Raw genomic sequence first — 112,694 nt, 5'->3', positions numbered from 1 at the left:
ACCGCCGGCGCCGGCATCCCCTCAGGGACCGGAGCCCCCACGGGATGCGATCGCTCCGACCACAACTACCCCACCCTGGTAGCCCACGAACTCGGCATCGAAACAGCCGACTTCCACGACATGAGCTGCACCGGCGCCACCGTCGAGGACCTCACCGCACCCCAGACCACCGGCCACGGCACCAACCCCGCCCAGTTCTCCGCCCTCACCACCCACACCGCCCTCGTCACCCTCGGCATCGGCGGCAACGACATCGGCTTCAGCGAACTGATCACACAGTGCGCCAAATCCGGCATCCTCTACTTCGCCACCGGCAGCGGCAAGTACACCGGCAACCACGCCCCCTGCCGCAGCCAGTACGTCGACGGCACCACGGACGCCGTCCGGCAGAAGATCAACACCGTGGGCGACCGGCTCGCTGACGCCCTGGCCGAGGTCGAACGCCGTGCGCCGCGGGCACGCGTCTACGTGGTCGGGTACCCGGCGATCCTGCCCGCCACGGCCGGCGACTGCGGCCGCGACATGGGCCTCGCACCCGGCGACGTCGCCTTCCTCCACCAGGAGCAGCAGCGGCTCAACGCCACCCTGCGGCAACGCGCCGAAGCCGCAGGTGTCGGGTATGTCGACACCTACGCCCCGTCGAACGGTCACGACGCGTGTTCCGCGCGTGAGACCCGCTGGGTCGAACCCCTCGTGCCGCTCGCCCCCGCCGCGCCCGTCCACCCCAACGCACGCGGCGAACGCGGTATGGCCGACGCCGTCATCAACACCATCAACGCGAGCAAAGGGTCCTGAGGCCAGAGGGTTCCAAGGCCGAAGGGCCCCGAGGCCGAGGGGCCTGAGGAGCCCCCGAGGCCTACGCGCCGCTCGCGTCGAGCATGTCCTCGCGCTCGACGATCTTCACGCGTTCCCGTCCCTGCGGTTCGCCCAGCGCCTTCTCCGCGGCGTCCAGGCGGTACCAGCCCTCCCAGGTGGTGAAGCGGACGTCCCGCTCGCCGAGGAACATGTCCACGGCCTCCGGGTCGGGCGAGCCGGGCGTGTGCAGACGTCCGTTCGCGTGGTCGTCGAGCAGGCTGGCGACGGTCTCGTTGGCGTCGCCCTTGGTGTGGCCGATCAGACCCACGGGGCCGCGTCGGATCCAGCCGGTGACGTACGTCGACTGCAAGTGCTCGCCGGTCTCCTCGATCACCCGGCCGCCCTGGTCCGGGACCGTTCCCGACTCGGCGTCCCAGGGGAGCTTGGGCAGTTCGTCGGACAGGTAGCCCACGGCGCGGTAGACCGCACCGAGGTCCCAGTCCTTGTACTCGCCGGTTCCCTTGACGTTGCCGGTGCCGTCGAGGGCGGTGCGCTCGGTGCGCAGGCCCACGACCTGGCCGTTCTCGCCGAGGATCTCGGTCGGGGACTCGAAGAAGTGCAGGAACAGCTTGTGCGGGCGGTCACCGGTGTCGCGGATGGCCCAGTTCTCCAGGGTCTTGGCGACCATGTCGGCCTGCTTGTTGCCGCGCCGGGTCGCGATCGAGCCCTCGTCGTAGTCGATGTCCTCGGGGTCGACGATGACCTCGATGTTCGGGGAGTGGTCCAGTTCCCGCAGCTCCATCGGGCTGAACTTCGCCTGCGCCGGACCGCGGCGGCCGAAGACGTGGACTTCCAGGGCCTTGTTGGCCTTGAGGCCGTCGTGGACGTTCTGCGGGATCTCGGTCGGCAGCAGTTCGTCGGCGGTCTTGGCGAGGATGCGGGCGACGTCGAGCGCGACGTTGCCGACGCCGAGGACGGCGACCTTCTCCGCTTCGAGCGGCCAGGTCCGCGCCACGTCCGGGTGGCCGTCGTACCAGGAGACGAAGTCCGCTGCACCGTAGGAGCCGTCGAGGCCGATGCCGGGTATGTCGAGGGCCCGGTCGGCCGTCGCCCCCGTGGAGAAGATCACGGCGTCGTAGAAGGTGCGCAGGTCGTCGAGGTTGATGTCCCCGGGGTAGTCGACATTGCCGAAGAGACGTATCTGGGGCTTGTCGAGCACCTGGTGCAGGGCCGTGATGATGCCCTTGATCCGCGGGTGGTCGGGGGCCACGCCGTAACGGATCAGACCGAAGGGGGCCGGCATCCGTTCGAAGAGGTCGATGGACACACCGGGCTCGACCGCAACTGCGGACTTCAGCAGCGCGTCGGCAGCGTAGATCCCGGCGGGGCCGGCTCCGACAATGGCTACCCGCAGAGGGCGAGGCATGATCAGGTTCCCTTCGAACGGTGGCAGGGTGGCTCGCCGGGAAGCCTAAACTAAGGCAAACCTTAGTCAGTAGCCGGGTTGGATCTATGACCTCATAAGCCGATCTTATGACTCGTCGCCGGGGAGCACAGGCCTCGGAATCGGGGGCAAAATAGGCTATGTGGATGTCCGGCGTGTGTCAGTGGACCGCCTCGTGGAGCAGCCGTCGGGCCGCGGACTGGTGGCCATCCCACTCGCGCTGATCGTAGTGATCACGGTGGTGGACCTCCACTCCCCGACCGATGTCCACCTGGGTCCGTTGCTGGTCATCGCCCCCGCCCTCACCGCCTCCCTGGCCGGGCCACGGCTGACTGCGGCCGTGGGGGTGCTGGCCGTGGCCGCCCAGATCTTCATCGCGGTGTTCCACGGCGGGCTGACCACCTCCAACCACGTCGCGCAGATCATCGCCCTGACCGTGCTCTCCGCGCTGGTGGTCTTCGTCTGCCATGTACGTGAGCGGCGTGCTCGGGAGCTGAGCCGGGCACGGTCGGTGGCCGAGACGGCTCAGCGGGTCCTGCTGCGGCCGCCGCCCCGCCGGATCGGGCCCTTGCGCGTGGCCTGGCTGTATCTGGCCGCCGAGGACGAGACGCAGATAGGCGGCGACCTGTTCGCGGTCTCCCGCGCCGCCCAGCCCTCCACGCGGGTGATCATCGGGGACGTGCGCGGCAAGGGTCTGGCCTCCATCGGTGAGGCCTCGGTGGTGCTCGGCTCGTTCCGGGAGGGCGCTCACCGGTACGCCACCCTGCCCGAGCTCACGGCCGCACTGGAGGTCAGCGTGTGCCGCGACCTGGAGGACGTGGCCGACACCGAGCACGACCCGGGCGAGCACTTCATCACCGCGCTCGTGCTCGACATCCCCGACGAGGCGCCGGACGCCTGGATGATCACCTGCGGTCATCCACCACCCATCCTGCTGCGCAACCGGGAGGTCACGGTCCTGCACCCGCGCCACCCCCTCCCCCCGCTGGGCATGTGCGAGCTGCCCGCCGCGAGCCACCGACCCGACCCGTTCACCTTCGAAACCGGTGACATCCTCCTGCTCTACACCGACGGCGTCATCGAAGCCCGCTCACCGTCGGGCGTCTTCTACCCGCTCCTCGAGCGGATCGCCTCCTTTCCCGTCTCCAGCCCCGACGCCCTGCTGCGGCACATCCACGACGACCTCCTCTCGCATGTCGGCGACCACCCCGGCGACGACGCCGCCCTCCTGGTCATCGAACGCACCGCCTCCCACCACCCGCATCGACCGCATTTCGCCACCCGTCCCGTCGACGGTCACCACCGGCGTCATCCCACCGGATCGCCCCCGTCGACGGAACGCTGACCTCACTCCCGGGCCATGTCCGACTCCGCCGCGCTCGCCGCGGAATCGGCATCGTCGACGAGTTTCCGCAGGTGACCGAGGTCCGCGGAGGAGGTGGGTGCGGGCTGCCGAGTGGTCTGCGTGCCCTGTGGCGTCTGCGTGCTCTGTGCGCTCCCGCCATGGCCGCATCCGGCCAGGAACAGCAGGGCGGCCAGTACGGCCGGCACGGTGTGACGCGCGCGCATCAGTTCGTACGACCGTTGTCGTGGGCGCCGCACCACTTCTCGACGTCGGCCAGGTCCTTCTGGCGGGTCTCCAGGGTGGGGACCAGGGAGCGCCGGGCGGTGAGCCGGTCGTTCAGGTAGGTCTCGATCTGGGTGTGCCCCGCGGACTTGGCGTTCGCCACCCGCTGCTCGAGACGGGCGATGGAGCCACGCTGGGAAGCGTCCGCGCGCAGCCGGGTGAGGATCCGATCGATCCGCCGGTCGATCTTCGGCGCGCGCTTGCAGAGCGCCGCCGCGCCGTCGCCCGTGGGGGTGCCGGACGGCGCGGGAGTCGCGGCGTCGGCGGTAGCGGCGCCGGCGGCGCCGAACAGCGATCCGGCGGCGACCAACGAGACGACCGAGATCACGGTCTTCCTGGTGCTTGGCATGACGAACTCCTCCGCGTTCACGGGCGACTGCCCTGTCGCCGGGAAAGCTAGGAGCCGTCTTTGTGGAATTCTTGTGGCCGGTCGGCGGCCGTGATCATCCAGTTGCGCGGGAGCGGAAGCGTGGCCCCCGTGTCCCCGGTGCCGTCGCTCAGCGGCAGGGTGACCTCGACGCGGGTACCCGGACCCGTGGGCCGGTCCAGTACCCGGATCCCACCTCGGTGCAGGGCGATCTGCTGGGCGACCAGGGTCAGTCCGAGGCCGGAGCCGGGGCTGTCCGGTCGGCGGCGGAAGCGTTCGAAGACCTCGGTGCGCAGCGCGGGCGGGATGCCAGGGCCCCGGTCTTCGACGACCAGGAGCGCCTCGGCGCCGCTCGCGCGCAAGGTCACCTCGACCTGTGGGGGCTGCCCGTCCGTGTGACCGTGGACCAGGGCGTTGACGAGCAGGTTGTCCACCAGGCTCCGCAGTCCCGCCTCCCAGCCGTGTACGCGCAGCCCCGCCGCGCAGTGGCCGGCCACCCGCGCGTGCGGATGGCGTCGCCGCTGCTCCTCCGTGCTCGCTTCGACGAGGTCGGCGAGGTCGACCGGGCCGAAGGCGTCCGCCTCGACGAGGTCTGCGCGGCCGAGGTCGCGCAGCATGACGAGGACTCCGAGGAGGCGTGCGTGTTCGCGGCTCAGGTCGTGCAGCACTTCGTCGCGGTCGGGTCCGGCGAGCTCCGGATGCTCGGTGAGGATCTCCAGGTTGGTCTGCATGCTCATCAGCGGGGTGCGCAGTTCGTGCGAGGCCGCCGAGGCGAAGGAGCGGGCGGTGGCCAGTGCCTCGGCGGTCCTGAGTGCCTGCTCGTCGTAGCGTGCCAGGACGGTCTGCAGGGTGTGTGCGAGGTCGTCGACCTCGGCGATCCGCGTCGGGCTGTGGTCCAGGCGAGTGGAACTGGAGCGGGGGTCGAGGCCGCTCGCCCGGCGTTGCAGACGGCGCAGCGGCGCGCTCGCCCGGGTGGCGACGGCCCAGGCGAGCAGCCCGGACAGCGGTGCGGCGAGCAGGGCGACGGTCACCGCGCGCCGTCGGACCAGGCGCACCTGGGTGTCGGCGGCGGTGTCCGACGCGAACAGCCACAGGGTGCCGCGCACGCCGGGGCGCGCCCCGGTCACCCGGGTCGACAGGATCCGCCAGCTCCTGCCGTCGGCACGGAGGGTGACCGGCACGGGCGCCCTGGCGGGCAGCGCCACGTCCGCCGCCGGTTGCGGGCCGCCGGTGAAGGTCTCCTCGGGGCCGATCAGCCGTACGCCCACGTCCAGGGCCGAGGTGAACACCCGGCGCTCGCGGGCCTGCTCCACCGCCGCCGACCGGTCGGCGGCGCTCGCGCGCAGCAGCCCCCGGGCATCCTTGGCGACGGCCACCGCGCGCTCACGCAGATGCGTGTCCTGCTGATCGTGCAGATCCGCGGCGACCAGCCGCAGCAGCAGCCAGCCGGTGGCCAGTACCAGTACGGGCACGGTGGCGCCCACGGCCAGGGCGATCCGCGTGGACAGTCTCACGGCCGCTCCTGCGGGTCGTCGTCGCGCAGGACGAAGCCCACGCCTCGTACGGTGTGGATGATCCGGGAGTGCCCCGACGTCTCCAGTTTGCGGCGCAGATAGCTGACGAAGGTGTCCACCGCGTCGGTGCGCACCTCGAAGTCGTAGCCCCATACGCGATCGAGGAGCTGGTCCCGGCTGAGCACGATGCCTGCGTTGCGGGCGAGGAAGTGGAGGAGTTCGAACTCGCGGCGGGTCAGTTCCACCGGCCGCCCGTCGAGGCTCACCCTGCGGGCGGCGGGATCCAGGAGCAGCCCGCCGGCCCGTACGGTGCCGCTGTCCCGCGGCGGCCGGCGCCGCAGCAGTGCCTCCAGCCGCAGGACCAGCTCCTGCAGGGCGAAGGGCTTGACGAGGTAGTCGTCGCCGCCCGCCTGCAGGCCCGCGATCCGGTCGGCGGTCTCGTCGAGTGCGGAGAGCATCAGCACGGGTACGTCGTTGTCCTCGTCCCGCAGCGCCCTGCACACCTCGATGCCGTTGAGGTCGGGCATCGAGATGTCCAGCACGATCACATCCGGCGGCGTCCGCCGGGCCACCGCCAGGGCCGGCCGGCCCCCGTCGGCGAGATCCACGGCGAATCCACCGAGCCTCAGGCCCCGCTCCAGCGAGCGGCGGATCGCCGCGTCGTCGTCCACGACCAGGACACGGCCGCGCTGCCCACTCATCACCACTGTCCCTCCCCGCCACACCCGGCGTCCTGCCGGGGCCCGCCGCCGCCCATCGTGCATCAGCCGCGACGGTCCCGGCCCCGAGGGGTGGACCAAGGGTTCGGTGAGAACCGTCCGGACCGGCCCCGGTCGGCGCGGGCCAGGCGGAGCGTGGCGGTTGCGCGGCGCCTGACCCGACGGTTGCATACGACTGTGTCGTCGATGGCCGACCCCGCACACAGCCAACGACCCGCCGAACCGGGCCTCCGTGCGGCCGGGCCCGCCAGGGCCGGACTTCTACGACGTCCGTGGAGGAGCGATGGGTGTGGACACGAGCGCGCGGGTCGGCCACGGGAAACGGTGGGCGGCCAGGGGCGCGCTGATCGCGGCGGCGCTGGCGGTGCTGCTGCCGCTCGGTTACGGAGGCGTGGACGGCGTACTGCTGCTCCTGGCCGCGCTCCTCGGCGTGGCCGTCACGGCGGCGGCGCTGTGGTGGGCGCTGACCCGGCGCGGCCCGCTCCGCTGGGTGGCGGCCGTGCTGGCGGCCGTCGTGCCCGGCGCCGTGCTCACCCTGTTCGCCGTGGCCGGGCTGCTCTGGGCCGTTCCCGTGTCCCTGGCACTGTGGACCGTGGCGGTCTGGAGCGGCCGGTACGCCCTGCGGAGCGACCGGACGCGCGCCCCGCGCCCGAAGGAACGCAGGGCACCGCCGCCGCGGCGCCCCTTCCTCCTCATGAATCCGCACTCCGGCGGTGGCAAGGTGGCGAAGTTCGGACTGCGGGAGAAGGCGGAGCGGCTCGGCGCACAGGTCGTGCTCCTCGACCCTGACGAGCACCAGGACGTCACCGCGCTGGCCCGGGCCGCCGTCGCGGACGGCGCGGATCTGCTGGGTGTCGCCGGCGGTGACGGTACCCAGGCGCTGGTCGCGGCCGTCGCCGCCGAACACGGTCTGCCGTTCCTGGTGGTCTGCGCCGGCACCCGCAATCACTTCGCGATGGACCTCGGCCTCGACCGCGACGACCCGGCGACCTGCCTGGACGCCCTCACCGACGGCGTCGAACTCCGCGTGGACCTCGGCTTCGCCGGCGGCCACCCGTTCGTCAACAACGCCTCTTTCGGCGCGTACGCGGCGGTCGTGCAGAGTCCCGCGTACCGCGACGACAAGATCGGCACCATCCTGGACCTCCTGCCCGACCTGCTCACCCGTCAGCGCGGGCCGCGACTGACCGCTCGCGCCGCGGACACGACGCTCGACGCCCCGCAGGCCGTACTGGTGAGCAACAACCCCTACCGCACCAACGATCCGGCCGGTCTCGGCCGCCGCGAACGGCTCGACTCCGGGCTGCTCGGTGTCCTCGGCATCACGGTGGACAGCGCGGCCGAGGCCGCCGCGCTCGTACTGGACCCCGCGCCGGACGGACTCGCGGTCCTGACCACCCGTGAGGTGGTCATCGACGCCGACCGCGCGGAGATCGAGGCCGGCATCGACGGCGAGGCCCTGGTCCTGCCCACCCCGGTGCACTGCCGCGTCGAACCCGGCGCCCTGCGCGTCCGCGTCCCCAAGGAACGGCCCGGTGTGCCGGAGGCCCAACCCCCCTTGGACTGGCGCCGGTTGCGCACGCTCGCGGCGACCATGGGGCGCACGGCGGTCGTACGACATCCTGGTCGTGGCCGGAACACGTAGACGAAGGTCACAATTACATATCGGACAGTTCGCGCTCCAATCTTCACACCAGGCACACAAATTGGCTAAGTTGGCGGTAGGCCGCACGACTCCCTCCGGCGAACCTCGCCGGGTCGCGCGACCTCCGCCGAATCCGGTGCCTCCGTGGCAACCGGAACCTGGACCCAACCGACCTTGGGGTGAATCGGCCCAACTGCCCGATCGGGCAAGGGCTGTAGGGCAGCCTTCCTGAATCTTCCGCCCGAACCCGACAGCCGACCCGGTAGGCGGAGTACGGAAGGAGTACGGCTCCCATGGCGCCGGAACGAACCCCGCGCCCTGGAGGCAACAGCCTCCCTGGCATGCCTGACTCCGCACGCGCGGCGGCCGCCCTCAGTAGCGCGGACGGTCCGAGCCGCGAGGAGGTGCAGCAGCGGATCAGCTCCCTCTACGACCAGGCCGAGAACGCCGTCGGGTTCGTCAACGGGACCCGCGCGATGACCACGGGGAGCCGAAGCCGCGTCAACCCGGCAGCGGAAGGCGCGCGCAGGCGCCGCGACCCCGCCCTCGACGACATCACCAGAACCTGGTTCGACGCGGCGCGCGCGCAGCTGGGTCCGTCCGCGCCTGCCAGGCTGCCGGCCGACCGGATGTCGAAGCCCCCCGCCGAGGCGCGGCCCGCGGGCCCGCCGAAGCGGCCGGAGGACGGACTCACCGACCGTGGGCGGGAGTTGACCGCCCGCCCTGTTCTTGAGTTGACGGCGGGCCCCTCCGCCGAGGCGGCCGCCGGGCCCGTGGCCGAGTTGACGGCCAGGGCCGTCGCCGCACTGCCGGCCGCGCCGGAGCCTGCGCCGCAACCCGCGCTGGAGGCCGCCACGGCCCTGCTGCCCGCGCTGCCCGCCGGGCCGGGGCAGTCCTCGTTGAAGACGTCCAAGGAGAAGATCCAGCGCAAGCTGGCGCTGGCCCGTGATCTGGTGTCCCAGCACGCCGCGCGCTGGAACCCCGGGCCCGCGGCGATCGAGTCACGTCCGGCCGAGGCCGTCTGGCCCACCCCGGAGGATCAGGCTCGCCGGCAGGCCGCGGAGGAGTGGCAGCGACAGCAGTCGACCGCACTCGGCCCGGACATGTCCTTCGGCACCGGGATGCCGCTCGGTGCGGGCATGTCCATGGGTGCGGGGATGCCGTTCGGTGCCGACATGTCCCTCGGCACGGGGATGCCGCTGGCCGCGGGCATGCCGCCCGGCGCGGACATGTCCCTCGGCGGAGGCGTACCGCTGGCCACGGACATGACCATGGGTGCGGGGATGCCTCTCGCTGCCGACATGTCCCTCGGCACGGGAATGCCCCTGGCCGCGGGTGTGCCCGTAGGCACCGGTGTCTCCACCGGTTCCGTCAACACGGCCGTCGGCGCCGCGGAGTCGGCGTACGGCGGGAAGGCCGCCAAGGCCCTCGCCTTCACCCGCGAGCAGATCGGCAAGCCGTGCGTCTGGGGCGCGACCGGACCGGACTCGTACGACTCCGCCAGCCTCGTCCAGGCCGCCTGGAGGGCCGCCGGGGTCGCGCTCCCGCGTACCGTGCACGGGCAGGCGACCGCCGGTGCGGCGATTCCCCTGACCGACATCCAGTTCGGCGACCTGATCTTCTTCTACGACAACGTCAGCCACGTCGGCTTCTACACCGGCAACGGCATGATGATCCACGCCCCCAGCCCGGGTGCCTCGATACGCGAAGAGTCCCTCTTCTTCGCCGGACAGAAGGCGATTCACAGCGCGCTGCGCCCGGCGTGACGGACGCAGCGACATCTCCGGCACCTCAAAGCACACATAAGGCACTGGAGCGGTCAAAGTTCCGCAAGAGGGGATGTATGTGATCCACGCGGGCCTCGCCGCCCGACCGGCCACCCGCGCTGACCATACTGGGAGGCCACGCCGCCTCCCACCGCAAAGTGACTCATGCCCAAGCCCTCCACCGCCCGCGCCACCGCCCCGGAAACCGTCTGGCTGGCCGGCGGGCGCCACGTCGGGCCCGCCCCGCAGGAGATCCTCAGGGAGAACCTGCGGAGGCTGAAGGCCGACGAGACGATCCACGACTACCTGGACGCAGAGAACTCCTCGGACTCCGAAGGACATGTCTTCGAGGCGCGCTGGCTGGTCGACGACGCCGTCACGGTGCGCGCACGGCTCACGACGGACGGACGCGAACACGCCGCCGAGGGAACCCGCTGGACGCTGGTGGCCGAGGCGGAACGGCCCTGGGACCTCGCGTGGCCCTCTCCCGCGACCATGTTCTGGCCCGAGGGACACGAGGTCGCCTGGGACCACGACATCGTGGCCGGGCTCCGCCTGCGGGACATCAACCCGCTGCCGCAGGAGGACAAGGCACTGCGCCGCCTGCTCAAGGAGGCCGCGCAGCACAGCTGGAGCATCAACGTCGTCATCCACGAGGCGATGACCACCGACGAACGCGGTCGCCTCCCGCTGGCCCGGCTGCTCCCGCCCGGTCTGCGTCACCGCGTCGTGGAACACCGCGCCGCACCCGAGCAGTTCCAGGCGGTCAACTGGGCGCTGTACGACCTGGGCGTACGGGTGCCGCGCGGTGGCGCCGTGATCCTGCCCGGTTCCCCCGCCCGGCCCGGGTACGACGAGCAGGACTGCACCGTACGCAGTGTGTTCCTCGACGGCTCGGAGCCGACGGAGCTCCTGGAGAAGGTCGTACGGTACGCGGCGCTGCCCCGGCCGCTGCCGGAAACGGCAAAGGACGCCCTCACCGGCCTCCGGGAGGACTGGAAGCTGCTGACGCTGGAGGAGGCGCGGGCGCTGGTGGCTGTCTACGCCGAGGCACTTGACACCATGACGAAGTCGCGCGACCAGTACCGCGAGGCGACCGAACTCGCGCATGCGGCGCTGGCCGAGCTCCGGGACCTCCGGACGACGGCGTCCGGTGCGCACGAGACGTCCGCCGGTCAGGAGGGCAACCCGCTGCACCAGCTGACGCGGACGTTCCAGCGGGTCGCGGGCACCGTACGGGCACGGCGCGCGGCCCGCGACGACGGCCCGGACCGGGCCACCGGCGGGGGCACCGACACTGGAACAGGCACCGGCACCGGCACCGGCACGCCCGAGAACGGGCCCGGCAAGGGCGAGTGATCGCTACCGGAAACCGGCGCCGACCCGAGGCCACCCTCTGAAACCAGCGTGTCGCGGCGTGCCCGCTCGCGTCACGCGCCTCGCCAGAGATTGGCGAACGCCGCGTTCTCGATGGACCGGCGCTGGCGTACCGCTTCCAGTTCCATGACCGCGTCGTTGACGGCGGCCAGCACGGTCGTCACCGCGTCGTCGGTCACGACCGGTACGTCCGCGCCCTGCTCGGCCGGAATCCCGACGGCCGCCGCGAGAGAGACGAGGACGGGCTCGTCGGCGGCCCAGCGGTGCAGGGCCCGGCGCCGGGCGGGCGAGTCGACCACGACCATCCGGACGGCCCCGAAAAGCAGCCGGCGTTGGCGTTGCCGGGTCAGCTGACCGTCCGCCTCGAGGGCGGCGAGATGGACCGCTGCCAGGCCGCGCCCCCTGCGCCACAGCCAGTCCTCGACCGGTTCGTAGGGCACCTGACGTACGAGTGAGGACACGGCCTCGGCCAGGAGGCGGTCCTCCGTCGTCGGCTCCGGGGCCGGCACGAGGCGGTCGCCGTCCAGGTGGACGGCGTCAGCGGCGAGGAGGTCGATCACCTCGGCTCCGGCGAGTGCGAGGGACAGGTCGCCCTGGCCCACGGGGCGGTCCGGGTCCACGTCCATGGCGGTGATCAAGAGGTCCCTGGCCGTGGTCATAGATGGCTCCCCCACACAGTCTCCGGAGGGGCAAGCCTACGATCTTCGGCGGGGAAAGCCTACGAACCTCCACCGCTCGGCGCGGGTGCGCGCGGAGCGGAGCAGGGGGCCCGTCGCTCCATGCGACGGGCCCCCTGCTCCGCGTAAGCCGTGCGCCCCACGGGGGCGGCCGGGCATCAACCGGCTGGGCATCAACCGGCTGCGTATCAACCCGCCGGGCATCAGCCGCGGAAGATGTCCTTGGTCTTCTCCTTCGCCTGACGCGCGTCACCCTTGGCCTTCTCCACACGCCCCTCGGCCGTCATCCGCTCGTTGCCCACGGCACGACCCGTGGTCTCCTTGATCTTGCCCTTGGCCTGCTCGGCCTTGGCCTTGGCTTTCTGGTCGCGAGCCATGGAACTCACCTCTCGGTGCTCTCGGATCAGGTGCTCACTGACCCGTGTGACCCTGGGCAGGTCTTGTAAACATGCATGGTCCATGGAGTTCGTGGAGTTCGTGGGGTCCATGGAGATCGCGCACCGCACAGGAGCTACAGCCGCCGGAGCACCGCCCCGGCCATGGCCGCCTCGCCCTTGGCGTTGGGGTGTGCGGGGGCGGCGGGTGAAGCGGGCTGCAGCGGCTCGATCCACCGGTCGGCGGGTGCCTTGCACATGTCGTGTCCGACCGTTGGTCTGTATGTGTCGACGTATTCGGCACGGCTGAACAGGGCCACCGTGCGCATCATCAGGTTGAGCCGCTTCCCGACGTCACGCAGGTAGGCGAAGTCCTTGGCGGCGAACGGGACGGACGGATAGCAGCCGCTGCCGTCGTCGGGCAGGAGGTCCGGGTAGCCGACCACGAGCACGCGGGCGTGCGGGGCCCTGTCGTGCACGGCGCGCAGCACCCGCGCGATCTTGGGAGCCGTCTCGATGATGTTCCGAGTCAGCTGGTCGAAGCCCGAGGAGTTGTAGTACTGCTGGCAGGGGTTGCCCGACGGGTCCTTGGAACTCAGCGCGGCACAGGTACCGATGATGGAGCCGAAGCCGATGTCGTTGCCGCCTATCTGCACGGTCACCAGATCCGTGGAGCGCTCGACGGCGTTCAGCTGGGGTCCGTTGGTTCCCTGCGCCTTCCACATGTTGTCGGTCGTCGCACCGGCGCAGCTCACGTCCGTGAACGTTCTGGTCGGCCGCCGCGTCGCGACGAGCGAGGGGTAGTTCTGGTCGGAGCGGGCACAGTTGGCGTCCACCTGACGAGGGATCAGGGGTCCGGAGGTGTACGAGTCACCGAGCGCCACATAGTCGGCTCCCCGGTGGGAGTGCGGTCCGCTCGCGACGGCGGGAGACGCGGAGGCGACGCCGAGGAGCAGGACACCACTCCCGAGGGCGGCTCCCAGCGCGGAGGCGTGCCGTCGTCTTCGGGTGACGTCGCCCCGGACCACGTGATGGTTCATCATCTCTCCTCCGTCGACACTGACGCAGCGTTGCTTGCAGGCTCAACATCGCTTGTATACCGGCCGGTAGGTCGCTGGAGAAGAGATCTGTCACATATGCGGGAAACCCCGCCTCCCGAGTACCGGAGACGGGGCCTCACAGCGCACCCGCCGCGGTACGGCGAGGGGTGTCAGGTCATGTGTCGTCAGGCGATGGTTCCGCCGCCGTCGACGTACACGGTGGTGCCCGTCGCGTAGGCGTTGCCGGTGACGAAGAGCACCGCCTGGGCGACGTCGGCCGCTTCCCCCACGCGCCCCACGGGCAGTCGTTGCGTCGCCGCCTCGTACATCCGCTCGCGGGCGGTGACGTCCATCCCCTCCCAGAGCGGGGTCCGCAGCAGCCCCGGCGAGACGGCGTTGACGCGCAACGGCGCGTACTCCAGGGCCAGGCCGCGCACGAGGGCCTCGAGGGCCGCGTTGATGGCGCTCTGCAGGGCCGAGGCCCGGCCCGGCCGCTGGGAGAGGTACCCGGCGAGCAGTGTCAGCGACCCGGAGGGCCGGACGCGGACGGACCGGGCGATGCGGTACGCGCCCCAGAACTTGCTGTCCATGGCGGCGTACGCGTCGGCCAGCGGCAGGGCGTCGACCCGCCCCATGGGGGTCTCCCCCGCCGAGACGACGACGTGGTCGAACTCCCCGGCGGTGGCGGCGAACTTCTCCACCTCCTCCTCGGAACGGATGTCCAGGGTCTGCCCGTTCACCGCCCCGCCGCCGGACGCGGTGAGCCCGCCGAGCACCGCGAGGGCCGCGTCGAGCCGCTGCGGGCTGCGCGAGGCGATGACGGTGTCGGCGCCCTGCGCGACGAACTCCCGGGCGGCGGCGAGGCCGACACCGGAGGTGCCGCCGACGACCAGGACGCGCTGATCTGCGTATGCGCTCATGACTGGTTCTGCTCCTGTACGTGGAGGGGGCGGGGCCGGTCAGGCCGCGGAACGACCGCTGTGGTCCTCGGACCGGGTCCGGGCGAAGCTCGGGCGGTCCAGCTCGGTGATCTGGACGGAGATGTCGCAGGCCGTCTCGCGCAGGGTCGCCTCGAAGGCGTCGGCGAGCACGGTCAAGGCGGCCTCGCTCACCGCCGTCCTGGCCTCCGGGGACTTGCCGCCGAACGTCCGTACGTCGAGGTTGACGAACGACTGCTCGCGGGCGCCGTCCCCGATGAAGTACTGGTCCATGCGGACGGCACGGCTCTTGAAGTCCTGGATGCGGAAGCCTCCGACGGAGGCCAGTTCGGTGTGCAGCTTTCCGAAGAGGGCGACCGGGTCTATGCGCTCCCGGACGTTGCCGGAGTATTCGAGCACGAGGTGAGGCATGGAACGGGGACTCCTTGGGGTAGGGCGACCGGGCGGCGGCCGTCAGCGCGCGTCGGCGGTCTTCAGAGAGGGCTCGGGCTCGGACCCGGCCTTGGACACGGCGGCCGCCGGGGCCGTCGCGGTGGTCGCCTGGCGCCTGGGCAGGCCGACCGCGCTGAGCACCGCGCTGATCGCGAGGGCCACCACGGCGCAGAGCAGGGCCGCGCGCAGGCCGGACAGGAAGTGCTCGGAGGCGGCCTGGCCGACGAGCAGACCCATCACCGCGACCCCGATGAGGCCGCCCAGCTGACGCGAGGCGTTGAGCACGCCGGAGGCGATACCGGCGTTGGCCGGGTCCACGGAACCGAGCATGGCGTTGGTCATGGAGGGGACGACCAGGCCGATGCCGAATCCGGCGACGACGAACTGCGCGGTCATCTGCGCGTACGCCCCGGAGCCGACGACGGGGACCGTGGCCAGGTAGCCGAGGACGGCGAGGGTGTTGCCTGTGATCAGTACGGTCCGGGCGCCGTAGCGCTTGACCAGCGGACCGCACGACAGGTTCGCGATCATGATGGCGGCCGTCATGGGGAGGAACGCGAGTCCGGCACCGATGGGCGAGTAGTCCCAGACCTGCTGGAAGAAGAGGCTGAAGACGAAGATCAGGCCGTAGAAGGCGAAGTTCAGCAGCACTCCGATGAGGGACGTGGAACTGAACGCCCGTCGGCCGAACAGGTGGAGGGGCAGCATCGGGTCGCCACTGCGGCGCTCCACCGCGAGAAAGCCGACCAACGCGACCAGGAAGACGGCCAGGCAGGTCAGGACGGTGACCGAGGTCCAGCCCTGCGCGTTGGCCTCCACGATCGCTCCGGTGAACGCGCCCAGGCCGACGACGGCGAGCAGCTGACCGGGGAGGTCCAGCGAGCGGCGGACCGAGGCGTCGCGCACGGGGGCGGGCCGGGCGTGGGCCCGCACGAGCACGATGCCGACGGCGGCGATGGGGACGTTGACGTAGAAGATCGAGCGCCAGCCGAGCGAGTCCACCAGCAGGCCGCCCACGACCGGGCCGAGCGCGAGGGCGAGTCCGCCGGCCGCGGCCCAGAGGCTCACGGCGCGGGTGCGTTCCGCCGGGTCGGGGAAGTTGGTGTTCACGATCGACAGCGAGGACGGCACGATCATCGCGGCGCCGACGCCCTGGACCACACGGGCGGTGATGAGGGCGACCAACGAGGGGGCGGCGCCGCAGGCCAGGGACGTCACGGCGAACAGGGCGAAGCCCGCCATGAAGATCTGCTTGGGGTCGTAACGGTCGCCCATGGCACCGGCGGTCAGGAGGAAGGCCGCGAAGGTGAGCGTGTAGCCGTTGATCACCCACTCAAGACCGGACAGACTGCCGCCGAAGTCCGCGCCGAGCGCCTTGGTGGCGACGTTCACGACGCTGACGTCCAGGATGACGACCACGAAACCGAGGCAGGCCGCGAACAGCGTCAGTCCCGGCCGGGTCTTGTGGGGTTGGGTCTGAGGCACGGTTTTCCTTCCGTCGTGCCGGAGGGCGGTGGGGGGCCGGAGCCGGGCGATACGCAGCGGGCTCCGGTAGACTGTTCGTCTACAAGCGAACAGTCCGAGTGTACGCAGATCATCGAACACTCTGCAATCCGTGTACGGCACGCCTCACGGACCAAGCGAGTCGGGACGGAGCAACCAGCCATGACGGCACAGAGCCGAGAGTCGACGACACCGGGCGGGCGGGCGACCGTGGAGAGCCGACAGCCGACGGCAGCCTCGAGTCACCGGACGCCACCGATCCACACTCCCCCGGGCGAGGTACAGCTGGAGGCGGCGCTGCTCGCCCTCGCCGACCCGGTCCGCCAGACCCTGGTACGGGAGTTGGCCGGGGCCGCCGACTGGGAACGGTCGTGCGGCAGCTTCGACGTGCCGGTCACCAAAGCGACCCTCAGCCGCCACTTCGCCGTACTGCGCGAGGCCGGCCTCCTGGAGCAGCGCGACGCCGGACCCAAGAGACTCAACCGGCTGCGCCGCGCCGAGTTCGACGAGCGCTTCCCCGGCCTCCTCGCCCTGGTCCTGCGCGCCGAGGACACCCAGGAGACCAAGGACACCGGGAACAAGGCCTGAGCACCTCATCGGGAGGCCCCCGCCGACAGACCCCGTGCCGCGGCGGCGGGGCGTAGCACGCGCTCGCGCAGTGCCTTCGCCACGGCGCGCACCGTGTCCGGGTCGGTGCTGGGGGTACCGAAGGCGAGTGCCGTCGTGAACGCCCCGCCGAGGGTGCCGAGATGGAGGACCACCCCGTAGTTGGCGCCCACGCGGTTGACCACGGTGCGATAGCCGGTGACCCGCGCGGTGTGCGGGCCGAGCGTCGGGTCGACGACACCGACGTTGGTGATGCAGATCCCGGCGGCCGACCGGGCGGCGGCAGTCTCCTCCACCGCCCGCCGGATCACCGCGTGGTCCCGGAGGGGCGGGCGCCACGCGGAGTCCGCCCGCGCCAGCGCCGCGGCGTAGTCACGGGCTTCGTCGGCCGGATCGCCCCGGCCGACCCGCACGGGAACGTTCAGGACGTTGATGAAACAGCCCACGTCCGGCAGTTCGGCGCTCTCCTCGTATCGTCGCCGCAGCGACACGGCCGTGCACAGATTCACCACCGAACGGCCCGTGGCCTCGGCGTACGATTCGGCCAGCGCGACCGCGAAGAACTGATTGACCGTCACCTCCCTTTTCCTGCACCAGGACTTGAGGGCCAGGCTCTCCTCCCGGGTGAACGCCAGCGGGACGAAGTCCGCGGCCCGCTCGTCCCACGGCCGGTGCGCCTCGAACGGCAGGGGACCGGGCCGCGGCACGGACTCCCGTACCGGGGCCTCCGGCGACGCGGGCGGACGGTACGTCAACGCGTCGCCGTTGGGCGGCAGGGTCCGGACGTCATGAACGCTCACCCCCTCGGTCGCGGCGAACAGCGCGTCCAGCAGAGCGCGGACCACGGCACCGGTGGAGTGGCCGTCCGAGATCGCGTGGTTGCGGGTGAAGTAGAGGTGCGACACCCCCGCGCCCGGGTCGCGGACGAGGCGCAGCCGCCACAGTGGACCACCGGTCTCCAGCACGTCGTTGAGCTCCCGGCGCAGTACGTCGTCGGGCGAGTCCGGCGCGCCCAGCGGGTCGTGCCGGATCTGTCCGGGCCGGGGTCCGGGGCCGGTGGCGAACCACAGGCCGTCGGGCCGCTCCTCGATGCGCAACGACAGCAGCGGCAGCTCGGCGGCCCACCGCTCGGCGCCCCGCCGGAAGCGCTCGGGGTCGAGGTCGCCGCGCACCGTGACATGGGTGGTGACCTGCGTGGTGCCGTGCATCAGCGCGTGGGTGCGGGCGAACGCCGCCTCGACGTCACTGAGTCGGCGCAGCGGGGTCACGGCGTCAGTCCTGTCCGGGGCGACGCGTCCACACCAGCGGGTGGGACAGCCGCACACCGTGGCTCGCGACGTCGATGGTGACCCGGTCGCCGTCCCGGGTCCGGAACCCGGCGTGGAAGCTGCTGCGGTCGGCGCCGATGTAGACGTAGTGCACCCGGCCGGGGCGGTGCAGGGCCTCGTAGGAGAAGAGGCGCGACATCATTGTGGGCAGGTCGTAGTGGAGGGCGTCGACGCCGGTGGTGAACGGGCCCTTCCAGGCCGGTGCCCCGCCACGCTCGACGGTGACCTCGCCCGTCACCGAGCGCGGCGGTTCACCGAGGTGCAGCCAGGGGGACACCCCGGCATCGCACAGCTTCGCGTACGACAGGTGTCCGGCGTGCTGTTTGAAGCGGCCTATGTCGGTGACGTCGTTGCCGAAGGTGTAGCCGGCGTAGCGGGGCGTGCCTCGTTCGTCGCCCACGTAGAGGAGGACCACCTCGGCCTCCTCGCACACGGCCACGGCGTCGCCGGGTACGGACAGCGCCTCGCCCGGCACCTTCAGGACGTCCCCGAGCCCCTTGACGAACCAGTTGGGCTGGTCCGGGACCTCGGCGCCGACCTTCACGTTGTGCGTCATCATGAAGCCGCTGACCAGCGCGTCCCCCACGTGCGCGGGCAGCAGCGGCGGCAGCAGCCGCGCCCGGTGACGTTCCGCGGCCGGTACGTCGACGGCCGCCCGGCCCAGGGTGAGCAGCGCGGCGGTGTCCGCCTCCTCGCCGACCGCCGCGGTGAGCAGCGCGGCGAGGGTGTCACCGGCCAGGGGAAACAGGCGCAGGGGCGCTCCGGCCTCCGGCACGCCCAGTCCGAAGTGCCGCTCGTCGTCGTAGATGCATTCGAAGACCACCGTCATGGTGGGTGCCTCCTGGGAAGTCGCGGGCTGGGAAGGCGGTGGCCCGCCCGGTCCGGGCGGGCCGGTCCGGTCACTCCATGAGGATCTCGACGAGGACGGGCTTGCCGTGCTCCTTGATGTGGGCGACCGCCTCGCGCACGGTCGGCGCGACGGCGTCGACGCGCTCCACCCGCGGCAGGGTGTGGACACCGAACGACTGGGCCAGAGTCACGAAGTCGACGGGCCGGTCGTAGAAACTGGTGGCGATGTGCGCGCGGTCGATGTCCCGGTCGCGGTTGCCCGCGATGCGCTCGGCGTGCTGGGTGGAGTTCAGATAGAGGCGGTTGTTCATGACGATCACCAGGAGCGGCACGTCGTAGGCGGCGAGAGTCCACAGCGCGCTGGGCGTGTAGAGGAAGTCGCCGTCAGCCTGCAGGTCGACGCAGAGCGTGTCGTCGCTCTGGTGGGCGAGCGCCGCGCCGATCGACGCGCCGAGGCCGTAGCCGAGGCCACCGCCGCCGTTGAGGCCCAGGTAACTGCCGGGTCGCTCCAACGGCCAGAGCTTCTTCACCCAGCCGTCGATGGTGAGGCTGCCGGTGTTGGTGAGGATCCACTCCTCGTCGCGGACCGCACGGTGGATCTCGTCGACGGCCGCGGACACGTGGATACGGTCGCGGCCCTTCGCCTCCTCGGCCTGGCGCGCCCAGTCGGCGCGGGCTTCGGTGTGCAGATCGGCGAGGGCCTTGACGCGCTGTTCGCGGCGCTCGGTGAACGCGGGCGCCGCGAACGGACCGGCCGGGTCCTCGACGACCGTACGCAGCGCGGCCACCGAGTCCGCGGTGTCGGCTGCGACGGCGCGGGTGACCGGCACGAACTGCTGGTAGTCGGCGGCCCATTTGCTGGTGAGCAGTTCGTTGAAGCCGAGGGTGACGATGTCGGCGCCGTTCGCGGGCGCTCCCTGGTCGCTGAGCGTGAGGAAGGAGCCGAGGGCGCCGACCAGGTCCTGCACCTCGAGGGCGAGGACGAGGTCGGCGTCGGACAGGAGCGTGCCCGAGGTGTGGCTGACGTTGAGCTGGTGGGTGTTGGGGAAGTTGAGCCGGTTGCCGCGGTCGACGACGGCCAGGCCCAGTGCGTCGGCGAGCGCGACCAGCTGCGCGACGGTCCCGGGGTCACGGCCCGAGAAGTCGACGACCAGGACCGGGAGTCGGGCGGCGAGCAGCCGCCCGGTCAGGTCGTCGAGGTCGGCGCCGTTCAGCGCGGGCAGCCGGGCGGCCTCGGTGGCCCGCGCGGGGAGCAGCCGTACGCCGTCCTCGAGCGGCTGCTCCTGCACGTCGAAGTCGAGCGCCACGAACACCGGCGCCTGCATCGGGGTGTTCATCAGCTTGAAGGCGCGGTAGAGGGACTCGACGGTGGCCCGCTGGCCGATGGGCTGGTCGCACCACTTCACGTAGTCCTTGACGACGGACTCGATGTTCTGCGAGGTGTGGATCCAGTCGATCCACGGGCGGCGCTTGCCGGCGTCGACGGGGCCGTTGCCACCGAGTACGAACAGCGGTACGCGGTCGCACCAGGCGTTGAAGACGGCCATCGAGGCGTGCAGCAGACCGACGTTGGCGTGCACGAACACACCCATGTGCCGGCCGCTCGCCTTGTGGTAGCCGTGCGCCACGGCCACGGCGATCTCCTCGTGGCAGGTCATGACGATCTCGGGGGCGATCTCGGCGTTGTCCGCGTGGACGAGGGAGTCGTGCACGCCGCGGAAGGACGCGCCGGGGTTGAAGGCGACCTTGTCGATGCCCTGCTGGTGCAGGAACTCCACCACCAGGTCGGAGAAGTAGGACGTCGTCATGCGTGTTCCTTCGTACGGGGCGCGGGAGCGGGGACGGGCCGCCAGGACGTGTCGCCCTCGGTGCGGCGCAGCACGGCCCAGGGTTCGGCGTGTTCGTTGACATCGAGGCCGAAGCCGGGCCCGGGGGCCGGGGTGATGGTGTTGGTGGTACGGCACACCGCCGGGGGCGGTGAGACGACCGGTTCGGGGAAGAAGCGGTCGGACTGGCCGGCCTCCACGGTGAACGCGTCGCCGTGTGCGAAGGCGAGGGCGCGGCCGGCGTTGATGAGCGGTCCGACCTCGGCGACCTGGACGCCGATCTGGAAGCCGAGGCCTGCGCGCCGGGCCAGCTCGATCACCTGCGCGGCGGTCACCGGGCCGCCGTTCTTCGCCACGCGGACGTTGAAGGCGTCGCAGGCCCCGGACTCGACGGCGGTGCGGGCGTCGTCGAGGGTGCACACCGACTCGTCGAGCAGGATGCGTAGACCGGTGCGGGCCCGCAGCCGGGCGAGTTCCGCCCAGGACCCCTTGGCCAGGGGCTCTTCGACGAGGTCGGCTCCGGCGTCGCGCAGCGCGGCCAGCTGCCCGTGGGCCTCGTCCGGGGTCCAGCTCATGTTGGCGTCGACCATGACGGGGACGGTGTCGCCGAGGCGGGCGCGGATCGCGGTGACCGTGCGCAGGTCGCGGGCGATGTCGTCGGCCGCCTTGACCTTGACGAAGTGGAAGGGACCGCGGGTGTCGAGGAACTCATCGACGTCGAGGCTGAGGTCGAGTACCTGGGAGACGGGCAGCGCGGGGCGGCGCGCGGCGGGTGCCCCTTCGGTGGGCACCAGTTCCGCCCCGCCCAGGCCCAGCCGCCTGCCCAGCAGGTCGAGCAGCGCGGTCTCCAGGAGGCAGAGCAGATTGCCGCCGCCCGCCAGGCCGAAGGTTCCTGCGACTCCAGCGTGACGCAGCCGGGCGAGGAGCGCGGCCGGTTCGGTCGAGCGGACCCGCGCGAAGATCTCGTCCAGCGGCACATGGCGAAGGGCGCCGGTCACGGTCTCGGTGGTCTCCCCGGTGACGTACGCCCTGGGGGCGCACTCCCCCAGGCCGCACGCTCCGTCGACGTCCAGGCGCAGCAGGAGGCTGTCGGAGGTGGAGCGGCGTTTGGCGGGGTGGTCGAAGGAGACCGCCATCGGCACCTCGACCCGGTACAGGACGGCCTCTGCGGCGTCAGGCATGGCGGTCCAGCCCTTGGAGGAGGGTGAACGTGGACGCCCAGTCGACGAGCCGGGCCCGTACGTCGGTGTAGAAGAGGTAGTGCTTGTCGGTGGCGAACTGGAGCAGGGCGCCGTGGCTCCCGGTCATCCCGAGGAAGGTGCGCCGCGCGTCGTCGAGGTCGATGATCGGGTCGCTGATGCCGGACACGAAGGCCGCCGGAACCGCGGGCAGCGCCCGCTCGGGCCGCATGTACAGCCGCTCCAGGTCGAGCAGCACGCTCCGGGAGCGCCGGGTCAGTTCGCGTACCGCCAGGTCGTCGTGGTCGATGAAGTGCCGGTGGCGCGCCTCGTCCGTGAAGTCCTGGGCCCTGAGCCCGGCGTCCCACGGCTCCTGGCTGGTCTCGGCCGCCAGGGTCCGCAGCTGCTCGTCGTCGAGGGTGGCGTGCAGTTTGCCCAGCCATGCCGAGCAGAAGACGGCCGCGTCGTAGCGGATGGTGAAGTCCGGGTGGTGCATGAGCGCCGCCATGAAGGAGCCGCCCAGGCAGTGCCCGAAGAGCGACAGCGGCACGCTCTCGCCGACCGCCTCCCGTACGTGCTCCAGCGCGCCCATGTAGTCGCGGATCACTGTGTCGACCCCGGGCAGGTCGTGCCGTGTGCCGCCGCTGATGCCGCTGCCGCGCCGGTCGAGGACGTAGAAGGCGATGTCGTTGTCGGCGAACTGGGGCCCGACCTCCCACAGCCAGCCGGCGTGCGACTGCAGTCCGTGGAAGTAGAAGACGGCGCCCTTCACCTGTCCGCGCGGCCGCCACAGGTGCAGCGCCAGTTCGGCGCCCTCGACGGGGATGCCCACGATCTCGCGGCGGATGTTCTGCGGCGGCCTCTTGGTCTCGATCACGTCCGAACTCCCTTGTCAGCGGCTGGATATGCGGCCGGATATGGCGGCGACGAAGTCGATGTCCTGCTGGAACGGCTTGTACTTGTACTGGGTGGCGTTGCCCGCCTGGCGGCGGCTTTCGATGTGGGCGGTGATGGCGTCGTGGGGCACGGTGACGGCCTCCAGCGCGCCGAGCCGCCCGCTGTCCCGCTTGGACGCGTACTCGATGTTGATCTCGTGCAATGCGCTGTCGACGTCGGCCGACAGGGCCTCGTCCAGTCGCGGTGACGGCTCGGGGGCCTCGGCGACGACGATGTAGTACGGGGGCTCCGCCCACCGCGGTCCGCACATGTAGAGCCCGGTGCCGAGGCCGCTGGCCGCGAGACCCCGCCGGATGGCCTCGGTGACCTGGGACTCGGTGATCTTCTCGCCGGTGAAGGAGTGGAAGATGCCGTCACGGTGGACGAAGTGGACCCACGGGGTGCCGTCCACGATCCGGTCGACGCGGTAGATGTCGCCCGTCCACAGGCGGTAGAGGCCGTTGCCCTGCGTCATGATGAGGTGGTAGTCGCGGCCGGGTTCCACCTCGTCGAACAACAGCGTGTGAACCGGCTCGCCGCTGTCGACGAGTTCACCCAGGGGCACGTCGGCGGGTACGAACTCGAAGTACGCCTGCCCCACGGCCAGCGGCTGACTGTGCGGCGAGTCGTCCACCGGGATGGTGGTGACCCCCTCCGTGCCGCAGCTCATGAACGGCATCTTGTCGACGCCGGGGAAGACCGCGTCCAGCTTGGCCGCGTACAGCCCGGCGGAGGCGGAGAGCCAGCAGGTGTAGAGGGTGAGGGAGGGCCACACGTCCTTGAGGCTGAAGTCCGGCTTGCGCAGGACGTCTTCGAGATGCCGGGCGGCCCGCTCGTCGGGTTCGGCGTACGGCCTGCCCTCCAGCGTTCCCTCGCGCAGGTCGCGCACCAGGTCCGTGCCGTGCGCGGCCAGCAGGTCCCGCAAGGAGATCAGGGTGCTCGGGTTGATCGCCGAGATGTAGTGCAGGTCCCTGCCGACGAGGTGCCGGATGCGGTGGTACATGCGGCCCTCGTGGGCGCTGGGGACGGCCGGGCCGAACCACGGCGACTCGTACCACGGCGGATTCCAGTCGCGACTGTTGATCTGCGGGTGCCGGTTGCTGACGGCCTGGTGCCCGATCCCATGCACGAAGTCGAAGACGTCCTCACGGACGGTCTGGGTGTCGAGCGTCGCGTACGGGTGGTCGAGCAGCTCCGGGTGGTACTCCAGGTATGTGCCCCACATCGCCTTCATGGCGGGGATGCGGTAGGTGAGGAGCCAGTGCAGGGTGTAGGGCACCAGCTTGGGGACTCCGGTGGTCCCGCTGGTCTTGAGCCAGCGCAGCACCGGACTGCAGGTCAGGGTTCCGCCCTTGGTACGGGTCTCGCGCTCGATCTCCGGTACGAAGTCGTCGTAGCGCATGATGGGCAGCACCGAGCGGAAGAGGCCGGGGTCGGCGGCGACGGCGTCGTAACCCCGCTCCCGCCAGTGGACCGAACCCGCGCTCATGTCGATGACGTCGGCGAGGACGCGCTGTTGTGCGACACCGGGTTGCTTCAGATCGGACAGCAACGCGTCCCGGGCCTGCCGGCACTCGTCCGCGAAGGGAGCGCGGCGGTCGTTCCAGTGTTTCTGCCAGTGCGGTATGTCCACGGCTGCTCCTGAGGATCTGTTTCTGGCTCTGGGCTCTGCTGCGGGAAAAGGAGAGAGCGGCACGTCGCAGGACGGCTCTCGAGAACCTGGCCGGGAGGAGTCAGCGGTCGATGTAGGCCATCATTCGCTCGTTGTAACGAGGGCCGGCGACCAGATCGGCGCGTACGGCGTCGTCGATCTCGGCGAGCGTGTCCACGCCGAGCGCCACCGTGGCGGAGCGGGTGTTCTCCTCCAGGTACGTACGCCGCTTGGTGCCCGGGATGGGGACGATGTCGTCGCCCTGGTGCAGCGCCCAGGCGATGGCGAGCTGGGCCGGGGTGAGGCCGTGGCGCTCCGCGACCTCCCGGATCTTCGCGGCGATCGCCATGTTCTGGTCGTAGTTGACGCCCTGCAGACGCGGGTCGTGGTGCCGGAAGTCGTCGTCCGGGTAGTCCTCGGCGCGCTGTACGCCACCGGTCAGGAAGCCCCGGCCGAGCGGGCAGAAGCCGACGAGGCCGATGCCGAGTTCCCGCAGGAGCGGCAGGACCCCGTCCTCCAGGTTCCGCTCCCAGACCGAGAACTCGCTCTGCACGACGGACAGCGGGTGGACGGCGTGGGCGCGACGGATGGTCTTCTCGCCGGCCTCGCACAGTCCCAGATAGCGGACCTTGCCCTGCCGTACGAGGTCGGCCATGGTGCCGACGACATCCTCGATCGGCACCTTCGGGTCGACGCGGTGCTGGTAGAGCACGTCGATGTAGTCGGTTCCGAGGCGCTTCAAGGAGGCCTCGACGACCTCGACGATGTGCTCGGGACGGCTGTCGGCCTCGGCCGTCGTGCCGTCCTTCAGCTTCATCGGGAAGCCGAACTTCGTGGCGATGAGGGCCTGTTCACGGCGGCCCGCGAGGGCGCGGCCGAGCAGCACCTCGTTGTCGTGAGGACCGTAGGCCTCGGCGGTGTCGAAGAGGGTGTAGCCCAGTTCCAGTGCCCGGTGGACGGTGGCGACCGACTCACGGTCGTCCGTGGCGCCGTACCACTGGCTCATGCCCATGCAGCCGAGGCCGAGCTCTGAGACCTCCAGCCCCTGACGGCCCAGCTTCCTGGTGGTGAGCATGCCTGCTCCTTCGCACTCGGTGGTGGGGATCGCGTCGCAACTGAAGCACATAGATGTACTGGAGTTCAATAGTCGACTCCAGGTCACCGGAATCCCTCGGGGAGAACCGATGGAAGCACGGACGCCTCGTGCGCAAAGGCACCGTCAAAATCCGCTCATGTGGCGTTTGTTACACAGGATCCCTCTGCCATGACCCGCCCTTAACGACACCTTCATCAAAAGGACTTCGGATCAAGTTTGTTCTTCGGTATAGATTTGGACTACTGACTCGTCAGGAAGGCGCGGATGTGAACACAGTCGAACCGATCGCGATCATCGGCATGGGATGCAGGTTCCCCGGGGCACCAGGGGTGGAGGAGTTCTGGAAACTGCTGGAGAGCAACACCGATGCCGTCGTACCGGTGCCGCGGGCCAGGTTCGACGTCGCCGCCTGGTACGACCCACGGCCCGGCACGCCCGACCGGCTGATCTCCCGTCATGGCGGCTTCCTGGATGGCGTGTTCGACTTCGACGCCGCCTTCTTCGGGATATCGCCGCGTGAGGCACGCACCATGGACCCGCAGCAGCGCCTGCTCCTGCACGTCGTGTGGGAGGCGTTCGAAGACGCCGGCATCCCACCCTCCACGGTCCGCGGCAGCGGCACCGGGGTGTTCGTCGGACAGGCGACCGCCGAATACGGCGACGCGACGGGGCCCTCGGCCACGGCGGACGTGCGCGCCATCGCGGGCAGCAGGCTGCGCGCCGTCACCGCCGGCCGCGTCTCCCACGCCTTCGACCTGCGCGGGCCCAGCCTGGTGCTGGACACCGCCTGCTCGTCCTCCCTGGTCGCCCTGCACAGCGCACGCCAGAGCCTGCTCACCGGCGAGTGCGAACTGGCCGTCGCCGCCGGGGTCAACACGATCCTCACGCCCACCGACGCGGTCGCCTACTCCCAGGGGCGGATGCTCGCGCCGGACGGCCGGTGCAAGTTCGGCGACAGCTCCGCGAACGGCTTCGTGCGCAGCGAGGGCGTGGGCACAGTCCTGCTCAAGCGGCTGTCCGACGCCCTCACGGACGGCGATCCGGTGCACGCACTGCTGCTGGGCAGCGCCGTGACCAACGACGGCGACGGCAGCGGCCTGCTCCTGCAGCCCGCGGTGTCCGGGCAGGTGGCGATGGTCCGCTCCGCGTGGCGCAGCGCCGGGGTGAGCGGGTCCCAGGTGGACTACGTGGAGGCGCACGGCACCGGGACGACCGTCGGTGACGGGGTGGAACTGCGGGCGCTGGCCGAAGCGTTGGGGGCCGAGGACAATGCCGGGGCACCACTGCTGGTGGGCTCGGTGAAGACCAACATCGGCCATGCCGAGGCCGCCGCCGGCATCGCGGGCCTCATCAAGACGGTGCTCGTGGCCAAGCACCGCACGGTGCCCGCCTCGCTCCACCTGACGTCACCCCACCCCCAGCTCACGGAGCCCGGCTTCCCCATCACGGTGGCGGACCGCAACACGCCACTGCGCCCCAGGGGCGACCGCGCGGTGCTCGGAGTGAGTTCGTTCGGCCTGTCGGGGACCAACGCGCACGCGGTGATAGGCGAGTACGTCCCCGCAGCGGCACCGCTCCCGGACACCGGCACACCGCGGTCGGCCGAGGACGCGGGCCCGCACCTGCTCGTCCTCAGCGCCCGCACCCCCACGGCCCTGCGCCGGCTGGCCGCCCGCCACGCCGGGCATCTGGGGCCGGACGGGCCCGGCCGCGGCCACCGGCTGCGCGACATCTGCCGCTCGGCTGCGACGGGCCGGGACGCACACCCCTTCCGTCTGTGGGCCGTCGGCCACTCGCACGACGCCCTGGCCGACGTACTGCGCGCCCTGGCGGCGGATCAGCCCACGCCCGACGGCGGGATGCACGAGGCGGGCTTCGACGGTCCGCGCGAGGTCGCCTTCGTCTTTTCCGGGCAGGGTTCGCAGTGGCGCGGCATGGGCCGGGAACTGCTGCGGACCTCCGACGCCTTCCGCGCGGCACTGACGGAGTGCGACGCGGCGGTGCGCGAGGAGCTCGGCTGGTCGGTCGTGGACCTGCTGCTGGACGACGGTGCGGAGCTCGCCGACGTGGTCGAGAAGGTGCAGCCCGCCTTGTGGGCCGTGGAGGTCGCACTCGCGGCCCACTGGCGCGGCATGGGGGTGGAACCGGATCTGGTCGTCGGACACAGCATGGGAGAGGCCGTGGCCGCGTGCGTGGCCGGTGCCCTGTCCGTGCGGGACGCGGCGCGGGTGATCTGCCGCCGCAGCAGCCTGATGCAGCGCCTCGCGGGCCGCGGCGCGATGCTCGCCACGGAGCTGTCGCCCACCGCGGCGCACGAGCTCGTCGCCGCGTATGGCGACGACGTGTGCGTGGCGGTGGAGAACTCGCCCAGCGCCACCGTGCTGGCCGGCGACGCCGTCGTACTGGACAAGATCGCCGGCGAGTTGGAGCGGCGCGACGTCCTGTGCCGCAGGGTCAAGGTCAACGTCGCCTCCCACTCCCCTCTCATGGACGAGATACGCGACGACCTGCTGGCACGGCTGGCGGACGTGGAGCCGGCGGCGTCGCGGACGGAGATGGTCTCCACCGTCCGGTGCGCTTCCGTGCGGGGCGCCGACCTAGACGCGGGCTACTGGGTGGACAATCTGCGCCGTCCGGTGCGCTTCGCCGAAACCGTGCGGCAGCTCGCCGAGACCCGGGACGTGATCTTCGTTGAGGTCAGCCCGCATCCGTTGCTGGCCCAGGCGATCGACGACGTGCAGAGCGCGGCCGGCGTGGCGCCGAAGGTGGTGACCACGCTGGTCCGGCTGCAGAGCGAGGCGACGGCGACCGCCCGTGCGATGGGCCGGGCGTTCGCCCTCGGCGCCCGGGTCGACTGGCGGCGCTGGTACGGCGACGACAACCGCCGAATACCGCTGCCTTTGTACACGTGGGATGCGGAGGACCACCGCGTCGAGAGTGTCCCGTCGACGGCTCCGGTGCGGTTGTACGAACGTCAGGTCCGGCTGTCGCGGCTGGGCGTCGCGGACCTGGACACGGGTGTGTCGGTGCGCGGACTGTCCCCCGTGCCGCCCGCGGTGTTTCTGCAGGCTGTTGCCGAGGCGGTGCGCGACCTGGTCGGCGAAGGACCGGTCGAGCTGCTCGACACCCGCATCGGTGCCGGGCTGCCGCTCCTGTCCGACGCTCCGCGGACCACCGTGCGGATCCGGTTGGATCGATCGGCCGGGGCGACGGACCCGCAGGCCAGGGAGAAGCAACCCCTCGCAGGAGAGGGGGAGTTCACCTTCGCGGTCGAGGTGGTCTCCGAGGAGTCCGGCGCGTCCGCCCTGTGCGTGGCGGGAACCGCACGGGCGGCGGCGACACCGGCCCACGCCTCCGGGCTCGCCCCGCTGGACGGCGCGCTGACCCGGTGCGGCGAGTACGTGCCTGGCGCCGAGTTCTACCGGCGGGCGGAGGCCCGCGGGTACTCCGTCGCTCCGGCGCTGCGCACCGTACGGCAGGTGTGGCGGCGGGAGGGCGAGGCGGTGGCGCGGTTGCACGCGCCCTCGGGTGCGGTGAGCGGCGCTCTGGAGGCCGGTCTGCTGGCCATGCTGGGAGCCTGGCCGCACTCCACGGCGGCGGACGACCCGACGCGGGCCCATCTGCCCCTTTCCTTCGCCCGCGTCCTGCTGGCCGACGCACCCGGCGGCGAGTACTGGAGCACGGCCCGCTCGGCCCCCGAAGCCGACCGGGACCGTACGCGCTGCGATGTCCTGCTCACCGCGCCGGACGGGCGCGTGCTCGCCGAGTTCGAGGGCATCTCGATGGTCCGGCCGCCGGGTCGCTCCGACGCGGGGCACCACGCATCCGACGCGATGACGGCTGCCGTCGCGGCGCTTCCTCCCGTCGAGCGGGCTCCCCTGCCGAAACCGGGGGCCGGCCGGTCGCACGCCTCCCGTCCGCCCGCGGAGCGCCTCTTCATCCATACCGCGACGATGCTCGGCACCACCGTCGACCGGGTCGATCCACGGCGGTCACTGCGCGACCTGGGCCTCGACTCGCTGATGGCGACCCAGCTCAGGCGCATCCTGCACCGGGAACTCGGGGTGGATCTCCCGACCAGCCGTCTGCTGGGCAACGAGAGCGCCGCCGCCATAGCGGCCGACCTCCGCGAGGAAGCGGCGCCCGAGCCTCAGAGCCACTGAGGCCCGCCCAGGGGCGACCAGGTCGCCCTCAGCCGGAGCGGTCGTACCGCGCTGCACGCGGTGCGACCGCTCCGGCGTTCAACCCGTCACGTACCGCACCTAGAACCGCAATGCATTAATGGACTACGGTATACCGATACGGTCGCCGTGGACCCGGTCTCTTGGCACGACGGTAGGGATGCCCGTCGTCGACTCCGAAGGTTCGCGAAGACGTCCGGTCGGAGCCGAGAGAAAGAGAGAGCCGATGACGGTTGAGAATTCCCAGCCCGTACGTCCCCCCGGCCGGCGGGAACGGAGCAGGCAGCGCATGCACGACCGCCTGTACACGGCAGCTCTGGAGCTCTTCGCCGAGCAGGGGTACGAACGCACGACGATCGACCAGATCGCGGAACGCGCCGATGTCGCCCGGGGAACGTTCTTCAATCACTTCCAGCGCAAGGAAGACGTCGTCACGACGTGGGCGGAGCAGCGCCAGGACGACCTGCGGGCCTTCATGGACAAGTCGCTCTCGCACAAGGACGACGACGCCACCGTCCAGTTGGAGCGGTGCATGGCCGCCCTGGCCGATTTCAACGAAGCCGAGCCGGACCTCACCCGGGTGATGCTGACCGCCTGGGTCAGATCGGGCCAGCCCCTCCTCGAGGAGCCCGACTACGCGGGGCACGTCTTCACCCGGGTCATCACGATGGGGCAAACCCGCGGGGACATCGCCCGCGACATCGACCCGGTGGTGGCGGGCAACATGCTGCGCGACGCCTACCTGGGGCTTCTCTACCGCTGGACGCAGGCCGCCGACGGCAGGGCCCCCCTGCACGTCGAACTGCGCGCCCTCCTGCGGATCACGCTCACCGGTGTCCTCTCCTGGACCCGCACCTCGAACGCACCCCTCCGGGACCGCTGACGGCACCGGCCGCAACGAGCGAACCCCGCCTCCGGTATCCGGGGGCGGGGTTCTGTGGAGCGCCGGGCAGGCCTTGCACCTGCATCTCCCCGCAGGAAGCGGGGCGTCTTTCCTTGGACCACCAACGCGAGGCCTGCCGCCGAGACTTCCGGCGGTCTGCTCAAGATCAATCATAGCGCATTCCAAGCCGCCGCCGGCGCACGCGTCAGACGGCCGACGGCCGGGCGTACTGGAGCAGGTGGTCGGCCAGCAGGTGCAGAACCGCTTGGCTGTGGTCGCTGTTGCGGTCGACGAGCCAGGTCATGTTCAGGCCGTCGATCACCGAGTGCACGTATCGCGCGAGGATCGGCACGGGCTGCGTCCACTCGATCCCGGCGTTGTCCGCGGCCAGTTCGAGCAGGGAGGCGAAGGCGGCCAGGAAGATCTCGTACTGTCTCCGGGCGATGTTCTCGAAGCCGGGATTGCGCAGCGCGTACTGGGTGAGCTCGTAACTGATCTGATGCTCGCCGGGGTTGGCCTCGAACCCCTTCCAGAACGCGTGCAGGCTGTCGAGGACGCTGTCGCGGATGTCCCTGTGCGGCGCGAACAGGCCCCGGACCTCGGCGACGTAGCGCTCGGTGAGGGTCTCGGTGACGCGTTCGAGGAGCTGCGCCCTGGAGTCGAAGCAGTAGTGGAAGGCCCCGAGGGTCATACCGGCCTCGTTGACGATCGCACGGGTGGTGGCCTTGGCCACGCCGTCACGCGTCATGACCCGGATCGCGGCCTCGAGGAGCTCGGCCCTCCGGTCGCTCGCCGCCATACGGGACACACGATCTCCCCTCTTCACCTGCGGGTTCGTCCGCCAGGATAGCCAGACCCTCGGGCCACGCGTCGGCTCGGAGTTCGGATCCGCGGAGAAGTAAGTCAAGCGTCCAAGACTCTTGACTTACTTCTACGCGGTGAGCGACCGTAGCGGAACCCGACGCCTGGCACGAGCCCCCTCAGGAGGCGGAAGTGCGACCGCAAGCCACTGTCGTTCTGGACGGATTCGGCACACTGGAGTCCCTGCGCTGGCACGACGGCGCGCTGTGGTTCTGCGACTTCGCCCACGGGACGGTGCACCGCTGGGACACCCGCGGGGAGCCGGAGACCGTGCTGGAGGTCCCCGGCCGGGCCGGCGGCCTCGGCTGGCTGCCCGACGGACGGATGCTGGTCGTCTCGATGGACGGACGCCGCGTCCACCGCCAGGAACCGGACGGCTCCCTGGTCGTGCACGCGGACCTCGGGGACATCGCCGGCGGCCCGGTCAACGACATGCTCGTCGACGAGCAGGGGCGCGCCTACGTGGGCAATTTCGGCTTCGACTACCACGGCTTCGTCCGACAGCGGCCCAACGCCATGCTCTACGCACCGCCGGGCCCGCCCAGGGCGCCGCTCGCCTGCCTGTCACCGGAGGGCGAACTGCTGGGCCTGAGCGAGCCGTTGGTGTTCCCCAACGGCTGCTTCCTCATCGACGAGGGCCGGACCCTGCTGGTCGCCGAGACACTGGCGATGCGGCTCACCGCGCTGCCCGTCCTGCCGGACGGACGGCTCGGCCCGCCACGCCCCTGGGCTCCGCTGGTCCCGGCCTGGCTGTGGAAGTCCCTCAACAGTCCCGGGCCGCGCGGCCGGATCACCCGGCGGGTCTCGTCCCTGCTGGACCACCAGGCGATCGCCGACCGCTCCGACACCCCCATCGCCCCGGACGGCATCGCGCCGGGCAAGGACGGCACGGCCTGGGTCGCCAACGCGCTGCGCGGCGAGTGCGTCCGGGTCGGCCCCGGGGGCACGATCCTGGACCGCGTCGCCACCAGCCAACGTACGCTCAGCTGCCTGGTCGCGGGCCCGCGCGGCGACACCCTGTACGCCGCCACCGTCCCCACCGACGACCCGGAGCGCGCGGCACAGCTCGACGGCGCACGGCTGGAGGCGTACGTCCTGCCGTCCTGACCGCGGACGCACGGGCCGCCCCGACAGTCGGCCCGCCCCCTCCGCTCGCGGACACGCGCCCTCCGTCCACGGGGCCACCCCCCGCCCGCCTCCTGGGAGTTCACATGCACGGACACCGAAAGGGCGACGGCGCCCACCACACTTCGTACCGCGCCCACGAGGACACTTCGTACGGCGACGACGACACCTCGTACGGCAGCGGCGGCGCTTGTCAGGGCAGGCCTCGATGAGCGTCGTCCTGGTGACCGGCGCGGCCAGTGGCATCGGCGCCGCCACCGCGCGCGAGGCGGTGCGCCGCGGTCACCGGGTCGCCCTCGCCGACATCGACCTGACCGGTGCCACCCGCCTCGCCGACCGACTCGGCCCCGCCGCCTGCGCGATCCCCCTCGACATCCGTGACGGGGACGCCTGGGAGGAGGCCTTCGACGCCGTCGCGTCCCGGCTCGGCCCCGTCGGGGTTCTCGTCAACAACGCCGGGATCATCCATACCGGATACGCACGCCAGTTGTCCCTGGAACAGCACCGCCACATGGTCGAGGTCAACCTGCTCGGGCCGATGACCGGGACGCTGACCGCGCTGCCCCGGATGCGCGCCCAGGGGCACGGGCACATCATCACGGTCTGCAGCATGACCTCGTTCCTGCCGCTGTCCGGTTACACCACCTACGGCGCGACCAAGCACGGGCTGCGCGCCTTCCACCACAGCGTGGCGATCGAGGAACGGGGCGGGCCGGTGACGTTCAGCATCATCCACCCGCCCGGCACTCGGACGCCGATGCTGGAGCAGGAGATGGCCGACCCCAGCGCGGTGATCACCTTCGCCGAGAAGCCCCTCACCCCCGAGAAGGTCGCCTCGGTCATCGTCGACGCGATCGTGAAGAAGCCGGTCGAAGTCGTCCACCCCGCCGTCGGCGGACGCGTTCAGCGGGTCGCCGGGGTGTTCCCCCGGCTGATGCGCTTCGTGATCCCCAGGGTGGCGGCCATGGCGGAACGCCGCAGCAGGAGCATCGCCCCGGCCACGGCCGTGGTGCGCGAGCGAGGAGACAACAACCGATGACCACCGACACCGCCACCACGCCGGCCCGGTCCGCCCCCGCGGAACAGGGGCGCTTCGACCGGTTGCGGACGGCGACCGCGGGCCTGGAGCCGCCCTTCGGCGTCATCGATCTGGACGCCTTCGACGCCAACGCCGTCGACCTCGAACGCCGCGCGGGCGGCAAACCGATACGGCTCGCGAGCAAGTCGCTGCGCTCGCGCGCCCTCATCCGCCGGGCTCTCGCCCGCCCCGGCTTCCAGGGCATCCTCGGCTTCACGCTGCCCGAAGCCCTGTGGCTGGCCGAGGAGTTCGAGGACATCGTCGTCGGCTACCCCACCACCGACGCCACCGCGCTGCGCCGGCTGGCCGCCGACGACCAGCTCGCCTCCCGGATCACCCTGATGGTGGACTCCGTCGAGCACCTCGACCTCGTGGACGCGGCGACCGGCCCCCGGCAGACCCGCGTCCGGGTCTGCCTGGAGCTGGACGCCGCCCTGCGCCTGGCGGGCGGCCGTCTCCACCTCGGGCCGCGCAGGTCCCCGGTGCACACGCCGCGGGAGGCGGCCGCGTTCGCGCGCGAGGTCGCGGCCCGTCCGGGCTTCGAACTGACCGGGATCATGGGGTACGAGGGCCAGGTCGCCGGCCTCGGAGACAACCAGCCCGGTTCGCTGCTCAAGCGGGCCGTCGTGCGCGCGATGCAGCGTTCCTCCGTCGAGGAACTGCGCCACCGACGGGAGGCCGCGGTCGCCGCCGTACGTGCCGTCACCCCGCTGCGGTTCGTCAACGGCGGCGGCACCGGCAGCCTGGAGACCACCACGCGGGAGGACGCCGTGACCGAGCTCGCGGCGGGCTCCGGCCTGTACGGTCCCGGGCTCTTCGACTTCTACCGGTCCTTCCGGCCCGCCCCCGCCGCGTACTTCGTGCTGCCCGTCGTACGCCGCCCCTCCCCGAAGATCGCGACGCTCCTGGGCGGCGGATGGATCGCGTCAGGGCCGCCCGGCAAGGACCGGCTGCCCACCCTGGCCTGGCCCCCCGGCCTGCGCGTCACCGCCACCGAAGCGGCGGGCGAGGTGCAGACCCCGCTGCTCGGCAAGCCCGCGCAGGTCCTGCGCATCGGAGACCGGGTGTGGCTGCGGCACGCCAAGGCCGGTGAACTGTGCGAGCGGGTCGGCGAACTCCACCTGGTCAGCGGCGGCGAGGTGGTCGACACCGTACCGACGTACCGGGGCGAGGGCCGGCACTTCCTGTGACGGCCCGTCCTCCGGTCAAGGTGACACCATGACCCGCGTCGCCGACCGAACCGTCCTGATCGTCGGTGCCTCCTCGGGCATCGGCGCGGAGGTGGCACGCCGACTCGCGCACCACGGCAACCGGCTGGTCATCACGGCGCGGCGGGCCCCCGAACTCGCCTCCGTGGCCCAGGAGATCCGAGCCGCGGGCAGCGCCTGTCTGGACATCGCCGCCGACGCCCTGGACCCGGGGGCGGCCTCCGCCGTGGTGGCCGCGTGCGTCGCGGAGTACGGATCCGTCGACATCGCGCTCCTCAACGCCGGCCAGGGACCGGACATGTCCATGGACCAGGTCACCGTCGCCGACGTCGCACGGATCACGGCCCTGAACTACGACGTCGTCGTCCACTACCTCGTCCCGCTGATCGCACAGATGAAGACCCAGCGCGACGGAGGCCTGATCGCCCACACCAACTCACTGGCCGGCCTGATGGGCATCCCCCGCCAGGGCCCCTACTCCGCCGCGAAGGCCGCTGCCCGCACCCTCATCGACACCGCACGCGTCGAACTCGCGCCCCACGGCGTCCGGTTCACCAGCATCCACCCGGGCTTCGTCGCAACCGACCGCGTCGGCGCCGACGGTCTCCCCAAGCCCTTCCAGGTCAGCCAGAACCGGGCGGCACGACACGTCGTACGCGCCCTGGAAAGGGAACCGGCACAGGCGTACTTCCCCTGGACCACGACCGCCCTGGTCCGCACCCTGCGCGCTCTCCCCACACCGCTCTCCGCCCTGATACTCCGAAAACTGGCCTCGCTCTAGGGGCTGGAGTGGCTCCAGGGTTCGATGACGAGGCGTTCCACGAGGCCGCCGCGGAGCGTGAACCGGTAGCGCAGGTCGACGGTTCCGCCGGGGAAGTCGCCTTCGAGGTGGTGCGTGGCGGTGCAGTAGCTCGCGTCGGGACGGCTGGGACGGCTGAGGGGGATGCCGCCGAGGGAGTCCATGAGCCGGGCCAGTGCCGCGTCCTGGGAGATGCCGGCGTCGTGGGCGATCCTGGCGACGAGGTTGTCGGCCGTGGTGGTCTGGACGAAGCCGGGCGAGACGGTGTTGACGCGGACGCCGTGCGGGGCGACCTCGTTGGCGAGGCCCTTGCTGTAGGTGGTCAGGGCGGCGGTGTAGGCGAGGGTTCCGTTCCACAGCGGCATGCGGCGCTGGATCGATGCGCCATGCACGAGGGCGCCCTTTCCGGCCACGATCATGCCGGGCAGCAGTCCGCGGTACAGGCGGACGGCGGCCGGCAGGTTGACGTTCAGTTCCCTGGCCCAGTCGTCCTCGCCGAGTGCCGCGAAGCCCCCGGCGGGCGCCTCGGAGCCGCCGAGGGTGTTGACCAGGATGTCGACACCTCCGAGCCGGGCCTCCACCTCACCGACCACCCGTGCGGCGCCGTCGGCCGTGGACGGGTCGGCGGCGATGAACATCTTCTCCTCGACCTCGTCGGGACCGAGGCGGGCGGCGACGAGTACGGTCGCCCCGGCCTCGGCGAGGCGTCGGGCGATGGCCGCTCCGGTGCCTTTGGCGCCGCCGGTGACCAGGGCTCGACGGACCTCGAGGGATTCGCCGTGGCGAGCCGCATCAGGCTGGAGGACCGGGAGCGCCCGCTGTCCACGACGGTGGAACACGTGGGCGAGCGGTGGACGCTGCTGATCCTCCACGACGCCTTCGTCTTCACGGCGGGCCCGGCGGCGAGCCCCGCCGTGCGCGACCGCTACCCGAACGGGTCGAAGACGGAGAGGTGAGCTGCCCCGGCGGCCGATGACCGTCCCCGCGACCGCTCAGCCGGGCGGAAGGGGGCGATGGCCGGGCGGCGCGTCCCGCGGGGGCAGCTCGCGTCCCAGGCGGGCGAGTGGGGACAGGGCCATCAGCGCCGGGGACAGCATCATGGCGGCGGCCGTCACCAGGAGGCTGGTGCGCGGACCCCACTCCCCCGCGAGAAGGCCGCCGAGCAGTGAGCCGAGTGGGGCGGCCCCCATGCCGACGAACGTGATCGTCGCGGCCACGCGGCCCTGCATCCCGTCCGGGGTGACAGCCTGCCGCACGGCCATGACCGTGACGTTCACCAGTTGGCCGAAGGTCCCGAACACGAAGTTGACCGCGACGAGCGAGACGATCGTCACCGCGGAGGGACCGCTCAGCGCGGGCACGCACAGCATCACGCCGTCGCCGAGCGCCGCCGCCGACACGAGCACCACGCCATGACCGAACCGGCCCGGGAGCCGGGCGGCCAGCACGAAACCCAGGAGCGCGCCCGGCCCCGTGGCGGCGAGTGTCAGCCCCACGACGCTGCCCGACAGGTGCAAGTCCCGTGGCAGGAAGAGCAGATAGCCGGTCATCATCGCCGCGAAGGAGAACTGGAAGGCGGCCGAGGCCAGGCCCACGGTCCGCAGCGAGGTGTCCCCGGCGACGAAACGCAGGCCCTCGTGGATCCGGCGCCAGATCCGAGGGGCCGGTCCCGACGGCTCGGGGACCGATTCGCGGCGCCGGATCCGCCGGATCGAAAGGAACGACCCCGCGAAGGACAGGGCGCAGGACGCGGCGGCGATCGGCGCCGACAGAAGGGACACCAGCGCGCCGCCCAGGGCGGGGCCGACGATCTGTGCCGCCGAGCGGCTGCCCTCGATCGCGCTGGTGGCCCGCGTCAACCGGTCGCGCTCCACCAGTCGTACGAGAGAGGCCTGGTACGCCACGTCGAAGAACACCGACAGGGCCCCGACCGTGAAGGCGACCACAAGGAGTGCCGGCAGGCCGAGCCCGCCGAGGAGTCCGGCCAGGGCGGCACCGCCCAGCACCAGGGCCCGGCCGAGGTCCGCCCACACCATCACCGTGCGGGTCCGCCATCGGTCCACCCACGCGCCGACGAGGAGCGCGAGCAGCAGGGTCGGCGCCTGCCCCACCGCGCGGAGGACGCCCAGCCGGCCGGCATCGGCGTCGAGTGTGAGAACCGCGATCAGCGGAAGGACCACCAGGCTCGCGTGTTCGCCGAGTTGGGAGGCCGTCTGTCCCACCCACAGCCGGCGGAAGTCGGCGTCGCGCCGGAGGGACGGCGGAACAGGACGCCCCGAGCCGGACACGGAGGAAGACGACGAGGCTGAGGACGAGGAGGAAGACGAAGACGACGAAGAGGACGGACAGGAGGAAGCGTCCGGCACAGGAAACCCCTTGGGTCGCGCAAGACAGAGCCCGCCACCCGGCGCACGACGAGGACGCCGACGGTTCAGGTGGGGGAAGGCTCGCTGTGCCGCGCATCAAGGGCAGCACGCGATGACGGGCCGCTCAGGGCCTACGACGTCAACGCGCGCTCGGACGACCGGGTAGACGACCGGGCATGTCTCGACTCCTCAGGGATCACATTCGCTGCCCGCACCCTAGCCTTCGGCCGATCGGCGCGAAAGGGGAATACCTACGCGGCGGTTGAGGTGTTCAGGTCCCGGTTGACGGCACGGGCGGCGCCCTCGATGGTGGCGACGCCGTCGGCCATCGTGCCGTTGTCCTGGGAGAGCACGACCAGTCCGTAATCGTGGCCGCCGCCGGTGAACACACCGACGCTGTGCACCCGCCAGCCATGGGTGTCGCGCGGCAGCCAGCCGTTCTTGACCTGAACGGTCGCCGACGCGGGGGCCCCGGCGGGCGCTCCCCAACGCTGCTCGGGGACGACCCGGTTCATGAGCTGGAGGGCGTAGGTACGCGCGTTCTGGTCGAGGACGGAGTTGTCCGAGGTGAGCAGTCGGAGCAGCTTCAGCTGGTCCCCGGCCGTGACCTGGGTGTGCCCCCAGTAGCCCTCGGGCCCGGGGACGGTGTCCCCCATCCCGGCCAGGGTCAGGAAGTGCTGGATGCCGGTGTGGCCGATCTGGTGCCACAGGGCGTTCGTCGCGTCGTTGTCCGACTTGGTGATCATGGCGGTGGTCAGTTCCACCTCGTGAGCGGTCAGAGCCCGGTGCTGCTCCATGCTCTGGCGCAGCAGCGCCCCCAATATCGTGACCTTGACCACGCTCGCCGAGTCGAAGGCGGTGTCGGCCCGGAAGCCGCACGAGGTGCCCGTGGTGCGGTCGTACAGCGCGAGCGCCGCGGCGTGGTCCCGCCCGTGCAGGGCACCCGCGATGTCCTTGGACAGCCGGGCCGCGAGCTCTGGCCGCTGCGAGGTGCACTTCACCTGGGAGCCGCCGACGGTGGCGGTGGCTTCGGAGGTGGCGTCGGCGGTGCTCGCCTGGGCCGGGGTGGCGGCGAAGAGCGCCGCGAACGCGGACCCGGCTGCCGCGGTAGCGGCCAGTCCACGCCGCGCGCGGCGCAGTGCGTGCATGTCCGGCATGAAGATTCCCTGCTCTGTGTCTGCGGTCACAACGGGAGCCCATGCGCGGGCTCATCCCGATTCCCGAATGACGGCGACGCTACAGGGACAGAAGAGACCCCGGTGCGCAGTAAAAGGCTTATGTCCGAATTGGGAGGTTTTTGGCTGTGTGACATTCATCAACCCATTCATCCCTGCGGATGGTGGTCACACCTGAGGGGACGCCGGAGAACGAGCCTCCGTCACGGTTCGCCGGCGGCGTGGCACGGGCCCCAGCAGGACGTAGCCCGCCGAACCGGCGGCGAAGGCCAGCCGGATCAGACCGCAGACACGGTCCGAGGGCACCAGCAAGGTGCTGCCGTACAGGGAGAGCAGGGCGATCCAGCTCCACCACGGCACCAGACGACGCTGCCCTACCGCGTCCCACAGCAGGGTGCCGAGCAGGATCGAGGCGCTGTAGTACGTGTAGACACTCGGATCCAGTGCGATGCGGGCATCGGCGCCGAGCAGCACGACCGCGGGCCAGCGGCCTCTGAGTACCGCCAGCGCGCCGAGACCGAGTCCCAGGAGCACTTGGGCCGGGCGGTCCCACCAGGGCGTGGCCGGGGCCAGGACGCCCAGCCAACGCAGCGCCGAGGCGGGCTGGTTGGCGATGGTGAATCTGGCGGCGGCGGCCGAGTTGAGATGGGTGACGTAGAACGGCAGCCACGCGACGGCCACCAGGCCCACCGTCCAGAGCGCGGAGTTGCGTCGTTGCGTGGCCGGCAGGGCGAGCAGCAGTGCCGCGAACGCCAGCGCCCAGGGTTTCGAGTCCACCGCCAGCGCGAGCATGATGCCCACCGTGCGCCCTTTGCCCCGCACCAGGGCACGTACGGCCAGAGTGGTGAAGAACAGCGCGAGTACGTCGTCCAAGTGGGCGAAGCGGACCGCCACTTCGACCCACATGGGAATGAAGGCCACCCCTGCCACGAGCACCCGCTGCTGGAGTCGGCGGTGGTTGAGTCCTGTGCCGCGGTTATGGTCGGCCGCACTGCGGCCGACCAGCACCAGCATGTAGAGGCCGAGCGCGGACATCACCGCCTCCGCCAGCACCTCCGCCATGTGGGGTGGCAGCGGGGCGAACAGCGCGGCCGCCAGAAAGCTCACGGGGCCGATCTGCAACTCCGGATGGTTGGCGTAGATGGCCAGCCCGCCACCCGGAACGGCGCCGAAGAGCAGCTGGCCCCCGGTGCGCAGGTAGTGCCAGGAGATCCCCCCGTGTCTCTGGACCAGCAGGAACCAGAGCAACGTCCACGCCGCCAGGACGACGATATGGGGTCGTATGCCCTTGCGTTCCTGTCGCATGACCCAGGGGACGGCCCGGCCCGCGGCGCGGCCACCGGTTCCGCGGTGACTTTGCTCCGGGTCCTGCGCCTGTATCGGTCCCCCCGCGTCGTCGCGGCCCTCGTCCCACCGCACAGGCGCCTACCGCGCCAACTGATCGGCGACGCCACGGACCGGCGCGCACCGGTCCCCCACTGGAAGATCCGCGCCTTCCATCAACACCCCTTGCCGTTCCCTCACCCGCGGCACAGACCGCGGGCGGTTCCCCGCGGGCTCCGGCACTCAATCGCCTGCCGCCACGACAACCACTCTCAGGTGCGAGGCACTGAACTCGCGTTGTCCGTACCGCCGGAGACATGTTCCGAGGGCCTGGTCACGGCCCTCGCTGCTTTCCCGCGCTTACGGATCAACCCTAGACATACATTCGAGCGCGACTTGCCGCACAGGGGAAACACATACCCCACTCTCACCCGCCGCACTGTTCGGCCGACGCGCGAGAGGCCGCGGCGAGGACTCCGTCCAGGATGACGTCCAGAGCCCAGTCGGTGCGGCTCGGGCCGTCTCCCGACACGAGCGTGTCGCCGAGCCGGGCGAGGTGGGGGTGGCGCACCGGGTCCGCGGTGGCGATCTTCGCGACCAGGGCGGAGAACTCGTCGGCCTCCTGCGTGGCGGACTTCGGGGAGCTGTGTTCGACGGCCACGGCGGTGGGATACAGCAGCAGGAGGTCCATGGCCCAGGCCGCTTCCCTGCCCGACACCCCGCCCTCGTCGAGGAGACCGAGGAGCGCGTCGGCCAGCGCCAGGTAGTTCGGGCCGCTCGGCTGCGTGGACATCGCCATCCGGGCGATCTCCGGGTGCAGGAAGAGCACCTCTCCATAGCTGACCAGCAGCGCCTTCAACCGGTCCCGCCAGGTCCCGACCTCCGGCGCGGGCACCTTCACCGGCCCCAACAGGGAATCGAGGATCTGCGCGTGCAGGTCCCCCGTGTTGCGGACGTAGACGTAGAGCGACGCGGGCCCGGTGTCGAGGGCCGCGGCGATGCGGCGCATCGTCACCTTGCCCAGTCCCTCGTCACGAAGGATCGCCAGCGCGGCGTCGATGATTCCCTGCCTGGTCAGGGCGGGTTTCGCCGGGCGTTCCCGTCGGCTGACCGGAGCGGGCTTCTCTGGAGTCATGCCGCACAAGGATAACGAACATGTTCGTGAAAAACAAGTTCGTATCGAACGGTGCGGTCACACGGCGCGCCGGACACCGCCACGGGGCCGCCACGCCCATACCTCGGGCGTGACGATCCCACGTTCCTCACACCGCGATCCCGTTCAGCTCGGCCAGTTCCTTCTCGGGAAGGACCAGGGCGGCAGCGGCGATGTTGTCACGCAGGTGCGCCACCGAGGAGGTGCCCGGGATGAGCAGGATGTTCGGGGAACGCTGCAACAGCCAGGCCAGGGCGACGGCGACCGCAGTGGTCTCCAGCCGGTTGGCGACCGCGTGCAGGGTGTCCGACTGCAGCGGGGAGAAACCGCCGATGGGGAAGTAGGGCACGTAGGCGATGCCCTGCTCGGCCAGGGAGTCGATCAGCGCGTCGTCGGCGCGGTTCGCGAGGTTGTAGAAGTTCTGCACACACACGACGGGCGCGATGGACTGGGCTTCCTTGATCTGCTCGGCGGAGACGGTACTGACACCGAGATGCCTGATCAGCCCCTCCTGCTGGAGCTCCGCAAGCACGGTGAACGGTTCGGCGAGCGAACCCGGCTCGGGAGCGTCGAGCCCTCCGACCCGCAGGTTGACGACGTCGAGTGTGTCCAGGCCGAGGTTCTCGAGGTTGCTGTGCACGGCCTGACGCAGCTCGTCGCGCGACAGCGCCCTCGGCCAGCCTCCCTCGGCGTCCCGCAGTGCTCCGACCTTGGTCACGATGTGCAGGCCGGCCGGGTAGGGGTGCAGCGCTTCCTTGATGATCTGGTTGGTGACGTACGGGCCGTAGAAGTCGGAGGTGTCGATGTGTGTGATCCCCCGCTCTACCGCCTCGCGCAGAACGGCCAGGGCGGCGTCCCGGTCGGCCGGCGGCCCGAACACGTGCGGACCGGCGAGCTGCATGGCGCCGTAGCCCATGCGGGTGACCCTCAGGTCCTTGGCCATGGTGAACGTTCCGCCGGGAAGTGACTGCACGGTCATGTCGATGCTCCTGATGGTTCGGTGGGGCGATGGGGCGGTGGGGCTGAGTGGCGGTCGCGGGATCTGGCACGCGTACGTGGTGGCGTACCGGCTCGGACTACCAGGGAAGGGTGCCTTCGGCGTCGAAGAAGCCCCCGGTGGGACCGGCGGGGCCGATCTGCGCCGTCCGGACGATGATCTCGGCGCCCTGCTCGACGGTCTGGATGCCGGTGTTCCCGTTCAGGTCGGTCTTGGTGAAGCCGGGCTCCACCGCGTTGATCCGCATGTTCGGGAACGCCTTCGCGTACTGCACGGTGATCATGTTGACGGTGGTCTTCGAAGCCGGGTAGGCGACGCCGGGGTAGGCGTACGCCGGAGTGCCCGCATCGCTCACCCGGGCCAGCGAGGCCAGCCCACTGCTGACGTTGACCACCACCGGGGCGGCCGAGGCCTGGAGCAGCGGGAGGAAGGCGTGGGTGACGCGCACCATGCCGAAGACGTTCGTCTCGAACGTCTCCCGCATCACATCGGCGGTCACCTCCGCTGCGCCGATCACGGAGTTGCCCTCGCCCCTGGACTCGATACCCGCGTTGTTGATCAGTACGTCAAGCCCACCCTCGGCCTCGATGGCCTTCACGGCGGCCTGCACCGACGCGTCGTCGGTGACATCGAGCTGGACGGCCCGGGCGCCCAGCTGCTCGGCGGCCCGCCGTCCGCGTTCGGCGTCCCGGCTGCCGACGTAGACCGTGTGACCCGCGGCGACGAGCCGGCGGGCGGCTTCATGGCCGAGCCCCTTGTTCGCTCCGGTGATGAGTGTGGTCGTCATGACTCCACCCTGCGACCGGACGATGTGCACAGCCAGTAGCCCGGTCTTCCTGGGACTGTCGGTACCAGGCTCGTACGCGTCCGGCGGCGCGCCAGGAATCCGTCCGCGCACGACGGCGGCTCCGGGCACGGGAACGACAGCGGGGCCCTGCCGAACCGACCGCACCACGAGTGCCAGACTGCACGACGGGACCGCCGCGATCAGGTGGCCGCGGAGACCCGCGCGCCACCCCGAAACGCCCGGAAGACGCCCCGGGAGACACCCGGGAGAAGAAGAGGGACGCCCATGACCGATGTACGTGATGTACGCGGAACCTCCGTGAACATCCCCACCCAGGACGGCTCGGCCGACGCCTATCTGGCCCACCCCGACGACAACACCGCCCACCCCGCGGTGCTGTTCTACATGGACGCCATCGGACTGCGCCCCCGGCTGAAGGAGATGGCCGACCGGCTCGCCGGGGCCGGCTACACCGTGCTGGTTCCCAACCTCCTCTACCGCCACGGTCCTGCCCCGGTAGTGGAACTGCCCGACTTCATCGACGCGGCCCACCGTCCGGGGCTGTTCGGGCAACTCATGCCGCTCATCCAGGAGTTGACCCCCGACCTGGCCATGCGCGATGCCGACGCCTATCTGTCCTGGCTGGCGGCCTGCCCGCAGGCCGCCGACGGACCGGTCGGCACCACCGGCTACTGCATGGGCGCAGGCCTGGCCCTGCGCACCGCCGGCACCTACCCCGAGCGGGTCGCGGCCATGGCCGGCTTCCACGGCGCCCGGCTGGCGACCGACGCACCGGACAGCCCGCACCTGCTCGCCGGCCGTATCACCGCGGAGCTTTACTTCGGCCACGCCGACCAGGACGCCTCCCTGCCTCCCGAGCAGATCGAGCGCCTCGACAAGGCGTTCACCGAGGCGGGTGTCCGCCACCGCAGCGAGGTCTACACCGGCGCGCACCACGGCTACACCATGGCCGACACCGCCGTGTACGACGCCAAGGCCACCGAACGCCACTGGGCAGCCCTGCTCGACCTCTTCGAGCGCGCCCTCTGAACACGCCTCCCCTCCGCTCGCGGGGACGGCCGTCCCCGGTCGGGGACCCTCAGCGCGGTTGAGTCCTCGCGCCCTGCGTACGCCCCTCACCACGGGGCGGGAACAGCCGCTCCAGGCCACTGCGTGACCACGCCGAGAAAAGCAGGGCGCCGAGGGATTCCCGCAGTCTTCGGCAGCGCCCGTGCAGCACCGCCAGGACGATCGCGGCGCCCACGGCGATCAGGTGTTCACGGCCTGCCAGATTGGGTTTGACGATCGACTCCCACACCATCGAGCCGCCGGTGAGCGCGAACACGATGGGGGCGCGCCGGATGACCGAGAGGTAGGTGAACAGTCCCACCACCGCGGCGGAGGGTCCGGTGTCGAGCACCTGCCCGATCCCGGGCGGCAGGCCGAGCCCCCACCAGCCCGGGCCGAGCGCGATCATGACGCGGACCGTGAGGGTGCCGGCCAGGGTGGTGGCGTACGCGATGAACAGTGTCCGGGCCCGGCCGAGGGCGAGTTCCGCGAGCGCAAAGGCGAAGAACAGCTGGGTGATGCCCGCCCACACGGGAAGGTCGAGAGCGGGCACGTACAGCGACACCGGAGTACGCAGCAGGGCCAGGGGCAGCGGCAGACAGGCCTTCACTCCGCCGGTCAGCCGCACGATCACCGCACCGGTGGGATGTTGGGCGAGCGCGTGGAAGAAGATGACACCGAAGACGGCCACGAACGCCAGCAGGAGTCCGGACAGCCCACGGCGCACGAGTTGCCGTACCGGATCCACGACGATGCCGTGCCACTCGCCGTACAGCGTGCGCCCGACGAACGACACGAACCGGCGCAGCGGGTCGCGCGGCCGCGCGCCCGCGCCGTCACTCGCGGCGGACGGCGACCGGTCGTCGTCGGGCCCGTCGCCGTACGCATGACCGTCTCCGGTATCACCGCGACGCTCGTCGACCGCCCAACCCAATGGTCTCTCCCCCAATCCCCCACAGGACGCCTCATCGTATAGAGCGACAAAGCCCGCACCACGGAGCCCCCGGCCAGTGCCGGTTCCCCGTCTTTTGGTCCGTGCTCCGTTGCGACAGGGGTGTGCCGCGCGCGCCGTTGTGACGTGTTGTGTGCGGTCGTGACGAGGGGACGCATGTCCGAGCAGGGGGACGGGGCAGGGGAACCGCGTATTCCGAGGTCACGGCTTGCGGACTACGCGGAACCGGCGGGCCGACCGGCCGTGCCGGAGCCCGTGACGTCTTCGCGGGAGCGTCGACGACGGGCCCGGTCCGGACCACGAGCGCGGCTTCCTGACCGCCGGTCCGAAGGGCATCCGCTTCGCCCTGGCCTTCTCCGACGAACGGGCACTGGCCCGTTACGCCGTGGCACACGGCGAGGCGGCACGCGAGTGGGCAACGGGTTCGCGGTGAAGAGCGGACTGTCCGCGGGCCCCTACTACCCCTGACACCGCGTACGGCCATTACCTCGACGACACCTTCGCCCCCGAGGCCGGCCCACCTGGAGCGCTGTGATCTCCGTGTGCTGGACGAGAAGTGGCACCACTGCGCTTGGGTGGCAGTCACGGACCCAGTGGGCGAGCACCTGCCGTTACGCATCGCCGCGGTGACGGGCTCCCCCGAGCTCCACCTGTGCGCCGCCTCGGCTCAAGAGGACGACTACTGGGTCGTACGACACGAATTCTCCTGACGGCACGGCCCTGCTCGCGGACCGACCCGCGGCCCGATGCCGATGTCAGTTCCCAGGTGCCGGCCACCAGTTGCCAGGCGTCACGTGCTCCTGCGGATGCTCAGTCGGACACCGTCTCCTGCTGCGGCTCGGCCGACGCGGGCTCCGAGGCGACTGCCGTGGTGTAGAAGACCGACGAACCCTGCTTGGCGCGGTGGGCGTGGCTCTTGGCGACGAGTCCTTCGAGGGTGGTGCGCACGACCGTGGTCTTCACGCTCCGGTCGGGGTGGGCCTGCGTGAGCGCGGTGGTGATCTCGGCGGCGGAACGCGGCTCGCTCTGCTTCTCCAGGTGCCCTCGGATCAGCTCGACGAGGGTCGGCTTGGCGGCGGCCGGGGACGCCTTCACGGATGAGGTCTTGGCGGCGGGCTTCTTGGACGCCGTCTTCTTGGCGCCCGTGGCGGCCGCCTTCTTGCCCTTGCTCTGCTTGGGTTCGGCAGAGGCCTGGTGAGGCACGGTGGGCGCAGCCGCGGCCTCCGCCTCCGGGGCCGGGCTGGGACCGCCGAGCGCGTCCTGCATGTTCACCAGCACGGTGTGATCGTGCTGCAGGGCACTCAACTGCTCCTGCAGGGCCTCGATCTCCGCAGCGACACGCTCCTGCTCCTTGGCGTTGCGGTCGAGGTCACCCGTCACCTGGGCGATGTACTGCGACGTGAGTTCAGTGGAGTGGGAAGGGGAGCTGACTTCAGTCATGACATGGGCCAATCACTCGCAGGACACAACTGCCACGGCCTGCAGCAGTGTAGAGATAGTACGCACTAGTGGAACCGGATGCTCCTGTCGCGCGGATATGTGCGACACATGTGCTTCCTGGGCCGACTCATGTGCTAGTGCGGCCGAGCCGCCATGTGGCCTTCGATCGTGGGAAGTTGACCGCTCGCGTCGCCCGCGGCCGCTTCCTCACTGAGCCGCAGCACCCTGGCCGTCCAGCGGTTGGTCAGCCCTTCGGCGACCAGGATCGCGAGCGGAGACCTCAGCCGTTTCCTTCCGCTGCCCATCCGGTCGGAGATGCGTTCGAGGCGTTCCGGACAGGTCACCGCGTCACTCGCGTGTCCCTCTTACGTGTGAACCTCGGCGCGGGAGGCCCACAGTTCGTCACGCACAGGTTCCGTTGCCACGCCTCGGCCTACGCGCCACGACGAACCCGAGCGGCCTTCCGGGCCTCGGCCGTCTGGCGTGCCTCGGCGGCCCGGCGGGACTCGCCACCGGCGCGGCCCGGGCGGGTGCCCAGGCCCCGGAAGGGGGCACCGCCGCGCTCGGGTCGCTCCGCGACCGGTCGGCCGCCGCCGATGGGAACACCGGAGGGAGCCTGCGCGCCGGTGATACGGCTCAACTCCGCCTCGCCGGAACGGACCTGGGTGACATGTGGCCGGATGCCCGCGTCGGACATGAGACGGATCATGTCGCGGCGCTGGGCGGGCAGCACGAGCGTGACGACGCTGCCGGACTCCCCGGCGCGGGCGGTACGGCCGCCTCGGTGCAGGTAGTCCTTGTGGTCGCTGGGCGGGTCGACGTTGACGACGAGGTCGAGATCGTCGACATGGATACCGCGGGCAGCGACGTTGGTCGCCACCAGGACCGTGATGTGACCGGTCTTGAACTGGGCCAGCGTGCGCGTGCGCTGGGGCTGTGACTTGCCGCTGTGCAGTGCCGCGGCTTTCACCCCACTGCCCAGCAGGTGCCTGGTGAACTGGTCGACGGCGTGCTTGGTGTCCAGGAACATGAGCACACGCCCGTCGCGGGCGGCGATCTCCGTGGCGGTGGCGTACTTGTCGGCGCCATGCACCTGCAGTACGTGATGCTCCATCGTGGTCACCGCGCCCGCCGAGGGATCGACCGAGTGGACCACCGGGTCATGGAGATATCGACGGACCAGGAGGTCGATGTTGCGGTCCAGAGTGGCGGAGAACAAAAGGCGCTGACCGTCGGGGCGCACCTGGTCCAGCAGCTCGGTGACCTGGGGCATGAAACCCATGTCGGCCATCTGGTCGGCCTCGTCCAGGACGGTGATGCTCACCCGGTCGAGACGGCAGTCATTGCGCTCGACGAGATCGGTGAGGCGGCCCGGGGTCGCGACGACGACCTCGACCCCGCCCCGCAGCGCGGCGGCCTGCCGCCCGATCGACATACCACCGACCACGGTGGCCAGTCGCACCTTCAGCAGCTGGGCGTACGGAGTGAGCGCGTCGGTAACCTGCTGGGCCAGCTCGCGGGTGGGAACGAGGATCAGGGCGCGCGGCTTGCGGGCCTCTGCCCGCTGTCCCGCCATGCGCACGAGGAGCGCGAGGCCGAAGGCGAGCGTCTTGCCCGATCCGGTGCGCCCGCGACCCAGGACGTCGCGTCCCGCGAGGGAGTTCGGCAGCGTGGCGGCCTGGATCGGGAACGGCTCGTTCACTCCGAGGCTGGTGAGCTTGTTCAGCAACTCGACGGGGAGATCCAGCTCACCGAAGGCCGCGACCGGGGGGAGAGCCGGGGTGATGGTCTCCGGCAGCGCGAACTCGCCCTGCGGTGCGGCGGGACGGCGGCCGTCGCCGCCTGAACGGGCGCCGGGGCGACCCTGGGCGCCCTGCCGACGGGGCTTGGCGAAACGGTCGCTCGTGCGAGCTGAGCGGTTCATGGAGAACCTTCCTCGATATGGCACGTATCGAGGAATTCTCGGCAGCGATGAACCGAATGAATTGCAAGAACGAACCGAATCCGACTTCCGGGCGGTACCGGGGTCCACGCTCTGCGAAATGCAAAAATGCCCGACGACATAAAGTCATCAAAGGCACTTGGATTTTACGCGAACCACAACTGACGTCAACTTTAGCACGGCACGCGCGTCCGGACACGAAAAGTACCATTATCGACCGACAGGCCGCCCAGGCGAGCCCACACAGGCCTGCCGCGCGGGCTCTCCCAGGCGCCGGCATGAGAACCAAGGAGTCCGTCAAGGCGGGGCGCGGGACGGAATACGGATGACCCGGCATGCAAGGTGCGTCTGACAGCTTCTCGGGAGCCACGGCGGGCCGGTCTCCCCGGGCCGATGCCATGTTCTGTGGCAGAGGTGTGCCCCAGGCACATTGCCGAACGCCATGTGCGGTGGTGATGATGGCCCATATGTCTGAGCACGGGGGTGCGCCAGGTGAGCCGCGGCGAACACCGAGGTCGCGTCTCTCGGAGTACGCGGATATGAGCGGCACGCCGGCTTCCGGCACGGCGGCGACGCCGGGGCAGGAGCGGCCGGACCGCGAACCGGGTCCGGCTCCCCTCGGCCAGGAAGAGGTCGACCGGAACGCCGAGCTCGTGGCCGCCGATCCGGAGCCGGCGGCCGAGGGTCCCGAAGCGGTGGCACTCAGGCGGATGTTCGCCCGCCTGTTGGGCGAGTTCCGACGGACGGCAGTGCTCGCCTCTGGGCGACGAGCCGGGCCCGGAGGAAGAACGCGGGCTGCTGACCGCCGACTTCAACGGCATACGGTTCATTCTCGCGTTCTCCGACGAACAGGCACTGGCCCGGTACGCGCAGGCTCGGCGCGAGTACGCACGTGAGTGGACGTACCGGACGATTCTGGGTGCGAAGTTGCTGGACGTGGCGGTACCCGCGGCCGGGGTCACATGACCGGCGGCGGGAATGGCGGCGAAGACCTCAAGTCCGGTGGCCTGGACCTGATCGCCAAGGGACTGACCGAGGCCCTGGCCGAGCTGAACGAGCTCGGCATGGTCGGCGAGGCCGGCGCCGGACGGGGCTTCGGAGACATCACCCTGTCCGGCCTGGAGTTGGGGCACGAGGGGCTGACAGGAGAGTTCAAGTCGTTCAGCGAGCGCTGGGAATGGGGCGTGCGCTCGCTGGTGAACGAGGGCAACGCGTTCGCGGTGAAGACCGGCCCGTCCACCGGCACGTACTACGAGACCGAGCAGTACGTCGACGGATCCGCCGCCAACTGACCTACGAATACGATGGGTTGGGCCGCCGCATCGGCCGCACCACCCCCACCGGCGCGCGCACGACCTGGTCGCACGACGCGGCCGGACGTGAACTCACGTGTGACGTGGGTGACTTCCTCACCCTCGAGAACGCCTTCGACCCGATGGGCCGGCTGTCCGCGCAGTCCGCGACAGGCGCGGACGGCCGCACCCTGCAGCGCCGCGCCTACACCTACCGCGAGGACGGCCACCTCACGGCCCTGGACGACGACCTCGGCGGGCGCCGCACCTTCGACCTGGACCCGGCCGGTCGCGTCACCGTCGTGCGTGCCACCGGCTGGACCGAGACCTATGCCTACGACGCGGCAGGCAACCAGACCACGGCCACCTGGCCCGCCTCCCACCCCGGTCACGAGGCCACCGGTGAGCGCGACTACGCGGGCACCGGCATCATCCGGGCCGGCGGCGTCCGATACGAGCACGACGCGCTGGGCCGTGTCACGCTCCGCCAGAAGACTCGCCTGTCCCAGGTCATCACGCCCGACGGGACGGTGTGGCGCTACACGTACGACCCGAAGGGGCGGCTTACGGCGAAACTCCGCATGGCGGCGGACGGCACGACGGTCGCCGAGCGCGTGACGTTCACCTGGGACGGCACGACACTGTGCGAGCAGACGACCCACTCGCCGGAACTGACCGACCCGGTCACCCTCACCTGGGACCACCGCGGCCTGCACCCCGTCGCACAGACGGAACGCATCACAGCGTCGGTTGCCCCTCAGGAGGAGATCGACTCCCGGTTCTTCGCCATCGTCACCGACCTCGTCGGCACCCCACGCGAACTCGTCGACGAACACGGCGACATCGCATGGCGGACCCGAAGCACCCTCTGGGGCACCACCACGTGGAACACGAGCGCGACCACGTACACCCCCCTGCGCTTTCCCGGCCAGTACTTCGACCCCGAAACAGGTCTGCACTACAACTACTTCCGGCATTACGACCCGGAAACCGCCAGATATCTCACCGCCGACCCCTTGGGCCTCGCCCCCGCGCCGAATTCATCGTCCTATGTCGCGAATCCGCACACGATCTGTGACCCCCTGGGACTGATGCCTTCCGACTACAAGAAGGTCGCCTACGGCGAGTCCAAGGGAGCAGGTCAGGATCTCAAGCGGTCGGCGAAGGTCGGCGACGACAGCTGGCAGTTCAACACCGGCCACGGATACGACCGGGCGCACACGGGCGCGAACGGCGTCCCGAACGACTTGCGGACCACCGGTCTGTCCCCCGACCAGATCGAGCAGGGAATCGTCAACTCCGTCTACGACCACATGAAGAACGGCGGGACCGTGCCCCGTGTGGGACCGGGCTTCACCGGTCCCATGGACGGATCGGTGAAGATCGGTGGCCATGACATCGGCTACCGCGTCTCCCAGACACCCGACTCTGTGTACCGTGTGGCCACGTACTGGCTCAACCCGTGAACGAAAATGGATCATGCCTGAACTGACGCAGCCGACAGAAGAACTGATCAGTTCGACTTACGCGGAGGACGCGCCGCGCATCCCGGATCCGGTCCGGGACTTCATCGAGAAGATCACGTTCGCCACTCCTGAAGAAATCCTCCCGGTGCTGCGCGGCGCATTGGCCGAGGACTGGATGGCCATGCCGGTCTGGGCCCGCAATCTCGCGTACCGGCTGGCCTGCCTGCAGCGCCCGGACGATCCCGAACTGCTGCGCGAGGCAGCGGCCGATCTTCTCTCTTTCGGACCCGACTGGGATCATTTCGCGGAAGAGCTGAAGGCTCGGGCCACCCGCCTGGACAGCTGATTCCCACGACGGACGCCGCACTCCCGCACACACGTCGGCCAGGAACGCTCTAGCCCAGAAACGACAACCGCACCTGCCGCCGAGGATTGTCACGGTTCGTGTCCACCAGACACACCGACTGCCACGTCCCCAGTTCCAGCCTCCCGCCCAGCACGGGAAGCGTCGCGTGGGGCGGGACGACGGCGGGGAGTACGTGGTCACGGCCGTGCCCGGGGCTGCCGTGGCGGTGCTGCCAGCGGTCGTCCGCGGGCAGCAGGGAGTGCAGCGCGGCGAGGAGGTCGTCGTCGCTTCCGGCACCGGTTTCGATGATCGCGACACCGGCGGTGGCGTGGGGCACGAAGACATTCAGGAGGCCGTCGCGGCCGGCCGCCGCCTCTCGGAGGAAGGCCTCGCAGTCGCGGGTGAGGTCGAAGACCGTCTCCGCCGAACCGGTGGTGATGTTCAGGACTCGGGTGGTGAAGGCATCGGGCATGACCCGATTCTCACCCGCCCGCGGTTTCCGCACACGACCGACAGCCCGCGCCCGTGCCCACGCGTCCGATTCCCCCGCATACGCGTTCCATTCCGCGAGACACCATTGACCGGGCATGGACCACCTGGCTACTTTCACCCGCATGTTGCGTTCAGCCATGCTCACCACGCGCGGTCACATCGACCTGCTGCGGGTGGCCTCCGCCGCGTGTCGCCGCGGCCGCTGACGCCCTTTCACTCCCCCGTTCCACCCCACCCCCGCTCCGCTCCACCCGCACGTCGCGGCTCCGCCTGAGCCGCTGACGCGGCGGAGCCATGGCGTATTCCTCTCCGGCCGCTCTCCTCCCCGTGGAGCACTCATGAGCATCAGCCACGCCCCGCCCACCCCTTCCGAGCCCGATATTTCGGATATCTCCGAGAGTGGTGCGGCCCAGTCGGCGCCACCCGAGCTCGTTCCGATCGTCCCCCTCTCCACCCGCCGCACCCGTGTACCCCGCTGGCTGCGCCGCACCTCCGGCCCGCTCCTGCTGCTCGCGCTGTGGCAACTCCTCAGCAGCACAGGGGTGTTGGCCCCAGAGATCCTCGCCTCGCCGGGCACCATCGCGCGGGTCGGCGGCCATCTGATCGCCGACGGTTCGCTGCCCCACGCGATGGGCGTCTCCTTGCAGCGCGTCGCGGTGGGGCTGTTGCTCGGAACCCTCGTCGGTACCGGACTCGCCCTCGTCTCCGGGCTCTTCCGGATCGGCGAAGACCTCGTGGACGCGAGCGTCCAGATGCTGCGGACCGTGCCCTTCGTGGGACTGATCCCACTGTTCATCATCTGGTTCGGGATCGGCGAGGCCCCGAAGATCGCGATCATCACGCTGGGGGTGTCCTTCCCCCTCTATCTGAACGTGTACGCCGGTATCCGCGGCGTCGATTCCCAGCTCATCGAGGCCGGGGAGTCCCTCGGACTCTCGCGGTGGGGGCTCGTCCGGCATGTCGTGCTGCCGGGCGCGCTACCTGGGGCGATGACCGGGCTTCGCTACTCCCTCGGTATCGCCTGGCTCGCGCTCGTCTTCGCCGAGCAGATCAACGCGGACGCCGGAATCGGTTTCCTCATGGTGCAGGCCCGTGACTTCCTGCGGACCGATGTGATCGTGGCCTGCCTGATCGTCTACGCCTTCCTCGGCCTGCTCGCCGACTTCATCGTCCGCTCCCTGGAAAGGCTGCTGCTGCAATGGCGACCGACGTTCACGGGCCGGTGACCCTCCAGAAGGGCGCCACCACCCAGCAGAAGACCGCGACCGGCCGGCAACACCCGAGCGCCCAGGCCTCAGCCGTACGCGTGCAAAGGCTCACCCGCTCCTTCGACGGGCGCGCCGTCATCGACGACCTCCAACTCGACGTACGTCCGGGCGAGTTCGTGGCCCTGCTCGGCCGCAGCGGTTGCGGCAAGTCCACGCTGCTGCGCATCCTCGCCGGGCTCGACCGTGATATCGAGGGCACCGTGCTGGTCCCGCGGCGCAAGGCCGTCGCGTTCCAGGCGCCCCGGCTGATGCCATGGAAGAAGGTGTGGCGCAACGTCCTGCTGGGCCTGCCCGGCAAACCCGAACGCGCCGTCGCCGAGCAGGCGCTGACCGAGGTCGGACTCACCCGCCGCGCGAACGCCTGGCCCAAGACACTCTCCGGCGGCGAGGCCCAACGCGCCTCGCTGGCCCGTGCGTTGGTCCGTGAACCCGATCTTCTGCTGCTCGACGAGCCGTTCGGCGCGCTGGACGCCCTCACCCGCATCAAGGCACAGCGGCTGGTCGGCGAACTGTGGCGGCGCCGCGGCTGTGCCGTGCTGCTGGTCACGCACGACGTCGAGGAGGCCGTGCTGCTCGCCGACCGGGTCCTCGTCATGGACGGCGGTGTCATCGCGTACGAGACCCAGGTCGACCTGGACCGCCCGCGCGACATCGCCGACCCCCGCTTCGCCGAACTGCGTGCCGGCCTCCTGGAGCGCCTGGGCGTGGACACCGTCGCCTGAGCTCCTCCTCCCCCTCAGTCTCCCTTCGCCCTCGCCTCACCCTCACTTCACCGTCACCTCGCCTCGCCTCACCTCACCTCACCTCACCTGAACCAATCGAACGGAATCGTCATGCGCCGACACCTCGTCCCCGCCGCTCTGCTCCTGCCTCTGACCCTGCTCCTGACCGCCTGCGGCGGGAACTCGGCCGCCGACACCGCTGGTGCCGGAACCGATGGCGAGGGTTCCCTCACGCTCAACGTCGGTGACCAGAAGGGCGGTTCCGAGGCGGTGCTGCGGGCGGCCGGAGAACTCAAGAACCTCGACTACAAGATCAAGTGGTCGACGTTCACCTCCGGGCCGCCCCTCCTGGAGGCCGTCAACGCCAAGGCCGTCGACATCGGCGGCGTCGGCAACACCCCGCCCGTCTTCGCGGCCGGCGCGGGCTCGAAGGTCTCGGTGGTGGCCGCCTGGCACGGCACGTCCAAGGGCGAGGCCATCCTCGTACCGAAGAACTCGTCACTGCGGACGCCCGAGGAGCTCAGGGGCAGGTCCATCGCCGTGGCGCAGGGTTCCTCCGCGCACTTCCAGCTGATCGCCTCGCTCAAGGAGGCCGGTCTGAAGCTGAGCGATGTGAAGGTCAAGTATCTGCAGCCCGCCGACGCGCTCGCCGCGTTCACCGGCGGCAAGGTGGACGCGTGGGCGGTGTGGGACCCGTACACCTCACAGGTCCTCAGTACCAAGCAGGGCCGGATCCTGGCCGACGGGGACGGCGTCGTCAACGGGCTGAGTTTCCAGGTGGCGGCGCCGAGTGCACTGAAGGACACCAAGAAGGCAGCGGCCGTCAAGGACTATCTGGAGCGGCTGCGGCGCGCCCAGGACTGGGTGTACCGGCATCCGGACGCCTGGGCCAAGGTGTGGGCGAAGGACACCGGCCTGCCGTACGAGGTGGCGCTCGCCTCGGTGAAGCGCACCAACGCCAGCCGGATCGCGGTCGCCGTCGACAAGCCGCTCATCGCGTCGGAACAGCGGATCGCGGACACCTTCACCGAGCTGAAGCTGATCCCGGGCAAGGTCGACTTCGCCGCCTTCGTGGACACGCGTTTCAACGGCGGCCTGCCCCCCTCCACCACCACGCCCCGCGTCTGACAAGGACTCCTGAGGACCGTCCCTCCAGGTTCACGGCCGGCAGATCGCGCGTCGAGTGGCTCACAGACGTCGCCGTTCGGGAAGATCCCGCGCCCCGGTCGAGTTGGTGGAAGCGTGAACAACACCGGGGCGCAGGCGCGTGAAGTCCGCGAGGTCGATGTCGTCGTCATAGGCGCTGGGCAGGCAGGACTGTCCAGCGCCTATCACCTGCGGCGGAGCGGTTTCGAGCCGGAACGGGACTTCGTGGTGCTGGATCACGCACCGCGTCCGGGCGGCGCCTGGCAGTTCCGGTGGCCGTCACTGACGTACGGCAAGGTGCACGGGATGCACTCCCTGCCCGGTATGGAGCTGGAGGGCGCCGACCCGGCGCGGCCGTCCTCCGAGGTGATCGCGGAGTACTTCGACACCTACGAGCGCACCTTCGACCTGCGGGTGAGGCGGCCGGTGGACGTGCGGGCCGTGCGGGAGGGTGCCGGCGGGCGGCTGCTGGTCGAGTCCTCCGACGGTATGTGGTCGACGCGGGCGCTGATCAATGCCACGGGCACCTGGGACCGGCCGTTCTGGCCGCGCTATCCGGGCCAGGAGACCTTCCGGGGGCGGCAGTTGCACACGGCGCAGTACCCGGGGCCCGAGGAGTTCGCCGGGCAGCGGGTGGTCGTGGTGGGCGGCGGCGCGTCCGGCACTCAGCATCTGATGGAGATAGCCCCGTACGCGGCCGCGACCACCTGGGTGACACGGCGGCCGCCCGTCTTCCGTGAGGGACCCTTCACCGAGGACGTGGGGCGCGCGGCCGTCGCGCTCGTGGAGGAACGGGTACGGCAGGGACTGCCGCCCAAGAGTGTCGTGTCGGTGACGGGGCTGCCGCTGAACGACGCGATCCGGCAGGCGCTGGCCGACGGCGTGCTGGACCGGCAGCCGATGTTCGACCGGATCGCCCCGGACGGTGTCGAGTGGGCGGACGGGCGTCACGTCGACGCGGACGTCATCCTGTGGGCGACCGGTTTTCGCGCCGCCCTCGATCATCTGACGCCGCTGCGGCTGCGTGAGCCGGGTGGCGGCATCCGCGTCGAGGGGACGCGCGCGCTCGCCGATCCCCGGATCCATCTGGTCGGGTACGGGCCTTCCGCCAGCACGATCGGCGCCAACCGGGCCGGGCGCGCGGCGGTACGGGACATCAGGCGGTTGCTGGCGGGAGTGACCGTCGGCGCCTGATGCCCCGTGGCCGGTTCGGAGACCTGGTGGGCGGTGTCGCCACGGGCAGCGGGCCTCAGCTCGGGGCGGAGGCGGACGGCGAGCCCGGAACCGGGGTCGAAATCGAGTTCGAGGGTGAGTGCGAGGTCGAGGGTGAGGCACTCCTGCGGAGCCGGTTGAATTCGGCGACGTTCCTCTGCTGCTCCTCGTAGCTGGCCGTGAACCGGGTGTCGCCCGGCTTGACCGTGACGAAGTACAGCCAGTTGCCCGGGGTGGGGTTGATCGCGGCACGCATCGCGGCCTGGCCGGGGTTGGAGATCGGTGTGGGCGGCAGCCCCATGCGCTGGTACGAGTTGTAGGGGCTCTCGAGCTTCGTGTCGTTCGTGGTCGTGGTCGGCGTGAAGCGGTTCAGCGCGTAGTTGAGGGTCGCGTCCATCTGCAGCGGCATGCCCCGCTCCAGGCGGTTGAAGATGACCCGGGCCACCTTGCCCATGTCGGCCTTGGTGGAGGTCTCGGCCTGGATGATGCTCGCGATGGTGATCGCCTGATAGACGTTCATCGCGTTGCGCTGGGCACCCGCGGTGAGGGGGCCCCCGCTGAACTTCTTGTTCGCGGTGTTCACCATGAGCGCCAGCAGGGACTCGGGGGTCACCGTCTTGTCGAGGGGATACGTCGCCGGGTAGAGGTAGCCCTCGGGGTTGCCCTCCGCGTCGTTGGGCAACTTGAGGTTGGCCTTGGCCAGGGACCTCTTGGTGGATCCCAGGGGCAGCGCGAGGGCCTTGTCGACAGCCTCGTAGACCTGGCCGGTGCGCCAGCCCTCCGGGATGACGAGGGACGTCGGCCGCCGCGCCCCCTCGTCCTCCGTGGTCAGGGTGAGCAGCGGCACCGTCACGGCGGTGGCCGCCACGACGGCTCCGGTCGCGATGAGGGCGACCCGGCCCCTGCGCGTCAGTCGAATCGTGCTCCGTGGCGGAGTGTTCATCTGCATGCGGGCACGGTAACCCGCTAAAGCCTACAAACCCGGCATATCGTCATCTTGTCGGCTCCAGTTCGGCGTCCCGGTGGACCAGCGCCGCATAGCGCCCCTCCCGCTCCAACAACTCCTCGTGCGTGCCGCGTTCGACCGCACGGCCGGAGTCCAGGACGACGATCTGGTCGGCGCCACGGATGGTGGAGAGCCGGTGCGCGATGGTCAGCGTGGTCCGGTTGGCCGACAGGGCGTCGATGGCCTCCTGCACGGCGTACTCCGTGCGGGTGTCCAGGGCGCTGGTCGCCTCGTCGAGGATGAGGACCGGCGGGTCCCGCAGGATCGTGCGGGCGATGGCGAGGCGCTGCTTCTCGCCGCCGGAGAACCGGTGGCCGCGTTCACCCACGACCGTGTCGTACCCGTCGGGCAGTGACGCGATGTGGTCGTGGATCTGGGCCGCCCTCGCCGCCGCCTGCAACTCCTCGTCGGTGGCGTCGGGCCTGGCGAAGCGCAGGTTGTCCGCGACCGAGGCATGGAAGAGGTACGTCTCCTGGGAGACGACGCCGATCCCGCGGGCGAGCGTGTCGAAGTCGAGGTCCCGTACGTCGACGCCGTCCAGCGTGACGCGACCGCCCGTGACGTCGTACAGCCGTGGCACGAGATAGCTGAGCGTGGACTTGCCGGAGCCGGTCGGGCCGACGACGGCGAGACTGCCGCCCGCGGGCACGGTGATGTCGATGCCCTCGAGGATCGGGCCGCTCTTGTCGTCGTAGCGGAATTCGACGCCCTCGAAACGGATCTCACCCTTGACCTGGTCGAGGTGGATCGGGCGCTCCGGCTCGGTGATGTCGATGGGCAGGTCGAGGTACTCGAAGATGCGCTGGAAGAGTGCGAGCGAGGTCTGGATCTGGACGCCGGTGGACAGCAGACCGACCGTCGGCCGGAACAGACCCTGCTGGAGCGAGACAAAGGCGACGAGCGTGCCGATCGACACGGACGGGCCGCCGAACTGGAGGGCCATGCCCGCGGCCCAGTAGATGACGGCCGGCATGGCGGCCATGACGATGCCGATGACGGACATGCGCCAGCGGCCCGCCATGTTCGACTTGACCTCGAGGTCGACCAGGCTGTCGGACTCGGCCTCGAACGCCTTGGTGAGCGAGTCGCCGCGGCCCATGGTGCGGCCGAGCAGGATGCCGCTGACGGAGAGCGACTCGGTGACGGTGGCGGCCATCGCGGCCATCTGCTTCTGGCGCTGGGTCGCTATTTTCTTGCGTTCGTTGCCGACGCGCCGGCTGATCCACACGAAGACCGGCAGCAGGAGCAGCGAGACCACGGTGAGCCGCCAGTCCAGGGCGACCATCGCGACGATCGTGGCGACCACACTGGTGAGGTTGGAGACCAGCGAGGTGGCGGTGGAGGTCACGGTCGCCTGCATGCCGCCGATGTCGTTGGCGATGCGGGACTGGACCTCGCCGGTGCGGGTCCGGGTGAAGAAGGCGAGCGACATGCGCTGCAGCCGGCCGTAGACGGCGGTGCGCAGGTCGTGCATGACGCGCTGGCCGACGGTCGTGGAGATCAGGGTCTGCAGGACACCGAAGATGCTGGTGACGACCGCGCTGAGGATCATGCCGAGCGCGAGCAGGCTCAGCAGACCCGTGCGGCCCTGGGGGATCGCGACGTCCAGGGTCTCCTTCAGCAGGAACGGGGTCGCGACGGTGACGAGGGACGACGCACCGACCAACAGGCCGACGATCGCGAGGCGGCCGCGGTAGGGCCGGAACAGCTTCAGGATGCGGCGCACCTGCCGTGGCTGTTCGCCCTCGGCGGGTGACGGGGTCCAGGTGGATTGGTCGGGACGCATGGGCTCCTACGGGAGGTGAGACGACGGTTGCACAGGGCAGGGAAACAATGACTGGCGGAGCTTAGCTCATTGTTACCTATACTCACAATGAACTGCATCCTGTTATTGTTCCCGTATGACCACCCCCGATGCCGACGGCCTGCTCGCCGAGCAGTTGCTGCGGCTGACCCGACGTGTGCACCGCATCCAGAAGCGGCACCTGGAGCAGCGCGAACTGGGCATCACCCCGGCCCAGTCCCGGCTGCTGCGCACGCTCGCGCACTACAGCTCACCGCCGCGCATGGCGGATCTCGCCGAGCGCCTGGAGGTGGTGCCCCGGGCCGTGACCACGCTGGTCGACGGCCTGGAGGCGAGTGGGAAGGTGCGTCGGGTCCCCGATCCCACCAATCGGAGGGTGATCCGGATCGAGGTCACGGACGAGGGGCGCGAGGCACTGCGCGAGCTGCGCGGCGCTCGCCGGTCGGCCGCGGAGGAGATCCTGGCGCCGTTGACGGACGAGCAGCGCGAGGTGCTCGGGGGGCTGCTGGACACGCTGGTGGACGGCATGCCCAGGCTTGAGCACCGCTGCTGAGGGGTTGCCGCGGGCGGCCTCGCCACGCGGCGGACAACGCAACGGGCCGCGGCCCCACTCCATACGACTGGAGTGCGTGCGCGCGGCCCCCTCCGGAGGCGCCGGGGCGGCGACCCGTCCCGGGTCGGTCAACCGGCCGGTGCCGCCGGACACCTCTGTGTCACATCCATCTAAATCCCGGAACAGACGTGCCGTTCCGCGCCCGGGGCCCCAGCAGGCTCAGCAGTCGCCGCGGTCCCGCGCCAGCACTCCCTGCACGGTGACCAGAACGCGGTCGTAGCAGCCGTCCGAGCCGTACAGCCGGTAGCGCTCGCTTGTCGTACCGACCGCATGCCGTTGGTCGCGGGGCACGTTCGCGGTATACGTCGCGTCTCCCGCGTACGTGTCGTCGAGCCGGGACCACGTGATGCGCCGGCCGCCGCGCGTCTCGTCGACCGCGGCCCGGTCGCCGAGCGTCAGCACGGTCCGCAACCGGTCGTCCGCGGCGAGCGTCGTGGTGCCGTCCATGGTGTACGTGCGGTGGGTGCGCCTCACGCCGACCGGTCCGCGCCCGTCGACGGTGACCGTCTCGTCGTCGGTCCAGGTGGCCTTGAGCGCGTCCGTGTTCTCGCCGTCGGTCCAGTGGTGCGCGGAGGTGTTGGCGAGCGTGCGGCGCACGGTGGTCCACACCCGGCCGTGCGAGGTGTCGACGTATCCGGCGGTCGTCAGCCGGTGTCCGCCCACGGTGTCGAGCCGCTCTTGCGAACCAGGTGTGTACGTCGAGGAGTTGGTGAGATCGCCCGCCCTGACCTCGGTGAGCGCGCCGCTCACGTGCGCGCGCTTCGCGTCCTGCCAGACGAGGACGTCGACCGGGGTGCTCCAACCGGTCTGGCCCGCGGGGACGCCCACGACGGAGACGTCGATCCGGTGCGGGCGACCGTCGTTGAGGAGACCGGCGTAAGGCGTGAGGTCGTATTCGATCGGCTTGATGTCGAAGGCGCGCGGGCCCGGGATCACGTACCAGAGGAAGGGGTTGGACCAGCCGCCGGTCCACACGGTCGGGAACGGCTCTGCGATGCCCGCGAGTTGGCCGTCCACCTTGATCTGCACCTCGCGATAGGGGCCCTTGTCCGCCTTGCAGGAGTACGGGGCGGGGTCGGGCACCGTCAGGTACCAGTACTCCTCGCAGCCGCCACCGGAGCCGGTCGCGTACACCTCGGCGACGATGCGCTCGCTGTTGCGCGGGGTGGTGAGGGTGCCGTCCTGGAGGGTGAGGACACGGTCGGGGGTCGCGGCGGACTTCACCGCGCCGCCCTGCGCGTAGAAGGTCAGGGTCACCTTCACGTCGAGGACTCCGGTGTACGTGTCGTCGACGACGTTCCCGATGAGCATCTCGACGTCGCCGCCGCGCCGGAACGTGTCGCTGTACCTGGTCACGTCCTTCTCGACGGACCACTCGATGCCGTCGGGCGAAGGCTCCGGGGTGGAGGTACGGAAGATCTCCACGCCGCCGATGTGCAGATAGCCGAGCCGGTCGAACTGGCGCCCCTTGACGTTGCCGTCGAGTCGCAGGACGACCTTGCTCCAGCGGTCGCCGCAGCCGCTCGGCGGTGTGTACGTGCCCCGATACGGCGTGAAGTCACGGAACTGCGCCTCGACGACCGTCACCGCACAGGACGTGGTGGCCGGTTTCGCCACCGGCGGGGCGGCGGTCAGCGGGTCGTGCCAGTCGGTGCCGAACTCGGCGGGCGTATCAGCGGCAGTCCCGGCGGGCGCATCGGAGGGCGCCTCGCGGGGCGTGGCGGCGACCCGGTCCGCCGACCGGGCGGGGGTGGCGGCGGGCCGGGCCGCGTCCGCCGGCACTGCCGCCGAGGCCGGGCCCGCTCCCAGGAAGGTACTCGCCGAGAGGATCACTCCGGCGAGCATGGACATGACGATCCGTCTTCTCATGTGCGGTGTTCTACGGGGGAGTCGGCCCGCCCGCAATGGGCACTCGGTCACCGCGCCACGCGGGACGGCCCGGTCGGCCGCGGCCGCTACACCTTCAGATCGGCCTTGTCCCCCATCACGATGACGGGGTGCTGATGCGGGTCGAGCGTCCGCAGGAGGTATTCCATGGCCGGCTTGGGCACGCTGACACATGCGGACGTACCGCTGCCATGGTCCATGTGCAGCCAGATGCTGCCGCCCTTCGACTGACCCAGGGGACGGTCCGGGTCGTCCGGCGGGGTTCCCACGCGACGGTTGTAGTTGATGGCGACGACGTAGTCGAAGTCGTGCCAGTGCGACCTGGCCCAGTCGCGGGGAGCCTGATAGGCCGCCGAGTGGTCGTACGGGAGCAGGGCGCCCGGATCATCGAGCACTCCGCCCGCGTCGGTGAGCGAGAACACCCCGACGGGGCTGCGCTTGTCGCCCTCGTGATGGTCGGTGGTCCAGCCCTTCGTCCCGTTGTGCGCGTGCCAGGAACGCCGCTCCTCCCAGGTGGATCCGGACTTCGCGTACAGCACGACCGTGGCGTCGGCGGAGTCCCTGCCCTCGCCGTAGACCGCCACCACCTGGTGGGCGTTGGACGGGATCCGGGCCTGCAGACGGTTGCCCACCTCGGGTATCCGGGTCAGATCGACGGTGCGCGCGGGTGCGTGTTCGCCCTTGGCACCGGCTCCGCCGTGGCCCTTCACCGCACCGTTCCCCCCTTCCGAACCACCACAGGCCGACAGGAACACAGCGAGGACACCGCACGCCACAGCGGTGAACCCCGTACGCCTCGCACCGTCTTTTCGCATGCGGCCCATCGTCGCATCACGTATCGGACGAATAACCCCTACCCCCCCGACCTCTCGGTCAGGTGTCGCCTTTCCGGGCACCCTTTCGATGGGCCGGAAGCGGTCCCAGCCTTGTCTCGGAGCCCCTGACCCAACTCCTGTCTCCCGAACGCGTGTCCCGATTCTCTGTCCTGAATCCTGTCCTGGGATGAAAAACCGTTTGCCTCCGGTCGCACCGTGACGCGAACCTTTCACGGTTTGCTGCCGACCCCCCACGGTCGGCCGGTCGCCGGAACGCCTCGGCATCGCCCCGGCCCCATCCCCTGACCCCACCCCTTACACGAGCCACTGGGACGTCATGCAGATTCAAGACCTTCCCTATCCCGACCCGGGTGTGCCGGACGCGCGCTCGGGTCCCCGATTCCTGTGGTGGCTCGGCCGGAATCAACTCGGCGGGCAGTTCAAGGCCCTTGCCTGGGGACTGCTGCACTTCGTGGCCGTCTCCGGGCTGCCGTTCTGCGTCGGCCTCGCCGTCCAGGCAGTCGTCGACCGCTCCGGCACCCGACTCGCCCTGACCGGTGGGCTGCTGGCGCTGTGCGGCGCCTGCATCGCGCTGGGCGACACCATGCTGCACCGCGCCGCGGTCACCAACTGGATCACCGCCGCCGCGCGCGTCCAGCAACTGCTGGCCCACAAGACCGCCCAGTTGGGCTCCGCCCTGACGCGACGTGTCGCGGCCGGCGAGGTCGTCGCGGTCTCGACCGGCGACGTCGAGAAGATCGGCTGGTTCGTGGAGGCCCTGTCGCGGTTCGCGGCAGCCGCCCTGACCGTCGTGCTGGTCTGTGCCGGCCTGGTCGTCTACCAGCCCGCGCTCGGCATACTTGTCGCGGTGGGTGTGCCCGTCCTGGCGCTCGCCGTACTGCCGTTGCTGCCCCGTGCCACCCGGCGCGCGGACTTCCAGCGCGAGAAGGCCGGCCGCGCCACCGAGCTGGCCTCGGACACGGTCGCGGGCCTGCGCGTGCTGCGTGGCATCGGCGGCGAGGAACTGTTCCTCGACCGCTACCGCCGCGCCTCCCAGGAGGTCCGCCGCGCGGCCGTGCGCAGCGCCCGTATGTGGTCGCTGATCTCGGCCATCCAGGTGCTGTTGCCCGGCCTGCTGATGATCGCTGTCATCTGGCGTGGCGTTCACCTGGCCCGCGACGGCCGGATCACGGTCGGCGAACTCGTCACCGTGTACAGCGCGGTCATGCTGCTCACGTACCCATTGCGGCACTTCGAGGAGATCGCGATGGCCTACTCCTTCTCCCGCCCGTCCGCCAAGCGCGCCGCCCGGGTGCTGTCCCTGGAACGGGCCATGGACAGCGGCGGATCGCGCTCGGCCGAGGTGCCGGCCGGTGATCTGTACGACCCCGCGACCGGGCTGCTCGCGCCCGCCGGGCGGCTCACCGCCGTGGTGTGCGGTGACCCGGACGCGGCGGGTGTGCTCGCCGCGCGGCTGGGTGGCCACCCCACGGAGGGGGGCACCTCAGTGCTCCTCGGAGGCGTACCCCTCGACGACTTGCCGCTCGACTCCGCCCGTACGGCCGTCCTCGTCCAGGACAAGGACCCGGTGCTGCTGTCCGGCTCGCTGCGCGAGCTGCTCGACGTGCCTTCCTCGGGTCTTGTCAGCGCCGAGGCCGCACTGACCGCCGCGCAGTGCGGCGACGTCCTGGACGCACTCACCCAGGGGTCGTTGGACGCCGGGGACCCCATGGAGTCCCGCATCACCGAACGTGGACGCTCCCTCTCCGGCGGCCAGCGCCAGCGCCTGGCCCTGGCCCGGTCACTGATCACGGACCCCGAAGTGCTGGTCCTCGACGAGCCGACCTCCGCGGTCGACTCGCACACCGAGGCCCGGATCGCCGACGGGGTGCGCGCCCTGCGCACCGGACGCACCACAGTCATCCTCACCTCCTCGCCGCTGCTCCTGGACCACGCGGACCGGGTCGTTCTGGTGCACGACGGCGAGGTCGCGGCGGTCGGCGTCCACCGCGAGCTGGTACGCGGTGAGCCGCGGTACCGGGCCGTGGTGACCCGGGAGACCGATGACGAGGCCGCGCGAAGCGGTGCGCGGGAAGAGGACGGACCCGCGCGAAGCCACGTTCGGAAAGAAGACGCGGCCGACCTGGGCGGCGTACTGAAGGCACTGGAAGAAATCGAGGAGACCGCATGATCGGCCTGGCCCCACCGGCCTACGACCCGGCGGCCCCGACGACGGCGCACACCCTGCCCGTCGGCGCCCCTGCGACCGTACGCGCCTACGTGACCGAACTCTTCCGGCGGCACCGTCGGGCCTTCCTGCTGCTCATCGCCGCCAATACGGTGGCCGTGGTGGCCTCGATGGCCGGCCCCTACCTGTTGGGCTCGATCGTCGAGCGGGTATCGGACCACGCGCGAGAGCTCCATCTGGAGCGCACCGCCGCGCTGTTCGCCGTCGCACTCGTCGTGCAGGCCGTGTTCGTACGCGAGGTGCGGCTGCGCGGGGCCGTGCTCGGTGAGCGGATGCTGGCCGATCTGCGCGAGGACTTCCTCGTACGGTCGGTCGGGCTGCCGCCCGGTGTCCTCGAGCGGGCCGGTACGGGCGACCTGCTGTCCCGCATCACCACGGACATCGACCGGCTCGCCAACGCGATGCGCGAAGCCGTACCGCAACTCGCCATCGGCGTGGTGTGGGTGGCTCTGCTGCTCGGCGGGCTCGCCGTGACCGCCCCGCCGCTCGCCCCCGCCGTACTGGTCGCCGTGCCCATCCTGCTGATCGGCTGCCGCTGGTACTTCAAGCGCGCACCGTCCGCCTACCGCTCCGAGGCCGCCGGTTACGCCGCCGTCGCCGCCGCTCTCGCCGAGACCGTGGACGCGGGCCACACCGTCGAGGCGCACCGCCTGGGCGAGCGCCGCATCGACCTGTCGGAGCGCCGGATCAAGGAGTGGACGGCCTGGGAACGCTACACGCTCTGGCTGCGCACGGTGCTCTTCCCGGTCATCGGTGTCACCCACGTGATGATCCTCTGCTCGGTCCTGATGATCGGCGGGGTCTTCGTCCTTCAGGGCTGGATCGGTGTGGGGCAGCTGACGACGGGCGCGCTCATCGCGCAGATGCTCGTCGATCCGGTGGGCCTGATCCTGCGCTGGTACGACGAGCTGCAGGTCGCCCAGGTGTCGCTGGGACGGCTGGTCGGTGTCCGGGACATCGAGCCGGACGCGGGCGACGCGGAGATGATCCCGGACGGGCGGGACGTGCGCGCGGACGAGGTGCGCTTCGGCTACCGGGCCGGGGTGGACGTGCTGCGCGAGGTCTCTCTGGAGGTCGCCCCGGGTACCCGGCTCGCGCTGGTCGGACCCTCCGGTGCGGGCAAGTCCACCCTTGGCCGGCTGCTCGCCGGGATCTACGCGCCCCGGGACGGCCGCGTCACGCTCGGCGGGGCCGAACTGTCCCGGATGCCCGCCGAGGCGGTCCGCTCCCACGTGGCCCTGGTCAACCAGGAGCACCACGTCTTCGTGGGCTCCCTGCGCGACAACCTGCTGCTCGCCAGGACGGGAGCGGTCGACGCCGAGCTGTGGGCGGCGCTCGGGGCGGTCGACGCGGAGGGCTGGGCGCGGGCGCTGGACGACGGTCTGGACACCGAGGTCGGCTCGGGCGGGATCGCGCTCACCCCTGCCCAGGCTCAGCAGATCGCGCTGGCCCGGCTGGTCCTCGCCGATCCGCACACCTTGGTCCTGGACGAAGCGACCTCGCTGCTCGACCCGCGCGCGGCCCGTCACCTGGAACGCTCGCTGGCCCGCGTCCTCGACGGACGCACCGTGGTCGCCATCGCCCACCGGCTGCACACCGCCCACGACGCGGACGTCATCGCCGTCGTGGAGAACGGCCGGATCTGTGAGCTGGGCAGTCACGACGCGCTGGTCGCGGCGGACGGCGCCTACGCGGCGCTGTGGAGGTCCTGGCACGGGTGAGGGTGCCCTGCCGGTGCGGTCCGGGCTCGTGTGCGACAGCGGTCGCACCGGCGCCCTGGACCTGCCTGCGCGGGCGGGCCCGTACCGCCTCGGACCTTGTGGCGTTGCGCAGTGCCGAACCGGAGTGGAAGGCTGGATATCGGCACCGGCTCGGGGAACGCCCGGGAACCACCCGGTTCGCGAAGGGCGAAGCCTGTGTCGAGTGGCCCGCGCGCCCGCCGTCGAGCGCGGTGGGATCGGGCTCGCCCGCATCACCTGGAGGTACCCGTGAACAGCGTCGACGGATGGGGAGACGACGTCTACCAGCCCGACGGATCCGAGGTACAGGACGACGCGGGGCTGCTCGACTCCGAGGACACCCTGCTCTCCGACGGTGTCGGTGACCCGCTCGACCGGGGCTGGTCCCCACCGGAGCGGCCGTGGGCGGTGGAGCACTCCGGGGTGACCGCCGCGGAGCGCCGACAGGGCGAGAGCCTGGACCAGCGCCTCGCGGAGGAGATGCCCGACGTCGCCGAGCCGGACGGGGACGGCATCGGGGACTGCCAGGGCACCGACGGCGAAGCCTGGGACAACGAAGTGGGCGCCAGCCGCTCCGGTCGTCTCGTCGCCCCCAACGAAGGAGCGCACGAGGACGACGAGAGCGGGTTGATCGCCACCGACGTCGGCATCGACGGGGCCGCGGCCTCGGCCGAGGAGGCTGCGATGCACATCGTCGACGAGGACACCGCGTCCGGCTGACCGGCCCCCGCCCCTCTCCCCCAAGGAGCACCCATGCAGCAGGACAAGCACCCCGACTACCACGCCGTCGTCTTTCGCGACCGCGCCGCCGGGTACGCGTTCCTCACCCGCTCCACCGCGACGAGCGACCAGACCATCGAGTGGGACGACGGCGAGACCTACCCGGTCGTCGAGGTCGAGATCTCCTCGGAGAGCCACCCCTTCTACACGGGCAAGGCCCGGACCGTGGACTCGGAGGGCCGGATCGCACAGTTCGAGAGGCGGTACGGGGGTGCGGGGCAGGGAGCGGGCCAGGACGGGACGGCGTGAGGGGTTGCCCCCCGCGCTCGGGCACGGGGAGCTGACACTCCTCCTCGGGCACACGGGGCTGACGCGCTCGCTCAGATGACGTTGAGCGCTGCCGCGCAGCCCACTCCGCCGAGCAGCATGAAGACCGGCATGAGCACCTTGAGCTCGACCCAGCTGCCGGCCCGGAAGCGCATCGCCTTGGGCGGGCCGATCGGGTACCAGCGCTTGCGGCCGATCGGGATGGGCCACAGGACCGGGCAGCCGGACACCGTGAGCGCGTCGCCTATGTCGTGCACCAGGGCGCCCAGGACGATCGGCAGGCCGAGCCACAGGTACTCCTGGCCGGGTGCGGTGAACAGCCAGTCCGAGCCGTTGCCCGGCTTGTCCAGGATTCCGGCGAGGATCCAGGCGCTGGTCGCGGCCAGCAGCCAGACCAGGATGTCGCTGCTGGAGCCGCGGGCGGCCCGCCACAGCAGTCCCTCGATCGCGAGCACCATGTGCACGAAGAGGATGGCCAGGACGGCCCAGCGGCCACCGGTGATCGCAAGGACCGCAGTGCCCGCGCCGATCATCACCGCCCACAGCCAGGTGTGCGTCAGCGTGCGGTGGCCGCCGTTGCGCCGTGGGTCGCCCGGCTTGCGGGTCGACTTGTAGACGGCGTACGAGAGCTTGTCGACGATCTCGCACAGTGCCCGTGAGACGGGCCCGAAGGCCCGCGAGATCGTCGCCGCCTTGTGGTCCAGGTCGGGGGCGAGCGCGGCTCCCGCGCAGATCAGGGCGCCGACGAGGAGCACCGGCCAGGGCATCGTGTGACCGGTGGCGGCCGCTGCCGCTCCGACGCCGAGCCAGGCCGCGGCTCCCGAGAGTGAGTGTGCTGGTCCCATCATGGCCGTTCCCCGCCCCATTCTTCTTTAGCCGCTGTCCAGTTGCCCGCATACGCTGACGCTTCGTCGGCGCCACAGCGTAACGGTCGTGATCTTTGGACGAGCATCCGATTCCCCCATCGAGCGGGTCGACAGGCAAGATGGGGGCGTGACCCTCATCGATCAGCTGCCGCAGACCCCAGATCCCGACGCCCTCTACGAAGCCTTCGAGTCGTGGGCCGGGGAACGCGGTCTCACGCTCTACCCCCATCAGGAGGAGGCGCTGATCGAGGTGGTCTCGGGTGCGAACGTGATCGTCTCGACGCCCACCGGCTCGGGCAAGAGCATGATCGCCGCGGGCGCCCACTTCGCTGCGCTCGCCCGTGACGAGGTCACCTTCTACACGGCGCCGATCAAGGCACTGGTCTCGGAGAAGTTCTTCGAGCTGTGCAAGATCTTCGGCACCGAGAACGTCGGCATGCTGACCGGCGACGCCTCCGTGAACTCCGACGCTCCCATCATCTGCTGCACCGCCGAGGTGCTGGCGTCCATCGCGCTGCGGGACGGCAAGCACGCCGACGTCGGCCAGGTCGTCATGGACGAGTTCCACTTCTACGCGGAGGCCGACCGCGGCTGGGCGTGGCAGATCCCGATCCTGGAACTGCCGCAGGCGCAGTTCATCCTGATGTCGGCGACGCTCGGCGACGTCTCGATGTTCGAGAAGGACCTCACCCGGCGCACCGGACGGCCCACGTCGGTGGTCCGCTCGGCGACCCGGCCCGTGCCGCTCTCCTACGAATACGTGCTGACCCCACTGACGGAGACGCTCACCGAGCTGCTCGCGACCAAGCAGGCTCCGGTCTACATCGTCCACTTCACTCAGGCGCAGGCCGTGGAGCGGGCGCAGGCGCTCATGAGCATCAACATGTGCACGCGCGAGGAGAAGGACCAGATCGCCGAGCTGATCGGCAACTTCCGCTTCACCACCAAGTTCGGCCGCAATCTCTCCCGGTACGTACGCCACGGCATCGGCGTGCACCACGCGGGCATGCTGCCCAAGTACCGGCGACTGGTGGAGAAGCTGGCCCAGGCCGGTCTGCTGAAGGTCATCTGTGGCACGGACACCCTCGGTGTCGGCGTCAACGTGCCGATCCGCACCGTGCTGTTCACCGCGCTGACGAAGTACGACGGCAACCGAGTGCGCACGCTCCGTGCCCGTGAGTTCCACCAGATCGCCGGGCGTGCCGGGCGCGCCGGATTCGACACGGCGGGCTTCGTGGTGGCGCAGGCGCCCGAGCACGTCATCGAGAACGAGAAGGCGCTCGCCAAGGCGGGCGACGACCCGAAGAAGCGCCGCAAGGTGGTCCGCAAGAAGGCTCCCGAGGGCTTCGTCGGCTGGACGGACAACACGTTCGAGAAGCTCATCGCCTCCGACCCCGAGCCGCTCACCTCCCGCTTCCGCGTCACCCACACCATGCTCCTGGCGGTGATCGCCCGGCCCGGGAACGCCTTCGAGGCGATGCGGCATCTGCTGGAGGACAACCACGAGCCGCGCAAGCAACAGCTGCGGCACATCCGGCGGGCGATCGCGATCTACCGCTCGCTCCTCGACGGCGGCATCGTCGAGGAACTCGACGAGCCGGACGCCACGGGTCGCATCGTGCGCCTCACCGTTGATCTGCAACAGGACTTCGCGCTCAACCAGCCGCTGTCGACCTTCGCGCTCGCCGCGTTCGAGCTGCTGGACCCCGAGTCCCCCTCCTACGCCCTGGACATGGTGTCCGTCGTGGAGTCCACCCTGGACGACCCGCGGCAGATCCTCGCGGCCCAGCAGAACAAGGCGCGCGGCGAGGCCGTGGCGGCGATGAAGGCGGACGGCGTCGAGTACGAGGAGCGCATGGAGCGGCTCCAGGACGTGTCGTACCCGAAGCCGCTGGAGGAGCTGCTCTTCCACGCCTACAACACCTACCGCAAGAGCCACCCGTGGGTCGGTGACCATCCGCTGTCGCCGAAGTCCGTCATCCGTGACATGTACGAACGGGCCATGTCCTTCACGGAGTTCGTCTCCCACTACGAGCTCGCCCGTACTGAGGGCATTGTCCTGCGCTACCTCGCGAGTGCCTACAAGGCGCTTGAACACACCGTCCCGGACGACCTCAAGTCCGAGGACCTGGAGGATCTGATCGCCTGGCTGGGCGAGCTGGTGCGCCAGGTCGACTCGAGCCTCCTCGACGAGTGGGAGCAACTCGCCAACCCCGAGGAGATGACGGCCGAGGAGGCCCAGGAGAGGGCCGACCAGGTCAAGCCGGTCACGTCGAACGCCCGCGCCTTCCGTGTCCTCGTCCGCAACGCGATGTTCCGCCGAGTCGAACTCGCCGCACTCGACAACGTCGACGAGCTCGGCGAGATGGACGGAGAATCCGGCTGGGACGCCGACGCCTGGGGCGAGGCGATGGACAAGTACTGGGACGAGTACGAGGACCTCGGCACGGGCCCCGACGCCCGTGGACCCAAGCTGCTGTCGATCGTGGAGGAGCCGCAGAACAGTCTGTGGCGCGTCCGTCAGACCTTCGCCGACCCGAACGGTGACCACGACTGGGGCATCAGCGCGGAGGTCGACCTCGTGGCCTCCGACGCGGAGGGTCGCGCGGTCGTCAAGGTCACCGACGTCGGCCAGCTGTGAGCACAGGAGAATCCCACACATGACGAACCCAGCCGAGAGGCTCGTCGACCTGCTCGACCTGGAGCAGATCGAGGTCAACATCTTCCGTGGCCGCAGTCCAGACGAATCGCTGCAGCGGGTCTTCGGCGGCCAGGTGGCGGGCCAGGCCCTGGTGGCGGCCGGGCGCACCGCCGAGGGCGACCGGCCGGTGCACTCACTGCACGCGTACTTCCTGCGTCCGGGCCGCCCGGGCGTGCCGATCGTGTACCAGGTCGAACGGGTCAGGGACGGGCGGTCGTTCACCACCCGTCGCGTCACCGCCGTGCAGCAGGGGCGCACGATCTTCAATCTGACCGCCTCCTTTCACAAGCCTGAGGATGGGAGCTTTGAGCACCAGTTGCCGCCGGCCCGCGAGATACCGCACCCTGAGTCGCTGCCGACGGTCTCGCAGGAGATCACCGAGCATCTGGGCGCGCTTCCCGAGTCGCTGGAGCGCATGGCACGCCGCCAGCCGTTCGACATCCGGTATGTGGACGGACTGCGCTGGACCCCGGAGGAGATAAAGGACGCGGAGCCGCGCAGCGCGGTGTGGATGCGTGCCGTCGGACCACTGGGCGACGACCCGCTGGTGCACACCTGCGCCCTCACCTACGCGAGCGACATGACCCTCCTGGACGCCGTCCGCATCCCGGTGGAGCCGCTGTGGGGTCAGCGCGGCTTCGACATGGCCTCGCTCGACCATGCGATGTGGTTCCACCGGCCGTTCCGCGCGGACGAGTGGTTCCTGTACGACCAGGAGTCGCCGATCGCGACGGGCGGTCGCGGGCTGGCCCGCGGGCGCATCTACGACCTGGAGGGACGCCTGCTCGTCTCGGTCGTCCAGGAGGGGCTTTTCCGGGCGCTGTAGGGATGCAGGAAAAGGGTCGCTGTAGGGGTGCAGGAAAAGGGTCAGGGGTTTCTGCGGCGCAGCCACCCGAGGAGCCTGCGTGGCCGCTCGGGCTCCACGCTCGGGGTCGGGTCGTCTAGCGCGGCTTCCCGCGGTCGTGAGACCGCCGGAGCCGCCCCGCTCAAGGGGGAGAGCGACGTCGGCGATGCCTTCGGCGTCGGGCGGGGCGCGGGGCGGAGTTCTCGGGCCTCGACGAGCGCCTGGCCCAGATCGGCACGGAGCCAGCTGATCTCGTCGGGATCCTCGGCCGTCATGATGCGCGAGACGAGGTGCGCGGCGGGCGTGTCGGGCGCGGCGCCGTGGGCGGCCCGCTCGGGCCGGAAGCGGTTCAGATACGCGCGCTCGTAGGGGTCCCTGACGATCTCGGCCACCTGAACGGGGTCGAGCAGGGAGGCCACGATCGCGGCCCGCGCCCAGGGGTCCTCGGTCTGCCGCAGCAGGAATCCCATGTGCCGGCCCCGCCAGTTGCGGGGGCGGAGGTCCAGGCCGGCTTCGAGCTGGTCGCGGAGTCCCTCGGGGGTACGGCCCTTCAGCAGCGGCGCGTTCTGCTCGTCCGCCCCGAACTGGCGCAGTTCCTCGGCCAGGTACAGCCAGACCACAGCCCTGTACCGGTTCAAGTAAAATTTCACGGGCACCACCAGGCCCAGGCGCGCGAGGCGCGTGAACCTGGCGGCCGTCACGCCCATGAGCGCCGCGCCCTCCGTGGTGCCGACGGCCTTGACGCGTTCCCGCAATGCCTCGGGGAAGCCGTCCTCGGAGCGCACCCGCTCGATCTCCGCACGATTGACGCGGCGTCCCCCTCCGCCCTCGTCGGGAACGGTGCGGACGCATCCGAGATGCAGGGCGAGGTCGAACTCGCCACGCTTGAGCTCCAGTTCTCGCGCGGCGCGTGCGAGCGACGATGTGGCGGACCTCGATGCGGTGGACTGCGGGGCGGTGGACTGCGTGATGGTGTTGCCGGACATGACGGTTCTCCCCCGTGGAGTGAGGTGCTCGCGCCGTCGGGCGCTTGCTTCGAGAAAAACCGTAGCCGGTTCGGCGGATCTCGCGGCGAGCCTGTGGATAACTCTGACCGCGATGGCGTGTCCGCAGGTCAGCGTGGTGCTGGGGGCCGTCCACGGGAACCGTGGAGTGTTGTTGTGAGCACGTGCGTCAGAATTCCTGATTCGCCCTGACCCTCCCGGAACGGCGTACTCGGCTGTCCGGCACGGGAGGGAGCAAGGCCGTGGACGTGCTGCACGAACGCTGCGTGGGCCTCGATATCAGCAAGAAGGACGCCAAGGCGTGCGTCCGTACCCCGAGCACGAAGCGGCGGGGGTCCTTCACGACCGAGACCACGACGTGGGGATCGACGACGAACGCGGTCCTCGCCCTGCGCGACCATCTGCTCGCGGCACGGGTGACGCTGGTCGTGATCGAGGCGACCTCGGACTACTGGAAGCCCTTCTACTACGTGCTGGCCGAAGACTTGAACGTGATCCTCGTCAACGCGCGGCAGGTCAAGAACCTGCCCGGCCGCAAGACGGACGTCTCGGACGCGGCCTGGCTCGCCCAGCTCGGCGCTCACGGCCTGGTGAGGCCCTCCTTCGTGCCACCCGAGCCGATCCGCGAACTCCGGGACCTCACGCGCGCCCGGACCACCGCCACCCGTGAACGCGGCCGGGTGGTCCAGCGGCTGGAGAAGCTGCTGGAGGACACCGGCATCAAACTCTCCGCAGTCGCCTCCGACATCATGGGCGTCTGCGGCCGGGCCATGCTCGAAGCCCTCATCCGCGGTGAAGCCGACCCGCAGGTCCTCGCGGACCTGGCAAAACGCAAGCTCCGCAACAAAATCCCCGAACTCACCGAGGCCCTGACCGGACGCTTCCGCGAGCACCACGCGTTCCTGGCCCGCCTGCATCTGGACCACTACGACCAGCTCACCACGATGATCGACCAGCTCACCGGACGCATCGCGGAGGCGATGGCACCCTTTCGTGACGCCCTCGACCTGCTCGACACCATCCCCGGGATCAACCAGGCGACCGCCGAAGTGATCGTCGCGGAGACCGGCGGCGACATGAACCGCTTCGCGACGGCCAAGCACCTCGCGTCTTGGGCCGGGGTCTGCCCGGGCCACCACGAGTCCGCCGGCCGCACCAAGAACACCAAGGTCCGGCCCGGCAACCCCTACCTCAAAGGCGCCCTCGGCATCGCGGCATTCGGCGCGGTGAGAACCAAAGACACCTATCTGCAGGCCCGTTACAAGCGGCTGACCGCCCGCCGCGGCCCGCTCAGGGCGCTGGTCGCCGTCGAGCACTCGATCATCACCGCGATCTGACACATGCTCACCGACAACGTGCGCTACCAGGAACTCGGCGGCACCTACTACACCCAACGCGACCCCGAACGCGCCACCCGCCGGGCCATCAACCAGCTCAACCAGCTCGGCTACACCGTCACCCTCAACCCGAGGGAGAACACAGCCTGACCGACAAACCGGACACCCGGCGGCCCGCCACGGTCACCGGGCACCCAGCCCTACCCACACCCACTCCGACCAGGACCTATTTACGCGTCAGAGATCTACGGAAGATGAACGTTCCGGTTGGCGTACGTCCACGCCGAGGTGTTCGCCGACACGGTTGACGAGCAGTGTCATCTCGTAGGCAACCTGGCCGATGTCGGCTTCCGCGGCGCTGAGGACACACAGACAACTGCCCGCGCCCGCCGCGGTGACGAAAAGTACCGCGTCGTCGAACTCGATCATCGTCTGGCGCACCTGACCGGTGCCGAAGTACCGACCTGACCCCTTCGCCAGGCTGTGCAGCCCCGACGAGACCGCCGCGAGATGCTCGGCGTCCTCACGTCGAAGTCCTGTGCTCGCGCCGGTCACCAGCCCGTCGTTGGACAACACCAACGCGTGCCGTACGTGTTCGACGCGCTCGGTCAGATCGTCGAGCAGCCAGCCGAGCCCCGTGTTCTGCGCCATGCTCCATCTCCCCGTGATGCTTTTCCCCCTGGCTGGAGGATCCGACCAGCCAGCCTTCCCCACAGCCGCCCTCCGGGCAAGGAGGATGGGCGCATGGCACAGAAGATGACCGATGAGCAATGGCGGGCCTTCGTCTCGCAGGGCACCCGCACCGGAAAGCTGTCGACCGTCCGCGCCGACGGAAGTCCGCACGTGGCGCCGATCTGGTTTCTGCTGGACGGCGACCATGTGCTCTTCAACACCGCGAAGGAGACTGTGAAGGGACGGAATCTGGCCCGCGACGGGCGAGTCGCCCTCTGCGTGGACGACGACCGGCCGCCGTTCGACTTCGTGGTTCTGGAGGGTCGTGCCGAGTTGTCGGAGGATCCGGACGAGCTGCGTCACTGGGCAGCTCGGATCGGCGCACGCTACATGGGTGAGGACCGGGCCGAGGAGTTCGGGAAGCGCAACGGCGTCCCGGGTGAACTCCTCGTCCGCGTGAGGATCGAGAAGGTCGTGGCTTGGGCCTCGATGACGGACTAGGTCTCTCCTTCGGAGGCCTCGGCCCGATTTTTCCGTGGCCTCAACCGACGGAGTCGAGCAGCCGGGCGGTGTGAACCCGCCCGGCGTACTCCACGAGCCGGATGAGTACCTCTTTCCCGGAGTCGCGGTCCCTGGCGTCGCAGAGCACGACGGGCGTGCCACGGTCGAGGTCGAGGGCGCGGGACACGTCCTGGGCGCCGTAGGCGCGGGCGCCCGTGAAGCAGTTGACGGCCACCACGAACGGGATGTGCCGGTGCTCGAAGTAGTCCACCGCGGGGAAGCAGTCCTCCAGCCTGCGGGTGTCCGCGAGGACGACGGCCCCCAACGCGCCCTGCGACAGCTCGTCCCACAGGAACCAGAACCGGTCCTGGCCCGGCGTGCCGAAGAGGTAGAGGGAGAGGCCGGACCGGATGGTGATGCGTCCGAAGTCCATGGCGACGGTCGTCGTGACCTTCTGGTCAACTCTGCCGGTGTCGTCCACCGACTGACCCGCCTCGCTGAGCAGTTCCTCGGTGCGCAGCGGCCTGATCTCGCTGACCGCGCCCACCAGGGTGGTCTTGCCCACGCCGAACCCGCCGGCGACCAGTATCTTCAACGCCAGGGCGGTCGTTTCGTCGGCCGAGGCGTCGGAGTTCTCGGAGACCATCGATCACTTCTCTCGGGAGTGGCGGCAGCGGTCGGCGTCGGTCGAACGGTGCCGGGTGTGCGTCGGTGCGTGTGTGCGGGTGGGTGGAATCGCGTGGTTCATCTGGGTGTGCGGAGTCGCGTAGTTCCCCTGGATGTGTGGAGTCGCGTCGTTCATCTAGAGCGCCCTCAGTCCCTCGATCACCTCGCGGAGGATCCGCTCGTCGGGCAGTTGTGCGGGCGGCACCGGGCGGCTGATGGTGACGCAGCCCAGTTCCAGCAGGTCGCCGAGCAGCACCCTGACCACGCCCACCGGCAGATCCGCGTCCGCGGCAAGTTCGGCCACTGATTGCGTCTCCGTGCGGCACAGGTCGATGAGGGCCCGGTGTTCCGGCCCGAGCAGGGAGTCCTCGTCGACTCCGGGTGCACCCTTGTCAAGGGTGACCAGGGCGATCAGATCGAAGCGCACTCCGGTAGGGCCCGGTTTGGTGCGGCCGCCCGTCATCGCGTAGGGACGGACGAGCGGTCCCGCTTCGCTGTCGTACCACTGGCTGCCCGCGAGGTCCTCGGTCATCTGCGCCGCCCGCCCTCGGTCATCCGGCGGCGGGCGGCTGCGCGGCGACCCGCGGCGGCGTGTAGAGGTGCTCGCCGACGCGCTTGACCAGCCGCGCCATCTCATAGGCCACCAGACCGATGTCGGCCGTGACCGCGGTGAGGACGGCGAGGCACGAGCCGTCGCCCGCTGCCGCGACGAACAGAAAGCCGTCGTCCATCTCCACCATCGTCTGGCGTACGCCCCCGGCGCCGAAGTGGCGGCCCGCGCCCTTGGCCAGACTGTGAAAGCCCGAGGCGACGGCGGCCAGGTGTTCGGCGTCCTCGCGCCTGAGGCCGGTGGAGGAACCCACCGCCAGTCCGTCGTTCGACAGCACCACCGCATGCCGCACTTCGGCAACGCGCAGCACCAAGTCGTCCAGCAGCCAGTCGAGTTCGCCGGATCGCTGGGCTGCCCTCATGCCCGGGTCCTGGATCATGCGGGGTCTCCTTCACTGCTGTCGCTGCCCGCGTCGGGGTCTGGAGTGGCGCCGCGACCGGATGATCTGCCGCCGCCGCGCGCCCAGCCGTCGCGGTAGGCCGCCATACGGTCCCGTACGAGTTCGGGGGTGCGTGTGTCGTCGTGCTGGTGGGCCGCCACGTGTGCCGACTCCTCGGTTCGCTGTGCGCGCAGTTGGGGCGCGAGGCTCGCCTGTCGTACGCGCCGTGGGAGGTCGTCGGACCCCTCGGAGTCGTCCGGAGGGCGGTGCAGCCTCAAAGTGGTGACTCCAGGTGGTGTCGTTTCCGGCGAGCCGTTCAGAGGAGTTTCGGACGAGACGTTCACGGGGGCTTCCGGCAAGCCGTGTGGTGCGGGTTCGACAGCGGTCTGCACGAGGGGCACGAGGGCGGGCCGCTCAATGGGAGCCTGGACGGAGTCGTGCTCCGGAGCGGCCGACACACGCGCGTACTCGCGTTCGTCGAGCCTTTCGCCGTCTGTCTTGCGGGGGGAACGATCCGCCGCGCCTCCGTGCAGCAGCGCGGTCGGCAGCAGGACGACAGCGGTGGTGCCCCCGTAGGGCGAGGTGCGCAGGTGCACCTTGATGCCGTGCCGGGCCGCGAGCCTGCTGACCACGAAGAGACCGAGCCGGTCGCTGTCGAACAGGTCAAGCGCTTCGGACTGTTCGATGCGCCGATTGGCCTCGGCGAGTGTCTCCGTGCCCATGCCGAGCCCTCGGTCCTCGACCTCCACGGCGTAGCCGTTGCCGACCGGTTCGCCGGTGACGCGGACGCGGGTGTGCGGCGGGGAGAACTGGGCGGCGTTCTCGACGATTTCCGCCAGGAGGTGGGTGAGGTCGGCCACGGCGGCGCCGCCCACCGATGCCTCGGGCAGCTGTCGTACCTCCACGCGCGCGTAGTCCTCGACTTCGGACACGGCCGCGCGGACCACATTCGTCAGCGAGACCGGCATGCGCCAGGCCCGGCCGGGTGCGGCGCCGGAAAGGATGATCAGGCTCTCCGCGTGGCGCCGCATCCGGGTGGTGAGGTGGTCGAGCCGGAAGAGGTCACTCAGTTCGTTCGGGTCCTCGGACCTGCGCTCCATGCTGTCCAGCAGGCTCAGTTGGCGGTGCACGAGGACCTGGCTGCGCCGGGCGAGATTGACGAAGACCCCCGAGATCCCGCTGGCCAGTTCCGCGCGTTCGACGGCGGCGCGCAGGGCGGCCCGGTGCACGGTGCCCAAGGCCTCCGCGACCTGTCCGGTCTCGTCCTCCGACGGTGGTCCTGGCGGAGCCTCCGCGCGGACGTCGATCTCCTCCCCCGCGCGCAGTTTGCGCATCGCCTCGGGCAGCTTGCGTCGAGCGATCTCGAGGGCGCTGTTGCGCAAGAGCACCAGCTCGACGACGAGGCCGCGTCCGATACGTACGGAGATCACGAGGGAGGCGGCGACGGCGGCGAGGCCGAACACGACAGCGGCGCCGGCGGGTGTCAGCAGACCGCGGGTCAAGGGGTCGGCCCGGTCCGCGACACCCCGGCCCGCCTTCGCCTCGATGGCGCGCATGGCGTCCTGCACGCGCGCGTGGGCGGTGTTCCAGTCGGCTTCCGGCGCGGCGTCGACGGCGTTTCCGCCGGGCCTCGACGCGAGCACCTTGTCCTCGACGGCGCGTACGTCGACGTACGCGCTCCCCGTCACAAGGTCGCGCCAGGAGGTCTGCTCGGGTCCACGCAGATCCGGGACGGCGGCGTCGGTCAGGGCGCGGCGGGTGGCGACCGCCCCGGTGAACTGCCGCAGTCGCTCACCATCCAGGGTGTGGGCGAGCCGGGCACCGGACAGCATGGTGTCCTCCTGGGCCAGCGCCTCGCCGGCCCGGGAGAATTCGAGGAGTACGCGCGTGTCGGAGCCCAGGTCGGCGTCCTGGATGCCAGTGAGGGCGCCGCCGACCGCGAAGGCTGCCGAAATGGTCCTGGTGTACTGCCCGTACGCCTCGTCCCATCCGGTACGGCGCTCCAGTACGGCGGAGCGCAGGGGCCCTAGGCTCTCGGCTCCGTTGACGAAGGCGTCGAGCCGTCCGGCCACTCCGGCGGGCAGGTCGGCGCCGTCGACGACGGTGTTGCGGCCGCCCAGTCGCAGCTTCGCCACCGCGCGGTCCGTGCGTTCCGCCAGTGTCTTGAGATCGCTCTGTGGCTCGGAGGTCGGGTCGGTCGCATGGCGGACGGCGGCCGCGCGTTCGGCCTGGAGCGCGGCGACGGCGTCGTCGACCGGGGCTCGGACGGTGGAGTCCACACGCTGCAACTGCCGCAGCCGCGCGATGTCCTGGGCGGTACTCACCGTGGCGTACGCCCACAGGGCGAGCAGCGAGACGACCGGCACCATGAGCAGACAGACGATCTTGGCCCGCACCGTACGAGGACGTATGCGCCATCGTCCCGCGCGCGCGGATGCCTCTGGCGGCGCCCCTGTGGCGTCCTCGTCGGGGTCGGTGTACTCGTCCGCGGGCGGTCCCGCGTGAGCGCGGCGGCCGCGCTGCGGGGGTGGGGCCGACGGCTCGGCGCCGGCTGATGGGGTCCTACGGGGTGTACGCATGGCCTCCTCGCTCGGAGTGGTTCGAGGCGTGTCGTCCAAGCCGTCGCGGCTCGGGCTCGCCACTAGCGGGCGACGCCCTCGACCGGCCGTTGGGCCGATGCGGATGCCTCGCGCTCGCGGGCCGTCGGAGACAGCGCGACGAATGCCGAGGTCAGGAAGAGATAGGACCCGAGGCCGACGGCGAGGGGGAAGATGAACTGCATCGCCGTGGCCCCGGGAAGGGCCTCCCCGGAGGGGCTGACACGCACACTCACCGCCATCATTCCGGTGTAGTGCATGCTGCTCACCGCCCCACCCATGACGAGGGAGGCGACGGCGACCGCGACGGGCGACCTGATGTTGAGTGCCGCCCACAGGGCCGCGGTGGCCGCGACCACGGCGATCACGACGGAGAACCCGACGAGCACCGGGTCGTAGCGCACGGCGCCGTGCAGCCGCAGCGCCGCCATGCCCAGGTAGTGCATGCTCGCGACGCCGAGTCCGGTGGTGAGCCCGCCGAGGACGAGCGCACGGCCCCGGTCGCGGCCGTAGCCGACGGCGAAGACGCCCGCGCCGACGACGACCATCGCGACGAGCAGACTGATGATGGTCAGCGGCACGTTGTAACGCATTTCCGTACCGCTGACACTGAAGCCGAGCATCGCCACGAAGTGCATCGTCCAGATGCCGGTGCCGATCGCGGAGGCCGCGGTGAGCAGCCAGTTGCGGCGCGAGCGCCCGGTGGCGCCGAGCGCGCGGACCGTGCAGCGCAGCCCCAGGGCGGCGCCTATACAGGCCATCACGTACGACAGCACGGGGGTCAGCCAGCCGAAGGCGGCGTGGTCCAGGTGTCCCATGGCCCAGGGACGCTAGCCCGGTCCGGGGCGCGCAAAGGGGGCGCATTTCGAAAGGTGTTGAAATATGACGCAGACAGGTACGTGACCGATCGCGTGACGCTCGAACGTGTGCACAGCGTCGTCCTTCGTGTCGGTGAGAGATCATGCGGAACATGAGCGACGACCACACACACGTCCAGGAGTTCTTCACCGCGCGCGCGGCCGACTGGGACGCGCGGTTCCCCGACGACGGGCCGGCCTATACGGCGGCGGTCGGCGAACTCGGGCTGCACGAGGGGAACCGCGTACTCGACGCGGGCTGCGGTACCGGGCGGGCGCTGCCGCCGCTGCGCGCGGCCGTGGGGCCCTCCGGAGTGGTCGTCGCAGCCGATCTGACCCCGGCCATGCTGGCGGCCGCGGTACGGGCCGGACGGCACCGCGACGGGCAACTGCTGCTCGCCGACGTCACCGCGCTGCCGCTGCGCACGGAATCACTGGACGCCGTCCTCGGGGCGGGGCTGATCGCTCATCTGCCCAACCCCGCCGAGAATCTGAGGGAGTTGGCGCGGGTGGTGCGGCCCGGTGGCACCCTAGCGCTGTTCCATCCGATCGGCCGGGCCGCGCTCGCCGCGCGCCAGGGGCGCCGGATCACACCGGACGACCTGAGGGCGGAGGCCAATCTCCGCCCTCTGCTGGCCGCTTCCGGCTGGGACATGACCTCGTACGTCGACGAGGACGCCCGCTTCCTGGCGCTGGCCACACGGCGGGGCTGAGGGCTCAGACCTTTCCGGCGACCTCGGTCACGAAGACGTCGGGGTTGTCGAACATGACGTTGTGCCCCGCGCCGGGAACGGTCACCACCCGGACTCCGGCGGCCTCCAGCCCCTCCCTGTTCGCCAGTTCACCGCTCAGTGCCCCCTGAAGGTAGACACGGTCCGCCGACAGCTCTTCGAGCAGGTGGCGCATCGTGGGGACCGTGCCGCGCGCAAGGCCGATCGCGGTGCGGTGCAGCGCGCGCGGGTCGGCGAGCCGCATGGTTGCCGCCCAGGAGGGGCCGACTTTGTCGAGCACGCGCGCGTGGCCACCGTTTTCGACGTACTCCTCCTCCGTGTACGAGGCGATGCCGCTGCTGCCCGCCTTGACCGGTGGATACGGGTCGAGGTTCGCCTCCACGAGGACCAGCCTGGACACGAGCTCGGGACGCCGATGGGCGAGCACGATGGCCACCGCGCCGCCCATGCTGTGCGCGACCAGCTCCGCCGCCGTGACACCGGCCTCGTCCAGGGCGGCCGCTAGCGCGTCCGCGTGCTCTTCCAGGGTGTAGCCGAAGTCCGCGGGCCGATCACTGATGCCGTGACCGGGCAGATCGACGAACAGGGTCCGGCGCCCTGCCAGTTCAGGCCGGGCCGCGATGTGGGCGTTGTAGACCGTAGAGGCCGACCCCAGTCCGTGTACGTACACCCGGGCCGGTTCAGCGCCCGTCGCCTCCGTCCAGCGGATGCAGCTTCCCTTGCCGTCGAACTCGGCCTGCCTCATCGCTCTCCCTCAGGTCTGCCTCATCGTTTCTCGTACCCTAGGACAATACCTCGGGTTCGAGGTATAGAGGAAGCGATGTACCAAGGTGGTGATGTACACCGCGGGTGCGGCAGAATGCGGGGCATGCTTGAGCTGGCCATCCTCGGTTTTCTGTACGACGCCCCGCTGCACGGCTACGAGCTGCGCAAGCGCATCACCGCGCTGACCGGCCATGTGAAGCCCGTCGCGGAGAGCACGCTGTATCCCGCGATCAAGCGGCTGGAGAAGGCGGGATTGCTGGCGCGGGCGACGCAGCCCGGCTCCGTGGCCGCCCCTCGTCATGTCCTGACGCTCACCGAGGAGGGGGGAAGCGAGTTGCGCCGCCGACTCGCGGACCCCGTACAGCGCGACATCACCGACGAGAACCGCTGGTTCACGGTGCTCGCCTTCCTCAGGCACCTGGCCGACCCCGCGGCGCAGGCCGCGGTACTGCGCCGCAGGCTCGCCTTCCTGGAGGAGCCCGCGAGCTTCTTCTACGAAGGCGACCGGCCGTTGCGCGCCGAAGAGCTCGACGATCCCTTCCGGCAGGGCATTCTCACCATCGCCCGAGCCACGAGCCGGGCCGAACTCACCTGGCTGCGGGCCACGATCGACTCACTCGAAGGGAATGTTCGCGACGCTTCACCGGGCCGTCCCTCTTCTGCCGCCGGGCCTTCAACCCTACGTTGAGTAGCAGCAGGTGAACGATCAGCGATGGCAACCGCGCAGGGGGAAGGTAGCCCGATGACCGGAATGCTCGGCAGACTCCGCGGGATATGGCGCCGGAAGGCGGCCGACGAGGCCGAGGCGCAGCGGCCCGCCAAACGGCGACCGGAGAAACGTACACACAATCTTTTCGAGGCGGCCGCGGCCTATGTGCCGGCCTGCGCGGAGGACGACCAGGAGCGGATCGACGAGGCCGCCGCCTGGGTGTCGCCCGAGGCGCTGTCGTTCGGGGTGAACGAGCTGGCCTGCCGTGCCGTCATCGCTCTGGCGCGGGAGCGCGACGAGTCGCCTCGGACGGTGGCGCGGACGCTGCTCGGCCTGCCCGCCGCCTGACCGGGGTGGGCGCGGGCCGGGCGTTTCGCCCCCGTCCAGCCGGATAACTGCAGCTCCGCGTCTGTTTCGGGCCCGTGACAAGCGCCTTCGGGTCGCATTATGGTGCGCCGACGAACGTAGCGATCGGGAGGCTGGGATGGCCGGGACGGACGATGGCGCCGTCGCCACCGGGGACGACGACGCGCTGTATGTGCTGACAGCGGTGCTGTTGACGCCCGCGAAGTTCCCCAGCGTGCTGGGGGACGACTACCCGGAGGCCTGCGCGGCGCTCGACCTGGCGCCCCTGGCCGACGGGTACGGTCTCGTGCTCGGCCAGGATGGCGAGGGTGCACGGTGGACGGTCGTGATCGACGACGTCTCGCTGGTCGCCGTCGCCATCGCGTCCTGGGACTGCGGGATGGAGCACGAGCTGTCGCCCGACGAGCGCACGGTCGTCTCAGCACTGCCCGGCTGGCCCCTGGACGTCGCCGTCGCGGCTCCCGGGGTGCCAGCCCCGCACGACCCCGCGCCCGAGCTCACGGACCGGCCGGCGCTCACCCCACCGAACACCGCAGTCTGGGGACCGGCCCAACGGCGCCTCGGAGCCGACGAGATCGCCCTCCAGTGGGCGATCTGGCGGGAACAGATCGACGACGGCGACTTCGTCACGTCGAAGGACACCGCCGAGCCCGAGGACGCCCACCCGGACGAGACGGAGAGCACCGACGGCGACAGCGGCGAGACCCGCAGCGGAATCCGCCGCGTGCTCGCGGAGGCGCGCTCCTACGTGGACACCCCGCCGCCCCTGGGCCGCGTCCGCTCGTCCTTCGCCACCGGCGATGCCCGGACCCTGCGCGCGGACGGCCCCGGCTGGTCCATGGTCGCCCGGACCGACGACATCGCCTTCGTCCTCCTCGACGAGGAACCCGGAGAGGTCCTGCCCGTCGGCCGGGGCCCGGAACTGCCCGGCCTCCTGGAGGCCCTGGACAAGATGGCCGTACGCCCCAGTTGAGCGGACGCGCAGCGGGTCGCTTCTCACCCCGGACGAAGCGGGGCACGCGCACGCTCGCGGACCCTGCCGACGGCACGGTCCGCGAGCGGCGACCGAGCCGCCTCCCGCATGCCGGGAGGCGCACCCGATCGGCAGCGCCTCAGCGGCCGAGTTCCTTGCGGGTGATGCGGCGCAGCCTGCGCCGCTGCGAGGGGTCCAGCGTCAGGTACGCGGCCGCCGGAACTCCCACCACGATCAGGAAGGAGACCCACCAGGGCAACCAGAACAGCAGGATGAGGCCGACCGCCACACCACCTGCGGCGATCTTCGCGTTCTTCGACATGTGTCGCCTCCTTCGCGGCTGCTGCCGCTCTCTGTCCTGAAAACGGGTCCGCGCCTCTCACGGTTCCAGTGCGCGACCCTGAGACATCCCTGAGGCGCTCCCCTGACTCACCCCTGAGCCCGTCCGGGCTCACTCACCCCCTGAGACCTTCCGCGGCTGCTCGGCCCTGAGGGGTTCGCCGACCCCGTGCAGGTGACGCAAGGCCTGCCGGTAGGAATCGACGAGCCCGGTTTCCGCGTAGGGGATACCCAATTCCCGACAGTGTGCGCGCACCAGCGGCTGGGCGAGCTTCAGATGGGGCCGGGGCATGCTGGGGAACAAGTGGTGCTCGATCTGGTAGTTGAGGCCACCGAGGAACCAGTCGGTCAGGGTGGCACCGCGAACATTGCGGGAGGTGAGCACCTGGCGGCGCAGATGGCCCCAGCGCTCGCCGTCCGGGTCGGGCATTTCCATGCCCTTGTGGTTGGGCGCGAAGGCCATGCCCAGGTGCAGGCCGAACAGTGCCTGGTGCAGCGCGGCGAAGACCAGGGCCTTGCCGAGGGACATGGAGGTGAGCAGCAAGGTCGCGTAGGCCACGACGTGGGTCACCAGCAGCAGTGCCTCCACCACCCGCTCACGCGGGGGCTGCCGGCGCAGGTCCTGGAAGCCGTGGACCTTAAGGGCGACGCCTTCCAGGAGAGTGAGCGGGAAGAAGAGCCAGGCCTGGTTGCGGGTGAGCCAGCGCCGGAACCCCACCCGGACCTCGGCCTGCTCACCGGTGAAGACCAGGACGTCGGCGACGACGTCGGGATCCTTGTCGATGTGGTTCGGGTTGGCGTGGTGGCGGTTGTGCTTGTGGTTCCACCAGGAATAGCTCATTCCGAGGAGCAGGTTGCCGTGAACCAGGCCGATCGCACGGCCGACCGACTTGTTGCCGGTGATCTGCGTGTGGCCCGCGTCGTGGCCTATGAATGCCGTGCGGGCGGAGAACACGGCGAGCAGTGGGGCGAGGACAAGCGCCCACCAGGAGTTGCCGATCAGGGCGACCCCCGTAACGACCGCGGCCAGGGCCAGCGCGTTCACGGTGATCGCGCGCGCGTACCAGCCGTGGCGCCGGTCCAGCAGACCCCGGGCCCTGACGGTGCGCAGGAGGGGCGCGAAGTCGCTTCCGGGGTTCTGCCCGGCACCCACCCCTGGAAAGTCTTCCACGACGGCTGTGGCGGTCTGGGGCATGGCGGGTCTCCGGTTTCTCAGGCAAGGGGCTGACCTGATGAAACGTACGAACCAGTGCCCCTCGGCGACCATGACGCCACCACCCGCGTCCGTACTGAGGCTTTCCCTGTCCATCGAGGGGGGTTACGTACACCCCCAGCCCGGGGGGGGGAGCCACCTCACGGTCCGGGCATCCCCGCCCGGTGCACGCGGTGCTGTACCCTCGGCGACTCCGACCCAGTAGTCAAATTTGAGGAATGCGCCATCGCTGTGCAGAGAATTCCTGCGGCGACGCCCGCCGAGATCTCCGAACTGGCCCCATGTTGTGCCGTGTTCATGCCCGCCGATCCGTCCCGTACCGGGAGCATCGCTTTCTGGCGGCCGGACGGCGACGTCCCACCTGTGGTGGCGCCCGGCGCCCTGGACGACCTGACCGTCGCACTGCCCGGAGACGACGGTGTCGAGCTCGTGACCGTGCCCGCCGTCCTGCTCCCGGTGCGCGCCGCGCTGCCGGTCCTCACGCGCGCGCGTGCCGCCGCGCACGCACACCGGGCGACCTCGTTCTGGGGCGCGGCCGCCGTGCTCGCCCTGCAACTCGCCGCACGGGGGCTGCTGCTGCCGGGGCTGACGGCGAGCGACCACGACGCGTGGCGTGCCGGTCCACTGCGGGCCGACGACCTGGAGCGCGTACGCGAACTCGCCGCGGCGATGCCGCCCGACGCGCATGCCGTTCCGGTGGACGGCCGTGAGCCGGTGCGGCTGCCCGACCCGGAGCGGTTGCTGCGAGCCTTCCTCGACGCGGTCGCCGACGCGCTGCCCCGCTCCCCCGCCGCGTCGCAGGCCGCGGGAGGCGCGGCCTTCGCGGCGCCGGAGCCGCAGTATGTGCCGGAGCAACGCGCCTGGGCCGCCGACGTGGCCGCGGGGCACGACGCGGGCGTACGCGTCTCGCTGCGCGTCGAGGTCCCTGGGCTGGCGTCGGCCGGGGCGGACGGGACACCGCTCCCGTTCCGTGGGGTGCTGCAGGTGCACAGCGTGAACGACCCGGGCCTTGTCGCGGACGCCTCCGCCGTCTGGGCCGGATCGGCGGCCTTCGGCCCGCGCGCGCGGATGGACGTCCTGCTCGCCCTGCGGCGTGCGGCCCGCGCCTGGCCCCCGCTCACCCCGTTGCTCTCGGCGACGGTGCCGGACGTCGTCGAATTCGCCGACGAGGAGGTCACCGAACTCCTCCGCGAGGGCGCCCGCGTGCTGGGGTCCGCCGGCGTCGACGTTCACTGGCCCAAGGAGTTGGCGCGCAAGCTGACCGCGCGCGCCGTCATCGGCCCGCCGGACGACGAGCGGAGTCCGGACAAGGTCGCGTCGGCCGCGCCCTCCTTCCTGTCCGCGGACGCGCTGCTTGCCTTCAACTGGTCGTTCGCGCTGGGCGATCAGCGACTCACCCGACAGGAGCTGGACCACCTCGCGGAGGCGAACCGCCCCATGGTGCGGCTGCGCGACCAGTGGGTCCTCGTCGACCTGCAGGAGGTGCGCCGAGCCCGGGCGCAACAGGATCGCAAGGTCACGCCCGTCGAGGCGCTGAGCGCCGCTCTGACGGGCTCCACGGAGGTCGACGGCCGCAGGGTCGACGTACGGCCCACGGGGTGGCTGGCGACGCTGCGGGAGCGGCTCTCGGATCCGGAGGGACAGGAGCCGGTCGGGCAGCCCGCCGCGCTCGCCGCGACACTGCGGGACTACCAGGTGCGGGGCCTCAACTGGCTCGCCCGCATGACCTCCTTGGGACTGGGCGGCTGTCTCGCCGACGACATGGGGCTGGGCAAGACGATCACGCTGATCGCCCTGCATCTGCACCGGCAGACCGACACGTCGGCGGCGGGCCCCACCCTCGTGGTCTGTCCGGCCTCCCTGATGGGCAACTGGCAGCGCGAGATCGAGAAGTTCGCGCCCGGCACGCCGGTGCGCCGTTTCCACGGCTCGGGGCGCAGTCTGGAAGGCCTGGTGGACGGGGAGTTCGTGCTCACCACGTACGGCACGATGCGGCTCGACGCGCCGCGACTGGCCGCGGTGTCGTGGGGCATGGTCGTCGCGGACGAGGCGCAGCACGTGAAGAATCCCTACTCGGTGACGGCGCGGGCGCTGCGCACCGTCGGCGCACGCGCGCGCGTGGCGCTCACCGGCACGCCGGTGGAGAACAACCTCTCGGAGCTGTGGGCGATCCTCGACTGGACGACGCCGGGCCTGCTCGGGAGTCTCGGCTCCTTCCGGACGCGTTACGCGCTGGCCGTCGAAGGCGCTCAGGATCCTGCGGCGGCCGAGCGGCTCACGCAGTTGGTCCGGCCGTTCCTGCTGCGGCGGCGCAAGTCGGATCCCGGCATCGCGCCCGAGCTGCCGCCGAAGACCGAGACCGACCGTGCCGTCTCGCTCACCAAGGAGCAGGCGGGTCTGTACGAGGCGGTGGTGCGCGAGACCCTCGCGGAGATCTCGGGCGCGGACAGCATGGCGCGGCGCGGTCTGATCGTGAAGCTGCTCACCGGGCTGAAGCAGATCTGCAACCACCCGGCGCAGTTCCTCAAGGAGGACCGGCCGAAGATCCCGGGCAGGTCCGGGAAGCTGGAGCTGCTGGACGAGCTGCTCGACACCATCCTCTCCGAGGGAGCGAGCGTTCTGGTCTTCACGCAGTACGTGCGGATGGCGCGCCTCATCGAGCGCCATCTCGCGGTGCGCGGCGTCGGGACGCAGTTCCTGCACGGCGGAACGCCCGTCCATGAGCGCGAGGCGATGGTGGAGCGCTTCCAGGAGGGCGAAATCCCGGTCTTCTTGTTGTCGTTGAAGGCCGCGGGCACGGGCCTGAACCTGACGCGGGCCGAGCATGTCGTGCACTACGACCGCTGGTGGAACCCGGCCGTGGAGGCGCAGGCCACGGATCGCGCGTACCGCATCGGCCAGACCCGTCCCGTGCAGGTGCACCGACTGATCGCCGAGGGGACCATCGAGGACCGCATCGCCGAGATGCTGTGGCGCAAGCAGCAGTTGGCCGACGCGGTCCTCGGCGCCGGAGAGGCGGCGCTCACGGAGCTGACCGACGCCGAACTGGCCGACCTGGTGGAGCTGCGAGGGGACGCACGATGACGGATGGGAACAAGGAGCGTACGTTCGCGGCGCTGCCGCCCGCACAGGGGCAGCGCTTCGCGCAGACGTGGTGGGGCCGGGCCTGGCTGAAGGCGCTGGAGGACGCGGCGCTGGACTCGGAGCCGGTGAAGACGGGCCGCAGACTCGCGCGCACGGGGGCGGTGGGCGCCGTGTGTGTGCGGCCGGGGCGCGTCACCGCCGTCGTTCGGGACCGGGACGGCACCGCACACCGCTCGGACGTGCTGCTTCAAGAACTGTCCGAGGAGCAGTGGGACCGTTTCTTTGACATGGCCGTCGAACGGGCCGGGCATGTCGCGGCGCTGCTCGACCGCGAGATGCCCCCGCATCTGGTGGAGGACGCGGCGGCGTCGGGAGTCGAGCTGCTTCCGGGTTTGGGTGACTTGGAGGCCGACTGCGACTGCGGGGCCTGGGACCACTGCGGGCACACCGCGGCGCTCTGCTATCAGATGGCGCGGCTACTCGACCAGGATCCGTTCGCCCTGCTGCTGATGCGCGGCCGCGCCGAACGCACGTTGCTGGACGAGCTTCAGTCGCGCGGCAGCGCGACCGCGAGGAATCGGCCGGACGCCCAGGAATCCGCTCAACAGGACGTGGACGCCGGCGAGGCGTACGCGGCCGGGGACATCCTGCCGCCCCTGCCCGCTCCTCCGATACTGCCCCAGGTGCCCGGTCTGCCGCCCTCCCTGGACACCGAGGTCGCGCCCGCACCCGGCGTCGACCCGGCCGCCCTGGAGTTCCTCGCTACCGCGACCGCGGCCGAGGCGCACCGGCTGCTCGCCGAGGCGCTCAGACCGGCTCACGGGCAGGAAGCACCGGCGGCGGAGTTAACGCTCGAGCAGGACGCGGTCCGGCTTGCGGCGGCGGCCCCTGAGGGTGCGATCGTGGAGCGGCTGGCCGACGGATCGAGGCGCGACTGGCAGGAACTGGCGCTCGCCGTACGCGCCTGGCACCGCGGGGGTGTGGTCGCGCTGGCCGTGCTGGAGGACGAGTGGACCGTGGAAGCGGAGGTACTCGCACGCGCGCGTGCCGCCCTGGAGGCGGCCTGGGACGTGGACGAGCGGCCGCGACTGCGTGCCACCCGCAACCGCTGGACCGCCGTCGGCGCACCTGCCCAGCTGCGTCTGGGGCGTGACGGCCGATGGTGGCCGTACCGCAAGGAGCGGGGCCGTTGGACGCCCGCGGGGCCGGCGGCAGGGGACCCGGCCACCGCCTTCGCGACGGCGCAGGGAGACCCGGGCGGCGACCCGATGAGTGGTTGACGCCCCACGTTCACCTCTAGGTCGTGCGACGTTCGGCGCAGCGGCCAACTCTGGCCGCTGTCAACGAACTTGTGCCTCAGGAGGCCCGATGTCCCCGCATGCCGTCGGCCGGCGTCACGTCCACCGAACCGTCGCCGCGGGTGTACCGCTCGCGATGCTGGCCGCCTTCGTGGCGGTCGGCACCGCGAACGCTCAGGGCTACCCCTCGCAGCCGAGGGTCACGCGCACCGCGACCCTCGGTGACATCCCTCTGGGCATGTTCAGCAACGCGCTGCTGCCCGGCACGGTGGGCGACGACCGGGACGTGGACCTCGGTGGGATCGGCAGCGACATCTACCCGGCCGGGCGCCGGGGCGAGTTCTGGACGGTCACCGACCGCGGCCCCAATGGGCAGATCAAGGTCGACGGCAAGAAGCGCCGCACGTTCCCGGTGCCCGGCTTCGACCCGGCGATCGTGAAGATCAAGGTGTCCGGTGACACCGTGAAGGTGCTGGACGCGCTCCCGATCACCACGTCCTCCGGGAAGCCCGTCACCGGGCTGTCCAACCAGGCGGGGCGCGACGAGGCGCCGTACTCCTATGACGCGCAGACCCCCCTCACGTACAACCCCAACGGTGTGGACACCGAAGGCATCGTCCGTTCCGCGGACGGCGGTTTCTGGCTCGTCGACGAGTACGGACCCTCATTGATCCATGTCTCCGCGCGCGGGAAGGTCCTCACGCGCTATGTGCCCAAGGGACTGAACCTGACCGGCACCGACTACCCGGTGGTCGAGGCGCTGCCGGCCGTCCTGCTGCACCGGAAGATCAATCGCGGCTTCGAAGGGCTCGCCCGGCTTCCCGGCGGCGACCTGGTGATGGCCGTGCAGAGCCCGCTCTCCCTGCCGGACAGCAACGCGGGGGACGCCTCGCGCACGACGCGGCTGCTGCGCTTCTCCCCGAAGAAGCGGGCCGTCACCGCCGAGTACGCCTACCGCTTCGACCCGGTGAACGTGGTCGACCCCACCGAGGACGACACGTCGGAGCTGAAGATCTCCTCCGTGGTGGCCGTCGGCCATGATCGGCTGCTGGTGGAGGAACGCACGGACAAGGCGGCGCGGTTGCAGGTGGTGGAACTCACGCGCGGCGCGAACATCCTCGGCGGCCCCTGGGACAGTGACACGACGTCCCCCTCTCTGGAACAGCTCGACGATCCGGCCGCCTCCGGTGTCCCGGTGCTCGCCAAGCGTCTGGTCGTGGACCTGGGAACGGTCGCGGGTGTACCCGGAAAGATCGAGGGCGTCGCGCGCGTGGACCACGACACACTCGCGCTGATCAACGACAACGACTTCGGGATGACCGACGGGGCGGGCGCGTTCGACGCGCAGGGCCGCCTGGTGGACAGCGGTATCGAGACGACGGTCACGTACGTACGACTGCCGCACGGGATCTGACCTCAGGGTCCTTTTCGTCGGGCACGCGTGCGTGAGTCGCGCATCGGCGTCCACGCGCGCGTGCCCATCATCTCGGCGGCTTACGGCAGCGCACCGCTCCCCTAGGTCGGCAGGAGCGACTGCAGGTCGCTCGGCAGAATGCTGCGCAGATCACTCGGCAGCTCCGAGGGCAAGGACGAGGGCAGCGACGAAGGCAGTTCGCTGGGCAGCTCGGACGGAATGCTCAGCGACGGGGAAGACGATCCCTGAGTGCCGCCACTCTCGGTCGACCCCTTCTTCTCGGGCGTGTCGCTGCCGCCGCGGGCCATCAGCACCACGGCGACGACAACCACAACGACCACGAGCGCGGCGAGCGCGAGGAACAGCAGGGTACGGCGCCGCCCCCTACCAGGGCCTCCCGGACCACCGGGAAATCCAGAGGGAGGCTCGGGACCGTAACCCCCCGGAGGGGGACCGTAGCCCTCGTAAGGGGGACCTTGGTCTCCTGTAGGAGGCCCGTAGCCTCCGGACGGCGGGCCGAAGCCACCGTTTCCCGGAGGGGGCGTGTTTCCTGGCGGCCGGGGAGGCTGGGGCGGTAAGGGCGGGGTGGCCATACCGTCAAGACTCGCCTCGAACCGGTCATGGGGCGACCCCTGTGCCGAAGTTGATACGGACTCATGCCGTGGATCGCATGATTCCGGATCATTCCCCGCCGGGTCCGCGCAGCGGGATGTGAGACCCGGCCCGCCAGGAGACGGGCCAGACCTCACGGGGGCACGATCAGCCCCGCGCGCCCAGCAGGTGGTCCATGGCCAGCTGGTCCAGCCGCTCGAAGGCCATCCCGCGCGCCGCGGCCACCTCCACATCGAACTCCTCGAACGCCGCACGGTCCGCGAGCAGCCCCATCAGGCCGTCCGCCGCGGTGGGCTGCGCCAGTTCGTCGAGGCGCGACGCGCGCAGCGCCTCCTGGACCTCGGGGTCGGCACGGAAGGCGGCCGTACGCTCCCGAAGGATCAGGTAGTTGCGCATGCAGCCCGCTGCCGACGCCCACACCCCGTCGAAGTCCTCGGTCCGCGGGGGCTTGAAGTCGAAGTGCTTCGGCCCCGCGTACCCGGCGCTCTCCAGGAGGTCGACCAGCCAGAACGCGGAGCGCAGGTCACCGGCGCCGAAGCGCAGGTCCTGGTCGTACTTGATGCCGGACTGGCCGTTGAGGTCGATGTGGAAGAGCTTGCCGGCCCACAGGGCCTGCGCGATGCCGTGCGGGAAGTTCAGCCCGGCCATCTGCTCGTGGCCCACCTCGGGGTTGACGCCGTACATTTCCGGGCGCTCCAGGCGCTCGATGAAGGCGAGCGCGTGACCGACGGTGGGAAGCAGGATGTCGCCGCGCGGCTCGTTCGGCTTCGGCTCGATCGCGAACTTGAGGTCGTAACCCTGGGAGATCACGTACTCACCGAGGAGGTCGAAGGCCTCCTTCATGCGGTCGAGTGCGACGCGCACGTCCTTGGCGGCGCCGGACTCGGCACCCTCACGGCCGCCCCAGGCGACATACGTCTGCGCGCCGAGTTCGACCGCGAGATCGATGTTGCGGATCGTCTTGCGCAGCGCGTAGCGACGCACGTCCCTGTCGTTCGCGGTGAACGCGCCGTCCTTGAAGACGGGGTGCGTGAACAGGTTGGTGGTGGCCATCGGCACCCGCATGCCGGTCGCGTCCAGGGCCTGGCGGAAGCGCTTGATGTGCGACTCGCGCTCGCTGTCCGAGGACCCGAAGGGAATCAGGTCGTCGTCGTGGAAGGTCACACCGTGGGCGCCGAGCTCGGCCAGGCGCTGTACCGACTCGACCGGGTCCAGGGCGCGCCGGGTGGCGTCGCCGAACGGGTCCCTTCCCTGCCAGCCGACGGTCCACAGGCCGAAGGTGAACCTGTCCTCGGGGGTGGGCTGGTAGTTCATGCCGCGGCTCCTTGCTAGCTCCGACTATTTCGTCATGGCGATTAACAAATTAGTATGCGGAGGCATCTCTGGGAAGAGACGAAATGCGAAACCTGGGCCACACCGGTCCGGGAACCCCATCACCAAGACAGACCGGACAGATCCCGCGGAGCCGCGGAAGAGGGAGAGCCCGATGTCAGCAGCCGAGGGTCCGCTCGTCGTCGGGGTGGACACATCCACCCAGTCCACCAAGGCCCTGGTCGTCGACGCGTCGACCGGACAGGTGGTGGCGAGCGGGCAGGCGCCGCACACCGTCTCCACCGGGGCGGGCCGTGAGAGCGACCCGCGGCAGTGGTGGGAGGCGCTCCGCGAGGCGTTGCACCAGTGCGGCGAGGCGGCCCACGAGGCCGCCGCGGTGTCGATCGGCGGCCAGCAGCACGGGCTCGTCACCCTCGACGCCCAGGGCGATCCCGTACGCCCGGCCCTGCTGTGGAACGACGTGCGCTCGGCGCCACAGGCCCGTCGGCTGGTCGAGGAGCTGGGCGGCCCGAAGGCCTGGGCCGAGCGCACCGGCAGCGTGCCCGGCCCCTCCTTCACGGTCACGAAGTGGGCTTGGCTGGCCGAGCACGAACCCGACGCCGTCCGCGCGACCGCGGCCGTACGGCTGCCCCACGACTACCTCACCGAACGCCTCACGGGAGAGGGCACGACCGACCGCGGCGATGCCTCCGGTACCGGCTGGTGGGCATCCGGTACGGAGAGGTACGACGAAGAAGTCCTCGCGCACGTCGGACTCGACCCGGCGCTGCTCCCCCGCATCGCGCGGCCCGGCGAGGTGGCCGGAACCGTGCACGCCCGCGATGAGCTGCCCTTCTCCAAGGGCACGCTGGTCGCCGCCGGCACCGGCGACAACGCCGCCGCCGCGCTCGGCCTCGGACTGCGCCCCGGCACCGCCGTACTGAGCCTCGGCACCTCCGGCACGGTGTACGCCGTCTCGACGCGGCGCCCCGCCGACCCGACCGGCACCGTCGCGGGCTTCGCCGACGCCCGCGGCGACTGGCTTCCGCTGGCCTGCACCTTGAACTGCACGCTCGCCGTCGATCGTGTCGCCGCGCTGCTGGGCCTCGACCGCGAGGGCGTCGAACCGGGCGCGGGCGTGACGCTGCTCCCCTACCTGGACGGCGAACGCACCCCGAACCTGCCCCATGCCTCGGGGCTGCTGCACGGCCTCAGGCACGACACGACGGGCGGCCAGCTGCTGCAGGCGGCGTACGACGGCGCGGTCCACTCGCTCCTCGGCGCCCTCGATCTGGTGCTCGACCCGGACGCAGACCGCTCCGCGCCGCTGCTGCTCATCGGCGGGGGTGCCCGGGGAACGGCCTGGCAGCAGACCGTACGCCGGCTGTCGGGACGTCCGGTTCAAGTGCCCGACGCCAAGGAACTGGTCGCGCTTGGCGCCGCCGCACAGGCCGCGGGCCTGCTGACCGGCGAGGACCCGGCTGCGGTGGCCCGCCGGTGGGGAACGGCCCACGGGCCGGTGCTCGATGCCGTGGACCGGGACGAGGAGACGCTCGCCAGGATCGCCGGGGTACTCTCCGACGCGGCCCCGCTCCTGGAACGGGAACCGAACAAGGACTGAGCGAGCGCGGACGAGGACAGCCCCATAGTGGGACCGGCCGGACGAGGACTGACGGAGGCATGACCGCACCACTGCACGAGGCCCACCCGACCGGTTCCGGCCGTCGACTGCCCGACACCCAACAGGGCATGCGCCGCCGCAACCTCTCCCGTGTCATGCACACCGTGAGCGCGGAGGGGCCGCTGTCGCGTGCCGCCGTCGCCTCGCGCATCGGTCTGACGCGGGCGGCGGTCTCGACGCTGGTGGACGAGCTGATCCGCTCGGGGCTCCTCGAAGAGCTGGGCCCCGAGCGGCCCGGACGGGTGGGGCGACCGGGCTCGGCACTCGCCGTCAGCGGGCACGGCCCCAGCGGGATAGGCGCGGAGGTGGGCGTCGACCATCTGGCGGTGTGCGCCGTCGATCTGCGCGGTGACGTACGGGCACGGGCGGTGCGGCACGGCACGAACCGCGGGCGGCCGCCCGAGCCGGTGCTCCAGGAGCTGACCGCGCTGGTGGGGCAGGTCGTCGCCGAGGCCGAACGGGAAGGGCTGTGGCCCGCGGGCCTCGCGGTCGCGGTGCCCGGTCTGGTGGCCCGCGACGACCGGACCGTGGTCCGTGCCCCCAACCTCGACTGGCATGACACGGATCTCGGCGCGCTGCTGCCGGGGGACCTCCCGCTGACCGTGGACAACGAGGCCAACTTCGGTGGTCTGGCGGAACTGTGGCTCGGCAATGCCACCCCACGTGACTTCCTGCATGTGTCCGCGGAGATCGGCATCGGCGCGGCCGTGGTCGTGGACGGACGGTTGCTGCGCGGAACCCGCGGTTTCGCGGGCGAGCTGGGGCATGTGCCGGTGTGGCCGGACGGGCCTCCTTGCCCGTGCGGCGGACGGGGCTGCCTCGAGCAGTACGCGGGTGAGGAGGCCGTGCTGCGCGCGGCCGGTCTGGAGCCGCGTGAGGACCGGGTCGGGCTGCTGGCCGAGCGCGCCGCCCAGGGCGACGCGGAGGTGCGGCGTGCCCTGCGCGACGCCGGGACCGCGCTCGGTATCGCGCTCACGGGCGCGGTCAACCTCCTCGATCCGGAGACGGTCGTGCTGGGTGGAGCGCTGTCCGGTCTCGCACCGTGGCTGCTGCCTTCGCTGAAGGGCGAGTTGGCCCGGCGCACGGCGGGCCCCGCCTGCACCGTGTCCGTGTCGCCCCTGGGGCCCGAGGGGCCCCTGCTGGGGGCCGCCCACTCGGTGGTGCGGGCGGTGCTCGACGATCCGGCGGGGTTCGCGGAGCGAGCGTAGCGCGGTCATGACGGTCATGACCGCCATCGCAGTCATCGCAGTCATCGCCATCGTGGTCGACGGCGCGGTACTCAGGGTCCCTTTCCCCCTCACGGGTGACCGAGTTGTCCACAGTCCCGGAGTTGTCCACTGACGAACGCCATGCCCTCCCGCCCAACCGGCAAGCGCCGTACCGTAATTCACGCGAGGCGCAGCCGTCGGGCCGATGGCTGGTTGTCCGGACGAATCTGGGGATCGGGGGTTCAGATGTCGGGGGAGACGGTTCCAGGACTGCGCCGCGAGGCTGTTGGGCTGCGGGAGGTCCTGTTCCAGAGCATCACGGCCATGGCGCCGGCCGCGGCGGTCGCCGCGTCCATTCCGTCGGGCGCGGCCTTCGCGGGCGGCAGTCTGCCCCTTTCCGTGCTGATAGCCCTCGTCGCCTGCCTCTTCACCGCGTCCTGTGTGGCCGAGCTGGCACGACAGTTGCCCACCGCGGGCTCGGTGGCCACGTACGCGGCCCAGGGACTGCACCCGGCCGTGGGGTTCCTCGTCGGCTGGGGCTATGTGTTCGTCGAGGCGCTGGTGCCACCGTTGCTGCTCCTGCAACTCGGGTTCACGACGGCGGGCACACTCCATCAGGACTGGTCCTCCTACCCGGACGACCTGTGGTGGCCGTGGTCGCTCGCGGGCGCGGCGATCATCGCGGTCGCCGGATACTTCGGAGTGCGCGCCTCGGCCCGCTTCGGCACCGTCCTCGGCGTCTTCGAGGTGCTGGTCTTCCTCGTCTTCGCGATATGGCTGATCGTCAAGGCCGGGGGCGGCAACACGCTGTCGGTGTTCGGGACCTCTCACACGGCCGAGGGATACGAAGGCGTCAGTGGTGTGTTCGCGGGATCGGTCTACACGGTGCTGGCCTTCGCCGGATTCGAGGCGGCGGCACCGCTCGCCGAGGAGACGAAGGATCCCCGCCGGACCATGCACCGCGCGGTCCTCGGCGCGGCGCTGGGGATCGGTCTCTTCTACGTCCTCACCACGTACGCCATGTCGGTGTACTTCGGCCCCGACCACTTCGGGGGCTTCGGAGCCTCCGGCGCGGCGTCCTGGGAAGGCGTGGCCCGCGCTTCCTTCGGAGTGTTCTGGGTGCTGGTGTTTCTGGCGGTGGTCAACTCCACGATCGCCAACGCCAACGCCTGTGCGACGGTCTCCACTCGCACGGCCTTCGCCCTGGCCCGGATCAAGGTGTTCCCGCGGCTCTTCGCGCAGGTGCATCCGAGGCACCGCTCCCCCGTCGCCGGCGTCGCGGCGCAGTGCGGCGTGGCGGTCGCGGCTGCGCTGGGCCTCGGCCTGTACTACGACCCCGTCACGGCGTTCCTGCTGCTCGCGACGATCATCGTCACGGTCGTCATCGGCGTGTACATCGTGGTGAACCTCGCCTGTGCGGGCTATTTCCTGCGCCGCAGACGCGAGTTGCTCAAACCGGTGCGGCATCTGCTCTTCCCTCTGCTGGGCATCGTCGCCTTCGTGCCCGCGCTGCTGACGGCCGCGGGCCTGCCCGTCTTCGACTTCGTTTCGGAGCTCACCGCGCCCGTTTCGTACGCGGGACCGGTTGTCGGAGTCTGGATGGCGGCCGGGGTCGTGGTATTGATCGTCTTGTCGCGCCGCCACCCCGGGCGCATAGCCGAGACCGCCCGTGTCCACCTCGACGAGACCTCATCCCCCGAGTCCCCCGACCTTCGGCAGAGCGGAGCCGTGCAGCCATGAGTGACCCCCGCATCCTGACCGTGCGCCCCGGACCGGGCGAGTACGCCTGGACGTTCGGCGGCGCGCCGCCCGTGGCACGCATCGCGCCGGGCACCGTCCTCGATCTGTACACGGAGGACTGCTTCGCCGGGCGGGTGCGCTCGGAGAAGGACCTGGTGTCCGAGGTGTGCGAGTTCCCGTTCCTCAATCCGCAGACCGGCCCCTTCCATGTGGAGGGCGCGGAGCCGGGCGACACCGTGGCGGTGCACTTCGTGTCGATCGAGCCCGCTCGCGACTGGGCGGCCTCGACGACGGTCCCGCTGTTCGGCGCGCTCACCTCCACGCACACCACGGCCACGCTGCAGCCTCCGCTGCCGGAGACCGTGTGGATCTGGCAGCTCGACCGGGAGCGGCGGACCGCCCTGTTCAGCGCCCGGGACAGTGACATCCGGATCGAGTTGCCCATGGACCCGATGCACGGCACCGTCGGAGTGGCGCCCGCGAACCTCGAGGTGCGCTCCGCGCTGGTGCCCGACGCGCACGGCGGGAACATGGACACTCCGGAGATGCGGGCGGGCGTCACCTGTTTCCTCGGGGTGAACGTCGAGGGCGCGCTGTTGAGCCTCGGTGACGGGCATGCCCGACAGGGCGAGGGCGAGACATGTGGTGTGGCCGTCGAGTGCGCGATGAACACGGTGGTGATCGTCGAGTTGCTCAAGGGAGTCGCCACCCCTTGGCCACGCATCGAGTCCGACACACACATCATCTCGACCGGCTCGGCACGCCCGCTGGAGGACGCGTTCCGCATATCGCAGCTCGACCTGGTGCAGTGGTTGGTGCGCGACTACGGGTTCAGCGAGCTCGACGCCTACCAGTTCGCGACGCAGGCGGTCGAATCGCCGCTCGCCAATGTCTGCGACACCAACTACACGTGCGTCGCCAAGATCCGCAAGGAGTGGCTGCCCGCGCGCGAGACACACCGCGGCCTGCACGCGCGACTGCGTGACACCGCCGCGACGCTGCGACGCTGAGCGCGGCTGACCCTCGTCCCCCCATCCCCGAAAGGCGACTCCTCCATGGAACGGGCCAGATCGTTCCCGAGTCGGCGGCGCCTGCTCAAGGGCGGCGCCGCCCTCGCCGCCCTCCCCTATGCGTTACTTCCCGGCGCACAGGCAACAGCGGAGACGGCGGTCGTCGACTATCCGCTCGCCGAATGGGCAGCGGCAAGCACCTCCAACTACACGGCGTCCACCCGGCCGACGGCCTATCCGCTCGACTACGTGGTCATTCACGTCACGCAGGAGACCTTTCCAACGACCGTGGCCATCTTCCAGAACTCCCAGAAGAAGGTGTCCGCGCACTACCTCGTGCGATCAGCCGACGGGCATGTCGCCCAGTGTGTCAGGGAGCGCGACATCGCCTGGCACGCGGGGAACTGGGACTACAACACCCGCAGCATCGGCATCGAACACGAGGGCTGGGTGGACCGGCCCGCCTATTTCACCAACGCGCTCTACGAGGAGTCCGCCAAGCTCACGGCCGCGATCTGCGCGAAGCACGGCATCCCCAAGGACCGGGCTCACATCATCGGCCACTACGAGGTACCGGGCACCGACCACACGGATCCGGGGCCGAACTGGGACTGGACGCGGTACATCAAGCTCGTCAACTTCGCCTGACGGAGCGCCCGCCGCGGCTCCCCGACGACCCACGCCGCTGTGAGCGCCACGTGAGCAGCTCCGTCACGGTGCTTGTCCGCGCCCGCACCGGGAGTGACGATGGTCTCAACCGCATCGCCTACCGGGAGGCCGAGTTGACCGAACCGTGGGTGGCCCTCGAACCAGGAGCCGATCCCGTCGAGCGGGTGCGGGTACTGCGCCGCGCGCACGAGGCGTTCACCGAGGCGGGCACGGTGCCGCGACCGGTGCGCTCCGTGGTGGCCGATTCATGGCGGCGATCGGCACGGGCCGGTGTCGCACCGGACGGCACGGCACGAGTGGAGCTCACGGACGGCGACCTGGGCACCTACCGGGCGGAGCATCCGCTGGCCCGGGTGATGCCGCTCTTCCGGGAGCTCATGGGGACGTTCGCGGCGGACGGCGAGCACCTTCTCGCGGTGTGCGACGCGCAAGGCCGGCTGTTGTGGGTCGAGGGACATCCGGCGACGCGGCGGCAGGCTGGGCGGATGAACTTCGTACCGGGCGCGCGATGGTCGGAAACCTCGGTCGGCACCAACGCGCCGGGAACGGCAGTCGCCGTGGACAGACCGGTGCAGGTGTTCGCGGCCGAGCACTTCATCCGCCGGGTCCAGCCCTGGACGTGCGCGGCGGCGCCGGTGCACGATCCGCGCACGGGGCGGGTGCTCGGCGCGGTGGACATCACAGGCGGGGACGGGCTCGCGCATCCGCACAGTCTCGGTTTCGTGCAGGCGGTGGCGCGGGCCGCCGAGTCCCAGTTGGCGCTGCTCGTACCGGCGGAAGCAGCGGCCGACACGGTCGAGCTGACCGCGCTGGGCCGCGACGAGGCCCAACTGGTCGCGGGCGGCCGGAAGGTCAGGCTCAGCCGCAGGCACAGCGAGATCCTGGTGCTGCTGGCAAGACACCCGGAGGGACTCTCGGGCGACGAGTTGCTGTGCGCGCTGTACGAGGACGAGTCGGTGACGCCGGTGACCCTGCGCGCCGAGCTGACCCGACTGCGCCGGCTGCTCGGCCCCGGCCTGCTGGGCTCGCGGCCCTACCGGCTCACGGGGCCGGTCGAGTCCGACGTGGCGGTCGTCGAACGGCGGCTCGGTACGGGTGCGGTCACGGCGGCCGCGGCGGCGTACGCCGGTCCGCTGCTGCCGGGTTCGGGGGCCCCGGCCGTGGTGCGGTTGCGGCGCCGCCTCGCCGACGGGCTGCGTACGGCGCTCATCGCGCGTCGCGACCCCGACCTGTTGGCGGACTGGGCGCGCGCGCCGTGGGGCGAGGACGACCTCGACGTGTGGCGGGCGCTGGCCGCCGTACGCCCGACGGCGGCGGTGCGGGTCCGACTGGAGGCGCTTGAGCGCGAACAGGCCGCGCCACCGGGCCGACCGTATCCCGCGGCGCTCGCGGCGCGGCGTCGGTCGGTTGCCGGGCAGGGCCGGCCTGCCGCCTCCGCAACGTCGTTGCAACGTCCGCGCTCCTAGCCTCGCGGCGAGAGCTGTCCAACGGCGGGCAGCGCTTCTCCGGGAGGCAGACCAGCATGACCCGTTACGCGGCGCCCGGCACCGAGGGCGCGATCGTCTCCTACCAGGCGCGTTACGACCACTTCATCGGCGGCGAGTACGTGCCACCGGCTCGTGGGCAGTACTTCGAGAACCCGAGTCCGGTGAACGGACAGCCGTTCACGGAGGTCGCGCGGGGCACCGCCGAGGACGTGGAGCGCGCGCTGGACGCGGCGCACGCGGCAGCGCCCGGCTGGGGCCGCACCTCCGTCACCGCGCGAGGCGACATACTGCTGAAGATCGCCGACCGGATGGAGGCGAACCTGGAGAAGCTGGCGGTCGCCGAGAGCTGGGAGAACGGCAAGCCGGTACGCGAGACCCTGGCCGCCGACATCCCGCTGGCCATCGACCACTTCCGCTATTTCGCGGGGGCGATCCGTGCCCAGGAGGGTTCGCTCGGCGAGGTCGACGACGACACCGTCGCGTACCACTTCCACGAGCCGCTCGGGGTCGTCGCGCAGATCATCCCCTGGAACTTCCCGATCCTGATGGCGGTCTGGAAGCTCGCCCCGGCGCTGGCGGCGGGCAACGCGGTCGTCATCAAGCCCGCCGAGCAGACCCCGGCGTCCATTCACTACTGGATGAGCCTGATCGCGGACCTGCTGCCGCCGGGCGTCGTCAACATCGTCAACGGCTTCGGCGTGGAGGCGGGCAAGCCGCTCGCGTCCAGCCCGCGGGTGGCGAAGGTGGCGTTCACGGGTGAGACCACGACCGGGCGGCTGATCATGCAGTACGCCTCGGAGAACATCAAGCCGGTCACGCTGGAGCTCGGCGGCAAGTCCCCGAACATCTTCTTCGACGACGTCTGGGCGCAGAACGACGACTTCCGGGACAAGGCGCTCGAGGGCTTCACGATGTTCGCCCTCAACCAGGGCGAGGTCTGCACCTGCCCGTCACGGGCGCTCGTCCAGCGCGGTCACTACGGCGAGTTCATGGAGGCGGCGGTCGCCCGCACCGAGCTGATCAAGCCGGGCCACCCGCTCGACACCGACACGATGATCGGCGCACAGGCCTCCAACGACCAGTTGGAGAAGATCCTCTCCTACCTGGACATCGGTCGGCAGGAAGGCGCCAGGATCCTCACCGGTGGCGAACGTGTCGAGCACGACGGTGAGTTGAAGGGCGGCTACTACGTCCAGCCGACGATCTTCGAGGGTGACAACCGGATGCGGATCTTCCAGGAGGAGATCTTCGGCCCGGTCGTCTCGGTCACGTCGTTCGACGACTTCGACGACGCCATCAAGACCGCCAACGACACGCTGTACGGCCTCGGGGCCGGCGTTTGGACCCGCGACATCAACACCGCCTACCGCGCGGGCCGTGCGATCCAGGCGGGCCGAGTGTGGACGAACTGCTACCACGCCTACCCCGCGCACGCGGCGTTCGGCGGCTACAAGCAGTCCGGCATCGGCCGCGAGACGCACAAGATGATGCTGGAGCACTACCAGCAGACCAAGAATCTTCTGGTGTCGTACTCGCCGAAGAAGCTAGGCTTCTTCTAAGCGCACGAAAAAAGGCGCCTGACCTGGTCTTTCACCCGTCAGGCGCCTTTCCCTCAGCTTGCCCTCGACCGAGCCCGGCTTGCGTGCTAACTCGCAATTCCTCCCAGACGTGTACCGCTCCTGACCAGTACTTCCGGACCAGTCACGGACCAAACCCACGCTTCAGCCCTCGGTTGCTTCGCCTTGGCTGACACGCCCCCACTCCTGCATCGACTGCCCGATGAGGCGGTTCGCCTGTTGTCGAACGCCGTCGAGGAACTTGGCGTAGCGACGGAAGAGAACCTCGATGCTTTGGCCGGCGCGGCGGGCGCATTCGGCCGGGTCCACTCCGGAGTAGAGCCAGAACGAGATCCCCGCGTGCCGGAGATCGTAAGTGGCTGTTGTTGTTCCGAACTTGAGGAGTGTTGGTCGAACGGGAGTCGCCTGAACTCCCAACCCGACCGGTCCTCCCCCGCCGTCGTGACCTCCGCGTCCATCACATCGAGCGGCAGCATGACCGCGCGCACCGGGTGGACGTCACGTCGCCGAGGTGCCCGGCCGCGCGGCGAGGCCAGAGCGCCCACAGGCACAGGCACGACGCCTGGCGTACCGCCACCACCAGCGTCCTCGCAGCTTGTCACCCGAGCGGTGGGAGGCTTGGACGTCCGCAATGGCCAACCGGCGGCGACTGCGAAAATCGCTGTCCGATCACCAGAGCACGGTGATAGACATCCGGCGTGGAAGAGAATCTTGAGTTCCCCGACCTGTTGCGACTGATCGATGAACGGTCGACCGCCTTCCGCGCCGTGGTCGCCGCCGCGCCCGGTCTCGACGCACAGGTGCCGACCTGCCCTGGGTGGACGCTGTTCGATCTGGTGAAGCACCTGGGCGGGGGAGACCGCTTCTGGGCCGCCATCGTCGGCGCGGGGCCCGCCGACGCGCCGCCGGCCGAGGCCGTCGCCGCGCGCGCCGCGCTGGAAGTGCCGCAGGAGCGTGAGGACCTGCTGGCCTGGCTGGACGCGTCGACGCAGCTTCTGCTGGGCGCCCTGCGCGCGGCGGGACCGGAGAGCGGTTGCTGGACGTGGTGGCCCGCGTCGCAGTCACCGCAGACCGCCGGCGGCACCGCCCGGCACCGGGTCCAGGAGACCGCGGTGCACACCTACGACGCCCAGCTCGCCGGGGGCGCCCCGCAGCCGCTGCCGGTCGAGCTGGCACTCGACGGTGTGGAGGAGTTCCTGTTCACCGTCTGCGCAACGCCGAGTGCCTGGCCGCACAAGCCCACGGCCTTCGACTTCCACGCCGCCGAGGGCCGCTCCTGGCGCCTCACCGTCGACGGCGACGGCGCACGCACCACCCGCATCCCCGCGCCCACCGCCGCGACCGGCGAGGACTCTGACGCAGCCGGTGCCTCCGTCCACGGCACGGCCAGTGAGCTGGTCCTCTACCTGTACGACCGGATCCAGGCCGACTCCTTGCACGTTGACGGAGACGCAGGGCTGCTCGACCTGCTCCGCGCCTGGGAGCCGGAGGAGAAGTAGGACGTAGCGGGGGCGGTTGGCCGCGCCTCGAGCCGGTAGGACACGACTCTTCGCCAGGTTCGTCAGTCGCGGCACCGGGCTCAAACCCGCGAGGCGGCCTCGGGGCGTCACCAAGCCGACCGTCTACCTGGACGGCAGTGCGAATTTGGCCGTCCCAGCGATCACGAGAAGCGACGCGACTGCCGTCGTCCCGATCTCGTCGAGAAGTCAGTCGATCGGGTGACTGCGGCGGCTGCCGTGCATGAGAGCAGGGCCTCTTGGCAGCTCGAAGGGTGTCGAAGCCAACGTGCGGTCCAGGAGGCCCTGTTGTCGCATTGATGGAGATCCTTGAAAACGGCTCTGTCTGCAGTTCCGTGAACAGGCTCAGTGGCCAGTGGGTGGTGTCCCCCACCGTGTCAGTAGGCTCGCGACGTGACGGATCACGGCATTGAGTTCCCGGTCTTCCGACTTCATGTTGTGCCAGCGGTTCTCGCCCTTGCGAGTCCCTCGTGGCAGCGCGATGTCTGGCTGCGGCCGGAGGAGTTCGAGGACCTGGACTACGTGGTCGCTGTTCTGTTCGACGACTTCTGCAACGCAGACGATCCCGCTCCGTGGCTGGGCAAGAGCCTGCGGACGGAGGAGGAAGTCGCGCTTATGAAGGAGCTGGGCAAGGTCTACTCGACCGTGCAGGAAGAAGTAGGTTGCGGTGCCCCGGACGAGGTCTATCTAGACGCTCCAGCCTGGGGCACCGTGATCGCAGTCGCGGGCAGGTTGGCTCAGGTGATGGTCACCAATGACCTCCAGGCCGCGGCTCTCCTGCATGAACAGCTCATCCTTCCTCCCCATCAGAAGCCCACTGAAGGGATATCGACGGCTGAGTGAGGATGCGAGCGCGGAGGAGTCCGAACGAGGCCCGGCCGTACATGGCTCGCTTGAGCGTTTTAACCCGGTTCACGTGGCCTTCGACGACGCCGGAACTCCATGGGAGGGTGAGGCCGGCAGTGACCGCGTCGAGGTCTTGGCGGAGGAAGCCGGCGAAGCCCTTCATCGGCTTCGCGAGCGGTGAGCTCACGCTGTTCCAGCAGTCCCACGACCGACGGCATCCTCGACCTCCACCAAAGCAACGACACGACACGTCACCACTGCCACGAGACCGCCGACCCTATGCCTGACCAGCGAGAACGCAGTCCTCAAGCTCGGAAAGACAACAACCTCTAACTGGCTCTAACAAAAGCTGTTGATCATGTGACTGTTGGCTTGTCTGTTCGTTGGTCCGGTTGTGGGGAAACGTCAGTCGCGGCCTTGGATCGTTTCCGATGAACTGTGGTCGCTCATAGAGCCGTTGCTGCCCAAGCCTGCGCCGAAGCTGGTCGAGGGCAGACCTCGAGTGCCTGACCGGCAGGCGCTGTGCGGGATCCTCTTCGTCCTGCACACGGGGATCCAGTGGGAGTACCTGCCCCAGGAACTGGGCTTCGGTTCGGGTATGACCTGTTGGCGGCGCCTGGCGGCCTGGAACCAGACCGGCGTCTGGGACCAGTTGCATGTGCTGCTGCTGGAGAAACTGCGGTCGAAGGACAAGCTGGACTGGTCCCGGGCGGTGATCGACTCCTCTCACGTCAGGGCTGCCCGGCGGGGCCCAAAAGCGGACCCAGCCCGGTCGACCGAGCACGTCCGGGCAGCAAGCACCACGTCATCACCGACGGCCAGGGCATCCCGCTCGCGGTGTCACTGACCGGCGGAAACCGTGGGCGACGTCACCCAACTTCTGCCCCTGCTCGACAAGATCCCGGCCATCGCGGGCCGGGTCGGCAGACCTCGCCGACGCCCCGATGGGGTCTGCCGCACGATCGGGTGACATCTGAACTGGCTTGCTCTGTGGGGCGGGTGGGAAGGATGTCGCTGTGCCCAAGCCTTATCCGGAAGAGTTCCGTCAGGATGTCGTACGGGTCGCGAGGAACCGCGGCCCGGGCATGACGGTCGAGCAGGTGGCCGCCGACTTCGGAGTCCACGCGATGACACTGTGGAAATGGATGCGCCGCGCGGACGTCGACGACGGGACCAAGCCCGGAACGACCAGCCAGGAGAGCGCGGAACTACGCGAAGTACGTCGGCGGATCAAGCTGCTGGAGCAGGAGAACGAGGTCCTGTGCCGGGCCGCCGCCTACCTGTCGCAGGCTCATCTGCCGGGAAAAGGATCTACCCGCTCGTGAAAGAGCTGGCCGTGGACGGGGTGCCCGTCACGGTGACGTGCCGGGTCCTGAAGCTCGCCAGGCAGCCCCACTACCGCTGGCTCGACAAGCCGGTGACCGGTGCCGAGTTCGAGCAGGCCGCTCGCGCGAACGCGTTGTTCGACGCTCACCGCGAGGACCCGGAGTTCGGCTACCGGTTCCTGGCCGACGAAGCCCGCAGTGTGGGATCCGGCATGGCCGACCGGACCGCGTGGCGGATCTGCCGGGACAACCGCTGGTGGAGCGTCTTCGGGAAGAAGCGCGGCCGGACCAAGAAGGCCGGTCCTCCGGTGCATGACGACCTCGTCCGCCGTGACTTCACCGCGACCGGTCCGAACCGGCTGTGGCTCACGGACATCACCGAACACGCCACCGGAGAAGGGAAGTTGTATCTCTGCGCGGTCAAGGACGTCTTCAGCAAGAGGATCGTGGGCTACTCGATCGATGCGCGGATGAAGTCCCGCCTGGCCGTCGCCGCCCTGGATAACGCCGTGGCCCGCCGCGACAACGTCACCGGGTGCATTCTGCACAGCGATCGCGGATCGCAGTTCCGGTCACGGAAATTCGTCCGGGCGCTCGACGGCCACCAGATGACCGGTTCGACAGGGAGAGTCGGGGCGGCCGGCGACAACGCGGCCATGGAGTCCTTCTTCAGCCTGCTGCAGAAGAACGTTCTCGACCGCCGGCAGTGGGCCACCCGTCAGGAACTGCGGACCGCGATCGTGACCTGGATCGAGAAGACCTACCACCGACGCCGCAGACAAGCCTCACTCGGCCGGCTGACCCCCGTCGAATACGAGACCGTCATGACCACACCGGCCCTCCGGGCCGCGTAACCACACCTGTCACCCAACCCTGCAGCAGACCCATGCGCTGCTGGCCGACCGCGGCTACGACCACGACAAATACCGCCGCCTTCTCTGGGCCCGGGGGATCCGCCCCGTGATCGCGAAGCGAGGCGAGCCTCACGGCACCGGCCTGGGCATCTTCCGCTACGTCGTCGAGCGCACGATCGCCTGGCTCCACGGTTTCCGACGCCTTCGCATCCGCTGGGAACGACGCGACGACATCCACGAAGCATTCCTCGGACTCGCCGTCTGCCTGATCACCCACCGCCACGTACAGCGGCTTTGTTAGGACCAGTAAGTCCAGAGTCCACGCCAAGCGCTGAGTTCACACCACTCGCCCCACAGACAGGCCTCCAGGCCAGGACCCGCACCAGTACACCGGCCAGCCCGGCGGCGCAGCCGACGCGCAGCAGACGCCACACCGCGCCCGATCCCCGAAGCCACCACCCAACCACCGCCCGCCCCCATTCCTCACTCATCCTTCAACCGGCGCAGGAAAAGTGGCAGCAGAGGGGATGTCGGCAGAGCGACCACACGTTTTAGGCTTCTAACCTGTTGTTTCACCGGACAATGCCCTCAGAGATCTTGATTTCCACGTTTTCCCCTTCGTTGGGTCCTCGCGGTTCCGGGAGTCACCTCTCCCCGGGACTCAAACGATAATTTCTGGGTTGTGAGCCGGGCAGGCCGGCACGTTTTCCGACTGGACGGACGGTTCCGCCATGACCTCGCCACGTAAGCCTCGCCTGGCTGACGCCGCCGAGATCGCGGCTGAGCAGGGTCTGACCTCTGCGCGGGTCACCCGTCTCTACAACACGCGCGACCTGAACGGATTCCCCGAGATCGCTGGCATGCGCCGGCGCGCGAGGCTGTGGGACCACGCCGAAGTCACCAAGTGGTTCGCAGACCGGTCCCTGGCGAGACTCAGCGATCACACACCGCCCCCGCGGGACCCTGAGGACCTGCTGAACGGTGTTGCTGCCTAGAAGTTCCTTGGCTACAAGAACATCAACCAGGTCAACAACTACGTCCGCGACCACCCCGGGTACTTCCCCGACCCGGACGTCGTCGAGGAGATGGGCACCCCGGAGCGCCCCTACCACAAGCTGCTGTGGCGGGTGCAGACCCTGCTCGGCTGGAAGGCCACCCGGCCCGGGAGCGGCCAGCACCTCAGCAGCGAACGGTCGGCCAAGGCACTTCCCACCGTTCCGGTCGACGGTGATCCCGACGAGCTGCTGGGAGCGACCCAAGCTGCGGCGCTGCTCGGCTACAAGAGCATCGGCTCCTTCTCCAGCAGCCTCGCCCAGGGCAATCTCCCCCTGATGCAAACACCTGACGCCCTCACGGAGAAGGGCGGGCGCCGGCGGTGGACACGCAAGCGGATCCTCGAGCAGGCCGAAAGACGTAGGCAGAAGAAGTAGGACGCGGTGGTGCGGCCTTGTCCCACCGCCCCCTGAACGCGACACCCGGTTACGGGTCGCTGGTCCCTTGCAAGCCTGGTCCCTTGTGGGCCTGGTGCCGCAACGATGGCCGGCATGGCGTGGTTCGCCACCACGCCCCCGCAACAGCCACGGCTGCTGCGGACCGGCCATCACCCAACTTCTCCAGTGATGTGTCGCAGCGGACGTTGAGCGATTCTCAACGAAGGTTGAGCGATGTTGCGCTGGATCCTGGGCGCCCTACTTGATTTCGCTCGACTGCTCGGCGGAGTGGGAGCGTCGATGGGCTGCGACTCGTTCGCGGGTGGCGCATCGGCGGGAGCAGTAGCGGCGTTCGGGACCGCTGCCCTGGGTGATGAAGGCGCTCTGGCAGGTGGGTGATGCGCAGATCCTGCCGGGCGGACGTTGACGGTCCCAGACGAGGACAGTCAGGGCCATGCAGGACGAGGCGAGGAGCCACTCGTCCCAGAGGGCGTTGTCGTCGTGGTCGAGGTGGGGATGCCAGGGGCTGCTGCCGCCGTGCGAGGTCAGACGGAGGGGTCCGGTGTGTTCCTGCAGGAGGCGGTTGAGGGTGGCTGCGGCGTCATCGGCGTGCTCGGCGGCGAAGACTTGCCGCAAGAGGGCGGCGGCTGCGCGCATCCCGGCAACATCGCGGGTGGTGAGGTCGATGGGGTCTGTCTCACCGTATGCGCGGAGCACGTCGGCGACTTCGGCCGGGTCGGGGCAGTCGTCAGCGAGAACGTTGATCAGGGCGGCGGTCCGCCGAGCCGTGGTCAGCACGGAGTGCCGGGTGGACCAGTCGCCACTGTTGGAGGACACACGTGCAATGTAACGCATCTTGCTAAATTTTGAGTTACCTCCGTAACGTCTTGGTGATGAAAAAGCGTTACTCGCTCCGCTTCTATCTGGCCGGGGCAGTGGCAGCTCGTGCCGGGGACGAGATGTCGGGACCGGCGCTGATGCTGGCGGGATTCGCTCTGGCCGGATCGACTACCGACGCGTCGTCGCTGCTCGCGGGTATCACGATCTCTGCCGCGGTAGGGGGGCCGGTACTCGGGACGCTCCTCGACAGAACACGACGGCCGGGACGCCTGCTGGCTGCGGCTCTCGTCCTGTATGCGGCGGGGCTGGGGATGGTTCTCGTGGGACTGGGCCGGTTGCCGTTCGCTGTCATCATCCTGATCGCAGTGTTGACAGGGCTGTTGGGGCCGGCTCTGTCGGGCGGTTGGACAGCCCAGCTTCCGCGTGTGGTGCCGGGCGACCACCTGCCCCGGGCGAACGCGCTCGATGCCATGACGTTCAGCGTGGCGAGTCTGGCCGGTCCGGCTCTCGCCGGCGGCGTGGCAGAGGCGCTGGGAGCCCCGACGGCCGTGGTGGTCTCCGTGGTGCTCTTCGCCTTGGCACTGCCCGCCGCGTGGATGCTGCCCGCCCGCCCCGGTCGCGCGCCGGACGCTCGGACAACCTCACTGATCAGCGACCTCGCTGCCGGAATGCGGATCATCGTCGGACGGCCGTCTTTGGCCCGAGCGACCCTCACCTCGGTCGTCTCCTGTGTCGCCCAGGGCATGCTGACGGCGTGCATCCCACTCCTGGGCGAGCGCGTCCTGGGCGGAGCCGGCCGTGGCGCGGTGCTGTTCTCCTGCGCGGCGATCTCCGCCCTTGTGGCCAACGCCGTGCTCGCCCGGTTCCCGCGTTCAGTCGCCCCCGACACGATCATCTGGGCCAGTGCTCTCGTCCAGGCTGCCGCGCTGGCGTTGGCCACGTGGCGTCAGCCAGTCGTGCTCATCGTGGCCGTACTCATCGCGGGGATCGGTGAAGGACCCCAACTGGCCGCCCTGTTCACCATCCGCCACCGCGAGGCCCCAGAACACCTCCGGGCCCAGATCTTCACCACCGGCGCCAGCTTGAAAATCACCGGCTTCGCCCTGGGGGCAGCGGTTGCCGGACCGGTCGTGACCCGGTCCCTTCCAGGTGCTTTGGCACTCGCAGCGAGTGCGGCGGTTCTCTCAGCACTGGCCTTCTTCACGATCCCGTCAGCAGCCGTCAACTTGTCGGCGGACCGCGCGATGTCGAGTTGATCAGGACCGCACTTCGTCCCCGGACAGCCAGCCCTGAACGATCACTCAACCTTCGGTGAGAAGACCTACCGGTCATCACCCCTCGGTGAAAATGGTCAACCTTCACTGCGAGGGATCACTCGCGGCGGGGCCGGCCGCCGCTGCGTTCGCACACCTTCGGGCTACCGACGAAACTTGCCTGCCTGCGTTGACGGGATGGGGCGGTGCGCCACGTCCCGGGCTTCCCGGTTGGTCTTCCCGCCGAGCAAGGTTGACGGAGAGGTGACTCGTAACACCGTGACGCCGCCCTGAGATCAGCCCTCACCCATTTCGTCACCAGGGTCACCGTGCCCAGGAGCACTACTGCCGGAGGGTTGTCAGTCCTCCTTCATAGGATCTCGGCATGTCTGATGCCTTCACCGTCTTGTGGACCCATGACACGTGCCGTGCTCTGCGCACGGCGGGTCGCGTGGGCCAGCGGCCGCCGGTCGCCTTCAGCGGCGTCCATTCCTCCCTGCCCGCCTGGTCGGGCGCTCGTGTCGGGGACGAGGTGTACGCGCTGCACGTCAACCGGTGCGTCGTGTACGTGGTGAGCCGGATGCGGGTGACCGGCAGGGAGCGGGGCGACTGCTGCGGCACCGCCCCGGTGACGTGGCAGGACCCGGCGTTTCCCGGGCACGGCGACTGGTCGATGCTTGGCGCCGGCGGCTGCGGCGCAGCAGCGGTGCACGTGGACGCGACGCCCGTAAGCTTCGACATGCAGGTCCCCGGCGATCTTCTGGCCAGGCTTACCTGGCGTAACCGCCGAGGCCAGACCCGCGGTCTGAAGCACGTCGTGGATGGCCGTCTCGAGCGCTCGGTCAGCCTCCAGGGGTTCTACCGTCTGACCGCCGAATCGGCCGGCGAGTTGGCGGAGGTCGTCGGCAACGCCGTCCCTTGATGCCAACGGACGAGCGGGTAGCCGGACCACACTGACTCCTTGCCGAGTGCGCGTCCAAGTACCGGTCAGAAGCCGAACGGATCGTGGCCGCGATCGTGGCCGCGCAGGTGAGGGTCGTCGAATCCCAGGGTGTCGGTGACCGAACTGGCGACCGCGAGACCTGGATCGTTTGGGCCCGGAAGGAAGAATCTTGGTGACCCAACGGCCTTCTCGGTAGTCAAGCGCGGTGTCACCGAGTACATGCTCAGTGAGTACTGCCACAACGACGGCCAGGACGGGCCGGATGACGCGGACGAGTCCGCTGCAGCGGCTGCGCTGCATGCCGCGCATGCCTACCTGTTCGGCTGCCAGGATTTC

At 70.3% G+C, this 112,694-nt stretch carries 101 protein-coding genes, 5 pseudogenes and 1 riboswitch (2 of these 107 cut by a window edge); of the genes and pseudogenes, 56 read left to right on the top strand and 50 right to left on the bottom strand.

Annotated elements, in window-relative coordinates; all coding sequences use genetic code 11:
* Positions 1-795, top strand: partial view of an SGNH/GDSL hydrolase family protein gene (locus tag ACZ7M2_RS25275; RefSeq protein ID WP_471597177.1) — the 3' portion only. Its footprint begins 225 nt before the window's first position; the window shows 795 of its 1,020 coding nt (coding positions 226-1,020); the start codon falls outside the window, past its left edge; its stop codon occupies positions 793-795.
* A gap of 61 nt (positions 796-856) precedes the next feature.
* On the opposite strand, the gene ACZ7M2_RS25270 is transcribed toward ACZ7M2_RS25275, so the two are convergent.
* Positions 857-2,221, bottom strand: coding sequence for an FAD-dependent oxidoreductase (locus tag ACZ7M2_RS25270; protein WP_471597176.1), 1,365 nt, complete (start codon positions 2,219-2,221; stop codon positions 857-859).
* Between the two features lie 175 nt (positions 2,222-2,396).
* Here ACZ7M2_RS25270 and ACZ7M2_RS25265 point away from each other — a divergent pair, with 175 nt between their 5' ends.
* A complete protein-coding gene (locus tag ACZ7M2_RS25265) occupies positions 2,397-3,584 on the top strand; it encodes a PP2C family protein-serine/threonine phosphatase (protein WP_471597175.1) in 1,188 nt (395 codons plus the stop codon).
* Positions 3,585-3,586: 2 nt separating this feature from the next.
* Here ACZ7M2_RS25265 and ACZ7M2_RS25260 read toward each other — a convergent pair whose 3' ends face one another.
* The 4 genes from ACZ7M2_RS25260 to ACZ7M2_RS25245 are packed head-to-tail and all read right to left on the bottom strand — an operon-like array spanning position 3,587 to position 6,448.
* Positions 3,587-3,808: a hypothetical protein gene (locus ACZ7M2_RS25260; RefSeq protein WP_471597174.1), complete on the bottom strand. Its 222-nt coding sequence runs from the start codon at positions 3,806-3,808 to the stop codon at positions 3,587-3,589.
* The gene (locus tag ACZ7M2_RS25255) at positions 3,808-4,215 is read right to left on the bottom strand and encodes a hypothetical protein (RefSeq protein ID WP_097288809.1); all 408 of its coding nucleotides are present in this window, start codon (positions 4,213-4,215) and stop codon (positions 3,808-3,810) included. The genes ACZ7M2_RS25260 and ACZ7M2_RS25255 overlap by 1 nt, the downstream gene beginning before the upstream one ends.
* Before the next feature lie 47 nt (positions 4,216-4,262).
* Positions 4,263-5,747, bottom strand: a complete 1,485-nt coding sequence (locus tag ACZ7M2_RS25250) for a sensor histidine kinase (protein WP_471597173.1) — start codon at positions 5,745-5,747, stop codon at positions 4,263-4,265.
* Entirely contained in the window at positions 5,744-6,448 is a 705-nt protein-coding gene (locus ACZ7M2_RS25245; protein ID WP_471597172.1) for a response regulator transcription factor, read from the bottom strand. The genes ACZ7M2_RS25250 and ACZ7M2_RS25245 overlap by 4 nt, the downstream gene beginning before the upstream one ends.
* A gap of 301 nt (positions 6,449-6,749) precedes the next feature.
* Between ACZ7M2_RS25245 and ACZ7M2_RS25240 the strand changes: the two genes are divergently transcribed.
* From ACZ7M2_RS25240 to ACZ7M2_RS25230, 3 genes are all read left to right on the top strand, one after another.
* Positions 6,750-8,111: a diacylglycerol/lipid kinase family protein gene (locus ACZ7M2_RS25240; protein WP_471597171.1), complete on the top strand. Its 1,362-nt coding sequence runs from the start codon at positions 6,750-6,752 to the stop codon at positions 8,109-8,111.
* A gap of 115 nt (positions 8,112-8,226) precedes the next feature.
* Positions 8,227-8,396: riboswitch (cyclic di-AMP (ydaO/yuaA leader) on the top strand.
* 56 nt (positions 8,397-8,452) lie between these two features.
* On the top strand, positions 8,453-9,877 hold the full coding sequence (locus tag ACZ7M2_RS25235; protein ID WP_471597170.1) for a C40 family peptidase: 1,425 nt from the start codon (positions 8,453-8,455) through the stop codon (positions 9,875-9,877).
* Between the two features lie 165 nt (positions 9,878-10,042).
* The gene (locus ACZ7M2_RS25230) at positions 10,043-11,236 is read left to right on the top strand and encodes a hypothetical protein (protein ID WP_471597169.1); all 1,194 of its coding nucleotides are present in this window, start codon (positions 10,043-10,045) and stop codon (positions 11,234-11,236) included.
* A 71-nt stretch (positions 11,237-11,307) separates the two neighbouring features.
* Here the strand turns inward: ACZ7M2_RS25230 and ACZ7M2_RS25225 are convergent, their stop codons facing one another.
* The 6 genes from ACZ7M2_RS25225 to ACZ7M2_RS25200 form a co-directional block, all read right to left on the bottom strand.
* Complete coding sequence (locus ACZ7M2_RS25225) at positions 11,308-11,913, bottom strand: GOLPH3/VPS74 family protein (RefSeq protein WP_471597168.1); 606 nt, start codon at positions 11,911-11,913, stop codon at positions 11,308-11,310.
* A 221-nt stretch (positions 11,914-12,134) separates the two neighbouring features.
* Positions 12,135-12,308, bottom strand: coding sequence for a CsbD family protein (locus ACZ7M2_RS25220; RefSeq protein ID WP_075025472.1), 174 nt, complete (start codon positions 12,306-12,308; stop codon positions 12,135-12,137).
* Positions 12,309-12,442: 134 nt separating this feature from the next.
* Positions 12,443-13,345 carry an SGNH/GDSL hydrolase family protein gene (locus ACZ7M2_RS25215; protein WP_471597463.1) on the bottom strand — a complete coding sequence of 301 codons (903 nt, stop codon included), beginning with the start codon at positions 13,343-13,345 and terminating at the stop codon, positions 12,443-12,445.
* Between the two features lie 185 nt (positions 13,346-13,530).
* Positions 13,531-14,265, bottom strand: coding sequence for an SDR family oxidoreductase (locus tag ACZ7M2_RS25210; RefSeq protein WP_471597167.1), 735 nt, complete (start codon positions 14,263-14,265; stop codon positions 13,531-13,533).
* A gap of 39 nt (positions 14,266-14,304) precedes the next feature.
* On the bottom strand, positions 14,305-14,694 hold the full coding sequence (locus tag ACZ7M2_RS25205; protein WP_471597166.1) for a 5-carboxymethyl-2-hydroxymuconate Delta-isomerase: 390 nt from the start codon (positions 14,692-14,694) through the stop codon (positions 14,305-14,307).
* Between the two features lie 42 nt (positions 14,695-14,736).
* A complete protein-coding gene (locus tag ACZ7M2_RS25200; RefSeq protein ID WP_471597165.1) occupies positions 14,737-16,200 on the bottom strand; it encodes an MFS transporter in 1,464 nt (487 codons plus the stop codon).
* 180 nt (positions 16,201-16,380) lie between these two features.
* Between ACZ7M2_RS25200 and ACZ7M2_RS25195 the strand changes: the two genes are divergently transcribed.
* On the top strand, positions 16,381-16,806 hold the full coding sequence (locus tag ACZ7M2_RS25195) for an ArsR/SmtB family transcription factor (RefSeq protein ID WP_471597164.1): 426 nt from the start codon (positions 16,381-16,383) through the stop codon (positions 16,804-16,806).
* 5 nt (positions 16,807-16,811) lie between these two features.
* Here the strand turns inward: ACZ7M2_RS25195 and ACZ7M2_RS25190 are convergent, their stop codons facing one another.
* From ACZ7M2_RS25190 to ACZ7M2_RS25160, 7 genes are all read right to left on the bottom strand, one after another.
* Positions 16,812-18,092: a phthiocerol/phthiodiolone dimycocerosyl transferase family protein gene (locus tag ACZ7M2_RS25190; RefSeq protein ID WP_471597163.1), complete on the bottom strand. Its 1,281-nt coding sequence runs from the start codon at positions 18,090-18,092 to the stop codon at positions 16,812-16,814.
* A gap of 4 nt (positions 18,093-18,096) precedes the next feature.
* Entirely contained in the window at positions 18,097-18,981 is an 885-nt protein-coding gene (locus ACZ7M2_RS25185; protein ID WP_471597162.1) for an FAH family protein, read from the bottom strand.
* Between the two features lie 70 nt (positions 18,982-19,051).
* The gene (locus ACZ7M2_RS25180) at positions 19,052-20,809 is read right to left on the bottom strand and encodes a thiamine pyrophosphate-binding protein (RefSeq protein ID WP_471597161.1); all 1,758 of its coding nucleotides are present in this window, start codon (positions 20,807-20,809) and stop codon (positions 19,052-19,054) included.
* Entirely contained in the window at positions 20,806-22,008 is a 1,203-nt protein-coding gene (locus ACZ7M2_RS25175; RefSeq protein WP_471597160.1) for a mandelate racemase/muconate lactonizing enzyme family protein, read from the bottom strand. Before ACZ7M2_RS25175 ends, ACZ7M2_RS25180 begins: the two co-directional genes overlap by 4 nt.
* Positions 22,001-22,882 (bottom strand): alpha/beta hydrolase, encoded by an 882-nt coding sequence (locus ACZ7M2_RS25170; RefSeq protein ID WP_471597159.1) that lies wholly within the window; start codon positions 22,880-22,882, stop codon positions 22,001-22,003. Before ACZ7M2_RS25170 ends, ACZ7M2_RS25175 begins: the two co-directional genes overlap by 8 nt.
* A gap of 15 nt (positions 22,883-22,897) precedes the next feature.
* On the bottom strand, positions 22,898-24,574 hold the full coding sequence (locus ACZ7M2_RS25165; RefSeq protein ID WP_471597158.1) for a GH3 family acyl-acid amido synthetase: 1,677 nt from the start codon (positions 24,572-24,574) through the stop codon (positions 22,898-22,900).
* A gap of 100 nt (positions 24,575-24,674) precedes the next feature.
* Positions 24,675-25,667 (bottom strand): aldo/keto reductase, encoded by a 993-nt coding sequence (locus ACZ7M2_RS25160; RefSeq protein ID WP_067372710.1) that lies wholly within the window; start codon positions 25,665-25,667, stop codon positions 24,675-24,677.
* A gap of 287 nt (positions 25,668-25,954) precedes the next feature.
* On the opposite strand from ACZ7M2_RS25160, the gene ACZ7M2_RS25155 reads away from it, so the two are divergent.
* Together ACZ7M2_RS25155 and ACZ7M2_RS25150 are read left to right on the top strand one after the other, a co-directional pair.
* Positions 25,955-29,851, top strand: a complete 3,897-nt coding sequence (locus ACZ7M2_RS25155; protein WP_471597157.1) for a type I polyketide synthase — start codon at positions 25,955-25,957, stop codon at positions 29,849-29,851.
* 307 nt (positions 29,852-30,158) lie between these two features.
* On the top strand, positions 30,159-30,752 hold the full coding sequence (locus tag ACZ7M2_RS25150; RefSeq protein WP_471597156.1) for a TetR/AcrR family transcriptional regulator: 594 nt from the start codon (positions 30,159-30,161) through the stop codon (positions 30,750-30,752).
* 205 nt (positions 30,753-30,957) lie between these two features.
* Here ACZ7M2_RS25150 and ACZ7M2_RS25145 read toward each other — a convergent pair whose 3' ends face one another.
* Positions 30,958-31,551: a TetR/AcrR family transcriptional regulator gene (locus ACZ7M2_RS25145; protein WP_403687203.1), complete on the bottom strand. Its 594-nt coding sequence runs from the start codon at positions 31,549-31,551 to the stop codon at positions 30,958-30,960.
* A gap of 194 nt (positions 31,552-31,745) precedes the next feature.
* Between ACZ7M2_RS25145 and ACZ7M2_RS25140 the strand changes: the two genes are divergently transcribed.
* The 5 genes from ACZ7M2_RS25140 (at position 31,746) to ACZ7M2_RS25120 (ending at position 35,805) form a co-directional block, all read left to right on the top strand.
* Positions 31,746-32,720, top strand: coding sequence for an SMP-30/gluconolactonase/LRE family protein (locus tag ACZ7M2_RS25140; protein ID WP_471597155.1), 975 nt, complete (start codon positions 31,746-31,748; stop codon positions 32,718-32,720).
* Positions 32,721-32,824: 104 nt separating this feature from the next.
* Positions 32,825-32,950: a hypothetical protein gene (locus ACZ7M2_RS25135; RefSeq protein ID WP_471597154.1), complete on the top strand. Its 126-nt coding sequence runs from the start codon at positions 32,825-32,827 to the stop codon at positions 32,948-32,950.
* Positions 32,947-33,777 carry an SDR family NAD(P)-dependent oxidoreductase gene (locus ACZ7M2_RS25130; protein ID WP_471597153.1) on the top strand — a complete coding sequence of 277 codons (831 nt, stop codon included), beginning with the start codon at positions 32,947-32,949 and terminating at the stop codon, positions 33,775-33,777. The genes ACZ7M2_RS25135 and ACZ7M2_RS25130 overlap by 4 nt, the downstream gene beginning before the upstream one ends.
* Positions 33,774-35,006, top strand: a complete 1,233-nt coding sequence (locus tag ACZ7M2_RS25125) for an amino acid deaminase/aldolase (protein ID WP_471597152.1) — start codon at positions 33,774-33,776, stop codon at positions 35,004-35,006. The genes ACZ7M2_RS25130 and ACZ7M2_RS25125 overlap by 4 nt, the downstream gene beginning before the upstream one ends.
* A gap of 28 nt (positions 35,007-35,034) precedes the next feature.
* Complete coding sequence (locus ACZ7M2_RS25120; protein WP_471597151.1) at positions 35,035-35,805, top strand: SDR family NAD(P)-dependent oxidoreductase; 771 nt, start codon at positions 35,035-35,037, stop codon at positions 35,803-35,805.
* On the opposite strand, the gene ACZ7M2_RS25115 is transcribed toward ACZ7M2_RS25120, so the two are convergent.
* The 7 genes from ACZ7M2_RS25115 to ACZ7M2_RS25085 all read right to left on the bottom strand — a co-directional run bounded on the left by ACZ7M2_RS25115 (position 35,802) and on the right by ACZ7M2_RS25085 (position 43,624).
* On the bottom strand, positions 35,802-36,662 hold the full coding sequence (locus ACZ7M2_RS25115; protein WP_471597150.1) for an oxidoreductase: 861 nt from the start codon (positions 36,660-36,662) through the stop codon (positions 35,802-35,804). The two genes, ACZ7M2_RS25120 and ACZ7M2_RS25115, sit on opposite strands and share 4 nt — an antisense overlap.
* A gap of 153 nt (positions 36,663-36,815) precedes the next feature.
* Positions 36,816-38,111, bottom strand: coding sequence for an MFS transporter (locus tag ACZ7M2_RS25110; protein WP_471597149.1), 1,296 nt, complete (start codon positions 38,109-38,111; stop codon positions 36,816-36,818).
* A gap of 329 nt (positions 38,112-38,440) precedes the next feature.
* On the bottom strand, positions 38,441-39,337 hold the full coding sequence (locus tag ACZ7M2_RS25105) for a serine hydrolase (RefSeq protein WP_471597462.1): 897 nt from the start codon (positions 39,335-39,337) through the stop codon (positions 38,441-38,443).
* A 195-nt stretch (positions 39,338-39,532) separates the two neighbouring features.
* A complete protein-coding gene (locus ACZ7M2_RS25100) occupies positions 39,533-40,669 on the bottom strand; it encodes a hypothetical protein (protein ID WP_471597148.1) in 1,137 nt (378 codons plus the stop codon).
* Positions 40,670-41,114: 445 nt separating this feature from the next.
* Positions 41,115-41,822 (bottom strand): TetR/AcrR family transcriptional regulator, encoded by a 708-nt coding sequence (locus ACZ7M2_RS25095; RefSeq protein WP_471597147.1) that lies wholly within the window; start codon positions 41,820-41,822, stop codon positions 41,115-41,117.
* Positions 41,823-41,949: 127 nt separating this feature from the next.
* Positions 41,950-42,819, bottom strand: a complete 870-nt coding sequence (locus tag ACZ7M2_RS25090) for an aldo/keto reductase family oxidoreductase (protein WP_471597146.1) — start codon at positions 42,817-42,819, stop codon at positions 41,950-41,952.
* Positions 42,820-42,916: 97 nt separating this feature from the next.
* Entirely contained in the window at positions 42,917-43,624 is a 708-nt protein-coding gene (locus ACZ7M2_RS25085) for an SDR family NAD(P)-dependent oxidoreductase (protein WP_471597145.1), read from the bottom strand.
* Between the two features lie 285 nt (positions 43,625-43,909).
* On the opposite strand from ACZ7M2_RS25085, the gene ACZ7M2_RS25080 reads away from it, so the two are divergent.
* Positions 43,910-44,674, top strand: coding sequence for a dienelactone hydrolase family protein (locus ACZ7M2_RS25080; protein ID WP_403686271.1), 765 nt, complete (start codon positions 43,910-43,912; stop codon positions 44,672-44,674).
* Between the two features lie 49 nt (positions 44,675-44,723).
* Here the strand turns inward: ACZ7M2_RS25080 and ACZ7M2_RS25075 are convergent, their stop codons facing one another.
* Positions 44,724-45,500, bottom strand: a complete 777-nt coding sequence (locus tag ACZ7M2_RS25075) for a hypothetical protein (RefSeq protein WP_471597461.1) — start codon at positions 45,498-45,500, stop codon at positions 44,724-44,726.
* Positions 45,501-46,186: 686 nt separating this feature from the next.
* On the opposite strand from ACZ7M2_RS25075, the gene ACZ7M2_RS25070 reads away from it, so the two are divergent.
* Entirely contained in the window at positions 46,187-46,354 is a 168-nt protein-coding gene (locus ACZ7M2_RS25070) for a hypothetical protein (RefSeq protein ID WP_471597144.1), read from the top strand.
* Positions 46,355-46,454: 100 nt separating this feature from the next.
* Here ACZ7M2_RS25070 and ACZ7M2_RS25065 read toward each other — a convergent pair whose 3' ends face one another.
* The 3 genes from ACZ7M2_RS25065 to ACZ7M2_RS25055 all read right to left on the bottom strand — a co-directional run bounded on the left by ACZ7M2_RS25065 (position 46,455) and on the right by ACZ7M2_RS25055 (position 49,008).
* Positions 46,455-47,084 carry a hypothetical protein gene (locus ACZ7M2_RS25065; RefSeq protein WP_471597143.1) on the bottom strand — a complete coding sequence of 210 codons (630 nt, stop codon included), beginning with the start codon at positions 47,082-47,084 and terminating at the stop codon, positions 46,455-46,457.
* A gap of 134 nt (positions 47,085-47,218) precedes the next feature.
* The gene (locus tag ACZ7M2_RS25060) at positions 47,219-47,428 is read right to left on the bottom strand and encodes a hypothetical protein (RefSeq protein WP_471597142.1); all 210 of its coding nucleotides are present in this window, start codon (positions 47,426-47,428) and stop codon (positions 47,219-47,221) included.
* 89 nt (positions 47,429-47,517) lie between these two features.
* Positions 47,518-49,008, bottom strand: coding sequence for a DEAD/DEAH box helicase (locus ACZ7M2_RS25055; RefSeq protein ID WP_471597141.1), 1,491 nt, complete (start codon positions 49,006-49,008; stop codon positions 47,518-47,520).
* Between the two features lie 980 nt (positions 49,009-49,988).
* On the opposite strand from ACZ7M2_RS25055, the gene ACZ7M2_RS25050 reads away from it, so the two are divergent.
* From ACZ7M2_RS25050 to ACZ7M2_RS25040, 3 genes and pseudogenes are all read left to right on the top strand, one after another.
* Positions 49,989-50,318 carry a hypothetical protein gene (locus ACZ7M2_RS25050; RefSeq protein WP_471597140.1) on the top strand — a complete coding sequence of 110 codons (330 nt, stop codon included), beginning with the start codon at positions 49,989-49,991 and terminating at the stop codon, positions 50,316-50,318.
* Positions 50,309-51,418: pseudogene (locus ACZ7M2_RS25045) on the top strand (RHS repeat-associated core domain-containing protein); the annotation flags it as partial. The gene ACZ7M2_RS25050 and the pseudogene ACZ7M2_RS25045, both read left to right, overlap by 10 nt.
* A 379-nt stretch (positions 51,419-51,797) precedes the next feature.
* The gene (locus ACZ7M2_RS25040) at positions 51,798-52,130 is read left to right on the top strand and encodes a hypothetical protein (protein WP_471597139.1); all 333 of its coding nucleotides are present in this window, start codon (positions 51,798-51,800) and stop codon (positions 52,128-52,130) included.
* A 49-nt stretch (positions 52,131-52,179) separates the two neighbouring features.
* Here ACZ7M2_RS25040 and ACZ7M2_RS25035 read toward each other — a convergent pair whose 3' ends face one another.
* Complete coding sequence (locus ACZ7M2_RS25035) at positions 52,180-52,602, bottom strand: YjbQ family protein (RefSeq protein ID WP_352046813.1); 423 nt, start codon at positions 52,600-52,602, stop codon at positions 52,180-52,182.
* 115 nt (positions 52,603-52,717) lie between these two features.
* On the opposite strand from ACZ7M2_RS25035, the gene ACZ7M2_RS25030 reads away from it, so the two are divergent.
* The 5 genes from ACZ7M2_RS25030 (at position 52,718) to ACZ7M2_RS25010 (ending at position 56,952) form a co-directional block, all read left to right on the top strand.
* Entirely contained in the window at positions 52,718-52,828 is a 111-nt protein-coding gene (locus tag ACZ7M2_RS25030; RefSeq protein WP_352046812.1) for a putative leader peptide, read from the top strand.
* A 132-nt stretch (positions 52,829-52,960) separates the two neighbouring features.
* On the top strand, positions 52,961-53,848 hold the full coding sequence (locus ACZ7M2_RS25025) for an ABC transporter permease (RefSeq protein WP_471597138.1): 888 nt from the start codon (positions 52,961-52,963) through the stop codon (positions 53,846-53,848).
* Positions 53,821-54,612, top strand: a complete 792-nt coding sequence (locus ACZ7M2_RS25020; protein WP_471597137.1) for an ABC transporter ATP-binding protein — start codon at positions 53,821-53,823, stop codon at positions 54,610-54,612. The genes ACZ7M2_RS25025 and ACZ7M2_RS25020 overlap by 28 nt, the downstream gene beginning before the upstream one ends.
* Before the next feature lie 111 nt (positions 54,613-54,723).
* On the top strand, positions 54,724-55,740 hold the full coding sequence (locus ACZ7M2_RS25015; RefSeq protein ID WP_471597136.1) for an ABC transporter substrate-binding protein: 1,017 nt from the start codon (positions 54,724-54,726) through the stop codon (positions 55,738-55,740).
* 114 nt (positions 55,741-55,854) lie between these two features.
* On the top strand, positions 55,855-56,952 hold the full coding sequence (locus tag ACZ7M2_RS25010) for an NAD(P)-binding domain-containing protein (protein ID WP_471597135.1): 1,098 nt from the start codon (positions 55,855-55,857) through the stop codon (positions 56,950-56,952).
* 55 nt (positions 56,953-57,007) lie between these two features.
* Here ACZ7M2_RS25010 and mltG read toward each other — a convergent pair whose 3' ends face one another.
* Together mltG and ACZ7M2_RS25000 are read right to left on the bottom strand one after the other, a co-directional pair.
* Positions 57,008-57,919, bottom strand: a complete 912-nt coding sequence (mltG, locus tag ACZ7M2_RS25005) for an endolytic transglycosylase MltG (RefSeq protein ID WP_471597134.1) — start codon at positions 57,917-57,919, stop codon at positions 57,008-57,010.
* Between the two features lie 43 nt (positions 57,920-57,962).
* Positions 57,963-59,762 carry an ABC transporter ATP-binding protein gene (locus ACZ7M2_RS25000; RefSeq protein WP_471597133.1) on the bottom strand — a complete coding sequence of 600 codons (1,800 nt, stop codon included), beginning with the start codon at positions 59,760-59,762 and terminating at the stop codon, positions 57,963-57,965.
* A gap of 115 nt (positions 59,763-59,877) precedes the next feature.
* Between ACZ7M2_RS25000 and ACZ7M2_RS24995 the strand changes: the two genes are divergently transcribed.
* Positions 59,878-60,333, top strand: coding sequence for a MarR family winged helix-turn-helix transcriptional regulator (locus ACZ7M2_RS24995; RefSeq protein ID WP_067372629.1), 456 nt, complete (start codon positions 59,878-59,880; stop codon positions 60,331-60,333).
* 219 nt (positions 60,334-60,552) lie between these two features.
* On the opposite strand, the gene ACZ7M2_RS24990 is transcribed toward ACZ7M2_RS24995, so the two are convergent.
* Both ACZ7M2_RS24990 and ACZ7M2_RS24985 read right to left on the bottom strand, forming a co-directional pair.
* On the bottom strand, positions 60,553-62,262 hold the full coding sequence (locus ACZ7M2_RS24990) for a peptide-N4-asparagine amidase (protein WP_471597132.1): 1,710 nt from the start codon (positions 62,260-62,262) through the stop codon (positions 60,553-60,555).
* Between the two features lie 86 nt (positions 62,263-62,348).
* Positions 62,349-63,095, bottom strand: coding sequence for a hypothetical protein (locus tag ACZ7M2_RS24985; protein ID WP_471597131.1), 747 nt, complete (start codon positions 63,093-63,095; stop codon positions 62,349-62,351).
* Positions 63,096-63,432: 337 nt separating this feature from the next.
* On the opposite strand from ACZ7M2_RS24985, the gene ACZ7M2_RS24980 reads away from it, so the two are divergent.
* The 4 genes from ACZ7M2_RS24980 (at position 63,433) to ACZ7M2_RS24965 (ending at position 68,111) form a co-directional block, all read left to right on the top strand.
* On the top strand, positions 63,433-65,286 hold the full coding sequence (locus tag ACZ7M2_RS24980) for an ABC transporter ATP-binding protein (RefSeq protein ID WP_471597130.1): 1,854 nt from the start codon (positions 63,433-63,435) through the stop codon (positions 65,284-65,286).
* On the top strand, positions 65,283-67,064 hold the full coding sequence (locus tag ACZ7M2_RS24975; RefSeq protein ID WP_471597129.1) for an ABC transporter ATP-binding protein: 1,782 nt from the start codon (positions 65,283-65,285) through the stop codon (positions 67,062-67,064). Before ACZ7M2_RS24980 ends, ACZ7M2_RS24975 begins: the two co-directional genes overlap by 4 nt.
* A gap of 267 nt (positions 67,065-67,331) precedes the next feature.
* Complete coding sequence (locus tag ACZ7M2_RS24970; protein WP_067372614.1) at positions 67,332-67,802, top strand: DUF5709 domain-containing protein; 471 nt, start codon at positions 67,332-67,334, stop codon at positions 67,800-67,802.
* Positions 67,803-67,835: 33 nt separating this feature from the next.
* The gene (locus ACZ7M2_RS24965; RefSeq protein ID WP_352046802.1) at positions 67,836-68,111 is read left to right on the top strand and encodes a type B 50S ribosomal protein L31; all 276 of its coding nucleotides are present in this window, start codon (positions 67,836-67,838) and stop codon (positions 68,109-68,111) included.
* A gap of 71 nt (positions 68,112-68,182) precedes the next feature.
* Here ACZ7M2_RS24965 and ACZ7M2_RS24960 read toward each other — a convergent pair whose 3' ends face one another.
* The gene (locus tag ACZ7M2_RS24960) at positions 68,183-68,977 is read right to left on the bottom strand and encodes a metal-dependent hydrolase (protein WP_471597128.1); all 795 of its coding nucleotides are present in this window, start codon (positions 68,975-68,977) and stop codon (positions 68,183-68,185) included.
* Between the two features lie 145 nt (positions 68,978-69,122).
* Between ACZ7M2_RS24960 and ACZ7M2_RS24955 the strand changes: the two genes are divergently transcribed.
* Together ACZ7M2_RS24955 and ACZ7M2_RS24950 are read left to right on the top strand one after the other, a co-directional pair.
* Positions 69,123-71,636 carry a DEAD/DEAH box helicase gene (locus tag ACZ7M2_RS24955; protein ID WP_471597127.1) on the top strand — a complete coding sequence of 838 codons (2,514 nt, stop codon included), beginning with the start codon at positions 69,123-69,125 and terminating at the stop codon, positions 71,634-71,636.
* Between the two features lie 19 nt (positions 71,637-71,655).
* Positions 71,656-72,522, top strand: a complete 867-nt coding sequence (locus tag ACZ7M2_RS24950) for an acyl-CoA thioesterase (RefSeq protein WP_067372601.1) — start codon at positions 71,656-71,658, stop codon at positions 72,520-72,522.
* Between the two features lie 41 nt (positions 72,523-72,563).
* Here ACZ7M2_RS24950 and ACZ7M2_RS24945 read toward each other — a convergent pair whose 3' ends face one another.
* Positions 72,564-73,526 carry a DUF6397 family protein gene (locus ACZ7M2_RS24945; RefSeq protein WP_471597126.1) on the bottom strand — a complete coding sequence of 321 codons (963 nt, stop codon included), beginning with the start codon at positions 73,524-73,526 and terminating at the stop codon, positions 72,564-72,566.
* Positions 73,527-73,786: 260 nt separating this feature from the next.
* Here ACZ7M2_RS24945 and ACZ7M2_RS24940 point away from each other — a divergent pair.
* Positions 73,787-75,031: pseudogene (locus ACZ7M2_RS24940) on the top strand (IS110 family RNA-guided transposase).
* Between the two features lie 87 nt (positions 75,032-75,118).
* On the opposite strand, the gene ACZ7M2_RS24935 reads toward ACZ7M2_RS24940, so the two are convergent.
* On the bottom strand, positions 75,119-75,532 hold the full coding sequence (locus ACZ7M2_RS24935) for a roadblock/LC7 domain-containing protein (RefSeq protein ID WP_054228908.1): 414 nt from the start codon (positions 75,530-75,532) through the stop codon (positions 75,119-75,121).
* A 93-nt stretch (positions 75,533-75,625) separates the two neighbouring features.
* On the opposite strand from ACZ7M2_RS24935, the gene ACZ7M2_RS24930 reads away from it, so the two are divergent.
* Positions 75,626-76,054 (top strand): PPOX class F420-dependent oxidoreductase, encoded by a 429-nt coding sequence (locus ACZ7M2_RS24930; protein WP_470047468.1) that lies wholly within the window; start codon positions 75,626-75,628, stop codon positions 76,052-76,054.
* Between the two features lie 40 nt (positions 76,055-76,094).
* On the opposite strand, the gene ACZ7M2_RS24925 is transcribed toward ACZ7M2_RS24930, so the two are convergent.
* From ACZ7M2_RS24925 to ACZ7M2_RS24905, 5 genes are all read right to left on the bottom strand, one after another.
* Complete coding sequence (locus ACZ7M2_RS24925) at positions 76,095-76,700, bottom strand: GTP-binding protein (RefSeq protein WP_352046795.1); 606 nt, start codon at positions 76,698-76,700, stop codon at positions 76,095-76,097.
* Between the two features lie 156 nt (positions 76,701-76,856).
* Positions 76,857-77,252: a DUF742 domain-containing protein gene (locus ACZ7M2_RS24920; protein ID WP_471597125.1), complete on the bottom strand. Its 396-nt coding sequence runs from the start codon at positions 77,250-77,252 to the stop codon at positions 76,857-76,859.
* 19 nt (positions 77,253-77,271) lie between these two features.
* Positions 77,272-77,709: a roadblock/LC7 domain-containing protein gene (locus tag ACZ7M2_RS24915; protein WP_352046793.1), complete on the bottom strand. Its 438-nt coding sequence runs from the start codon at positions 77,707-77,709 to the stop codon at positions 77,272-77,274.
* Positions 77,706-80,288: a sensor histidine kinase gene (locus ACZ7M2_RS24910; RefSeq protein WP_471597124.1), complete on the bottom strand. Its 2,583-nt coding sequence runs from the start codon at positions 80,286-80,288 to the stop codon at positions 77,706-77,708. Before ACZ7M2_RS24910 ends, ACZ7M2_RS24915 begins: the two co-directional genes overlap by 4 nt.
* A gap of 62 nt (positions 80,289-80,350) precedes the next feature.
* Complete coding sequence (locus ACZ7M2_RS24905) at positions 80,351-81,124, bottom strand: MHYT domain-containing protein (protein WP_471597123.1); 774 nt, start codon at positions 81,122-81,124, stop codon at positions 80,351-80,353.
* A gap of 152 nt (positions 81,125-81,276) precedes the next feature.
* On the opposite strand from ACZ7M2_RS24905, the gene ACZ7M2_RS24900 reads away from it, so the two are divergent.
* Positions 81,277-81,876 carry a class I SAM-dependent methyltransferase gene (locus tag ACZ7M2_RS24900; RefSeq protein WP_471597122.1) on the top strand — a complete coding sequence of 200 codons (600 nt, stop codon included), beginning with the start codon at positions 81,277-81,279 and terminating at the stop codon, positions 81,874-81,876.
* A gap of 4 nt (positions 81,877-81,880) precedes the next feature.
* Here the strand turns inward: ACZ7M2_RS24900 and ACZ7M2_RS24895 are convergent, their stop codons facing one another.
* A complete protein-coding gene (locus tag ACZ7M2_RS24895) occupies positions 81,881-82,639 on the bottom strand; it encodes an alpha/beta fold hydrolase (protein ID WP_471597121.1) in 759 nt (252 codons plus the stop codon).
* A gap of 123 nt (positions 82,640-82,762) precedes the next feature.
* Here ACZ7M2_RS24895 and ACZ7M2_RS24890 point away from each other — a divergent pair, with 123 nt between their 5' ends.
* The 3 genes from ACZ7M2_RS24890 to ACZ7M2_RS24880 all read left to right on the top strand — a co-directional run bounded on the left by ACZ7M2_RS24890 (position 82,763) and on the right by ACZ7M2_RS24880 (position 84,707).
* Positions 82,763-83,347 (top strand): PadR family transcriptional regulator, encoded by a 585-nt coding sequence (locus ACZ7M2_RS24890; RefSeq protein ID WP_470047479.1) that lies wholly within the window; start codon positions 82,763-82,765, stop codon positions 83,345-83,347.
* Between the two features lie 63 nt (positions 83,348-83,410).
* Entirely contained in the window at positions 83,411-83,716 is a 306-nt protein-coding gene (locus ACZ7M2_RS24885) for a hypothetical protein (RefSeq protein WP_471597460.1), read from the top strand.
* A 136-nt stretch (positions 83,717-83,852) separates the two neighbouring features.
* Complete coding sequence (locus ACZ7M2_RS24880) at positions 83,853-84,707, top strand: hypothetical protein (RefSeq protein ID WP_471597120.1); 855 nt, start codon at positions 83,853-83,855, stop codon at positions 84,705-84,707.
* A gap of 139 nt (positions 84,708-84,846) precedes the next feature.
* Here ACZ7M2_RS24880 and ACZ7M2_RS24875 read toward each other — a convergent pair whose 3' ends face one another.
* A complete protein-coding gene (locus tag ACZ7M2_RS24875) occupies positions 84,847-85,029 on the bottom strand; it encodes a hypothetical protein (protein WP_266651630.1) in 183 nt (60 codons plus the stop codon).
* Between the two features lie 129 nt (positions 85,030-85,158).
* Complete coding sequence (locus tag ACZ7M2_RS24870) at positions 85,159-86,241, bottom strand: fatty acid desaturase family protein (RefSeq protein WP_471597119.1); 1,083 nt, start codon at positions 86,239-86,241, stop codon at positions 85,159-85,161.
* Between the two features lie 249 nt (positions 86,242-86,490).
* Here ACZ7M2_RS24870 and ACZ7M2_RS24865 point away from each other — a divergent pair, with 249 nt between their 5' ends.
* The 3 genes from ACZ7M2_RS24865 to ACZ7M2_RS24855 all read left to right on the top strand — a co-directional run bounded on the left by ACZ7M2_RS24865 (position 86,491) and on the right by ACZ7M2_RS24855 (position 92,055).
* Positions 86,491-89,343 (top strand): DEAD/DEAH box helicase, encoded by a 2,853-nt coding sequence (locus tag ACZ7M2_RS24865; RefSeq protein WP_471597118.1) that lies wholly within the window; start codon positions 86,491-86,493, stop codon positions 89,341-89,343.
* On the top strand, positions 89,340-90,623 hold the full coding sequence (locus ACZ7M2_RS24860) for an SWF or SNF family helicase (RefSeq protein WP_471597117.1): 1,284 nt from the start codon (positions 89,340-89,342) through the stop codon (positions 90,621-90,623). The genes ACZ7M2_RS24865 and ACZ7M2_RS24860 overlap by 4 nt, the downstream gene beginning before the upstream one ends.
* Before the next feature lie 88 nt (positions 90,624-90,711).
* On the top strand, positions 90,712-92,055 hold the full coding sequence (locus ACZ7M2_RS24855) for an esterase-like activity of phytase family protein (protein ID WP_471597116.1): 1,344 nt from the start codon (positions 90,712-90,714) through the stop codon (positions 92,053-92,055).
* A 101-nt stretch (positions 92,056-92,156) separates the two neighbouring features.
* Here the strand turns inward: ACZ7M2_RS24855 and ACZ7M2_RS24850 are convergent, their stop codons facing one another.
* Both ACZ7M2_RS24850 and xylA read right to left on the bottom strand, forming a co-directional pair.
* On the bottom strand, positions 92,157-92,396 hold the full coding sequence (locus ACZ7M2_RS24850) for a hypothetical protein (RefSeq protein WP_471597115.1): 240 nt from the start codon (positions 92,394-92,396) through the stop codon (positions 92,157-92,159).
* A 418-nt stretch (positions 92,397-92,814) separates the two neighbouring features.
* Entirely contained in the window at positions 92,815-93,981 is a 1,167-nt protein-coding gene (gene xylA, locus ACZ7M2_RS24845; RefSeq protein WP_471597114.1) for a xylose isomerase, read from the bottom strand.
* Positions 93,982-94,153: 172 nt separating this feature from the next.
* Between xylA and xylB the strand changes: the two genes are divergently transcribed.
* The 9 genes from xylB (at position 94,154) to ACZ7M2_RS24800 (ending at position 105,710) form a co-directional block, all read left to right on the top strand.
* The gene (xylB, locus tag ACZ7M2_RS24840; protein WP_471597113.1) at positions 94,154-95,599 is read left to right on the top strand and encodes a xylulokinase; all 1,446 of its coding nucleotides are present in this window, start codon (positions 94,154-94,156) and stop codon (positions 95,597-95,599) included.
* 59 nt (positions 95,600-95,658) lie between these two features.
* A complete protein-coding gene (locus tag ACZ7M2_RS24835; RefSeq protein ID WP_471597112.1) occupies positions 95,659-96,867 on the top strand; it encodes an ROK family protein in 1,209 nt (402 codons plus the stop codon).
* Positions 96,868-97,113: 246 nt separating this feature from the next.
* On the top strand, positions 97,114-98,607 hold the full coding sequence (locus ACZ7M2_RS24830; RefSeq protein WP_471597111.1) for an APC family permease: 1,494 nt from the start codon (positions 97,114-97,116) through the stop codon (positions 98,605-98,607).
* Positions 98,604-99,617, top strand: coding sequence for an acetamidase/formamidase family protein (locus tag ACZ7M2_RS24825; protein ID WP_403686193.1), 1,014 nt, complete (start codon positions 98,604-98,606; stop codon positions 99,615-99,617). Before ACZ7M2_RS24830 ends, ACZ7M2_RS24825 begins: the two co-directional genes overlap by 4 nt.
* A 45-nt stretch (positions 99,618-99,662) precedes the next feature.
* Positions 99,663-100,265, top strand: a complete 603-nt coding sequence (locus ACZ7M2_RS24820; protein WP_471597110.1) for an N-acetylmuramoyl-L-alanine amidase — start codon at positions 99,663-99,665, stop codon at positions 100,263-100,265.
* 134 nt (positions 100,266-100,399) lie between these two features.
* Positions 100,400-101,752, top strand: coding sequence for a GAF domain-containing protein (locus ACZ7M2_RS24815; RefSeq protein WP_471597459.1), 1,353 nt, complete (start codon positions 100,400-100,402; stop codon positions 101,750-101,752).
* Positions 101,753-101,808: 56 nt separating this feature from the next.
* Positions 101,809-103,332 (top strand): acetaldehyde dehydrogenase ExaC, encoded by a 1,524-nt coding sequence (gene exaC / locus ACZ7M2_RS24810; protein WP_054228929.1) that lies wholly within the window; start codon positions 101,809-101,811, stop codon positions 103,330-103,332.
* A 716-nt stretch (positions 103,333-104,048) separates the two neighbouring features.
* Entirely contained in the window at positions 104,049-104,849 is an 801-nt protein-coding gene (locus ACZ7M2_RS24805) for a maleylpyruvate isomerase family mycothiol-dependent enzyme (RefSeq protein ID WP_471597109.1), read from the top strand.
* A 411-nt stretch (positions 104,850-105,260) separates the two neighbouring features.
* Positions 105,261-105,710, top strand: a complete 450-nt coding sequence (locus ACZ7M2_RS24800; protein WP_471597108.1) for an SCO4402 family protein — start codon at positions 105,261-105,263, stop codon at positions 105,708-105,710.
* On the opposite strand, the pseudogene ACZ7M2_RS24795 reads toward ACZ7M2_RS24800, so the two are convergent.
* Positions 105,658-105,867, bottom strand: a pseudogene (locus ACZ7M2_RS24795) (hypothetical protein); the annotation flags it as partial. The gene ACZ7M2_RS24800 and the pseudogene ACZ7M2_RS24795 sit on opposite strands and share 53 nt — an antisense overlap.
* Before the next feature lie 240 nt (positions 105,868-106,107).
* Here ACZ7M2_RS24795 and ACZ7M2_RS24790 point away from each other — a divergent pair.
* From ACZ7M2_RS24790 to ACZ7M2_RS24770, 5 genes and pseudogenes are all read left to right on the top strand, one after another.
* A pseudogene (locus tag ACZ7M2_RS24790) lies at positions 106,108-106,656 on the top strand (IS5 family transposase); the annotation flags it as partial.
* A 73-nt stretch (positions 106,657-106,729) separates the two neighbouring features.
* A protein-coding gene (locus ACZ7M2_RS24785) for an IS3 family transposase (protein WP_471597107.1) occupies positions 106,730-107,892 on the top strand; the annotation gives its coding sequence in 2 pieces (ribosomal slippage) (positions 106,730-107,014 and positions 107,017-107,892; 1,161 coding nt in all).
* A gap of 37 nt (positions 107,893-107,929) precedes the next feature.
* Positions 107,930-108,193 (top strand): annotated as a pseudogene (locus tag ACZ7M2_RS24780) (transposase); the annotation flags it as partial.
* A gap of 430 nt (positions 108,194-108,623) precedes the next feature.
* Positions 108,624-108,887: a hypothetical protein gene (locus tag ACZ7M2_RS24775; protein ID WP_471597106.1), complete on the top strand. Its 264-nt coding sequence runs from the start codon at positions 108,624-108,626 to the stop codon at positions 108,885-108,887.
* A gap of 90 nt (positions 108,888-108,977) precedes the next feature.
* Positions 108,978-109,322, top strand: coding sequence for a hypothetical protein (locus ACZ7M2_RS24770; protein WP_471597105.1), 345 nt, complete (start codon positions 108,978-108,980; stop codon positions 109,320-109,322).
* 258 nt (positions 109,323-109,580) lie between these two features.
* On the opposite strand, the gene ACZ7M2_RS24765 is transcribed toward ACZ7M2_RS24770, so the two are convergent.
* Positions 109,581-110,177, bottom strand: a complete 597-nt coding sequence (locus ACZ7M2_RS24765; RefSeq protein ID WP_471597104.1) for a CGNR zinc finger domain-containing protein — start codon at positions 110,175-110,177, stop codon at positions 109,581-109,583.
* 38 nt (positions 110,178-110,215) lie between these two features.
* On the opposite strand from ACZ7M2_RS24765, the gene ACZ7M2_RS24760 reads away from it, so the two are divergent.
* The 3 genes from ACZ7M2_RS24760 to ACZ7M2_RS24750 all read left to right on the top strand — a co-directional run.
* A complete protein-coding gene (locus ACZ7M2_RS24760; protein WP_471597458.1) occupies positions 110,216-111,418 on the top strand; it encodes an MFS transporter in 1,203 nt (400 codons plus the stop codon).
* A 382-nt stretch (positions 111,419-111,800) separates the two neighbouring features.
* The gene (locus ACZ7M2_RS24755; protein WP_471597103.1) at positions 111,801-112,337 is read left to right on the top strand and encodes a hypothetical protein; all 537 of its coding nucleotides are present in this window, start codon (positions 111,801-111,803) and stop codon (positions 112,335-112,337) included.
* Positions 112,338-112,466: 129 nt separating this feature from the next.
* Positions 112,467-112,694, top strand: the beginning of a protein-coding gene (locus tag ACZ7M2_RS24750; RefSeq protein WP_471597102.1) for a hypothetical protein. 396 nt of this gene lie beyond the right edge of the window; only the first 228 of its 624 coding nucleotides appear in the window; it begins with the start codon at positions 112,467-112,469; its stop codon lies off the right edge, out of view.

The organism is Streptomyces sp. NPDC111507 (genome assembly GCF_055638955.1).
The sequence above is the reverse complement of the archived record's forward strand: the minus strand, read 5'-3'. Positions and strand labels throughout refer to the sequence as shown.

Excerpts from the sequence above, each read along its gene's own strand:
- ACZ7M2_RS25270 (WP_471597176.1), bottom strand. The coding sequence starts at position 2,221 with ATGCCTCGCCCTCTGCGGGTAGCCATTGTCGGAGCCGGCCCCGCCGGG.
- ACZ7M2_RS25260 (WP_471597174.1), bottom strand. The coding sequence starts at position 3,808 with ATGCGCGCGCGTCACACCGTGCCGGCCGTACTGGCCGCCCTGCTGTTC.
- ACZ7M2_RS25255 (WP_097288809.1), bottom strand. The coding sequence starts at position 4,215 with ATGCCAAGCACCAGGAAGACCGTGATCTCGGTCGTCTCGTTGGTCGCC.
- ACZ7M2_RS25245 (WP_471597172.1), bottom strand. The coding sequence starts at position 6,448 with ATGAGTGGGCAGCGCGGCCGTGTCCTGGTCGTGGACGACGACGCGGCG.
- ACZ7M2_RS25240 (WP_471597171.1), top strand. The coding sequence starts at position 6,750 with ATGGGTGTGGACACGAGCGCGCGGGTCGGCCACGGGAAACGGTGGGCG.
- ACZ7M2_RS25235 (WP_471597170.1), top strand. The coding sequence starts at position 8,453 with ATGCCTGACTCCGCACGCGCGGCGGCCGCCCTCAGTAGCGCGGACGGT.
- ACZ7M2_RS25230 (WP_471597169.1), top strand. The coding sequence starts at position 10,043 with ATGCCCAAGCCCTCCACCGCCCGCGCCACCGCCCCGGAAACCGTCTGG.
- ACZ7M2_RS25225 (WP_471597168.1), bottom strand. The coding sequence starts at position 11,913 with ATGACCACGGCCAGGGACCTCTTGATCACCGCCATGGACGTGGACCCG.
- ACZ7M2_RS25220 (WP_075025472.1), bottom strand. The coding sequence starts at position 12,308 with ATGGCTCGCGACCAGAAAGCCAAGGCCAAGGCCGAGCAGGCCAAGGGC.
- ACZ7M2_RS25215 (WP_471597463.1), bottom strand. The coding sequence starts at position 13,345 with ATGAACCATCACGTGGTCCGGGGCGACGTCACCCGAAGACGACGGCAC.
- ACZ7M2_RS25210 (WP_471597167.1), bottom strand. The coding sequence starts at position 14,265 with ATGAGCGCATACGCAGATCAGCGCGTCCTGGTCGTCGGCGGCACCTCC.
- ACZ7M2_RS25205 (WP_471597166.1), bottom strand. The coding sequence starts at position 14,694 with ATGCCTCACCTCGTGCTCGAATACTCCGGCAACGTCCGGGAGCGCATA.
- ACZ7M2_RS25195 (WP_471597164.1), top strand. The coding sequence starts at position 16,381 with ATGACGGCACAGAGCCGAGAGTCGACGACACCGGGCGGGCGGGCGACC.
- ACZ7M2_RS25185 (WP_471597162.1), bottom strand. The coding sequence starts at position 18,981 with ATGACGGTGGTCTTCGAATGCATCTACGACGACGAGCGGCACTTCGGA.
- ACZ7M2_RS25180 (WP_471597161.1), bottom strand. The coding sequence starts at position 20,809 with ATGACGACGTCCTACTTCTCCGACCTGGTGGTGGAGTTCCTGCACCAG.
- ACZ7M2_RS25175 (WP_471597160.1), bottom strand. The coding sequence starts at position 22,008 with ATGCCTGACGCCGCAGAGGCCGTCCTGTACCGGGTCGAGGTGCCGATG.
- ACZ7M2_RS25160 (WP_067372710.1), bottom strand. The coding sequence starts at position 25,667 with ATGCTCACCACCAGGAAGCTGGGCCGTCAGGGGCTGGAGGTCTCAGAG.
- ACZ7M2_RS25150 (WP_471597156.1), top strand. The coding sequence starts at position 30,159 with ATGCACGACCGCCTGTACACGGCAGCTCTGGAGCTCTTCGCCGAGCAG.
- ACZ7M2_RS25145 (WP_403687203.1), bottom strand. The coding sequence starts at position 31,551 with ATGGCGGCGAGCGACCGGAGGGCCGAGCTCCTCGAGGCCGCGATCCGG.
- ACZ7M2_RS25135 (WP_471597154.1), top strand. The coding sequence starts at position 32,825 with ATGCACGGACACCGAAAGGGCGACGGCGCCCACCACACTTCGTACCGC.
- ACZ7M2_RS25130 (WP_471597153.1), top strand. The coding sequence starts at position 32,947 with ATGAGCGTCGTCCTGGTGACCGGCGCGGCCAGTGGCATCGGCGCCGCC.
- ACZ7M2_RS25125 (WP_471597152.1), top strand. The coding sequence starts at position 33,774 with ATGACCACCGACACCGCCACCACGCCGGCCCGGTCCGCCCCCGCGGAA.
- ACZ7M2_RS25120 (WP_471597151.1), top strand. The coding sequence starts at position 35,035 with ATGACCCGCGTCGCCGACCGAACCGTCCTGATCGTCGGTGCCTCCTCG.
- ACZ7M2_RS25105 (WP_471597462.1), bottom strand. The coding sequence starts at position 39,337 with ATGCACGCACTGCGCCGCGCGCGGCGTGGACTGGCCGCTACCGCGGCA.
- ACZ7M2_RS25100 (WP_471597148.1), bottom strand. The coding sequence starts at position 40,669 with ATGCGACAGGAACGCAAGGGCATACGACCCCATATCGTCGTCCTGGCG.
- ACZ7M2_RS25095 (WP_471597147.1), bottom strand. The coding sequence starts at position 41,822 with ATGACTCCAGAGAAGCCCGCTCCGGTCAGCCGACGGGAACGCCCGGCG.
- ACZ7M2_RS25090 (WP_471597146.1), bottom strand. The coding sequence starts at position 42,819 with ATGACCGTGCAGTCACTTCCCGGCGGAACGTTCACCATGGCCAAGGAC.
- ACZ7M2_RS25085 (WP_471597145.1), bottom strand. The coding sequence starts at position 43,624 with ATGACGACCACACTCATCACCGGAGCGAACAAGGGGCTCGGCCATGAA.
- ACZ7M2_RS25080 (WP_403686271.1), top strand. The coding sequence starts at position 43,910 with ATGACCGATGTACGTGATGTACGCGGAACCTCCGTGAACATCCCCACC.
- ACZ7M2_RS25065 (WP_471597143.1), bottom strand. The coding sequence starts at position 47,084 with ATGACTGAAGTCAGCTCCCCTTCCCACTCCACTGAACTCACGTCGCAG.
- ACZ7M2_RS25055 (WP_471597141.1), bottom strand. The coding sequence starts at position 49,008 with ATGAACCGCTCAGCTCGCACGAGCGACCGTTTCGCCAAGCCCCGTCGG.
- ACZ7M2_RS25050 (WP_471597140.1), top strand. The coding sequence starts at position 49,989 with ATGACCGGCGGCGGGAATGGCGGCGAAGACCTCAAGTCCGGTGGCCTG.
- ACZ7M2_RS25040 (WP_471597139.1), top strand. The coding sequence starts at position 51,798 with ATGCCTGAACTGACGCAGCCGACAGAAGAACTGATCAGTTCGACTTAC.
- ACZ7M2_RS25035 (WP_352046813.1), bottom strand. The coding sequence starts at position 52,602 with ATGCCCGATGCCTTCACCACCCGAGTCCTGAACATCACCACCGGTTCG.
- ACZ7M2_RS25030 (WP_352046812.1), top strand. The coding sequence starts at position 52,718 with ATGGACCACCTGGCTACTTTCACCCGCATGTTGCGTTCAGCCATGCTC.
- ACZ7M2_RS25025 (WP_471597138.1), top strand. The coding sequence starts at position 52,961 with ATGAGCATCAGCCACGCCCCGCCCACCCCTTCCGAGCCCGATATTTCG.
- ACZ7M2_RS25020 (WP_471597137.1), top strand. The coding sequence starts at position 53,821 with ATGGCGACCGACGTTCACGGGCCGGTGACCCTCCAGAAGGGCGCCACC.
- ACZ7M2_RS25015 (WP_471597136.1), top strand. The coding sequence starts at position 54,724 with ATGCGCCGACACCTCGTCCCCGCCGCTCTGCTCCTGCCTCTGACCCTG.
- mltG (WP_471597134.1), bottom strand. The coding sequence starts at position 57,919 with ATGCAGATGAACACTCCGCCACGGAGCACGATTCGACTGACGCGCAGG.
- ACZ7M2_RS25000 (WP_471597133.1), bottom strand. The coding sequence starts at position 59,762 with ATGCGTCCCGACCAATCCACCTGGACCCCGTCACCCGCCGAGGGCGAA.
- ACZ7M2_RS24995 (WP_067372629.1), top strand. The coding sequence starts at position 59,878 with ATGACCACCCCCGATGCCGACGGCCTGCTCGCCGAGCAGTTGCTGCGG.
- ACZ7M2_RS24990 (WP_471597132.1), bottom strand. The coding sequence starts at position 62,262 with ATGAGAAGACGGATCGTCATGTCCATGCTCGCCGGAGTGATCCTCTCG.
- ACZ7M2_RS24985 (WP_471597131.1), bottom strand. The coding sequence starts at position 63,095 with ATGCGAAAAGACGGTGCGAGGCGTACGGGGTTCACCGCTGTGGCGTGC.
- ACZ7M2_RS24980 (WP_471597130.1), top strand. The coding sequence starts at position 63,433 with ATGCAGATTCAAGACCTTCCCTATCCCGACCCGGGTGTGCCGGACGCG.
- ACZ7M2_RS24975 (WP_471597129.1), top strand. The coding sequence starts at position 65,283 with ATGATCGGCCTGGCCCCACCGGCCTACGACCCGGCGGCCCCGACGACG.
- ACZ7M2_RS24965 (WP_352046802.1), top strand. The coding sequence starts at position 67,836 with ATGCAGCAGGACAAGCACCCCGACTACCACGCCGTCGTCTTTCGCGAC.
- ACZ7M2_RS24960 (WP_471597128.1), bottom strand. The coding sequence starts at position 68,977 with ATGATGGGACCAGCACACTCACTCTCGGGAGCCGCGGCCTGGCTCGGC.
- ACZ7M2_RS24950 (WP_067372601.1), top strand. The coding sequence starts at position 71,656 with ATGACGAACCCAGCCGAGAGGCTCGTCGACCTGCTCGACCTGGAGCAG.
- ACZ7M2_RS24945 (WP_471597126.1), bottom strand. The coding sequence starts at position 73,526 with ATGTCCGGCAACACCATCACGCAGTCCACCGCCCCGCAGTCCACCGCA.
- ACZ7M2_RS24935 (WP_054228908.1), bottom strand. The coding sequence starts at position 75,532 with ATGGCGCAGAACACGGGGCTCGGCTGGCTGCTCGACGATCTGACCGAG.
- ACZ7M2_RS24930 (WP_470047468.1), top strand. The coding sequence starts at position 75,626 with ATGGCACAGAAGATGACCGATGAGCAATGGCGGGCCTTCGTCTCGCAG.
- ACZ7M2_RS24925 (WP_352046795.1), bottom strand. The coding sequence starts at position 76,700 with ATGGTCTCCGAGAACTCCGACGCCTCGGCCGACGAAACGACCGCCCTG.
- ACZ7M2_RS24920 (WP_471597125.1), bottom strand. The coding sequence starts at position 77,252 with ATGACCGAGGACCTCGCGGGCAGCCAGTGGTACGACAGCGAAGCGGGA.
- ACZ7M2_RS24915 (WP_352046793.1), bottom strand. The coding sequence starts at position 77,709 with ATGATCCAGGACCCGGGCATGAGGGCAGCCCAGCGATCCGGCGAACTC.
- ACZ7M2_RS24910 (WP_471597124.1), bottom strand. The coding sequence starts at position 80,288 with ATGCGTACACCCCGTAGGACCCCATCAGCCGGCGCCGAGCCGTCGGCC.
- ACZ7M2_RS24905 (WP_471597123.1), bottom strand. The coding sequence starts at position 81,124 with ATGGGACACCTGGACCACGCCGCCTTCGGCTGGCTGACCCCCGTGCTG.
- ACZ7M2_RS24900 (WP_471597122.1), top strand. The coding sequence starts at position 81,277 with ATGAGCGACGACCACACACACGTCCAGGAGTTCTTCACCGCGCGCGCG.
- ACZ7M2_RS24895 (WP_471597121.1), bottom strand. The coding sequence starts at position 82,639 with ATGAGGCAGGCCGAGTTCGACGGCAAGGGAAGCTGCATCCGCTGGACG.
- ACZ7M2_RS24890 (WP_470047479.1), top strand. The coding sequence starts at position 82,763 with ATGCTTGAGCTGGCCATCCTCGGTTTTCTGTACGACGCCCCGCTGCAC.
- ACZ7M2_RS24885 (WP_471597460.1), top strand. The coding sequence starts at position 83,411 with ATGCTCGGCAGACTCCGCGGGATATGGCGCCGGAAGGCGGCCGACGAG.
- ACZ7M2_RS24880 (WP_471597120.1), top strand. The coding sequence starts at position 83,853 with ATGGCCGGGACGGACGATGGCGCCGTCGCCACCGGGGACGACGACGCG.
- ACZ7M2_RS24875 (WP_266651630.1), bottom strand. The coding sequence starts at position 85,029 with ATGTCGAAGAACGCGAAGATCGCCGCAGGTGGTGTGGCGGTCGGCCTC.
- ACZ7M2_RS24870 (WP_471597119.1), bottom strand. The coding sequence starts at position 86,241 with ATGCCCCAGACCGCCACAGCCGTCGTGGAAGACTTTCCAGGGGTGGGT.
- ACZ7M2_RS24860 (WP_471597117.1), top strand. The coding sequence starts at position 89,340 with ATGACGGATGGGAACAAGGAGCGTACGTTCGCGGCGCTGCCGCCCGCA.
- ACZ7M2_RS24855 (WP_471597116.1), top strand. The coding sequence starts at position 90,712 with ATGTCCCCGCATGCCGTCGGCCGGCGTCACGTCCACCGAACCGTCGCC.
- xylA (WP_471597114.1), bottom strand. The coding sequence starts at position 93,981 with ATGAACTACCAGCCCACCCCCGAGGACAGGTTCACCTTCGGCCTGTGG.
- xylB (WP_471597113.1), top strand. The coding sequence starts at position 94,154 with ATGTCAGCAGCCGAGGGTCCGCTCGTCGTCGGGGTGGACACATCCACC.
- ACZ7M2_RS24835 (WP_471597112.1), top strand. The coding sequence starts at position 95,659 with ATGACCGCACCACTGCACGAGGCCCACCCGACCGGTTCCGGCCGTCGA.
- ACZ7M2_RS24830 (WP_471597111.1), top strand. The coding sequence starts at position 97,114 with ATGTCGGGGGAGACGGTTCCAGGACTGCGCCGCGAGGCTGTTGGGCTG.
- ACZ7M2_RS24825 (WP_403686193.1), top strand. The coding sequence starts at position 98,604 with ATGAGTGACCCCCGCATCCTGACCGTGCGCCCCGGACCGGGCGAGTAC.
- ACZ7M2_RS24820 (WP_471597110.1), top strand. The coding sequence starts at position 99,663 with ATGGAACGGGCCAGATCGTTCCCGAGTCGGCGGCGCCTGCTCAAGGGC.
- exaC (WP_054228929.1), top strand. The coding sequence starts at position 101,809 with ATGACCCGTTACGCGGCGCCCGGCACCGAGGGCGCGATCGTCTCCTAC.
- ACZ7M2_RS24775 (WP_471597106.1), top strand. The coding sequence starts at position 108,624 with ATGACCTCGCCACGTAAGCCTCGCCTGGCTGACGCCGCCGAGATCGCG.
- ACZ7M2_RS24770 (WP_471597105.1), top strand. The coding sequence starts at position 108,978 with ATGGGCACCCCGGAGCGCCCCTACCACAAGCTGCTGTGGCGGGTGCAG.
- ACZ7M2_RS24765 (WP_471597104.1), bottom strand. The coding sequence starts at position 110,177 with ATGCGTTACATTGCACGTGTGTCCTCCAACAGTGGCGACTGGTCCACC.
- ACZ7M2_RS24760 (WP_471597458.1), top strand. The coding sequence starts at position 110,216 with ATGAAAAAGCGTTACTCGCTCCGCTTCTATCTGGCCGGGGCAGTGGCA.
- ACZ7M2_RS24755 (WP_471597103.1), top strand. The coding sequence starts at position 111,801 with ATGTCTGATGCCTTCACCGTCTTGTGGACCCATGACACGTGCCGTGCT.